The organism is Tsukamurella pulmonis, from assembly GCF_900103175.1.
Lineage (GTDB): Bacteria > Actinomycetota > Actinomycetes > Mycobacteriales > Mycobacteriaceae > Tsukamurella > Tsukamurella pulmonis.
The window spans coordinates 3,053,599-3,167,028 of the sequence record NZ_FNLF01000002.1 but is presented as its reverse complement, the minus strand read 5'-3'; the positions used below and the strand labels follow the sequence as shown (position 1 = coordinate 3,167,028).

Here is a 113,430-nt window from a genome sequence, read left to right as displayed (position 1 = left end):
GTCAGCACCTCGGGGGCGGGGTGCGCGCGCGGCGGGTCCTCGGGATCGACGGGGCAGTCGGCGACGACCGCGGTCGGGACGATGTCGGTGGGAATGGGAGACCTCCTGTTATCAACAATCATTTTCATATGCGGCATCGGCCACGTCAAGCGGCCGCCCGTGAGTCGTCCCGTCCCGCCGCCGCGCATCGGGCGAACGGTAGAGTCGATGCGTACGTTTTTCCTTCTCACAACCCGTCGGAGATGAAGCGCGCCGTGGCCAAAGCAACAAAAGTCGATACCGTCGCCAACCTGTGCAAGCGCCGGGGCCTGGTCTACCCGTCGGGTGAGATCTACGGCGGTACGAAGTCGGCCTGGGACTACGGGCCGCTGGGCGTGGAGCTCAAGGAGAACATCAAGAAGCAATGGTGGCGCAACATGGTCACCTCGCGCGACGACGTCGTGGGCCTCGACAGCTCGATCATCCTGCCCCGTCAGGTGTGGGTGGCCTCGGGTCACGTCTCGGTCTTCAACGACCCGCTCGTGGAGTGCCTGAACTGCCACAAGCGGCACCGTCAGGATCACCTGCAGGAGGCCTTCGCCGAGAAGCGGGCGGCCAAGGGCGAGGAGATCGATCCCGACGACGTCCCGATGACGGACATCGTCTGCCCCGACTGCGGTACCAAGGGGCAGTGGACCGAGCCGCGCGACTTCAACATGATGCTCAAAACCTACCTCGGTCCGATCGAGTCCGAGGACGGCATGCACTACCTGCGCCCGGAGACGGCCCAGGGCATCTTCGTCAATTTCAAGAACGTGATGACCACGGCCCGCAAGAAGCCGCCGTTCGGCATCGGCCAGATCGGCAAGAGCTTCCGCAACGAGATCACGCCCGGCAACTTCATCTTCCGGACCCGTGAGTTCGAGCAGATGGAGATGGAGTTCTTCGTCAAGCCGGGCGAGGACGACACCTGGCACCAGTACTGGATCGACTACCGCCTCAAGTGGTACACCGACCTCGGTATCAAGCCGGAGAACCTGCGCCTGTTCACCCATCCGCAGGAGAAGCTGAGCCATTACTCCAAGGGCACCGTCGACATCGAGTACCGGTTCGAGTTCGCCGGCAGCGAGTTCGGCGAGCTCGAGGGCATCGCCAACCGCACCGACTTCGACCTCGGCACGCACTCGAAGCACTCCGGCGAGTCGCTGGAGTACTTCGATCAGCAGACGGGCGAGCGGTACACCCCGTACGTCATCGAGCCCGCAGCGGGTCTCACCCGCTCGCTGATGGCCTTCCTGGTGGACGCCTACACGGAGGAAGAGGTGCCGAAGGCCAACGGCGGCACCGATACCCGCGTCGTGCTCAAGCTGGATCGCCGGCTCGCGCCGGTGAAGGTCGCCGTCCTGCCCCTCTCGCGCGACGAGAAGCTCTCGCCGAAGGCCCGCGAACTGGCGGCGCAGCTGCGGCAGTGCTGGAACGTGGAGTTCGACGATGCGCAGGGCATCGGCAAGCGCTACCGCCGCCAGGACGAGATCGGTACGCCGTTCTGCATCACCGTCGATTTCGACACCCTCGAGGACGAGTCCGTGACCGTCCGCGAGCGCGACACGATGGCGCAGGAGCGCGTGCCGCTCACCGAGATCCAGCAGTACCTGGGTGCGCGCCTCGCCGGCTGCTGACCCGGTGAACGACGGCCGCCCACCCCGCGCTCGCGGGGTGGGCGGCCGTCGTTCGGTCGTCTAGCTGCAGGTGATCTCGATGCGGAACTTCTTGGTGTCGAGGTTCGCGGCGCGGGCCTCGCCGGTGATGGAGTAGCGGTTACCGGCCTTCGACACCCGGGCGGATCCGACCTTGCCCACCGGCGTGTTCACGACGGTCATCGCGTTGCCGCCGGTGGCGATGAACAGCGTGTTCACCGTGGGCGGATTCCCGTCGGTGAGGATGGCGCCGACGCCGCGTGCCGTCTGCACGCTGCCGGAGCCGACGGTGATCGTCTCGCCGTTGCGCTGGCACCCGGCGTTGACGTACTCGGCCGCGCTCTCGGCCTTGCCGTCGATCTCGACCACGGTGCTGGAGTCGGTGTTGGGGGAGGTGCACGCCGCGAGCGCCACGAGGGTGCAGCCCGCGAGGGCGACTGCCGCTGTCTTCATGTGCCACAACTTACCGGTGGATCGCCGCCGGTCCGGCGCCGCGCTCCCAGGTCGCCGCGCCTCCCTGTGGGATACTCGGGACATGACGAACGGCAAGGTGGTCCACTTCGACACGCAGCGCGGCTTCGGCTTCCTCGCGCCGGACGCGGGAGGCGAGGACGTCTTCCTCCATGTGAACGACATCGATTTCGACGAGTCGGCGCTGCGGCCGGGCACCGACGTGACGTTCGACATCGAGAAGGGCGACAAGGGGCTCAAGGCCGTCAACGTCGCCGTCGTGGGCGGCGCGCCCGCGGCCTCCTCGGCGCCGCGCCGGGACAACCGCGACCAGCGCGGGGGAGATCGCCGGGATCAGCGCGAGCAGCGGCCCCGCCGCGATGCGGCACCGCGTTCGGCCTCGGGCTCCTTGGACATGCAGTCCTTCGTCGACGAGCTCACCGAGCTCCTGCTCGACTCCTCGGACGATCTGACCGCCGGTCAGATCATCGAGATCCGCCAGCGGATCGCGGATTTCGCCTTCGCTCGCGGCTGGGTCACCGAGTAGGTGCCGCGCCTGCCCGGTCCGGCCGCCTATCAGCCGGCCGACGTCGAACGCCTCGTCGCCGAACCGCCCAAAACGGCGGGGCTCGAAGCGGACTCGGAGCCCACGCTGTTCTCGGGCCCCCAGTGGGAGGCTCTGCGCTGGGAGGGGCACAGCTCCGCGTTCGCCCGGGATCGCGCCCGCGTGCTGCACAGCGCCGCGCTGCGTCGGCTGGCGGACAAGACGCAGGTCGTCGGCCCGCGTGAGGGCGACACGCCGCGCACTCGGCTGACCCACTCGCTCGAGGTCAGCCAGATCGGGCGAGGCATCGCCCTGGGCATCGGCTGCGACCCGGACCTGGTGGATCTCGCCGGGCTCGCGCACGACATCGGGCACCCGCCCTACGGCCACAACGGCGAGCGGGCGCTCGACGAGGTCGCGCGGAACATCGGCGGTTTCGAGGGCAACGCGCAGAACCTGCGCATCCTCACCCGGCTCGAACCCAAGGTGCTGGACGCCGCGGGGGAGTCGGTCGGCCTCAACCTCACCCGCGCGGCGCTCGACGCCGCCACGAAGTACCCGTGGCTGCGGCGCGAACCCGGCGGGAAGTTCGGGGTCTACGACGACGACGCCCACGTCCTGGACTGGATGCGCGGGGGCGAGGACGGGCCGTACGGCACGCGTCAGTGCCTCGAGTCGCAGGTCATGGACTGGTCCGACGACGTGGCCTACTCCGTGCACGACGTGGAGGACGGCGTCCTGTCCGGGCGACTGGACCTGCGCGCGCTGTCGTCGCCGGAGGAGGTGCGCAGCCTCTCCGGATTCGGTGCCAGCAGCTTCCGCGGTGCCGAGGCGGCCGAACTCGAGGAGGCCGGGGCCCGCCTCGCCTCGTTCGAGGTGGTGGCGGCCGCGGCGAAGTACGACGGTGGCCTCGCCTCGTCCGTGGCGCTCAAGCGGATGACCAGCGAGCTGGTGGGCCGCTTCGCCTCCGCGGCGATCGACGCCACCCGGGCTGCCACCGGCAACGAGCCCGTGTGCCGGTACGAGGCGAACGTCGAGGTGCCGCCGTCGGTGCGTGCCGAGGTGATCCTGCTGAAAACGATGGCGCTGCAGTACATCTACTCCAACCAGATGCACCTGGCCATCCAGCAGGGGCAGCGGGACCGGATCCTGCGCGTCGCGGACTACCTGATGGGCGCGTCACCGTCGAACATCGATCCGCTCTACTCCCCGGCGTACCTGGCCGCGGACTCCGACGCCGTCCGCCTGCGCGTGGTCGTCGACCAGATCGCCTCGATGACCGAGACGCGGCTGGAACGGCTCGACCAGGTGGTGTACGAGCGCACCTGATCGCGCCCTGCCGCTCCGTCCGCGGACGCCCGCTTCGATCGCGGCGGCAGATGCGGGGCCGAGGCGGTCACCCTACGGCGAGCGTGCGGTGAGCCGTGTCCGGCGGGGAGCGCCGCCCCGGACGCACGTAGACTCGTCACGTGGTCGGCAGAATCCCGGAGCGTGACATCGCGGCGATCCGCGACCGTGCGCGCATCGAGGACGTCGTCGGCGAATACGTGGCGCTGCGTCCCGCCGGCGTGGGGTCGATGAAGGGTCTGTGTCCCTTCCACGATGAGAAGACGCCCAGCTTCCACGTCCGCCCGACGCAGGGCTTCTTCCACTGCTTCGGCTGCGGTGAGGGCGGCGACGTCATCTCCTTCCTGCAGAAGATCGAGCACGTGCCGTTCGTCGAGGCGGTCGAGCAGCTCGCCGACAAGGTCGGCATCCAGATCACCTACGAGGGCGGCGGGCCCGGCCCGAAGCAGGACCGCGGCACGCGCATGCGACTGGTCGCCGCCAACGCCGCCGCGCAGAAGTTCTACGCCGAGCAGCTGCGCACCCCGGAGGCGGAGGTGGCCCGGAAGTACCTCACGGATCGTGAGTTCACCGCGGAGGACGCGGCGTTCTACGGTTGCGGCTACGCACCATCGGGCTGGGACACGATGACGAAGGCCCTGCTGCGGCAGGGCTTCGAGGTCAAGGAGCTGGAGGCCGCGGGCCTGTCCAAGCAGGGGCAGCGCGGCCCGATCGACCGCTTCCATCGGCGGCTGCTGTGGCCCATCAAGAACCTCGGCGGCGACGTGATCGGTTTCGGCGCGCGCAAGCTCTTCGACGACGACAACCTCGGCAAGTACATGAACACGCCCGAGACCATGCTCTACAAGAAGTCCCAGGTGCTGTTCGGCCTCGACCACGCGAAGAAGCACATCGCCAAGGGGCACCAGGTGGTGGTCGTCGAGGGCTACACCGACGTGATGGCCATGCACTCCGCGGGCGTGGAGACCGCCGTGGCCTCCTGCGGTACCGCGTTCGGCGAGGACCACGTCTCGCTCGTGCGGCGACTCATGATGGACGACAGCTACTTCCGCGGCGAGGTCATCTACACCTTCGACGGCGACGAGGCCGGCCGCGCCGCCGCGATGAAGGCCTTCGACGGCGACCAGAAGATCGCCGGGCAGACCTTCGTGGCCGTCGCGCCCGACGGGATGGACCCCTGCGAGCTGCGCCAGAAGCACGGCGACGAGGCCGTACGCGATCTGATCGCGCAGCGCGTGCCCATGTTCGAGTTCGCGGTGAAGACACTGATCACCGAGTTCGATCTGGACACCGCCGAGGGGCGTGTGCACGCCCTGCGCCGGTCGGTGCCCGTGGTTGCGCGGATCAAGGACATGGCGCTGCGGGACGAGTACGCCCGCCAGCTCGCCGGGTGGGTCGGCTGGGACGACGTCACGCAGGTGCTGCGCCGGGTCCGCGAGGAGTCCGCCCGCATCCGCCGCGGCGAGGGACGCCCCGCGCCGGGCGCGCCGGCACCGTCGAACAACCGGTTCCGCGAGCCCGCCCCGGCCGCCCCGGTGGCCCAGGTGAAGCCGGCGGGGCCGCAACGGCCCGACCCGTCCGATCCGGTGCTGTGGGTGCAGCGCGAGGTGCTCAAGGCCGCGCTACAGGTGCCCTCGTTGGCCGGCATGGTCTTCGACGCGCTCTCCGACGACATGTTCACCGACCCCGCCTACCGCGCGGTGCGGCTGGCCATCGAGGCCGCCGGCGGTATCGCGGCCGGCCTCGGCGGACCGGAGTGGGTCGACACGGTGGTGCGGCACGTCGACGGGCCGGTGCTCGAGCCGTTGGTGACGGAGCTCGCGGTGGAACCGATGCAGGTGGCAGGGGATCCTTCGCCGCGGTACGTCGAATCGGTGATGGCGCGGCTGCAGGAGGTGTGGGTCGGTGCCCAGGTGGCCGACCTGAAGTCGAAGCTGCGACGGATGTCGCCGGGCGCCGACGACGACTACAACCGCCTGTTCGGTGATCTCGTCGCGCTCGAGAGCTATCGGCAGAGTCTGCTCAAGCTGGCCGTCGGTGACTCCGGGTACTGACCAGCGGCCCGATCAGTCCAGATCGGTCTTGGGGGAGTAGATCACCGTCTGTGCGTCGATCTCGCGCATGGTGCGCATCTTCGGATCGGGATTGAGCTGCTCGGCGAGCTTGCGCCGCCCGATCTCCACCGCCTTCTTCGTGGCGGGGCTGGTGGCGATCGCCTTCGCGGTGCGGTTGATCTGCTCGTACCGTCGGCGTCCGGCCTTGGTGCCCAGCACGTAGCCCGCACCTGCGGCGATAACCAGTCGCATCATGCCGCCACTGTACCGGCCGCGACCCCGCACCGGCGGGCGGTCCCCGGCCGATAGGCTCGGAGCATGAGCTCGTACCCGCCCGCGCAGACGACCGCAGAGTTCGAGGCGAACATCGCCGAGGTGGTGCGCCGCATCGACGCCGCGGCCGCCCGAGCGGGGCGGTCACCGTCGGACGTGCGCCTGCTCCCCGTCAGCAAGACGGTGCCCCAGGAGCGGCTGCGTCTCGCCGTCGCCGCCGGCTGCCGCGAGCTGGGGGAGAACAAGGTGCAGGAGGCCAAGCGCAAGAGCGCGGAGATGGCCGATCTGGACGTCTCCTGGGCCGTGATCGGGCATCTGCAGACCAACAAGGCCAAGGACGTCGCCGCGGTCGCCGCAGAGTTCCAGGCCCTCGACAGCGTGCGCGTGGCGGAGGCGCTCGACCGGCGGCTGCAGGCGCTGGGCCGCGGGCTCGATGTCTACGTACAGGTGAACACCTCCGACGAGGAGCAGAAGTACGGGCTTCCGCCCGGTGAGGTGCCGGCCTTCCTCGCCGAGTTGCCGGCCTTCGCGTCGTTGCGGGTGCGCGGCTTCATGACGCTCGCCGAGTTCTCCTCCGACGAGGAACGGGTGCGCGCCTGTTTCCGGCGCCTGCGGGACGTCCGCGACCGGGCCGTGCAGGACTGGCCCGAGGCGGTCGAGCTGTCGATGGGGATGTCCGGGGACTACGAGACCGCCGTCGAGGAGGGTTCGACCTGCGTGCGTGTGGGCCAGGCGATCTTCGGCTCGCGTGCGCTGCCCGACAGCCACTACTGGCCCGGGGAACAGTAGTCTTCCGCGTGTGCTGACCGACGACGAGGACCGCCAGTTCACCGCCGCCGACATCGCCGAGCTCGTGGCGGTGGTCGTGGCGTTGGGGCTGCTCTTCTGGCTGCTCGAACCGCTGAACCCGTGGCTGAAGTACCCGGCGATCCTGTTCGGCTCCGTCGCCGTGCTCGCGCTCTGGCGCGCCGGGCGCCGGTGGTTCGCCGCGCGGAACGGCCGCCGGGAGCGGCGGATGGAGCCGCTGCGGATGCTGCAGACCGCGCCCGGTGCGCACTCGCTGATCCTGGTCGCCGACGGGACGCCGTCGGACGAGGCCGTGCGCGCACTCGGGCACGAACCGAACGGCTACTTCTGGCAGGGCATCGGCGAGCGGCTGCTGGCCGGCGCCATGGCGGAGGACATCGCGTTCGACAGCGAGGCCGGGATGTTCGCCGCGCGCAGCGACGACCCCGAGGCGTTGACGGTGCTCGGTACCGCGATGGCGGCCGTGGTCAACGACCCCGCGCGGCTGCGCGAGGTGGTGGCGGCAGCCGAGGCCGACGGGTTCGTCTTCGACGACTGAGACGACACCGCCCCGGTGGGAGCAGCGGCTCCCACCGGGGCGGTGACGGGTTCGGGTACTAGGCCTCGACGCGGACGTCGGCGCGGGCCGGGATCACCACGGGGTGCACGCCGGACATGCGCTCGAGCACGCGGACCACCTGGTAGGAGTAGCCGTACTCGTTGTCGTACCAGACGTAGAGCACGAGGTCCTTGCCGTCGGCGATGGTCGCGAGACCGTCGACGATGCCGGCGCGGTGCGAGCCCACGAAGTCGGTGGACACGACCTCGGGCGACTCGATGTAGTCGATCTGCTGGCGCAGCTTCGAGTGCAGCGAGACGCGGCGCAGGTAGTCGTTGACCTCGTCCTTGCTGGTGGGCTTCTCGAGGGTGATGTTGAGGATCGCCAGCGAGACGTCCGGGGTGGGGACGCGGATGGACGAGCCCGTGAGCTTGCCCTCGAGCTGCGGCAGCGCCTTGGAGACGGCCTTCGCGGCGCCCGTCTCGGTGATCACCATGTTGAGCACCGCCGAGCGGCCGCGGCGGTCGCCCTTGTGGAGGTTGTCGATCAGGTTCTGATCGTTGGTGAACGAGTGGACGGTCTCGACGTGGCCGCGCTGGATGCCGTAGGCCTCGTCCAGGGCAGCGAGCACCGGGGTGATCGCGTTCGTGGTGCACGACGCGGCGGAGAGGATGGTGTCGGCGTCCTCGATCGTGCTGTCGTTGATGCCGTGCACGATGTTCTTCAGCGGCGCCTTGCCGGGCGCGGTGAGCAGCACGCGCGCGGCGCCCTTGCTCTTGAGGTGCAGGCCGAGGCCCTCCTCGTCGCGCCACTTGCCGGTGTTGTCGACGATGAGCGCGTCCTTGATGCCGTACGCGGTGTAGTCGATGGTCGACGGGTCGTCCGAGTAGATGACCTGGATGCGTGTGCCGTTGGCGATGATCACGTCGTTCTCGGCGTCGATCGAGACCGAGCCGGCGAAGGGGCCGTGCACCGAGTCGCGGGCCAGCAGGCTGGCGCGCTTCTCGAGGTCGTTCTTGACGCTGCGGCGCACGACGATGGCGCGCAGACGCAGGCCGTGGCCGTTGCCGGCGTGGCTGATCAGGATGCGGGCCAGGAGGCGGCCGATGCGGCCGAAGCCGTAGAGTACGACGTCGGCGCCGTCACCGTCGGAGACGGGGACGTTGCGCTTGGCGATCTCGGCGCGCAGCAGCTCCTGCACGGCCTCGTCGGACTCGAGGTCCGCGGCGAGGACGGCGAGGCGCGCGATGTCGATCGAGGCGGGCTCGGGCGCGATCTCCAGCAGGCCGCGCAGCACCTTCTCCGTCTGCGCCAGGGTGAGGGCCTGGTGGCCGAGCTCCTCGGCGCGCTCGTGCGCCGAGATCACCGCGGAGGTGGAGAGGTTGATCAGGCGATGGCCGTGGATCGAGGACACCACACCGTGCTGGCGGTACAGCCGGCCGATCATGGGGATCAGGCGCTCGGCCTGCTCCTCGCGGGCGACCCAGGCGTCGCGATGGCTGTCGTACGCGCCGCGATGCTCACCGGCAGTCGCGGAGTTCGACGGGGACTCGGGATCCAGCTGTTGCGTCACGCTCCACATTATGCCTGCGGCTCGCGCGCGCGAGCACACGTGGGGCCGGGTGGGGCCGCTCGTCGCGCTGATACGGTGCTTCCGTGGGACTGATCGAGGTGGATGCCGCCTAGCTCCGTACCGCCGATGACGCATCGGCGGTGCTTCCGGCACCCCGTCCACCTCCGCGGCCGCCATCGCGCGGCCGCCCGCTGTGCCCGATCCCGCCACAGGCTTCGGGCACGGAAAGCGCTCCTATGTCCACGTACTCCATCACCCTGCACGACCTCACCTTCGAGTGGCCCGACGGGGCCACCGCCCTGTCCGGCGTCAACGGCACGTTCGGCACCGGCCGCACCGGTCTGATCGGCCGTAACGGCGCCGGGAAGTCGACGCTGCTCCGACTCATCGCAGGTCTGCTTCACCCGACCTCGGGCCGGATCGACACGTCGGGCACCGTCGGCTACCTCCCGCAGTCGCTGACGCTGCGGCACCGGAGCACCGTCGCCGAACTGCTCGGGATCGACGGTGCGCTGTCCGCATTGCGGGCCATCGAATCCGGCGACACCGACCCGCGGCACTTCGACGCGATCGGCGACGACTGGGACATCGAATCCCGCGCCGACGAGGCGCTGCACCGGATCGGCTTCGGCGTCGCCGACCTGGATCGCCGCGTCGACCAGGTCTCGGGTGGTGAGGCGATGCTGATCGCGATCACCGGCCTGCGCCTGCGCCGCACCCCGATCACTCTGCTCGACGAGCCGACGAACAACCTCGATCGGGACACGCGCCGCGTGCTCTCCGAGTTCATCGATGACTGGGCGGGCGCGTTGGTGGTGGTCAGCCACGACCTCGAGCTGCTCGAGCGCATGGACGCCACCGCGGAGCTGCACGGCGGGATGCTCGAGACCTTCGGCGGCCCGTACAGCGCGTGGCGCGAGCACCGTGACCGGGAGCAGGAAGCCGCCGAGCAGGCGACCCGCTCGGCGCAGCAGGCGCTGAAAGTGGAGAAGCGCCAGCGGATCGAGGCCGAGACCAAGCTGGCCCGGCGCGAGCGGACGGCGAAGCGGACGCAACGCGACGGCGGCATCCCGAAGATCCTCGCGGGCAATCGCGCCAGCAAGGCGCAGGCCTCCGCGGGTGCGATGCGGTCGACCATGGACGACAAGGTCGCCCGGGCGCAGGCCGCGCTCGACGCGGCGGATGATCGCGTGCGTTCGGAGGACCGCATCAACCTCGTCCTGCCCGATCCGGACGTGCCCGCCGGGCGCCGCCTCGCCGAGTTCTACCTCGGCGACCGCACCGTCGTGATCCAGGGCCCCGAGCGCGTTGCGCTGATCGGCCCGAACGGGTCGGGCAAGACCACTCTCCTGCGGCAGCTCCTCGACGGTGCCGAGCCGATCCCGGAGCGCCCGTCCGGGCGTCTCCTCACCGATCGGTTCGGCTATCTGCCGCAGCGGCTCGACGGCCTCGACGAGCAGGCGAGCGCGATCGAGAACGTCCGCGCCGTGGCCCCCGATGCGGCGCCCGATGCGGTGCGGAACCGGTTGGCGCGCATGCTCCTCCGCGGCGATGCCGCAGATCGCGCGGTCGGCGTGCTGTCCGGGGGCGAACGGTTCCGGGTGGCGCTGGCACGACTGCTGCTGGCGGAGCCGCCGGCGCAGCTGCTCGTCCTCGACGAGCCCACCAACAACCTCGACATCGTCAGTGTCGAGCAGGTGGCGCAGGCTCTCGACGCGTACCGGGGAGCACTGATCGTGGTCAGTCACGACGACCGCTTCCTCGAGCGGATCGGTGTCCAGACGGTGCTGGAACTCGACAGCGCGGGCGCAATGTCAGTGCGGAGCGGGCTCGCGGCGGGGTGATCAGCCGGGGCGGGCGAGGCGGAATGCGAGCGTGAGTGGGGCAGGTGGGGCTCGAACCCACGACCAGCGGATTATGAGTGAGGATTCACCGTCGCCGGATGTCGATGACGATCCTCGCCCATAGCGAACCGGGGCAGGTCACAGGGGGCGCGGTGGTGCGCGGTAGGTGGTCATGGAGGGGAGTCGACGATCATTGCGCAACCACTTTGCAACCACTTCGACGGGATCGGTGCCCGGTCGGGCGGGTTGCGAATATCGTGTCGGCATGCCCGGTTTAAGAAGGAGGCTGGCTGATGAAGTTCGACGCCAATTTCTGGGCAGCCGTCGCGGCGTTGGGCGGGGTCGCAGCCGCGGTCGCGGCGATTGTGACCGCGACGATCGCGGCCAAGACGCTCAGCGCGATGCGGCAGGACAGCCTGGATCGCAGCCGGCCGGTCATGATCGCCGAGCTGCGGCCCGGCGTCCTGACAAGGAACGCCGAGCTCCACATCACGAACCAGGGCCTGAGTGTCGCCCGGAACGTCGAGGTGACCTTCGCGCCGCCGATCGCGCCGCACTGCCCGGGCAAGGAGCTCAGCGAGTGCGAGCACATCGTCCACTTCATCGCCGAGCGGTACGCAAGGCCAATTCCTGTCATCGCGCCAGGCGCCGACCTCGACAACCTGTATCAGGATGCCGAGGACAACGACGAGCCCGTTCCCGACAACTTCTTCGTGACCCTGAAGTACGAGGACGATCGAGAGCGGGAGTATGGCGACACCTTCGAGTTGTCGATGACGCTGCTGCGGAAGCAATCGGGTGCGTATCCGTCGACGAGCGGCGAAGCCGGCGAGAGGCGACGGCTCGTGAAGGCCGTCGAGCACATCGCGCGAGGAGTTGGACGGGCGTGAACGACGACGGAGCGCGCGACAACGCTGCCCAACGGCCACGGCTGCTCACGGAGGCCGATGTCGCGCGCCTGCGCCAGAGCTTCGCGGCGATAGGTGACGACCTCCCTCCGGAGATTGTGGTCGGTGCGCCATGGCCGCGGAGCCGCCTGCTCGATGAGGATCTGTACCCGCGCCGCGTCGACCGCACGCCCGAGCTGGTCGAGAGCGACAACCGCTACATCGCGAAGCTCCTGCAGGAGATCGGCCGCCAAGCGCCCGAGGACGGTTAGCTCATCTACCTGCGGCGCCTGCCGCCGTTGTTGAGGTGGGCGCGCGAGCGCGGGCGGAGGCCGTGCGGGTCGCGCTGCTCCGCCTTTGCGGGTACTGCCAGGGCCTCTTGAGCTGCGCGCACGTCCGACGGAGTCATCGCGTAATTCCGGCCGATCCTCCGGTGCGGCACCGTGCCGCGGTGGCACTGATTCAGGAGCCACTCGTAGGTCCGTCCGAAGTAGGGTGCGGCTTCGCGGAGCGTGAGCATGTACTCGAGCGGCGGGTCGTGGCTGGGCTCGTTAGTCGAGGTCATGATTCGACGATCGCACACGCTGGAGCGCCCCGTCGAGGTTCACCTCGGCGGGGCGCTGTCCGCGCACCATCTACGCGGAGCTCTCGCCGACGCTCTCGCTGGCGCCACCGGCACCGGCCGCGTCGTCGCCCTCGGGGCGGGCGTCGGGCGCGGCTTCGGCGATCGTGCTCCCGACGAGGGTTGCCGCCTCTATGGCTGAGGCAGTGTCGCCCCGGCGGACAAGCTGGACAGTCCGTAGCAGCGCGTCAAAGTCGTCGTGGAAGTGCTCCGCCTCCTCGATCGCCGCTGCTGCCTCAGGGCTGTCGGCCAGGCCGATGAACCGGCCGGTGACGGCCCGAGCGACGTCGTCGGTGGCGTCGTAGAAGATGGCGTTCAAGCCGGAGCCTCGTGGACCGGACAGGTACGCGGGCGCGAATCGCTCGGCGCCGAGAACGGCGTCGGTGTCGGCGGCCTTGAGCACGTCGACGAGCTGCTCGCCGCGCTCGAGGCGGGGGAGCACGTTGAACTGCCACGCCTGGGCGGTGATGATGGCCGCAGCCGGGTCGTTCCGATTGAAGGGCGGGCGGTGCTCAAGGGCCTTCGTGAAGACCTCCGTGGTGACCTTCCGGGAGGCGGATTCGAGAACCTCGTCCATGGTGAGATCGAATGCCGCCTTTGCCTGTTCGGCCAGGCGGGCGCGTGCCTGACGGTTGCCGGCCTCGGACAGCATCGGGTCGTTGACGTACGATGCGGCGGCGTTGTTGCGGGCCTGGGCGGCCGCGAGAACCTGGCGCATGAGGGTGTGGAGCTGACGGGGCATGGTGGTGGTCCTTCGTTCAACGCCGCCGAGAACGTCGAGCTGCCGCGGGCGTCCCGGCCGCGCGTGCGGCCCTGGGAGGCCGACGAGCTCGGCCAGTTCCTTGACCACGTGCAGGGCGACCGGCTCGGCCCGCTGTTCGAGGTGGCCGCGTACACCGGGCTCCGCCGCGGCGAGCTGGTGGGCCTGCGCTGGGATGACATCGACCTCGTGCGCGGCGTCATCATCGTGCGCCAGCAGGTCGTCGAGATCGACGGGTCTGGCGTGGTGTGCCCGTTCTGCGGCGGCGAGCACCGTGCGTACCGGTTCGGCCCGCCCAAGACCGCCAGCGGCGAGGCGCGGCGCGTCGACCTCGACCACGGCACCGTCGGCGTGCTGCTCGGCCAGCAACTCGCGCAGCAAGGCGAGCGGGACGCCTGGGCCGACGCCTACAGCGACCACGGCCTGGTCTTCGCGCGCGAGGACGGCTCGCCGATCCCACCGAGCGACGTGACCGCGGCGTTCTACCGCCTCACGGACGCCGCCGGGCTGCGCCGGGTGCGGCTGCACGACCTCCGGCACGGCCAGGCGTCGCTCATGCTCGCGGCCGGCGTGCCGATCGCGGTCGTCTCGAAGCGGCTCGGGCACTCGTCGATCTCGATCACGAGCGACACCTACAGCCACCTCCTCGAGGGCGTGGGGCAACAGGCGGCCGAGGCAGCCGCCGGCCTGGTCCCGCGCACGAAGAAGGCCCCCGAAAGTACTTCGGAGGCCGAAGGCAACCAATCTGCAACCACGAGGCCGAATCCGAACCTCGCGAAGCTGCCGAGCCGGGCGGCTCGTGCAGGTCAACGTGGTGGGGCAGGTGGGGCTCGAACCCACGACCAGCGGATTATGAGGGCGTACGTTAAGCCGTTGTCCGAGATACGCCACCAGCCATGATGCGATTGGTGATTCCGCAGACTTGCAGGTGAGAGGCCAGAACTGCCCACCGTTTGAGCACTAGCGGCCACCGCTGGCGCACCGCCAAACTAGCGCCGGTGGGTAGCACGGGGGTGGCATGGCACTGCCCGATCAGCGATTCGCCGGCTCCCCTGCGCGCGCTGGCCGCTGGTCGGACGGTGGGCGTACGGTGGCAGCAGCCAGCACGCCGCAACCGGGCAGTACCCGCAGCGGCCCACGACCCGAGGTCGCAGCTGTCGCACTTCAGATTCACCGCGCAACGCGCAATTCATCCGCTTGGTCAGAGACCGGCGTCGTCGAGAAAGAGCCCCGACGAATCCAGCCACTTCTACCGAACGGAGAAATCCATGAACGCCACGCTCACCCCGCCCGACCTCCGCGAGCTTCGCGACGAACTGTTCGCTTTCGGCGGCGACACCGCAAAGGGATACTCGACCGAGGCCGACGTCCTCGTCAATCAGACCGCCGACGGAATCTCCCTTGAGCAGATCTGGGACGAAGCCTCTGCCGCCATGTCGATGTGGAACAAGCAACGGTCGTCGCTCGCGTCGCTGATCTCCTATTCCACAACCGATCCCGCCTCGGCTATCCCACAGACAATCGGCGGCGACAAATTCGAACTGGCAAGCGAATTTGGAGAACCAGAGGGTCTCCGCGCGGAGCCCAATGCCCTCATTCTCGGGAACACTTTTGCTGATCACGATCTTGCTAGCCGCTTTTCGTGGAAATTCTTGAGGTCAGCAACCGCATCGCAGGTGCGATCCGTGGTCGATAGGGCGTTCGAAGCTGACAATCGACTTGTCTCCGGAACTATTCTTCGTCGCCTTTTCGACCCGACCCAAGAGGTCAACGAATACGGCAGTAACTGTTTTGGACTCTACAACGGCGACGGCACTGTTCCTCCTTCATTCTCGGGCCAAAACTTCAACGGCACCGACTCGCATTACCTTGTCTCTTCGAATACCGATGTCGATCCGATGGACATCGTCGACGCCGTCAACAAGGTACGCGACAAGGGCTTCGGCACTACACCAAATGCTCGGCTGGTCGTGCTCGCACACCCGCATGAAGCCGATCAGATGCGGGAGTGGCGCGCAGGCGGCGAGTACAACGGCATCGTCTCGCGCTGGGATTTCGTTCCGTCCTCCAATAGTCCCGCCTACCTGGCTGCCCAGAACGTGGTAGGAGAAGTCGCACCAGGTGAGTTCCACGGCGTCGAGTGCATCGGCAGCTACGGACCCACATGGATCCTGCCCTCCTACTGGGTGCCGCAGGGGTATTTGGCGGTAATCGCGAGTGGTGGACCTGGCAGTTCCGTGAATCCGATTGCATTCCGCGAGCATCAGAATCCTGCGTACCGCGGTCTGCGAATGATTCCCGGAAATGGTCCGTACCCCCTTCAGGATAGCTATTTCCAGCGCTCATTCGGCGTGGGCACGCGCTATCGCGGGGCTGCTTGCGTGATCCAAGTCAAGGCAAGCGGAAACTACGATATTCCGGAGTGGGAATGGTCGTAATGTCAGGCGGGCCGCTCGCTGGCGATCACCAGCACGACCTCCCCGAACTGGAGCCTGGAGAGTTCAGCTGGGGACCGGGTCTGACGCCTCCCAAACTCGCGGATGCTCCACCTTCGCAGGGAGGGATGTATCGCGGTAAGACTCCCCGCGCCGAGGAACTCGAAGGTCTGCGTGCCCTCACTGACGAGCTGGCCGAGCGGCGACCGCGCCGCGACCGACTGCAGGGCGGTCAGAGATGAGCCGCCGAGTGCAGCGCCGTGATCGGTTCGGCCGGTTCGCGGGAGCGGGGTCGAAGGTCGCCAGTTCCACGAAGGCGGCAACGGCGAACGCGGGCAAGAAGGCGACCGGCGCGGTGAGCAACGCCTATGTGAAGGGCAGCTTCGAGAAGCACCTGACCGTAGGCCAGGGCGGCGACTACAAGGGCGTGAAGATCGGGGCCGAGTTCCGATCGCCCGCCGGTCGTGGAGTCCTGGTCAAGGGCATCGTCGGCGTTCACGGGCGACCTGATCGCCGGGTGGACGTCACGCCCTCGCTGGACAAGGCGCAGCGCAAGCTCACGGTCACCGCGCGGGCGAACCCTGCACGTCGCAGCGCGGCAGCAGGCACGAAGGTGCGGCGATGATCGCCGGCGATCCGAACCAAATCGGACGCACAGCGTTGACGCGGCAGCCGGTAGCCCGTGGGGCCACCCACCCCGCGCAGGCAGCCACTGCGAGGGGCAGGGGCCAGCGATAGCGGGTTGAGCCGCCACGCGGCAGCCTGCCACCCTACAACTACACAGCGAGCCGGAGCAGTGCCCCGGCGACAGACTCGGTGAGTTCCCCGCTCACCGACGGCACTGTCGACTTGTCCAGTGCCGCGCGCCGTCGACTTGTCCGGCGCGGTGCGGAATGAGGACCAGGCTCGGCCCTCTCCGCAACGGAAGCCCGCCATCTCCTTGGACCGGAGATGGCGGGCTTCTCGTCTGTTCGGCTGGAGGCGCGAAGCTCAGACCTGTTCGAAGATGAGTTTCATCGGGCCGCTGCCCGAATAGCTCCAGCTCAGCTCCCAGCCGTCCCACTTTGTGGTCTGGGTCCCATCGATCGGTCGGGTCTGCTTCACCTTTGAGCTCACACTCGATGGAGCGCCAGTCTCCTTGAGAATGCAATTGAAGGCATCCTCAGCGCCCTGGCTGCGTGAGTAGAGATTGAAGTCGATCGACTTCTTGTCCTCCGACAGCGTGGGGAAGCTGTCACTGTTCTTGCATTTCGCGGCGACCGCTTCCGCTGACGCGCGGTCAGCTCCGCCGCCACACCCCGCCAGGATCGTCGCTCCCACCGCCACGCCGACTCCGGCCAGCTTCCATCCGCGCATCTGCGCCTCCTTCTGGATCGGGCAGGTCATGCCCGACATGCCGGACATTCCGGCTGGAGTCGAATACTAAACCGTTTGGCCGTGGACCGATTGGCTCTGGTCCGTCTGGCCGCAACCCGATGTAGTGGATGCTGCCATGAGTCCAGCTACCGAACCGACGCCGCCCACGCCCGCCGTGGTGGAGTTCGGTCGACGGCTACGCGCCCGCCGCGAGGAGCTGGGACTGTCGCAAGAAGCTGCCGCCGCGAAGGCTGGCGTGCACTGGAGCTACTACGCCCGCGCCGAACGCGGGCAGCGCAGCAGCCGGATTGACTCCATCCTCAAGCTCGCACACGGCCTCGACACCACACCTGGCGCGCTGATGGACGGACTACCGCTCATTTCGGAGTAGCGGACGAGGGTTGTCAGTTGACTTCTCGATCGCGACCAGCCCTACCCGTGCACGACGCGAGAGCGTCCACGGGGCCGCTGGACGGCAGGAAGCCGCCTATTAGCGTGGGCGAAATTCAGTTAGCGAGTGTTCTCGCGGGCCACATCGCCGTAAGTCCTTGCAATGGAGTGGATTACAGCGCGCTGCACCCCTGGCGGTAGCGGCTGCCGTGTGTATAGTGGCAACTACGCCAAACCGGCCCGTACGGGTCAGACCCGGCGTAACGCAAAGCGCATCCTCGCGAAAGCGAGCCGTGGGACTGCCGACGGGTGGATGCAGTGACGAGTATCGATCACCGAGCACTGATCTATGAGCAGTAGCAGCGCCAGCAAGGGCCGACCGAAACAGTAGACCGCGCCCAGGTTCCCCATCTGTTGATGGATTCCTGACGTGCTGCGCATCTCAGGAATCCTTACTTCAAGGAAGGTTCCTGACGATGAGTCAGCTCACCCAATCGCGGGTAACCCGCGACCCCGCGCAGTCCGTCGCGCCACCGCGTTCTCAGCGACGCGTGATCAATCGCGACGAGCTGTCCAACATCCCGACACGGAAGGGCATCCCTGGCGTCCTGGATTTCCTCGACGAGCTCGGCGTCCGCGGCATCTCTCCAACTCGCATCAAGAATGGCAGCCAAGATGGCGAGCTGCGTCGGTTCGTCATTTCCGGCCACCTCTGGTACGCCGACAGGGATATCTGGGACTTCCTGGAGTCCTTGGCATCTGGCGGTCAGGAGGCCCAGCGATGAGCGCCCCCGTTCCTGATCCGTCTGATTGGTGGCACACGGTCCCGGCCCTGTTTGACCGCGAGTATGACGATCCCGCCCTGCGTGCCATGTCTCGCGCGGCGTGCGACCGGTACGTGACCGTGATGGACGCAGGCGAGGGGCCTCACAAGAACAAGCGCACCAGGTTCTCGGACGGCGCGGCTAGCTACCTGGCGCGGGTGCGAATGGCAAGGGACGAACTACGTCTCGCGCCGTCCATGCAGAGCATGGGCATGCCGTGGAACTTCTTCCACACGAACACCGGTAGGCGACCGATGAGCCTACGAGCGAAGTATCGCCCCACGGAGCAGCAGATACGGACCAAGACGCACAAGGATGCGCTGGCGCGCGACGAGGGCGCGAAGTTCGCCCACGACCTGGAGACCTATCCGCTTGCGGTAGAGGCCGCCGAGCAAGGCGGCTCGGCGATCAAGACGGTGGTCCTCGCCGGAGGTCACGAGGGCAACTACGAGTTCTTGGTCGTCCCCGGATGTTGGACCGGCTACAGGCTCGCGCAGTACGTCGCCAAGCACCTCATCGTCCGGGAATGCGCCTTCTGTCATGTCACGCAGTGCAACTCGCGCGGGCTGGACGACTTCCTGCTCGTCGACTCCGGCGGGACCATGTATGTGCTCCCAGGCTGCGAGGGCTGCCGGTCGTCCATCTCCAAGGAGGTGGAGCGCCTCGTAGAGGAGGGCATCCCGGTTCGCGTGGACTGGATCGCCGGCCGATCCGACGGATATCTTGCGTCCGTCGGCTACCCCGATCAGAGGTTCTGGTGATGACCGCCGAAGCGCTGGTGAGCGCGGCCGTGCTTGGCCTCTCCGGATGGACGTTGGGCCAGATCGCTGGCGCTGTGGTGGTAACCGTGCGGCGGGCCAGCGTCTCGCTGGTCGGACGTAGCGGTGCGGCTGGCGGTAACGGGGCCACCGTGGGCGCGTCAACGGCTGGCGTCGGCCTGGAGGCCGCGTGCGTCTGCTCGAAACGAACGGACGACCCCGAGAACGCTGTCCTCGAGGCCGTCCCGACCGGGTGTTCTGTTCCGTCAGGAGAGCGAAGCTCGTCCCTCGGTCAGCTGAGCTGACCATCCATATCGGTTGTAGGGCAACCGATATCACAACCCAAAAGGCTGTACATGAAGCATACAACCAACTCCGATCTGGACAGTATTCCATTGCCGTCGTACAGATTTGGCGACAGCTCTGTCGATCTCTACGACGTACTTCGAGCACTCGGTCACGCGGACGACGCCGTGGTCAGTGTGTGCACCCAGGATCCAGACGACAAGACGGCCTTTCGGGGACGGACGGTCCGCGTCGAGCACCTGGGACAAGGGTGGTCGTCGCCCGACGATGTCAACGTGTGGTTCTCACCGAACCCGCTGACCCTGGAGCCGGGCGTCTCGCGCAAGGGTGGCGAGGCAGACGTAGCGCGTGGCATCGCGCTGTACGTGGACCTGGACGTGGTCACCCCCGACGTGAAGGACAAGGGACTGGCGTCGCTGTCGGAGTGTGAGCAGGTGGTCGAGAAGCTGACCGCTGTGCTGGGATGCGCGCCTGTCGTGGTGATCGAGAGCGGGCACGGACTCCAACCAATCTGGAGAGTGCGTGATGCGCCGCTCATCACCGACGGTGCGGTGGCCTGGAAGACGATCAGCGCGCGATGGGCGGCTCTGGTGCGGCAGGTTGCCGCCGAGATCAACCCCAAAGGGCACGTGGACTCGATCTTCAACATCGACCGCGTGCTGCGGTGCCCCGGATCAACCAACTGGAAAGTCCCTGATGAGCCGGTGCCTGCGCGAGGCTACGTGAACGCGGACGCCGGATGGCTGGACGTCGCCGAGCTCACTTCCGTCCTGCCGGAGGCACCCGTGGCGTCGCCAGTCCACCAGAAGGGCAGTCCGTCCGAGGGGCAGGCAGTTCTCGATGGGTTCCGTAGTGGCGCGATGAGCACTGCGGTCGCCGGGAAGGTCCGCGAGGTGGAGGCGGCGATCGAGGACGGCGCAGACCGCCACTCGACCATGAACTCCGCGACGCTCGGCCTGGTCCGGCTCGGCGCGAAGGGCGAACCCGGCGTGCGCACCGCGCTGATCACCGTGGAGGCGCTGTTTGAGGCGGTGAGCGACTCCGCAGGGCACGACCCGGACGAGTTCCAAAGGTCGCTCACGGGCGCGCTGAGAGTCGTCGCCGGCGATCCTGACTACGTCGCGCTGGACTTCTACACGGGCGGCGCGTTCGAGCCGGGCGGAATCTGGGGGCCGGGTTCGGGCTGGATCGCCAACGAGGACGGCACCCGGTCCAGGGGCATGGTCGCCGAAGTCGCCTCCGACGAAGACTCGGTTGGCGTCTCCGCTGTGCTGGAGCGGTTCCCTCTTGTTGGGGCTGCCGAGATGGCGCGCCCCATCCCGCCGATCGAGTGGCTGATCCGCGGCGCATGGCCTCGGAATTCGTTCGGCCCCATCGCTGGAGCGAAGAAGACGCTCAAGTCGTACAACGCGATCGCGTTCGCTCTGGCGGTCGCGAGCGGTGCGCCGTTGCTCGATCAGTTTGAGGTCGTCACCCCGGGGCCGGTTCTCTACCTGAACGGCGAGGGCGGACGGAACCTGTTTCATCGGCGCACCCAGGCCATCGCGAAGAGGTACGGCGTGCCGCTCCCGGAGCTGCCGCTGTACGCGGTGCATGTGTCGGCCCCGCTGGACAGTCCGGACTTCCTTGGCGCGGTGCGGCACTACCTGGACGAAGTGCAGCCCGAGCTCGTGATTCTGGACCCGCTGTACGCCTACCACCCGAAGGGCGTGGATGCCGCGAATGTCTACGAGCGCGGCCCGATGCTGGCCGAGTTCCGGGAACAGACCGTTGGCGATGAAGCCGCGCTGCTCGTGGCGGATCACTTCAACAAGGGCGCGAAGGAGCTCGACCTGGACAGCATCGGCTATGCGGGGATGTCCGCGTGGGCCGACAGCTGGTGGGTGCAGCGGCACGCTCGCAACGGCCCGAATCTGGAGACGGGCGAATACCCGCTGGAGGTGCAGTTCGGCTCCCGACAGTGGGGCGGCAGGCAGTGGAACGTGAACTGGCGACTTCCTCCGCTTGATCAGATGGACCGCGCGGAGGAAGGCGAAGCTGTCGATCTTGCGGTGGACTGGTCGGTGTCGCGGATGACGTCCGTTGCGTCCAGCCCCGAGGCAGCGCAGGCGTCGTTGACGATGCAGATCTACAACCTGGTCAAGGCACAGCCGGGGCAGCTCACCAAGACCGCCGTGAAGGCGAGCAAGGACGTGAAGGGCCGCGGTGAGGCCCGCGCCGCAGAGGTCGATCGGATGCTCGACGCCGGGATGCTCCGGATGGAGCGAAAGAAGCTCTGGGCGATGCCTATCACCTTCGGCGTGGGTGACGAACCGTGAGGCGGCGTGCAGGGGCCAGCGGCTTGCGGGGCGGGGCCGTTTTGGGGCCGTTTTGGTTTCTCGGCCCCGTTGGGGCCGTTCGGGGCCGATCCATCTGGCTTGACGGCATGTTTGTGCAGGTAGCGGCTTGTTTTCGGATCGGCCCCGGAAAGGCCCGGAAAGGCCCCAGCCCACCAGTGAGGCACCGGGGCGGGCCGTGGGGGCCAAAAAGGCCCCACGGCCCCGGCCTAAAGGGGCCGCTTTTGGGGCCGTTTTGCCCGCAGCCCGCGCAGAGACGGCCTGGAGGCATTCGACAGCAACAGAATCCAGCTTGAAAGGACAAGAGGATGAGCCAGCACATCGACGGCATGGAAGGCCGATGGGTACCCGATCCCGACGATCCCGAGTTCGAGGTCTGGGAGGAGCTCGGCCCGAGGACGTCGCCCGAGGCAGCAGCCGAGTGGGACGCGATGCTCGCGAAGAACGACGCCGCTCGCTGTGTGGCGCATAAGAAGTCGGGCGAGCGATGCAGGAGGTTAGCTATCCAAGGGGCGACGGTGTGCCGTGCTCATGGCGGCGCGTCTGGGCATGTGCGCCGTGCTGCCCGCGTCCGCCTGGAGATGGCCGCAGATCGCGTGGCTAAGGAGCTGTTAAAGCTAGCCGTCAGTGACAACGCTCCAGACAACGTGAAGCTGGCCGCGATCAAGGACGCGCTCGACCGAGCAGGCCTCAGCGCCAAGACCGCGGTCGAGGTCGAGGTGGGTCCCAGCAAGGCGTTCGAGGACGTCCTGGGAGCTGTCCTGTCTGGTGGCAGCCGCGCAGCGTCCCGCGCAGAGCGTGGCGTGCCCGACGCCGAGGACCCGAATACCGACTGGCTGGAAGGTGAGATCGTCGACGCGCAGACCACCGACCTGGACGACGAGGCACCCACGCCACGTCTGCGACCCCGCGAGGAGCCGGCGAACCCGACAGCACGCGACACGGGACTGATGGACATGGAGACCGCCCTCGCGCAGCTCCGCGCCACCACGCCGCCGCCCGCGCCCACAGGCACACGGCGGGGCCGCACCAAGTAGCAATCCCGGCGGCCTGGCTACCCCGTGGGCGGCATGGCGGGGCAGTTGGGCCCACGGGTGTGGGGTGTGTGGCGTCAGCGCTTGCAACGATGCTGAGCGGTACTCGAATCACTCGACAGCGCAGCAGTATTCACCACATCATCGAACGTATGTACGAGGTAAGGTGGGGTGCAAGGGGCGCGGCCCAGCCCGCACCCCTCGGACGCCGCAGGCGAGGAGGCAACGGATGAGAGTCATCGGGTACGTGCGAGTGAGCACGGACAGGCAAGGCGAGAGCGGCCTCGGCCTCGAAGCGCAACGCGATTCGCTCGCACAGTGGTGCGCGGCTCGCGGCCACGAACTACTCACCGTCACGACGGACGTGGTCAGCGGCGCAAAGAACGACGCGATGTTCGGGCGCGAGGTCGCCGTGGCAGCCGTGGAATCGGGAGTGGCGCAAGGACTCCTCGTTCGCGCTCTGGACCGCGTCACCCGCGACCAGCTGGACGCCGCGCAGATCATGAAGCGAGCCAACGACTACGGCTGGCGATTGTTGGACTGCGAGGGCGCAGACAGCGGCGACCCGAGTCAGCGTCTTGTTGCGGACGTCCGCCTGGCGGTGGCGGCAGAGGAACGACGCAAGATCGGCACCCGCACCCGCGAGGCCCTGGACCAGAAGCGCAGCAAGGGCGACCCCGGCCTCATCAGCGTTTCGGCTCAGCGGCGCATCCAGGTGCTCGCAGCGCAGGGGCTCGGCGCTAAGGCGATCGCCAGCACGCTCACCAACGAGGGAATCCCCACCGCCAAGGGCGGCACCGAATGGAGCTACAGCTCGGTCAGACGCGCCCTGGCCCGCATCAACGGAAAGGCAGCCTGATCATGGCGTGGATCACCAAGTACGAGACGAACGAGCGTCGTCGCGGGAAGCCGGTCGCGACCTACCGCGTCACGTTCAAGGACTTGGTCCGCGACGAGAACGGCCTCCCGATTCCGGTAGACCCGGCGAAGCCGAACGGACGCAAGAAGACGACCAACCGGCAGGAGACGTTCCCGACGCGAGAGCTGGCCGAGGCGCGCCGCGACGAGCTCAATAGCGCCAAGCACAGTGGCACCGTCTCCCAGCTCGCAGATCAGCGGGTAGCGGGAACCCTGCCGATGGGCCACTACGCGGCAGAATTCTTCAAGTCGCAGCAGGGCACCGTGAAGCCAGGCAGCATCAAGGAGGGCGAGGCGATCTATCGGCGGTACCTGGCGGAACCGTTCGGGCAGAAGGCCACCGCGACGATCACGGCTGCCGACGTACGGCACTTTCGCGCCGCGATGCTGTCGCCGCGTCCGGCCCGCAACCCCGACACGCGATCCGGGAACCCGACGCCGAAGCTGAACGCCGACGGTACCCCGCAGATGGTGACGCTGAGCCGGTCCACGGTGAAGAAGGCGTACGACATCCTCCGTCGCATCCTCGATCTGGCGGTGATTGACGGAGCATTGAAGGCGAACCCGGTGCACTCGGTGCCGTTGCCGCGTCACGCTGGCACCGCGCAGATCGCCACAGGCGACGACGCCAAGCCGCGTGACTTCAAGGCGCTGCCGCTCACCTCCGCGCAGATCGCAGCGGTGGCCGACTACATGACCACGGTGCAGCTCCAGCCGGTGTACGCGCTGGCGGTGACGTTCAGCGCCTACACGGGACTCCGGGCCGGCGAATTGCGTGGGCTGGAGATTGGCGACGTCACGTTGCCGCGCCAGAAGGGCGCGATGGGGATGGTCTCGGTCAGCCGGACGAAGACCCGCCAAGGAGGGGAGTGGGTGACCGGCACGCCCAAGTCGGTTAGGTCCACCCGCGTGGTCCCGCTGGACGGCTGGCTGGCCGACGACCTGCGCACCTACCTCGCGGGGCACCCGCGACGGTTGGACCCGTCCGCGCCGCTGTTCCCCGGCCGGATGACGCGCGCGGAGGCCAAGCTGGCAGGCGTGCAGCTCGGCGACCCGACGCCCATAGACGACGACACCCCCGAAGTGGCCGCGCAGCGAGCCGAGATCCGCGCAGCCGAGATCGCCGCTACCTACAAGTGGACGGAGCCGATCAACACCGACAACGTCTCCAATCGGTACTACGCGCCTGCCCTGGCTGCCCTCGACCTACCGCCCGCCCGCTGGCATGACCTGCGGCATTCGTTCGCGGTGCTGAGCTTGTCGGCGGGGGAGCACTACATGCAGGTCAGCAAGATGCTAGGCCACGCATCATTCGTTACTACACTTACCGTCTACGCCGACTACATCTCCGAGGCCGAAGGCGGCAAGCAAGCGCCCCTTACTCGTCCTCTGGCGGCTCCGGCTCCGAATCTGCAGTTGATCCAAAAGGTTGTCGCTATGCGCGGGGGACGATAGGTAGCGGCGCCAGGTCTAGCTCCACGGCTGGGTGAGTGGTGCTTCTGAGAGCGGACTCGGCCGCTGCTTGAAAGTAGGCGCGAGCTTCGTTTACCTGCCGCAGGAGGTGCTCGAGGGAGGGTGCGAGTGCGTCGCGCTCGTCACCGAGCCTCGCTCTGTCGCCGTCAGACTCTCCCTCGTAACGTCGCCTCTCACGGTGGATGAAATTCATACGATGGACAGCCAGCACAAGCTCTTCGTCATTCGCAGCGACTCGTAGCGCTCGTGCGAGTTCAGCCAGATCGTGCTCGCCGATTATCGAGAGCTTGGCTGCCGCGTGCTCGCATCGCTGAGTCAGGTCAGCGACCCTAGAAAACGACGCAACTGAGTTTGCGTCAATTTCGTGAGAGGATGCGATCCGCCGATACTCATCCTCGGCCCCGATCGCCGACTCCGCGACGTCGGTGGCAATTTCTAGGATTCGATCACGCTTCCACGTCCGAAAGTCGCGAACGCGGTCTTCTTTGCCACGCTCATCCGCTTGTCTGGCAGCCTCGACCCGATCGTCTGTCGCGCGCTTCTCGGCGGCTGTGCGGTCCTCATTCGCTCGGCGTTCCGCGTCCGACCGGTCGTCATTGGCCCGCTCATTAGCCGCGTCGATTGCGTCACGATTGGTCCTGTTGTTGATCACGACACCGATAACGGCAGCAACCGCAACTAGCAGGGATCCCAGTACGGGCAGCCACGGCAACCACCATGACGCGCTATTGAGCACTTCCACTTTCAAGGGCTCGGTCATCTACGGCTGTACCTTCCCGGTCGAAAACCAGTCGACGAGCGTGACGGCAAGCGCGATCGCCGACTCGGCTTCCTGCTGCGTGACTTCCGGTACGCCGACCGAGGACGGGCCGCCGTGTCGGTCGTGCTGGCCGACCCAGAGCAACCGCATCATTGAAACGAGCACGTCGTGTGACGGTGCGCGGGTGTCTTCCCGTAGATGGGGAAGGGTCCAAGTTCCATTCGCGATTGATCCGATAGCTTTACCGAGATGCCCGGTTTGATCGTTTGGAGACACCACCGGCATGACCGCGTCCTCGACGGCTTTGACTGCGAGGCTGTATCCGTTGGATGGATTGGGGCTTAGGCCGTAGATCGCTTCCCACGCCTTGGCGAGGCGGCGACCCGCGTCCCCATATTGAAATGCTCGTTCGGCGGCGTCGGCTACTCCTTCGGGAACGCGACGCACAAGGCCGGTGGAGCCCCTGCGCAGTCCAACTCTCCAAGCGCTACCGCTTTGCGTGAGCATCTGGTCTAGCTCCAACTCAGGGATGTAGCCGCCATCGACTTGACTGATCGACAGAAGGAAATCAACGAGTTTCCAGGTGTCGAGTGAAGATTCGCCAAAGGCGGTCCTGAGTGCGTAGACGCCGTTGTCGAGCACGTATCCGTCGTAGTTGATGGTCGTTCTGAGAGCCCGCTCGCAGGCCCGCGCGGATTCTCGATTGAATTGGCCGCCGTAGGTGGACATCTCGGTCTTGATCCACGACCACAGAGATGGGCTCAGCCACTCGGGAACGTCTTCGCGGAGTGCAGAGTACCCGGCTTCGTCGTCAGCATCCAGGCCGAACGGTAGCCAAGTTCCAGCCGCTTCTTCGCTCATGGACCGATCGTCTCACGCGCTACCGGCGAGACCTACCCAAACCCGCGCGCCTTGGGTAGCACGGGGGTAGCACGGGCGGCGCGACCAGTAATCGACGCTGGGTGAAACAGGCCGCTACCTGCGGCGATGTGGTGGGGCAGGCGGGGCTCGAACCCGCGACCAGCGGATTATGAGTCCGCGGCTCTAACCGACTGAGCTACTGCCCCGTGCAGGCCTGGTGTCGTGCGAGTGCTTACGCCGATATCGCTCCTGACCAGCGCGAAAACCCTAACACTGGGCCGCGCGGACGTGGGTGTCACCCCAGAGCAATTGCAATTGCAATCAATATGCGTGAAGCTTGTTGCGATTGTTGCGCATGTGGTTCTATGCCATTAGATGGGCGGATGGTTCTGACGCTGTTCAGGGCCTCCGACGATGCTTCAAGCCAGCGAGCACCCCGAGGAGTCCGCCATGACCAGACGTACCTGGTCCATCCGACTGACCATCGCCGCCCTCATCGCGGCCCTGGCTACCACCGGTCTGACCGCGATCGCGCGCGCCGACACCACGATCGGCCCTACGGGGATGACGGTCACGCCCGCCAGCGCCGGCGGGCAGGTCTCCGACTGGCGAGCCGGCAACGTCGTGAAGCTGTGGAGCAACGGGGCCGTGTCGATCCCCGTCACCACGGCGAACGGCGGCGGCAAACTGGAAGTCCGTGCGCGCGGAGAGATCTGTCGCGGGGCGCCGGTGATGGCGGTCAAGCGCGGGGGCGCGACTCTCGCCACGATCACCCTGGCGTCGGGGTGGAACACGTACGCGGTCGGGCTGGGCGCGCAGGTCGGGGCCAGCCCGGTGACCATCGAGTTCGTCAACGACTACCGGTGGTGGTTCTGCGACCGGAACCTCTACGTCGCCGATGTGACGGTGCGGGACGGCGCGGTGACGCCGACGCCGACCCCCACGCCGACCCCGACGACGACCGTCGTGCCGACCACGACCGTCACCCCGACGACAGGCGTGCCGACGACCACCGTGGTGCCGACGACGACGGTCGTGCCCACCACCACGCCGACCACCACGCCGCCGACCACCACGCCGTCGACAACGCCGCCGACGACACCCACGACGACCCTGCCGCCGACGGGCTGTCCGGTCAATCAGTTCCAGGCGCGGTACTTCAACAACACGACCGCCACGGGGACGCCGGTCGCGGTGCAGTGCGAGAACGCCCCCGGAGGGCTGTTCACCGGCCAGCCGCTCGCCGGCGTCAACGCCGACAACTTCTCGGTCGACTACAACGGCGTCATCGAGTTCCCTCAGACCACGACTTACGTCGTCTCCGCGAACGTCGGCGGTGTCAGTGCTCGGATCTGGCTCGACGACGCGGTGGTCTTCGAGAACCCGACGCCGCGATGGGGGACCACCAACTCCCTGCGGTCGGTCTCCGCCGGGCAGCATCGCGTCCGGGTGAGCTTCGCCCACACGACGGGGATCGCGCAGTTCGGCGTCGCCTTCCCGCGCGCTACGCCGAGCGCACCGTCGAACAACGGGAACTACTTCGCCGCCGACTCGTTCTGGAACCAACCGGTGCCGCCGAACGCCGCGGTCGATCCCCGGAGCGCCGGATGGATCTCGAGGGTGGACGCCGGCAACGACCGGCTCTCGATCAACAGCCGGGAATGGACGACGACGGTCTACAACGCCCCGCCCGGCACGCCGACCGCCGAGATCCTCCTGGTCAACAGCAAGCGCCGGCTGACGATCCCGTATCTGCCCTCCTACCGCCCGACACAGGACGCGGATGCGCACCTGGCCGTGATCGACGACGCCACCGGTTGCCTCTACGAGTTCCAGAGCTTCAATCCGCAGGCGCTCTCGGCGAACGCATCGGCGAGCTACCGCGTGTACACCGGCTCCGGGGGACACGTCGCCGGGGCCGGTCATGCGGGCGGCGAGTTCTCCTACCTCGCGGGCATGATCACTCCTCAGGACGTCGCGGCCGGCGTCATCGACCACGCCCTGCGCTACGCCCTGCCTCTCGGTGCTCCCAACTACGCGTACCCGGGCACCAGGACGGACGGCACGGTCGCGACCGGCATCCCGCAGGGAACGAGGATGCAGTTGGACCCGAGCCTCGATCTGTCCCGGTTCGGCCTCACCCCGTTCCAGCTCATGGTGGCCCGTGCTCTGCAGGTGTACGGCGGATTCAACGCCGATCACGCGGACGTGTTCACGCTGTACGCGCGCAGCACGCTCGACGGGACGACCTACGCGCAGCCGGTCCAATCGTTGCCGGACGCCCTGATCCGGCACATCCGGTTCTTGGCGCCCGCGATCTCCTCGCCCCAGATCTATCTCGACCGGGCCGACGATCCGGGGTGTCAGCAGCAACGCTGATGGACTCGCCGGCGCGTCCTGCCCCGATTCCTCCCGCGACGCGAGAACGGCGCCTAACCTGTGGGCCAGGTCACTTTCGGATCGGACATAAGGGGGATCGCGTGCTCGATCACTACGACGTGCGTACCGGCGAGTTCAATCTGGGGATCCGGCCGCCGGCGGGGCGCCGGGCGGGCCTCGGCCTGTGGCGCCTGGTCAAGGCGGTGCTCACGTCCGCCGCGGAACTGGACGTGTACGTCTGTGCGGCGCGACACGGCGCGCACCCCGAGCGGTGGGCGCCGTCCTGACCCGGGTGCACACCGTACTGGTCACCCCGCGAAGGCCCGTCTAGTCTCGGTCCATGGCCGACGACCCCCGCCCGGTGCCCGACGACGATGCCGCCGCAGAACCCGGTAGGAGTCGGAAACTGCTGGCCAAGGGCGCGCGGGTCGCCCATCGCGCGAATCGGAGCCCGGCCGCCGCCGGGCTCGTGCGTGCGGCGCGGGAGAACCTGCCGGGTGGGCCGAAGAAGGATCTGTTCCACCCCGACGCCGAGTCGACCGAGCGGCTCGCGAGCCTGCTGGACCGCATCGTCGGCGACGAACCGACGGTGACGCGCGAACTCGGCAACCTCGCGACCGCGACCTGGCAGGCGGTGATCAGCCGCCGGGACCGCGACTACCTGCCGCCCCAGCCCATCACCATCCTGTTCACCGACCTCGTCGCCTTCTCCAGCTGGGCGCTCGAGCGCACCGACGACGAGATCGTCCGTCTGCTGCACGCCGTCAACCGCACCACCGCCGACCTCGTCGCGCGACACGGCGGCGTGGTGGTCAAGACGATGGGCGACGGTGCCCTCGTCGCCTTCGACGGTGACACCGCCATCGAGGCGGCGTTCGAGATCGTCGAGGCGGTGGGTGCCATCGACGTGGCCGAGGGGTACCGGCCGACGTTGCGAGCGGGCCTGCACACCGGCACGCCGCGCCGGGTCAAGGGCGACCTGATCGGCGTCGACGTCAATGTCGCCGCGCGGGTGGCGGAGGCGGCGAACGGGGGAGAGGTCCTGGCCTCGGAAACCGTGTTCAGCATTGCCGACAAGGCCCGCTACCAGGTGCGACCGCGCCGATTCAAAGCGAAGGGCGCCCCGCAGAAGCTACAGGTCTTCTCTGTGCGCCCGCTGTATTGAACCTCCGGGTTCTCCCTGAATTCCACCCCTCGGTCGGCTCGGGCTGTAACGAACCGTGTCCCGCTCCGTATAGAGCGTGTGACTTGAGTCCTAGAGTCCAGCGGCGGCCTGCGCGCCCCGTCTCCGTTTCCAAGGATGGGAATCACATGAACACGAAGAAGATCGGAGCCGCGTCCTTCGCGGTCGTGGCCGCCGCAGGCCTCCTCGCCGGTTGTGGCAAGTCGACCGAGGGCGACAGCCCCGTCGCCTTCTCGCCCGTGACGGGCGACCAGTTCACCGCCAACCCGGGCGCCTTCCAGACCGACGGCATCGCGGTGCCGCCGCAGGGCGTCACGATGGTCGGCAACGCGGTCGCCGCGCAGGCCGTCGCCAACTCGGGTCTGCCGCAGGGCACGATCACGTCGACGTCGAACAACACCACCGTCTACTACCCGCCGGCCCCGGCCATCCCGGGCGTGCGCGTCGCACCGCAGCCGGCGCCGCCCGCGCCGATGGTGCGCCCCGCCAACTACAAGCCCTGGTCGTACACCCCGCAGCAGATCGAGGTCTTCCAGCAGATCTGCGAGACGGGCTCCTACAAGCAGACGTCCACCTACCCGGGCGGCCGCGTCAGCACCGAGACCCAGACTCAGACCTGCTACACCCTCTACGGCCGTCAGCTCGGCGTGAAGCCGTGGACGCCGGGCCAGCCCAAGCCGTGGCAGCGCCCCGACTACCCGAAGCCGTGGTTCTCGGCCGAGTTCAAGGTCGACGTTCCGGTGTTCTGGGTGTACCCCAAGAGCTGGACCCAGCCGAAGCCGCAGCCGATCATCTCGGTCTCGATCGGTCTCAACCTGGGCAACAACCCGTACCGCCGCGTGAACCCCGCGTACGACCAGCCGTACTACCCCGTCTGGGCGGTCACCCCCGGTCGCGTGATCGACGTTCGTGACCAGGCCCGCGTCGTGGCCCCGATCTACACCACGACCACCTCCAGCACGACCACGACGACCACCACCACCACGGCGCCCGTCTTCCCGGGCACGGTCCTCGCCGCGCTGCCGACCTCCGCGAAGGTGACCCCGGTGACCGCGCTGCCCGGCGCGAAGGTGGCGGGCAACGTCAACCTCGATGCGAACGTGACCGTTCCGACCGCGTCGGCGCTCAAGGGCGCGACCATCCAGGCCGGCACCACCGCGTCGCTGAACGATGCGATCGGTACCTCGGTCGAGGCGACCGTCGCCAAGCCCAGCGCCGACAACGGCAACCGCGTGACCGTCGACGGCAAGGCGGACGCCACCGTCACCGGTGGTGCGGACGCGAAGGTCACCGGCGGCGCCGATGCCACCGTGACCGGTGGCTCGGGCGCGACGGTCAGCGGTGGTGCAGGTGCGACGGTGACCGGCGGTGCCGGTGCGGCCACCACGACCACCACCAAGCCCGCCCAGCGTCCGACCGCCCCGGCGCAGGAGACGACGCAGCCGACGCGCACGCAGACGCAGGAGCCGACGCAGACGCAGACGCAGGAGCCCACGCAGGAGCCGACGCAGACGCAGCCGACGCAGGCTCAGCCGACCACCACGACCCCTGCCGCCACCGCGACCCCGCAGGCGGCCACCCGGACGAAGACGCAGGGGGCCACCAAGCCGGCCACCACCTGCACCCCGGCCCAGGTCGAGGCGGGTACCTGCACGACCGGTTCGTAGTCGGTCACTGAACCACGTTCCTCGGGGAGGTCCCCGGTGCGCATCCGCGCTCCGCGGGCCTCCCCGAGGCCGTTGGGTGACGCGCCCCCGGAGCACGTCCGGCGTGCTGCCGCCGTAAGGCCCTGACCAGGCGATTGGCCTCTCCGGTCGCCCATGCGCTAGAGTCTCTTCTCGGTCAAGTTCAATCCCCCATAGCTCAATTGGCAGAGCATTCGACTGTTAATCGAAGGGTTACTGGTTCGAGTCCAGTTGGGGGAGCAGGTAATTGCAGATGAGGCGGGGTCTTCGGACCCCGCCTCTTGTCGTTTCAGTCGCCTACGGCGCCAATACGGCGTGAAAACTCCGACAGAGCCTCGGTGTGGTCGGGCACGATCTTGTTGCGCTCGACATAGTGAGGCCGTGTGACCTCGGTCCCCGCGTGCCCCGCCTGGCGGGCCGCTGCTTCGAGGCCCAGGTGCCGCTCCACGGCGGTAACCACCGTCTTGCGCACTTGTGTGCGGCACGACCCATTCGAGGTCGTCTCCGCGCGCTGCGCGCCAGTTACGGTGCACGTTGCTCTCACCTTGTGGTGTCCCCACCGCGCTCGGGAACACCAAGTCCCACGGGAGGCCGCGTTCGCGCTGCCTCCGCCGGGACGGTTGTCATGCCTCTGATCATGCTCGCGTGGACAGCCCCGCTCACAAGGACGGTTGTCATGTCCCCGCTTGATGTCGTGACACCGCCCGTTAGTGGTGCTAGCGTCCGGGTATTCACGTTGTCGAGTCAGGGATGCACTGTGGAAGAGTTCGAGTCAGATCCGAAACTTCGAGTCGTGTTTGCGTGCAGATCGGTCCTACCGTCAGCACTAGTTCTCATCTCGACCATGGTGAGCGCGTGTGGGGCGTCGGCTGAGCCGCCTGTCGGTCCATCTTCCTCGTCGCCGTCGGCATCTCCGTGTGGCAACGCAAGTGATGAGATGCTTCGAAACTACTCCGCAACCAGCGCGAAGTCGATGAACAGTCTAACCAGTGTGATCGTGCTCGGGCAGGCCGAAAGTGTGAAGGCGATCCAGACCGCGCAGGACTACCCGGCCACGGAGTTTGGCATCCGTTCTTCGGCTGCGATCCGTGGACAGCTCCCGAGCGGCTTCCGTGGGCATACGTACGGAACCGCGCAGTGTCCGATGCCTGGATTCCCGAAGATCGCGGAGGGGACATGGGCGGCGTACTTCCTCGGGGAGGCTGATAAGCGCCTGCAAGTTGTTGGAGCGGTTGCCCTGGACAAGGCGGACGTGGACCAGTACCTCGCGAACCCGCGTGTGGTCACCCCGAAGATGCAGAAGCTGCTCACCGACATCGGCGGCAAGTAGTTGTAGAACCGCGTCGAAGTCGATCGACTTCTCGGTGACGAGACCGAAAACGTCGGCCCTGCGCGCTACCGTGATCCCATGCCGGCCTCGCCCGCTCACCTGCTGTCCGTGATCCCCGCTTCGATGAACGCGGAGGTCGAGCAGTTCCTCGACCGCGCGCACGCGTTGGACCTGGTGCTCAGCCGCGACGATATCGTGTACAGCTCCATCGAAGGACTCATGATCGACGGGATGCCTGCCCACGCTGCCAAGCCCCGCGAGGGCTGCTGTGTCAGACCAGCCGAGGTGAGTTCCGTTCGGCCTGGGAGCCGCATCGAGGACGCGAGAAGCGTGGGCTTCGCGATGTGCGGATCACCGACCGCAAGATCCGCCCGATGTTTGAACAGGCGCTGACCGCCTGCGAGCACGGGATGAGTGCTCGGGACGCGGGCGTGCGGAATGCACTCCCCGGGGATGATCGCGAGAAGGGCAAGGGGAACCGCCAGAATGTGGGCTGACCAGGGCCGCAGCCGAAACGGGAGAACCCATCGAACATGGGGCTCAACTCGACACTGAAACGAAGGGTTGCTGGTTCGAGTCCAGTTGGGGGAGCAAGAATGCCGCCTCTTCGGAGGCGGCTTTTCTGTTTCCTGCACCGTGGTGCCCGCCCACGGCCTCGCAGGCGGCCGCGGCCCCCAGCATCCCCAGCAGGACGACGTCCACGTCCCGTACGCGCCGCAGCTGCGGGCTGAGGGCGTCCGTCGGGCCCGCGAGCGCGAGGAACGAGGCCACCGAGGCCGCCCCCGTGGCGATCGCGGGCCATCGGCACCGCGGGTCGGCAGCACCGGCGAGCAGCGCGGCCCCGACCAGCCCGAAGAACGTCGCGCGATGCCGCAGCAGGAGTTCCGTTCCCGGATCCGCGACTCTCACGCCGTATGTGCGCTCCACGCGGCGGCGGGAGCGGGCGGCGGTGGCGGGGAGAAGGTGCGCGATCCCCACTGTCGCGAGCAGTGCACTGGTGATGCGGTGTGTGGTCACGGGCGTTCCTCCGGTCGTCGGCGAATGATGCTCCTAGCATCGGAGAGATGACCGCGCCCTCGCTTCCGGAAACGTGCGCAGTTCCCGGCGTGCTCTGGGTCTCGCCCGCGACGGCGCTCTACTTGGGGCCGGCCCTGGGGCTCGCGGCCCATTCTGCGTCCGTGCACTGCCTGGTCGTCGGGATCGACGGTCCGCTCGAGGTGGAGGTGGGATCGGCGAGCGTGGTAGCACGCAGTGTGCTGGTGCCGCCGCGGACCGTCCACCGCGTCGTCGCGGCGCCGGGCTCGCGGATCCTGTTCTGCTACAACGACGCGACCGCGGCGCGGGCTCGCGAGCTGGCGAGCCGCATGACCCGAGCGGGCCTCCTGGCGACGGCGCACCGCTCCGAGGCGGAGCTGTTGCGCCTGTGTGCTGCGCCGAGGCCGTCCGGTGTCGCGCTGTTCGACGCCGCCTTCGGAGCCGCGGCGCCGCCCGAACCCAGGATCCGGCGCACCGTCGAGCGGATCCGCTCCGATCCGGCCGGCAGCGCGGCCGCGCTGGCACAGGCCGAACACCTCTCGGCGCACTACCTCCTGCGTCTCTTCGGCAGGGAGACCGGCACGAGCCTGCGGCGGTACCGCCGCTGGGCGCGGATGCTGCGCGCCGCCGAATCGATCGCGGCGGGCTCCGATCTCACGCGCGCCGCCGCGGATGCGGGTTTCGCGTCGCCGTCGCATTTCAGCGATGCCTTCCTCGCGATGTTCGGGCTCACCGCGACCGCCCTGCTCGGCACTGGAGCGCGTCTGATCGTGGCCCGCGAGCCGATCGGGTGGGCGCGATAACCCGGTGGTCGGCCGCGCCGGCGGCGGCCATACTGTGCGCATGGCGACCCAGTACGAGCAGATCACCGACCGGCTGCAGGAGTTCATCGCGGACCAGCAGATGTACTTCGTCGGCACCGCCGCACCCGACGGCCGCGTCAACGTCTCCCCGAAGGGGCTCGACTCGCTGCGCGTCCTCGGGCCGCGGCGCGTGGTCTGGCTCAACGGAACCGGCAGCGGCAACGAGACCGCCGCGCACCTGCTGCGCAATCCGCGGATCACGCTGATGTTCTGCGCTTTCGAGGGCAAGCCGCTGATCCTGCGGCTCTTCGGGACGGCCCGCGCGATCCACGAGGGCGATCCGGAGTGGGCCGACCTCGTCGCCCTGTTCCCGCCGATGCCCGGCGCACGCAACGTCTTCGACACGACCGTCGATCTCGTGCAGACCTCGTGCGGGTTCGGCGTACCGCTCTACGAGTACGACGGCCAGCGCACGCTGATGCGTTCGTGGGCCGAGAACAAGGGAGACGAGGGCATCGAGCGCTACCACCGTGAGCGCAACACCCACAGCATCGACGGCTTCCCGACGGGAATCCCCGTTCGGTAGGCCGGCGAACCGGCGACGCGGTCAGGCGGCCTCGTCGCCCGCGTCGTCGGTCTCGCTGGTGTCGCTGCCGGCCTTGTCGCCGTCACCAGCCTCCGTGGTCGCGGACTCCGACGGCGCCGTCTGTTCCGGTGCCTCGGCCGCAGGGCTCTCGGTCGACGATGCCGGGTCGGGATCCGCCACCGGGGTGGATGTTTCGGGCTCGGTCACCGGGGTGGACGGTTCGGTCGTGGGCTCGGGGGCCGGCGCCGGGGTGCCCGGCGTCGTGCCGGCGTCCTCGTCCTCCGGCGCACTCCGCAGGCGTGCCAGGAGGTCGGGGAAGGGCTCGCCGCCGTTGTCGATGCTGTGCTCGCCGCCGCTCTTCGCCACCTCGTCGGTCGAGTCCGTGCTGATGGTCTCGGAGGTCGCGGTCCGGGCGGCCGTGCCCGCGTCCGTACTCGTGGCAGTGCCGGGCAGTTTCGCGGACTGCTCCGAGGCCTGCTTCGACAGGTCCAGGATCGCCGAGGCGGTCTTGTTGATCATCGGCCCGTACTGCTGCGTCGCAAGGTCCGAGATCGGCGTGAGCACGACCGACGAGAACACCTCGTAGACCGGCCCGAACGCCGTCATGACGGGCTTGATGACGGTATCGAGGCCCACGAGGTGGGTCAGCGAATCGGCGCCGAGCGGAGAGGTGACGCCGGTGACGATCTGACTCAGCGGATCGGTGGGCAGGACTCCGGGCGGGATCAGGCCGGCGCTCGAGTTCGGCCCCGTCTGCTCGCCCACCTGGAACAGGTTGTCCGAGAACAGCTTGATGCCGAACAGCGACGGCGAGGTGATCCCGGCGCCCTCCACGCCGACGTTGAATCCGCCGAGGCCGTAGAGGATCGGCAGCGGGACGCCGAGCGGGTTCTGCAGGAGCAGCAGGTTCTGCCCGTTGTTGAGGTTGATCCCGTTCGTGCCGATGTAGTTGCCGGTGGTCACGTTGATGTTCGTGAAGCCGACGGGGAGAACGGAGTTCACGTTAGTCATGGTCAGGCCGATGGGGGAGTAGACCCCGTTGCCCGTCGGCAGCAGGACGTTCGCGCCGAGCGTTCCGGCCTTGACGAGACCGAGCGGCAGCTCCACCCCGGCAGCGCCGATCGGGACCGACAGCACGGTCTCCGATCCGCCGAGCCAACCGGGGATCTTCAGCGCCGCAGTGGGAGCCGCGGCCCACCATCCGGCCTTGGCGCCGAGCGGGAACGTGTAGGTCCCGTCGGCCTGCGGGAGCCAGACGGTGCCCGACGGCAGGCTCCCCTCGGGCAGGATGCTCAGCGGCCCCAGTGGAATGTCGGGCAGCCCGGGGATGGGGTTGGGGATGACGAACTTCTTGAGAGCCAGGCCGCTGGGTGTCTGGACGAAGGTGTTGAGGACGTTGGTCGTGCCGCTCAGCTGTAGGAGCTTCCACGCGTAGGAACTGGTGAATTTGCTCTGGGTCGCGGTGAGCCCGTCGACGATCTCGCTGAGTGCGGGCAGGTCCTCGATGTACGGCCCGATGACGGGCAGGCCCAGCGCACCGTCGAGGACCGACGCCGCACCGTTGAGCAGGGACGCGCCCGGCATCGTCGTGGGGAGGATCTTCGACAGATCGAGCTGAGCGCCGCCGGGGAGTACCACGTTCGGCACGACGCCGGGCACTCCGGTGGGAAGGTTGAGCCCCGCGATGTTGCGCAGCACGTCCGGCAGGCTCGAGATCTTGGTGACGTCGACCTTCGTGAACGACGAGCCGAACGTCGGCAGGATCCCGCCGGCCTGGGAGGCGATCGGGTTCCAGGCGGAACCGACGCTGCCGGTGACGTTGTTCGCGGCGCTGAGGAAGTTGTCGAGCGCGTGCGAGTAGTCGCTGATCGCCGCGCTGTAGTCCGGCGGGGTCGCGGTCGCGGCCTGGGCCGGCGCACCCATCAGGCTGATCCCCGCGGTGGCGCCGATGGCGGTCGCGGCGACGGCGGTGCGCTTGGCGGCCAGCGCCGAGGCCTTGCGATGCTTCGCACTCATGATGGGGGTTCCTCTCGAACGAAATGCAGACACCGAAATCGGACATCCGCGCTGAGGATATGACTGTCCAAGCTGTGAATAACTCACTTTGTGCCACAGCAAATTTGAGGAACGGGCGTTGCGTGTGCGCGCTGTGCCACAGTTCAGGGAACCTCGGTTCCGCTACGGGTGCGCGATAGGCTGAGCGGAACGAGTGGAAGGACGTGCATGAGCCTCGCGGAACTGGCCGAATGGCCCGTCGACAATGCGGCGGGGGCATTGCTGCGGACCGACGCGATGCGCACCGTCGACGTGCACGGCGATGTCGACCAGACGTACGAATTGGCTTCCGTCACCAAGCTTCTCGTGGCGTACGGCGTGCTCGTCGCGATCGAGGAGGAGGCGGTCGGTCTCCGGCAGCCCGCCGGTCCGCAGGGGAGCACCGTCGAGCATCTGCTATCCCACGCCTCGGGGCTCGCATTCGATTCCGCGGCGGTACAGGCCGAGCCGGGCGCGCAACGGATCTACAGCTCCTACGGCTACGAGGTGATGGCGCGGCTGATCGAGCAGGAGACGGGCATCGCCTTCCCGGACTACCTCCGCGAGGCGGTCTTCGAACCGCTGGGGATGCGCAGCTCCGAGCTCGCCGGCCCGGCGGGCCACGGCGCCCGGTCCACGGTGGCGGATCTCGCCCGGTTCGCGGCGGAGGTCGCCGCGCCCACGCTGCTCGATCCGGCCACCGTCGACGGGGCGCGCTCCGTCCACTTCCCGGGCCTGCCCGGCTTCGTCCCCGGCTACGGGAAGTTCGCGAACAACACCTGGGGACTCGGCTTCGAGGTGAAGGGCGACAAGCGTGCGCACTGGACCGGGACGCGGAACTCGCCGCGCACCGTCGGGCACTTCGGGCAGGCCGGCACCTACCTGTGGTTCGACCCCGATCTGCAACTCGCCGCGGTGATCCTGACGGATCGACCGTTCGGCGCATGGGCGAAGCCGCTGTGGTCCGAGTTCAACGACCGGCTGATTTCTCAGGAACTTCAAGGCGTGTAACTGGCGCAACACGCGCATCATGGTGCACAATGGCTTCATAACTACATCGATGTGATAAGGCCGCAGCTGGTGGCACTCGCGTTTCGACAGGTGGCTTGGGGAAGACGTCCTCGTCGAAACGAAGAAGGTGGCAACCATGCAGCAGCTGAGTCAGTTTGCAGAGGTGACGACGGGAGTCGTCTGGATTCACGCCGCACCTGCTGCACTGTGCCCGCACGTGGAGTGGGCACTGTCGAGGACCCTCGACGCCCGGGCCACCCTCAAGTGGTCCGCGCAGGAGGCCGTCCCCGGCATGCAGCGTGCCGTCGTCGACTGGGTAGGCCCGGTCGGCAGCGGTGCGCGGATGGCGAACACCCTGAGGGAGTGGAACTCCCTCAGGTTCGAGGTCACCGAGGACCCCTCCGAAGGGGTCGACGGTGAGCGGTTCTGCTACGCCCCGGGACTGGGGCTGTGGCGCGGCACCATGAGCGCGTCCGGCGACACCCTGCTGGGCGAGGCGCAGCTGCGCTCGATGATGCTCGAGCAGGGGCCCGAGGGCATGCAGACCGCCCTCGACTCGCTCCTCGGTACCGCCTGGGACGAGGCGCTCGAGCCCTTCCGCATGGGCGGCCAGGGCGCCGAGGTCACCTGGCTCTCCCAGGCCGTCAGCTAGACCTGCCTGAAACCCGGCCCGGGCGGGCGAGCGCGGCGCTTCGGCGACGGCGCCCCGCCGGGACCGGGATACCGCGGAAGAACGGAAAGTCGTCGCACCGATCTGCCACCATCGGAACATGGCACTCTCCGCGTCCGCGAAACAGGAATTCCTCGCTCAACCCCACGTCGCCGCATTCTCCGTCGCCGAAGCCGGCCGCGGCCCGCTGACGGTCCCCGTCTGGTACGACTACGAGCCCGGCGGCAAGCCGTGGATCACCATCGCCCCCGGCTCCCGCAAGGCGACCGCCCTCGCCGCGGCCGGTCGGTTCTCGCTGATGGTCGACACCGTCGAACCGCGCACCATGTACGTGAGCGTGGAGGGCCCGGTCGCCGAGTCGCGCCCGTCGACGGACGCGGAGATCCGGGCGATGGCGGCCCGCTACCTCTCCGGCGCTGAGCTCGAGAAGTACCTCGAGTTCGCCTTCGGGCAGCTGGGGGAGCACCTCACTGTGGTCCTCGAGCCCGAGCACTGGCTGGGTGCCGACCTGACGATGTAGTCCGCGGCAGGATCCGCCGCCCGCGGCAGAAATCTCCGCTCGCCCCGCGAATCCGCACGGCGAGCGGACACTTCTGCGGGGACCGGCGATCTCTGCGGCGGGAGGCCGCCGATGGGTGACGCCGGGAGACGCGAAACCGGCCGCCGGGGGATCCCCGACGACCGGCCTCTCGAAAAACGTCTAGTACTTGCCGAAGGCGAGCGCCACGTTGTGGCCGCCGAAGCCGAACGAGTTGTTCAGGGCGTACTCGATCGCGCCCTTGCGCGCCTCACCGTGCACCACGTCGAGCTCGATCTCCGGATCCTGGTTCTCCAGGTTCAGGGTGGGCGGGATGATCCCGTCCCGGATCGAGAGCACCGTCAGGGCGGCCTCGAGGGCGCCGACGGCACCGATCGAGTGGCCCAGTGCGCCCTTGGGCGCGTAGATCGCCGCGTCGGTGCCCACGACCGCGTTGATGGCCTTGGCCTCGGCGAGGTCGCCGATCGGCGTGGCCGTGGCGTGCGCGTTGATGAAGGCGATGTCGGCGCGGGTCAGGCCCGCCGTCTGCATCGCCCGGTTCATCGCGCGCGCGGCGCCGCCGCCTTCCACGTCGGGGGAGACCATGTGGTAGCCGTCCGAGGTGATTCCGGCACCGAGCAGACGGGCGATCGGCTTCGCGCCGCGCGCCAGAGCGTGCTCCTCGGTCTCGATGATCATCAGGGCCTGTGCCTCGCCGAAGACGAAGCCGTCGCGGTCCTTGTCGAACGGACGCGAGGCGGCCTGCGGATCGTCGTTACGGGTCGAGAGAGCGCGCATCATCGCGAACGAGGCGATGGGCGGCGAATCGATCCGGCCCTCCACGCCGCCGCAGACGGCGATGTCGGCGTCGCCGAGCACGATCTGCCGCCAGGCGTGGGCGATGGCCTCGTTGCCGGTCGAGCAGGCCGACACCGGGGCGATGGCACCCGCGCGGGCGCCGATCTCCAGCGCCGAGACGGCGCAGGCGCCGTTCGGCATCGACATCTGCACGGCGAACGGCGAGACCTTGCGGACGCCGTGATCGCGCAGGGCGTCCACGGCTTCCACCATAGTCTCGCCGCCGCCGAGCCCGGTGCCGACCACCGCCGCGAGGCGGGCCGGGTCGACATCCGGGCGTCCGGCGCCGTCCCACAGCCGCTTGGTCATCACGTGGGAGACCTGCTCGACGTAGGACATGCGCCGCTTCGACACGTGCTGCTTGCTGATGTCCCCGGCGTACTGGCGGTCGGGCCGCTCCGGTACATCGTCCGACGGGTCCGACAGCAGCTGGCCGCCGAACCGCACTGGAAGATCGGGGATCTGGACGCCGATGAAATCACCCTCGAGCGGACGGATGCCGCTCTTACCGGCGAGCAGTCCCTGCCAGGTGGAATCGGTATCGACACCGATCGACGTCGTCAGCTCGATGGCGGTGACGACCACACTGGGGAACTCACCCCCCAGCGTCGAGAAATTCCTCAGCGAAGGCAAGGGCTTACTTGCCCTTCTCGGCCTCGTACTTGCCCTTGAGCTCGGCAGCCAGGTCGGCGTTCTCGGCCTCGAGCTTCTGGATGTACGCGACGGCGTCGCCGACGGTCTTCAGGCCCGCGAGGTCCTCGTCCGGCACCTTGACGCCGTACTTGTCCTCGAGCTGCACGGCGATCTCGACCATGGAGAGCGAGTCGATGTCCAGGTCGTCGATGAACGCCTTGTCCAGGGTGACCTCGGAGGGCTCGATGCCGGTGACCTCTTCGATGATCTCGGCGATGGCGGCGACGATTTCGTCCTGGCTGGTGGCCACAGTGGGTCCCTTTCCTTGTGTGACCCGACCCGCGATTTCGCGGAGACGGGAGTCTTTCGGTGCGACGACGGGCGTCGCGGTGTCTGACGGTACCGGGCGGTCCGTTCGGTGGTCTGCGTTACTGCGCGGAGGCGAGCAACTCGGTCAGGTCGGCCGGGGTCTTGACGGCGACCTGCGGCACGCCCTTGAGCTCGCGCTTGGCGATGCCCACCAGCGCGCCGGCCGGCGGCAGCTCCACGACCATCGAGACCTCGGCCTCGCGCATCGTGGTGGTGCACAGATCCCAGCGGACGGGCCGGGTCACCTGCGCGACGATGGCCGCGAGGGCCTCGGCGCCCGAGGTGACGGGCTTGCCGTCGCGGTTCGACAGCAGCGTGAGCTGCGGGTCGCGCGGAACGATGTCCTGCGCGGCGGCCGCGACGGCCTCCTGCGCGGGAGCCATGAACTCGGTGTGGAAGGCCCCGGCCACGGCGAGCGGGCGCAGGCGCGCCTTCTCGGGGGCGTTGTCGGCCAGCTTCGCGAGGTTCTCGACGGTGCCGGCGGCCACGATCTGCCCGGAGGCGTTCATGTTGGCCGGGACGAGGTCGAACGACTCGAGCGTGGCGAGCACGTCCTCCTCGACGCCGCCGAGGACGGCGGTCATCGACGTGGGGACCAGCGCGCAGGCCGCGGCCATGGCGCGGCCACGGATCGCGGCCAGGCGCACGGCCTCGTCGGCGGTGATGACGCCGGCCACCGCGGCGGCGGCGAGCTCACCGACCGAGTGCCCGGCGACGACGGTGTCGGCCGGCTGGACGCCCATCTGCTCGAAGGCGAGCAGCGCGGCGGCCACCACGAGGGGCTGCGTCACGGCGGTGTCCGTGATCTCGTCGGCCTCGGCGATGGTGCCGAGGCGGACCAGGTCGAGATCGGCGATCTCGGACCAAGCGCGGAGACGCTCCACGGCAGAAGGCTGATCGAGCCATGCGGTCAGCATGCCGGGCTTCTGGGAACCCTGTCCGGGTGCGAGCAGTGCAATCACGTGTTCCAGGAAACACCCCGGGAACCTGAAAAGAAGGTGTTGGAGCCTGAGAACCTGACTCATCGAATTTGTGGGGTTTCCACAAAAGTGCTGCTCAGCGAGTCCTGCCTGTTACCAGAGTGTTATATGTGACTGGATTAGTTCAGCGAGATGTCTGTGATCCGCGTCATAGCGGCGGGGGTGAAACGCTCCGGATTGGCCGCCGCAAGACGCCCGATCGTGGCCGCTACCCGCAGGACGAAGGCGTCGCGCGGGTCCTGCGGATCGCGCCCGGTGATCTCCGCGATCTTCTTGAGGCGGTACCGCACCGTGTTGGGGTGGACGAACAACTCGCGCGCGCAGGATTCGACCGCTCCGCCCGAGTCCAGATAGGCGTCGAGCGTGTCGGACAGCGCCGAGCCCGCCTCCTCCAGCGGCTTGACCAGGAGCTCGTACAGGGTGCGCCCTGCGTGCGTGTCGCCGATCAGCGCACGCTCGGGCAGCAGCTCCCAGCTGTGCACGGGGCGCGGGGCGCCCGGCCAGCCGGCGACGGCGTTGACGCCGGCGATGGCCTCGACGGCGGACGCGTGCGCATCCTCGAGGGTGGGGGTGGTGTGCCCGATCACCACGGGGCCGTCGGAGAAGTGCGGCATGAGCGAATCCGCGAACGGGTCACCGGAGGTGACCGCGCCGCTGACGATGACGACCAATTTGGTGCCTTGCACAACGGCGAGGGCCGAGCGGCCGTGCGAGCGGGCGGTGTCGTGCACCGAACCCGCCACCGAGACGTTCTGGTCCGGCGGGGGATTGCCGACGATGACGGTGGCCGACGCCACGGGGTCCCAGTTCAGCGCCGCCGCGCGGGAGAGCAGGTTGGCGCCGGTGTCGCCGCGGACCACCGCGTCGACGACCAGCGCCTCCATCCGTGAGTCCCACGCGCCCCGCGCCTCCGCGGCCGAGGCGTAGATGGACGCCGCGCCGAAACCGATCTCCCGGCCGTACCGCAGCACCGCCTCGGTCAGCGCGATCAGCTGGTCCTCGTTGCGGGCCAGTAGCGGCAGCCAGCGCTCGAAGAACTCCATCGCCACGCGGACCATCTCGACGGTCTGCAGGAGCGAGACCTTGCGGGCCAGGTCCTGCGGCACCGTCTGGAACGAGGCGACCGTGTACTCGACGTTGCTCGGGTTCTCGATCCACTCCGCGAAGTTCACGACGGCCGTCTGCACCACCAGCTGGATGGACGCCCGCTGGCTGGCCTCGAGATCCGCGAAGTACGGCAGCTGCTCCTCCATGGAGCGCACCGCCTCCGTCGCGACCCTGCCCGAGTACTGGCGGATCCGGGCCAGGATCGCCTCGGGCAGGACGTCGCGAGGCTCGGGTCGCTTCCGGTTGAAGCTCCCCTTCCCCGGCTTTCCGGGGAGGGGGAACGAGCCCGTATCGGCGGTCATGGAGTCCTAGGCTACGCCGGGGTCCGATGTCTGCTTCGGGGCGGCGAGCACGTCGTCGATCCGGTACCGCTTCGCGGCCTCCGCGGCGACCGAGAATTCCAGCGCTCCCTCGCGGGCCAGGCCCAGCAGAACGGCCACGACGATCGACTCGGCGTCGACGTTGAAGTAGCGCCGCGCGGCGGGCCGCGTGTCGGAGAAGCCGAAGCCGTCGGTGCCCAGGGTGATGTAGGTGCCGGGGACCCACGGCCGGATGAGGTCCTGCGTGCCGCGCATGAAGTCGGACGCCGCGACCGTCGGGCCCTCGGTCCCGCCCAGCACCGCCGTCACGTGCGGGGTGCGGGGCTCGGCCGCCGGATCGCGCAGGGCCGCCTTCTCCGACTCGATGCCGTCGCGCGAGAGCTCGACCCAACTCGTCACCGAGAACACCGAGGCGGAGACGCCCCACTCGTCGGTCAGCATCTCCTGGGCCTTGAGCGCGTCCGGCATGGTGACGCCGGAGGCGAGGATGTTCGCCTTCTTCTCGTGCGCGCTCTCCGCGGGCTTGAACAGGTACATGCCCTTGAGCAGCCCCGCGACGTCCAAGCCCTCGGGCTCCGCCGGCTGGTGGATCGGCTCGTTGTAGACGGTGATGTAGTAGTAGATGTTCTCGGGGTCCTCCCCGTACATCCGCCGCAGGCCGTCGATCACGATGTGCGCCAGCTCGTACGCGAACGCCGGGTCGTACGCGACGACGGCCGGGTTGGTCGACGCGAGGACGTGGCTGTGGCCGTCGGCGTGCTGCAGACCCTCGCCCGTGAGCGTGGTGCGGCCGGCGGTGGCGCCGAGGACGAAGCCGCGGGCCATCTGGTCCGCCGCCGCCCACAGGCCGTCGCCGGTGCGCTGGAAGCCGAACATCGAGTAGAAGATGTAGAGCGGGATCATCGGCACGTCGTGCGTGGCGTACGAGGTGCCGACCGCAGTGAAGGACGCCGTCGAGCCCGCCTCGTTGATGCCCTCGTGCAGGATGACGCCCTGCGCGTTCTCCTTGTACGCGAGCATCAGCTGCGCGTCGACCGCGGTGTAGGTCTGGCCCAGGCGGTTGTAGATCTTCAGCGTGGGGAACCAGCTGTCCATGCCGAAGGTGCGGGCCTCGTCGGGAATGATCGGCACGATCCGCGACCCGATCTCCTTGTCGCGCAGCAGCTCCTTGAACACGCGGACGACGGCCTGCGTGGTGGCGACCTGCTGCTTGCCCGAGCCCTTGCGCATGACGTCCACGGCGCTGATGTCGGGCGTGGTGAGCGCCTGCGACCGGGTGCGGCGCGACGGCAGGAAGCCGCCGAGCTGCTTGCGGCGATCCAGCATGTACTGGATCTCCTTCGACTCCGGTCCCGGGTTGTAGTACGGCGGCAGGTAGGGGTCCTTCTCCAGCTCGGCGTCCGAGATCGGGATCCGCAGGTGATCGCGGAAGCCCTTGAGGTCGTCGAGGGTGAGCTTCTTCATCTGGTGGGTGGCGTTGCGGCCCTCGAAGTTGTGGCCGAGGCCGAAGCCCTTGACGGTGTGCGCGAGGATCACCGTCGGCTGGCCCTTGTGCTCCATCGCCGACTTGTAGGCCGCGTACAGCTTGCGGTAGTCGTGGCCGCCGCGGCGCAGGCCCCAGATCTGCTCGTCGGTCATGTCCTTGACCAGTTCCTTGGTCCGCGGGTCGCGGCCGAAGAAGTGCTCGCGGACGAACGCGCCGTCGTTGGCCTTGAAGGTCTGGTAGTCGCCGTCGGGCGTGGTGTTCATGATGTTCACCAGCGCGCCGTCGCGGTCCTTGTGCAGGAGCTCGTCCCACTCGCGGCCCCAGATCACCTTGATCACGTTCCAGCCGGCGCCGCGGAAGAAGGACTCGAGTTCCTGGATGATCTTGCCGTTGCCGCGCACGGGGCCGTCGAGGCGCTGCAGGTTGCAGTTGACCACGAAGGTCAGGTTGTCCAGGCCCTCGGTGGCCGCGATCTGGATCTGGCCGCGCGATTCGGGCTCGTCCATCTCGCCGTCGCCGAGGAACGCCCAGACGTGCTGATCGGAGGTGTCCTTGATACCGCGGTCGTGCAGGTAGTGGTTGAACCGCGCCTGGAAGATCGCGTTCATCGGGCCGAGGCCCATCGACACCGTCGGGAACTCCCAGAAGTTCGACAGCAGCCGGGGGTGCGGGTAGGAGGGCAGGCCCTTGCCCTGATCCTCGTGCGACTTCTCCTGCCGGAAGCCGTCCAGGCGCTCCGCGGGGATGCGGCCCTCGAGGAAGGCGCGCGCGTAGATGCCGGGGGAGGCGTGGCCCTGGATGAAGATCTGGTCGCCGCCGCCGGGGTGGTCCTTGCCGCGGAAGAAGTGGTTGAAGCCCACCTCGTACAGCGAGGCGGCACCCGCGTAGGTCGAGATGTGGCCGCCGACGCCGACGCCGGGGCGCTGCGCGCGGTGCACCATGATGGCCGCGTTCCACCGGATGTAGGCGCGGTAGCGGCGCTCGATCTCCTCGTCGCCCGGGAACCAGGGCTCGAGGTCGGTGGGGATGGTGTTGACGTAGTCGGTGGAGGTCAGCGACGGGATGGAGACGCGCTTCTCGCTGGCGCGCTCGAGCAGGCGCAGCATCAGGTAGCGGGCACGGGCCGGCCCGTGGGTCGCGATGAGATCGTCGAGCGACTCGATCCACTCGCTGGTCTCTTCCGGATCGATGTCCGGTAGGTAGGAGGCCACGCCCTCGCGGATCACGCGGACCCGGTCGGGACGGCCGTCGTTCGACGGTGCGGGATCCTGTCCTGGGGCGGATGCCGGGGTGGTGGCGATCGAGTCTGTCACTGGTGCTCCTCACGGGTCGCGAAGGCGGTGCTGGGTGTTGCCAGGGAGTGCGCGGTGTGTCGCAGATCCCATCCTGCCGCATTGGAAAGCTACTCGACAGTCGTATTCCGCGTGGTGGAATTAAGCAGGTCTGCCGTGCGAGTTCCGTATACCCCGCTTGCGTCGGGGCGCAGGTGCCGTAAGTTGGCACCGAAGAAGTGGTATGCGGGTGGCATCGGGTCGTCCGCGCGAACGCGAGGAGGCTCCCACCGGTGTCCACGAATGGGTCATTCGCCCAGAAGATGGGCCTGCAGCCCGGAAACATCGTGCAGGAGATCGGCTGGGACGACGACACCGACGACGATCTGCGCCTGTCCATCGAGGAGCTCATCGGCGGGGAGATGCTCGACGAGGACACCGACGAGGTGGTCGACGTGGTGGTGCTGTGGTGGCGCGACGACGACGGGGACCTGGTCGACACCCTCATGGACGTGATCACGCCGCTCTCCGACGACGGCTACGTGTGGGTGCTCAGTCCCAAGACCGGTCAGCCGGGTCACGTGCAGCCCAGTGAGATCGCCGAGGCGGCACCGACCGCCGGCCTGACCCAGACCTCCTCGACGAACCTCGGTTCGTGGATCGGTTCCCGCCTGGTGCAGCCGAAGTCCGGCCGCGTGGCCAAGAGGTGACTTCGGCCGAGCTCGAGGGCCCGCTGTCCGTCGGGGCGATCGCGCCGACGTTCACGCTGCGCGACCAGAACAACCGCACCGTCTCGCTCGACTCCTACCGCCGGCGCAAGAACGTGCTGCTCGTCTTCTTCCCGCTCGCCTTCACCGGCACCTGCGAGAGCGAGCTCGGTGGCATCCGCGATTCGCTCCCGTCGTTCGAGAACGACGATGCCGCCGTCCTCGCGGTGTCCGTCGGACCGCCGCCCACGCACAAGGTGTGGTCGGGCACGCAGGGCTACCTGTTCCCGATCCTGTCGGACTTCTGGCCGCACGGCGCGGTCTCGCGCGACTACGGTGTGCTCAACGCCAAGCACGGATACCCCAACCGGGGCACCTTCGTGATCGACCGCGAGGGCGTCGTCCGGTTCTCCGAGATGAACGAGCCGGGGGTCCCGCGCGATCAGTCGCTTTGGGAAGACGCCCTCGCTGCGCTAGCCTCATCCGGCAAGCGCGTGTAGCTCAGTTGGTTAGAGTTCCGGTCTTACACACCGGCTGTCGGGGGTTCGAGTCCCTCCGCGCGCACCATGTGATGAGTCGCGTCATGTGTCACACATGAGTCGCGACAGATGTCACTTTTGGGAAGCCCCCGGCCATCGGCCGGGGGTTTCTGCGTGTTTCGCCAGTTGGTCTTGTCGGGTGCGATGGTGTTGGTCGCGAGGACTTGGCCGGTGTCGAGGTGGATGACGGTGACGGTGGCGTCGTCGATGATGGCGATGACACGTGTGCGGCGCCGATGCCGAGGTGGTGCATTCTGCCGGCGTGGGGAGGCTCGTTTGCCTCGGGGATCGACGTGGTCGTAGCGCACGCGGTAGTGGCCGGCGGGTTGTGGCGTGGCGGGGAGTGCTTGGCGGTGGCCCGGTCAGCGGTGCCGGGGGTAGTGCGTTCGCGGGCGCGGTGTGGTCGGTTCTCGTTGTAGTGTTCGCGGAGCTGATCGAGCTGTTTCTGCAGCTCATCGATGGTGTGGGCTGGTGGTTGTGCCGCGAGGTATCGCTTTTGGGTTTGGTGGAACCGCTCGACCTTGCCTTGGGGCTGAGGGTGTCCGGGGGAGCCGTTCTTCTGTCTCACGCCCAGTAGTGGCAGTAGGTACTCGAAGGCGTTGCGGCCGCCGCCGAATCGGGCGGTGTAGACGCGGCCGTTGTCGGTGAGGGTGGAGGCGGGTGCTCCGTGCTGCTCGACTGCGGCGAGGAAGGCGGTGACGACGTCGGCGCCGGTCACCGGCTGGTGGGCGGTGTAGGAGAGCAGGTAGCGGGAGTGGTCGTCGAGCCAGTTGAGGATTTCGACGTCGGTGCCGTCGGCGAGTCGCCAGTGGGTGAAGTCCGATTGCCAGGTTTCGTTCGGTTGGGCAGCTTCGAACCGTAGGTATGAGCTTTTCGGGCGTTTGCGTGGTTCGGGTGTGATGAGGCCGGCGGTGTGCAGGATCCGGCGGACGGTCGAGGTCGATGGGGCGGCGAGGCCGGCTTGTTCGAGGTGCCAGGCGAGGGTGACTGGGCCTGCGTCGAGGCCTCGGGAGGTCAGGTCGCGTCGGAGAGTGATGATCTTCTCGCGCACTGCGTGTGGTGTCGCGGAGGGGTTGCTTTTGGGACGTCGGGAGCGGGGTTCCGCGGCGTCGAGGCCGGCGGTGCGGTAGCGGGCGAGCAGTCGTCGGAGCTGTCTGCGTGAGTAGCCGTGCTGCCGGGCTGCGTCGGTGACCGAGAGCTGCTGTGAGACGACCTTCATCACTGCGACGCGTGCACGGGACATGCACGGTCACTATCGCCTACCTGACAGGGGTGCGACATATGTCCCGACTCATCGGTGACGTATCACCTGTGACATAAGTCGTGAACCCAGACACCTCCGCGCGCACTCATGGGCTGCAGTCTGCTCGTCAAGTCGTGCGCCAGACGTATCGCCCTGTTATTCCTGGACAGGTGGCGAACTCCCCGCCAAGGCCATGCATTTCACGCATGCCGTCGGAGACCGGTGCCGGTGTTGGGTCTCCGTCCCCGGGGCGTCCGCGTGGTTCACGATTTCGGAGATCTGACCACTACGGGTGCTCGGGAGCATGTCTGCTGCCCCAGAACCCAACATCCTGAATCGCTAGCCGGACCGTAGACTCGGCGGTATGGAAGCCGGTACTGAGTGGCTGGATTCGCACGGTGCGGGACGGGTCGCACACCCCGGCGGCACGTTGCGCGACCATCTTCTGCGGGTAGCGGATAGGCTCGCCGCGTGGCGGCTACCCCAGACCGTGCAGGCCGCAGGACTGACTCATGCCGCTTACGGCACTGCGGGGTTCGACGACGGGTTGATCCCGTTCACTGCCCGCGACGAGCTGCGCGCCGTGATCGGCGAGGATGCTGAGAATGTCGTCTACCAATACGGTGCGTGCGACCGTTCCACCTCGTACCCGCAATTCCCGGGCCGCGCGCCGTTCGTGCTGAAAGACCGTTTCACAGGGCGAGAGCTGACGCTCACTGATGCTGAGACCCGCGCGTTCGTGGCGCTGACCTTCGCGAACGAGATCGACGTGATGCAGCACAATAGCGCGCTGGCACAGCAACACGGCAATACTCTGCACGCACTTGCGCTGACGTCGCAGCATTGGCTCCCACCTGCGGCTCACCCCGACCTGCCGCTCCTGCTGGCTGGGTGACTTTTGCGCGACGCGGGCTACCGGTCCCGGTAGGCCTCCAGGAGCCGTAGCCACACCTCGCTGATCGTAGGGAAGGACGGCACGGCGTGCCACAGCCGCGCGATCGGCACCTCGCCCACGACCGCGGTCGTCGCCGCGTGCAGCAGCTCTGCGACCGCCGGGCCGACCAGGGTCATGCCGATGATCACACCGCGGCCCTCGTCGACGATCATCCGCGCGCGGCCCGCGTACCCGTCCTGGTAGAGGACCGCGCCGGCGACCGAGCCGAGGTCGAAGTCGACGACGGTGATCTCGGTGCCCGCCTTGCGGGCCTGTGCCTCCGACAGGCCGATCGCCGCGACTTCGGGATCGGTGAAGATCACCTGCGGCACCGCCGCGTGATCGGCGGTCGCGACGTGGCGACCCCACGCCGCGTCGTCGACCTCCTCGCCGAGCGCCCGCGCGACGATCACCTCGCCCGCGGCGCGTGCCTGGTACTTGCCCTGATGGGTGAGCAGCGCACGGTGATTGACGTCGCCCACGGCGTAGAGCCAATCGAAGCCGTCCACGCGCAAGGTGTCGTCGACGGCGAACCACGCACCGGGCTCGAGCCCGACCGTCTCCATCCCGATGTCGGCGGTGCTCGGCGCGCGACCGGTGGCGGCCAGCACTTCGTCGGCGACGATCGTGCGCCCGTTCTTGGTCTCGAGGGTGACCACGCCGTCGTCGGCGCGGGTGACCGTCGCCGGGGAATCGCCGGTGATCACCTCGACGCCGAGGGCCTGCAGGCCCTCGAGCACAGCCTCACCTGCGAACGCCTCGACGTTGGCCAACAACGGGGTCAGCGAGACCATCGTGACCGCGGAGCCGAGCCCGGCGTAGGCCGTCGCCATCTCCACGGCGACGACGCCGCCGCCGATGACGGCGAGCCGGTCGGGTGCGGTCTGCGAGCTGGTCGCCTCGCGGCTCGTCCAGGGCTTCGCCGCGCGCAGTCCGGGGATGTCGGGGACGGCGGCGCGGGTGCCGGTGGAGACGACGACCGCGTGGCGCGCCGTGAGGGTGGTCTCGACCCCCTCCGGATCCGTGACGGTGACGCGCCGTTCTCCGGCGAGGCGCCCGATGCCGCGGAGTGCGGTGATCCCCTGCCTGCCGGCCCAGTCGATCTGGCCGCTGTCGTTCCAGTTGTTCACCACGGCGTTCCGGCGGGCGAACACCTCCGCCGGATTCGGTGCGGCGTCACCCGCGAGTGCGCCGCGGACGTGCTGTGCCGCGCGCCGTGCCTCTCCGGGGCGGAGCAGCGCCTTGGACGGTATGCACGCCCAGTACGAGCATTCACCGCCGAACAGGTCGCACTCGATCAGCGCGGCGGTGAGGCCGCCCCGGACCGCACGGTCGGCGACGTTCTCGCCGACGGGGCCGCCACCGATCACGATGACGTCGTACTCGGATTCGCTCATGTTGCACCTCCACAGGCAACGGTACGTCGCCCGTTGGCTCTTCGCTGGAAAAGCAGATGCGTCCGGATCGCGCCGGGGGATACGCTGCGGGCGACCGTGACCGGCCGAAGGAGGTGGGACCAGTGAACGACTCACGCACGCGGGTGCTCCCTCCGTTCTCACGGTCGGCCTAGGTGTCGTCACCAGGAGCGCCGCGCTCGGCATTCCTGGAAGGCACCACCATGAACGATTCCCCTCTCACCCTCCGGCGCGCGGACGACGGCGACTGGCTCGCCGTCGACGGCGACGGCCGCCTCATCGGCCGAGGCGGTCCGGCGCGACGAGCCGGATACGTCAGTATCGATGCTTGGAGCGCAACGGCTTTCGATCTTCTCGCCGCAACGCTCCTCGCCGAACTCCCGTCCCCGTCGTTCACGCTCGTGGCGGACTGTGATCGCGACCTGCTCGCCGCGTGGCGTCGGCACGGCTTCGCCCCGCACCGGCGCGAAACGCTGTATCGCATCCCGCTCGACCCGCCGCCCGCCGTCAGCCCACCCGGGGCATGGCGGGTGCGATCCGCGCCCGGCGTCGCGCCGTTCCTCGCGGTGCACGCCGATCCCGCGGACGCTGCGGCAGTCGCCGTGATCGAGCGGGCCGGAGGGGTCGCGGTCGAGACTTGTGTCGAGCTGGTGCGACGATGACCCGGTCACGCGGCATCGAGGCCGCCGGCACCGTCGTCGAGGGGCTGCGAGACGCGACGTTCCGGGTGGAGCTCGACAACGGCCACATCGTCCTCGCGCACATCAGCGGGAGGATCCGGAAGAACTACATCAAGATCGTTCCGCTCGATCGGGTGCTCGTCGAGATCAGCCCCTACGACCTCTCGCGCGGACGCATCGTCTTCCGGTACCGGAACTGAGCAGGGCGCCGGATCGGTCAGGAATCGAGAAGCCCGCAGGCCCCTGCTGCTCCTAGCGTTCTGGGCATGACGATCTCGCTCTCCACTCCGATCCGGTCCCTCACCCTGGAGGTCGCCGATCCGGCTGCCGCGCAGGCCTTCTACGACACCGCCTTCGGCCCCGGACACGGCCTGCTCTGCACGACCTCCGTGGAACCGTCCGCGGGCTTCCGCGGCGCGGTGATCTCGCTGGTCGTCGCCGAGCCGGCCGTCGTCGACTCCTTCGTCGGGCCCGCCCTCGCGGCGGGCGCGACGGAGATCAAGCCCGCGCGGAGGTCCTTCTGGGGCTACGGTGCCGTCTTCCGCGCGCCCGACGGCACCCTCTGGAAGGTCGCCTCGTCGTCGAAGAGGAACACCGGCGCGCCGCTGCGCGTCGTCGGCGACACCGTGCTGCTGCTCGGCGTCGACGACGTGTCCGCGACGAAGGCCTTCTACGTCGAGCGCGGGCTCACGGTGGCGAAGAGCTTCGGCCGCAAGTACGTCGAGTTCGACGCCGCGCCGGGGGCGGTGAAGCTCGCGCTGTACGGGCGCCGGGCCGCCGCGAAGGACGCCGGGGTGCCGGCCGAGGGCAGCGGCTCGCACCGCCTGCGCATCGACGGGGCGCTGGGGCCGCTCATCGACCCCGACGGCTTCGTCTGGCAGTAGCGGCTACGCGGCCCGCGCCGGGGCCGGCGGCCGGACCGACGGGACGTGCGGCCCCTCGGCGCCGATGATGAAGAAGCGGTTGTTCGCGTCCACCGTCACCCGGTAGATCGCGCCCGGCTCGGGGTCGTTGAAGTACATGGTGGAGTTCCCGGGCTTCGCGGTGCGGACCTCGCACTCCACGACGTAGATCGAGCCGCGCCGACTGATCACCTTCGACGTGTAGCTGGATCCGCCGGCGCCCGCCGCGTGCACCTCGACGGAGGCGGCGTACCCGCACCCCACCGACTTGGCCAGGTCGGCGTCGGTCTTGGGTGCAGCGGCAGCCGTGGTGGGCAGGGCGGCCGCCGCGCCCGCGGCGACGGTGATGGCGACGAGTGCGGTACGACGAGTATTACGCATGACGCACATTAACATGCGGATAATGAATTCTGTCGCGTTACTCCTTGCCGAGGCGGAGCCTGCTCGGCCACCAGACCGTGCGCCCGATGTCGTGGACGAGCGCCGGCACCAGCAGGGTGCGCACGATGAGCGCGTCGAGCAGGACGCCGAAGGCCACGATGAAGGCGATCTGGGCCAGGAAGATCAGCGGGATGACCGCCAGCGCGGAGAAGGTCGCCGCGAGCACCACGCCGGCCGAGGTGATGACCCCGCCGGTGACGGTCAGCGCCCGCAGGATGCCCGTGCGCGTCCCCACGACCATCGCCTCCTCGCGCGCGCGGGTCATGAGGAAGATGTTGTAGTCGATCCCGAGCGCCACGAGGAAGACGAAGGCGAACAGCGGGACCACCGGGTCCGCGCCGGGGAATCCGAGGAGGTCGTTGAAGACGATCGACGAGACGCCCAGGGTGGCCGCGAAGGACAGGATCACCGTGGCCATCAGCAGGATCGGCGCCAGGATCGCGCGCAGCAGCAGGCAGAGGATCAGCAGTACCACGACGGTCACCACCGGGATGATCAGGTTCCGGTCGTGCAATGCGGTCGTCCTGGTGTCGAGGTCGACGGCGGTCGGCCCACCCACGAGCGCATCGGCGGCGTCCACACCCCGGACCGCGTCGCGCAGGCGCACCACGGTGTCCTCGGCTGCGCGCGAATCGGCCGGGTCGCGCAGAGTCGCTCGGAGTGCGACGCGTCCGTCGACGGTCTTCGGCGCACCGTCGGCGCCGGGAACGACGGCGACGCCCGCGACGCCCTCCGTCCCCGCGGCCGCGGAACGCACGGCCTCGAGTGCGCCGGCATCGGCGATGATCATCGCGGGGGAGCCGTCGTCGGTGTCGAAGTGGGCGGACAGCACGTCCTGGCCGCGCTGCGAATCGACGGTCACGAGGAAGGTGTCGGACTCTGCGACGCCGTCGGCGCGGAACTGCGGTGCCAGTGCCGCTCCCACGAGCAGGAGCAGGGTGGTCGCGATCCAGAACCGGCGCGGCTGCCGGCCGATGCGCTGCGCCAGCCCGGCCCAGAACCGGTGCGCCTGTTCGGGCGTCTCCTCGCCGGTCTCCACCACCTCGGGGCGCCGCGGCCAGAAGGCGCTGCGGCCGAGCAGTGCGAGCGCCGCGGGCAGGAAGGTCATCGACGCCAGGAACGAGGCGGCGATCCCGATCGCGGCGACCGGCCCCAGCCCGCGGTTGGAGTTGAGGTCCGAGAGCAGCAGGCACAGCACGCCTGCGATGACGGTGCCCGCCGACGCGGCCACGGGCTCCAGCGTGGCGCGCCACGCCGCGCGCATGGCGGCGTAGCGATCGGCGGTGGTGCCGAGTTCCTCGCGGAAGCGGGCGACGAGCAGCAGTGCGTAGTCGGTGGCGGCGCCGAAGACGAGGATGAACAGGATTCCCTGGCTCTGGCCGTTCAGGGTGATGACGCCGTTCGCCGCGAGGGCGTAGATCACCACGCTCGCGAGCGAGAGCGCCAGGATCGCCGAGACGATCACGACGAAGGGCAGGATCGGGCTGCGGTAGACGACGATCAGGATGGCGATCACCACCGCGCCGGCGACGAGCAGCAGCATCCCGTCGATGCCGCCGAAGGCCTCGGTGAGGTCGGCCGCGGTGCCGGCCGGGCCGGTCACGTACACGGTGAGCCCGTCGGGCGTGCCGCTCGCGAGAGCGTCGCGCAGCGCGGTGACGCTGTCGGCGACCTCGCCGCCGGTGTCGATCGGCACCACCACCTGCAGAGCGCGGCCGTCCTGGGCCCGCACCGGCGGAGCGCCGGCGGGGCCCACCCCGCCGGCGCCGGCGGCGCGGTCGATCGCGCCGGTGACGAACGACGTGTCGGCGTCGGTGATCCCGGACGTGCGCTCGACGGCGACGATCGCGGGGATCACGCTGGTGTCGGTGAAGGACGCCTCGAGCCGGGAGACCTCCGTGGCCTCGGCGGAGGCGGGCAGGAACGAGGTGTTGTCGTTCGACTGCACCTCGCCCAGCTTCCCGGCGAACGGGCCTCCCGCGGCGCCCAGGACGAGCCATCCGAGGATGAGCAGCGCCGGAATGAGCCGGCGCCAGCGGCGGGCGGGGCGATCGGTGGTGCGCGGCGTCGTCATCACGGCGGCTCGTCTCTGTGGGGGTGCGGGGCATAACGTGTGCAGCGGAGATTCGGGGGCGTCCCCGAAACGTTCAGCCTGCTGATTAAAGCTCAGCAGGCTGAACGAATGCAAGCGGTGGAGCGAGGTGCAGTGGTGGACGAGGGAATCGCGCAATGGCCGACGGGCCGGCTGCTGTCGATGGCGGCCCGTCTGGTCGAGCACTCCTGGGAGGCCGTGCTGCGGGAGTACGACATCTCGAGCGCCGGCCTGGTCGTGCTGCACGTCGTCGCGGAGCGCCCCGCGTCGCAGCGCGAGATCGCGCGCGTCGCACGCGTGACCGACCAGACCGCGAGCCGCACCGTCGAACGACTCGAACGCAGCGGGTACGTCGCGCGCGAGCCCGATCCGGCCGACGAGCGCCGGAAAGTGGTGACCGCCACCGACGCCGGGCGCACGGTCTACCGCGAGCTCGTGGAACGCGAGCGCACCGACCCGGCGCTGATCGCCGCGCTCGGCGATTCCGAGCCGGTGCTGCGCGGCCTGCTCCTCGAACTCATCGGCTCCCAGCGCGGCGCGGGCGAGCGATGATCGAACCGCGCCGCGCCACTGAGCTCGCGCTCGGCGTGCTCGCCGACGAGCTCGTCGGCGATCCGGCCAGGTATCACCCGGTCGCGGGCTTCGGCACTCTCGCGCAGGCGCTCGAGGCGAGGATGTACGCACCGTCGCGGCTGCGGGGCGTCGCCTACACCGCGATCCTGGTGGGCGGTGCCGTCGCGCTCGGCTGTGCGGCGCGGAACGTGCCGGGCGCCACCGCGATCGGCACCTGGGCGGTGGTCGGGGGAGCGGGCCTGCGCAAGGTCGGCGCGGGCCTCGGCGCCGACCTCGAGCGCGGCGACATCGGCGGTGCGCGCGCCCTTCTGCCGAGCCTGTGCGGCCGCGATCCGTCCGTCCTCGACACCGCCGGGCTCGCCCGTGCGGCCACCGAATCCGTCGCCGAGAACACCTCGGACGCCGCGGTCGCGCCGCTGTTCTGGGGCGCCGTCGCGGGCCTGCCCGGCCTGCTCGCCTACCGGGCGGCCAACACCCTCGACGCGATGGTCGGCTACCGCAACGAGCGCTACGGCGACTTCGGCTGGGCGTCCGCCCGGCTGGACGACGTGCTCAACTACGTCCCCGCGCGGCTCGCGGGCGCGGTCACCGTCGCCCTCGCGCCGGCGGTCGGCGGGGCACCGTCGGACGCCGTTCGGGCGTGGCGGCGGGACGCGGCGAAGCACCCCAGCCCCAACGCGGGGGTGGCGGAGGCGACCGCGGCGGGAGCGCTGGGGCTGCAGTTGGGCGGCCGCACGCAGTACGCGCACGGCGTGGAACTGCGGCCCACCCTGGGCGACGGGCGCGCGCCCGAGCCGCGCGATCTGGCGCGCGCGTCGCGACTGTCGCTGGCGGTCGAGCTCGGCGCCCTGGCCGCTACTGTCCTTTGCGTCCGTATCGGTCGGCGAGCCGTGCGGCACGCGCGGCCTCGGCGCTGATCTCGGGCGGGGCGTCGTCCGACGGCTCCCCGGCCTCCGCGGTCCCGGCGTCGAAGACGGCCTTGTCCTCGCGCCGGCGCCGCACCTCCGACCACACGAAGTAGCCGATCGCGAGCGGCGCCATGATGCCGAACGCCAGCCACTGCAGGCCGTAGGAGAGGTAGGGGCCCGCGTCGAGCATCGGTAGCGGAATCGGGTCGAGACCGCCGGGCTGCCCCTCGTCGAGGTTGAGGTAGCCGGGCGCGAAGGCGATGCCCTGCGCCGGACCGATCGCCGACGGGTCGATCGCGAAGACCTGCAGATAGCCGCCCTCCGTCCGCGGGCCACGCGCCGGATCGGTCTTCTCGGGGGCTCGGACGCGCGCCTGCACGGTCACCGTGCCCGACGGTGGCGGCGCGAACTCCGGCACGACGCCGCCGGTCGGCGTCTGCACGAAACCGCGGTCCACGAGATAGGTCGCGCCGTCGTCCGCGGCGAACGGCACCAGCACCTCGTACGCGGGTTTGCCGTCCTGATTGCGGAGTCGGGCGAGGGACTGCTTGTCCGCGAGGTACTGCCCGGTGAGCACGACCCGCCGCCACTCGGCGTCCTTGGGCACGTCGGTCCGGCCCCCGAGCAGTTGCGCGGCCGGGACGGGATCGGCGTTGACCGAATCGGCGATCTGCTGATTGCGGTGACTGGTCGAGCTGTTCTTGCCCAACTGCCACGGCGCGAGCACCGACCAGCACAGTGCGGTGAAGGCGATGGCCGCGATGGCGAGGGCGATCCACCGCGGCTGGAAGATCACCTTGATCCAGCTAGGCACTGTGCTCTCGCGTCCACTCGATGAGCCCGGGCATCGCGGCCTCGACCTGCGCGAGCGTGGCGCGGAAGTCGTCGTGGTCGCCGTAGTACGGATCCGGCACGCTCTCGTGCGAGGCGCCGGGGTCGAAACCGCGCAGCAGGCGGAGGCGTTCGTCCGGGACGCCGCGGCGGCGGAGCGGCGCGATGTGGGAGCGGTGCAGTGCCACGACCAGGTCGGCTGCGAGGTGATCGTCGGTGAGCTCGGCGGCCGTGTGCGCGGTGGGATAGCCGGCCTCCGCGAGCACGTCCTGCGCCCGCGCATCCGCCGCTTCGCCCTCGTGCCAGCCGTCGGTGCCGGCGCTGGTGACCCGCACCGCATCGGCCAGCCCGGCATCGGCGACGGCCCGCTCGTAGACGATCTTGGCGATCGGCGAACGGCAGATGTTGCCGGTGCACACGAACGTGACATGCAGCGGAGTACTCACCCCTCCATCTTGCCCGACGCGTGCGAGGGCCCCGCATACGCTGGTGGACATGAAGCTGGCAGAGGTCATCGAGATGCTCGATCAGGCGTATCCGCCCCGGCTCGCGGAGGGGTGGGACAGTGTCGGACTGGTGTGCGGCGACCCGGAATCCGAGGTCACGCACGTCCTGGTCTGCGTCGACGTCACCGCCGCGGTGGTCGACGCCGCACTCGCCCGCGGCGCGCAGCTGCTCATCGCGCACCACCCGCTGCTGCTGCGCGGCGTCGACACCGTCGCCGCGAGCACGCCCAAGGGGGCGCTGATCCACCGCCTCATCCGCGGCGGGTGCGCGCTGTTCACCGCGCACACCAACGCCGACCGCGCGCGGGGCGGCGTCAACGACGCGCTCGCCGGTGCCCTCGGGCTCGAGGTCACCGGCCCCGTCGAACACCTCGACGCGCCGCTGCGCCTGGACCGGTGGGGAGTGATGGTGCCGCCCGCGCGGGCCGACGAGGTGCTGGCCGCGATGTTCGAGGCCGGGGCGGGCGAGGTCGGGGAGTACTCCGAGTGCGCCTGGCGGGTCGACGGTGTCGGCCAGTTCCGGCCCGGTGACGACGCGAGTCCCGCCATCGGCAGCGCCCGCGAGCTCACCGCGCTCGCCGAGACGCGGATCGAGCTCGTGGCGGCGCCCGCCCACCGCGAGCGCATCGCCCGCGCCCTGCGGGACGCGCACCCCTACGAGGAGCCCGCGCACGACGTCGTCGAACTGGTCGGCGCCGAGCGGGAGTGGGGCCTCGGCCGCATCGGAACGCTGCCCGAGCCGATGTCGTTGGCCGCCTTCACCGCCCATGTCGCGCAGGCGCTCGGGTCGCCCGCCCGTGCGGCCGGCGACCCGGACGCGACGATCCGCACCGTCGCGGTGTGCGGGGGCGCGGGGGACTCGCTGCTCGGCACCGTCGGGAGGCTCGGCGTGGACGCCTACGTGACCGGCGACCTGCGGCACCACCCCGTCGACGAGCACCTGCGCGCCGGCGGGCCCGCGGTGATCGACGCCGGGCACTGGGGCACCGAGTTCCCGTGGTGCGCTTCCGTGGCCGAGCTGCTCTGGCCCTACCTCGATGTCGCCGTCCACGACGCCCCGACCGATCCGTTCACGGTGCGGGCCGCGCCGACGGCGGATGCGTAGAGTGGCGCAGATGAACGCTGATCCGGCCGCCCAACGCATCCTGCTGGACCTCGCCGAGGTCGACGCGGAGATCTCCCGCCTGGCGCACCGCGCCACCCACCTGCCCGAGGACGCGGAGATCGCGGAACTCGAGAAGCGCGCCACCACCGAGCGCGACGAGTCCGTGCGGGTGTCGATCCTGGTAGAGGATCTCGATCGCGACATCAGCAAGCTGGAGAAGGAGGTGGAGCAGACCCGCCTGCGCGAGCGCAAGGACCGCGAGCTCCTCGCCTCCGGAGCGGTGCCGGCCAAGCAGCTCACCGAGATCGAGCACGAGCTCAAGGGGCTCGAGCGGCGCCAGTCGGTCCTCGAGGACGAGGAGCTCGAGCTCATGGAGAAGCGCGAGGCCGTCGCGCTCGATCAGCAGCGCGCCGAGGCCACCGTGAACGCGACGAGCGACGAGATCGCCGCGGTCGCCCGCCGCCGCGAGGAGACGCTCAAGGACATCGAGGTGGCGAAGGCCCGCACCGCCACCACCCGCGAGGCCACCGTCGGCACGCTCCCCGAGGACCTCTACGCCGAGTACGAGCGGCGGCGCGCGAGCTCGGGCACCGGAGCCGGACTCCTGCAGGCCCGGCGGTGCGGGGCCTGCCGGCTCGAGCTCGACCGCGGATTCCTGGACTCGGTGGCCCGCAAGCCCGCCGACGCGGTCGTGCACTGCGACGAGTGCGGCGCGATCCTGGTGCGGACCTTCGAGTCCGGGCTGCCGCAGCCCAGGCCCGAGGAGTGAGCGGCGCGCAGCGCGGCGGGTGGACCGTCTCCGCGCACGAGCCGACCCGGCTGATCCTCCTGCGCCACGGCCAGACCCCCGCGTCCGTCGGGCGCCTCTACTCGGGCCGCGGGAATCCGTCGCTCACCGACCTCGGTCGGGAGCAGGCCGCGCAGGCGGCGCAATTGCTCCGCGAGACGCGGATCGACGCGATCCTGTCGTCGCCGCTCGATCGTGCCCGGCAGACCGCCGAGGCCGTGAACGCCGGCCGCGGGCTCACGGTCGAGATCGAGGACGACCTGATCGAGACGGACTTCGGTGCGTGGGAGGGGCTCTCGTTCAGCGAGGCCCGCGCGCGGGACCCGGAGCTGCACGGCCGCTGGCTGGGCGACACCTCCGTCGCCGCACCCGGCGGCGAGAGCTTCGATCACGTGCACGCCCGCGTCGCGGCCCTACTGGACCGGATCACCGTCGAACACCGTGGACGCACCGTCGCGCTCGTCTCCCACGTCACGCCGATCAAGACGGCCCTGCGCATCGCGCTCGACGTCGGCCCGCAGCTGCTCTACCGGCTGCACCTGGACTTGGCATCGATCTCGATCGCCGACTTCTATCCCGACGGCGGCGCGTCGGTGCGCCAGGTCAACCGCACCGCGGCGATCTGACGCCCGCCCGCGGGGTATCCTGGTCGGCGCGGACGAGCTGACCGGGCGGCCGCGATCTCGGGAACGGCTGGAGCACCAGTACGCCCGGATCGAGGAAAGTCCGGACTCCACAGGGCAGGGTGGTTGCTAACGGCAACCCGGGGTGACCCGCGGGACAGTGCCACAGAGAACAGACCGCCCGGGCTTCGGCCCGGGTAAGGGTGAAACGGTGCGGTAAGAGCGCACCAGCGCGGCGGGTGACCGTCGTGGCTCGGTAAACCCCACCCGGAGCAAGGTCGAAGGCGGAACCCCACGGTTCCGCTGCGCGCGTGTTCGAGGGCTGCTCGCCCGAGCGCGCGGGTGGACCGCTCGAGGCACCCGGTGACGGTGTGTCCAGATGGATGGTCGCCACCCCGCCGCAGCGATGCGGCGGGGGACAGGATCCGGCTTACACGTCAGCTCGTCCGCCCCCGTCCGATCGGGCGGCTCGTCGAGCGCGCGCAAAAGCGATGGAAACCTGTCGGTGGGCCGCATTACCGTGTGAGTCATGACACACGGTGAGAGCGGTGACTGGGCGATCGAAGCGATCGGCCTGGTGAAACGGTTCGGCGATTTCACAGCGGTGGACGGGGTGAGCTTCCAGGTGCCCCGCGGTTCGGTCCTGGGGCTGCTCGGCCCCAACGGCGCGGGGAAGACCACCACGGTGCGGATGATGACCACACTGTCGCCACCCACCGAGGGCACCGCCCGCATCGCGGGGTACGACGTGCGGGAGAACCCCATCGAGGTGCGGCGCAGCATGGGGCTCACCGGTCAGGCGGCCACCGTCGACGAGATCCTCACCGGGCGGGAGAACCTGGCGATGATCGGCGGTCTCTACGGCATCCCGCGCGCCGCCCTGAAGCGGCGCAGTGCGGAGCTGCTCGAACAGTTCTCGCTCACCGCGGCGGCCGAGAAGCAGGTCAAGGCCTACTCGGGCGGCATGCGTCGCCGGCTGGACCTCGCGGTCAGCCTGCTCACCGCGCCGCCGGTGCTCTTCCTCGACGAGCCCACCACCGGTCTCGATCCGCGCGCCCGCTCCGAGCTGTGGGACGTGCTGCGCACGCTGGTGGCGAACGGCACCACGCTGCTGCTCACCACGCAGTACCTCGAGGAGGCGGATCAACTGGCCGACGAGATCATCGTCATCGACAAGGGGCGGATCATCGCGCAGGGCACCCCGCTGCAGCTCAAGGAGCGCGCCGGCGCCGCCAGCCTGGTGTTGACCGTCTCGGACGCGGCCGATCTGCCCGTCGCCCGCGACATCCTCGCGCAGCTCGGCAGTGAGGTCTTCGTCGACGAGGGCGCACGCCGGGTGAGCAGCCCCGCCAACGGGCTCGACGACCTGAACCGCGCCGGCGCACTGCTCGGGGAGAGCGGCATCAAGGTCGATGATCTCGGTCTTGCGCGGCCCAGCCTCGACGACGTCTTCCTGTCCCTCACCGGACGCCGCACCGAAACCGATGCTCCGGACGCCGAGGAGGCCACCGCATGACCGCCACCACCACCGAGGCCGCCGGCGTGGGCGGTGTGGAGACGCATCAGACCAGCCTGTGGCAGCAGTCCTGGATCATGGTTCGCCGCAGCATGATCCACACCAAGCGCATGCCCGAGATGCTCTCCGACGTCACCATCCAGCCGATCATGTTCACCGTGCTGTTCGCGTTCGTCTTCGGCTCCGCGATCCCCACCCAGGGCGTCTCCTACCGCGAGTACCTGCTGCCCGGCATCCTGGGGCAGACGATGGTGTTCACCTGTTTCGTGGTCGCGGGCGGCCTGACCACGGATCTCGAGAAGGGCGTCATCGACCGGTTCCGGTCGCTGCCGATCAGCCGCGCCTCCGTACTCATCGGGCGCAGCATGGCGAGCCTGCTGCACTCGTCGATCGGCATCGTCGTCATGAGCCTGACGGGGCTCGCGATCGGTTGGCGCATCCGCACGAATCCGGTGGACGCGGTGCTCGGCTTCCTCGTCCTGCTGCTGTTCGGCTTCGCCATGATCTGGTTCGGGATCCTCGTCGGCTGTCTGATGCAGTCCATCGAGGCGGTGAACGGCTTCATGTTCGCCACGATGTTCCCCATCACCTTCCTCTCCAACGCATTCGTCCCCACCGAGGGGATGGCGCCGTGGCTCCGCGCGATCGCCGAATGGAACCCCGTGTCCTCGCTCGTCCAGGCCATGCGCGAGCTGTGGGGCAACGACCTGCCGCTGCGCGAGGGCGCGCCCTGGTCCCTGCAGCATCCCGTGCTGGCCACCGTCCTCTGGTCGATCGCGCTGACCGCGGTGTTCGGCCCGCTGGCCGTGCGGGCGTTCAACAAGCGCACCGTCGACTAGGCTCGGGCGGGTGATCGGAGACCCCCTGCCCCCGCGCATCACCGAGCCCGAGCGTCGCCGCGAGCTGCTGGACAGCGGCGCCATCTACACGGCGCAGCGCTCCGTGCGGGGCGATGCGGTCAGCCCCGACCGGCGCCTCAAGTTCGACGGAGTGGCCCGCTACCTGCAGGACACCGGGCAGGATCACCTGCGCCACGTCGACTACGAGGACGTGCACCCGTACTGGGTGGTGCGGCGCACCGTCATCGAGATCCTCGAGGGCGGCGAGCAGCCCGACATCCTCACGGTGGAGCGCTGGGGCTCGAAGATGGGCTCGCGGTGGTGCAACGTGCGCATCGGCATCGACGGGCAGAAGGGCACGCGGATCGAGACCGAGGCCTTCTGGATCAACTTCAACATCGACACCCTCACCCCGTCGGCGCTGAGCGAGACGTTCCTGTCCACGTTCGGTGCCGCCGCCGAGCGCGGCGTGCTGCGGTGGAAGCAGTGGCTGGATCCGAAGCCCCACCCGGAGGCCGTCGAGGTGCCTTTCCTGCTGCGGGCCGCCGATCTCGACATCATCCAGCACGTGAACAACGCCGTGTACTGGACCGCACTCGAGGAGGTGCTGGCGACCCAGCCGGACCTGCGCGAGCGGTTGCCGCTGCGCGGCGTGGTCGAGCACAACTCGGCGCTGCAGCTCGAGGACGAGCCGACGCTGCTGGCGCACCGCGACGGCGACGTGCTCTACGCCTGGTTGGTCGCGGGGGATCGCACCGCCGCGGCCATGAGCGTCGAGGCGCTGGCGGAGTAGGCGTGAGCGGCATCCCGATGCGCGGCCCCGTGCCGTCGAGCGACGTCGACTTCGGGGCGGTGCGCACCGAGTTCGAGCTGACGGAGGAGTTCCCGGCGGACGCCCTCGCGGAGGCGCGGGCGGCCGTCGACCGGTGCGCCGAGGGGCGCGAGGACCGTCGCGACATCGAGTTCGTCACCATCGATCCTCCGGGGTCGAAGGACTTGGACCAGGCCGTGCACATCGCCGCCGACGGTGACGGCTACCTCGTGCACTACGCGATCGCCGACGTCGGCGCGCTGGTGCCGCCGGGCGGCGCGCTGGAGGCGGAGACCCGCCTGCGCGGGCAGACGCTGTACCTCCCCGACGGCTCGGTGCCGCTGCATCCGCGACCGCTGTCCGAGGGCCTCGGATCGCTGCTGCCCGAGCAGGACCGGGCGGCCGCGCTGTGGGAGATTCGTCTCGATGCCGCCGGTGAGGTCACCGCGGCCACGGTCCGGCGGGCCGTCGTGCGCTCTCGGGCGCAACTCGACTACGCGGGCGTGCAGGCGGATTTCGACGCGGGACGGGTGCACCCGAGCATCGCGCTGCTGCCCGAGGTCGGCGAGCTGCGCGCCCGGTGGGGGCGCGAGCACGGCGCCATCGACCTGCGGCTGCCCGCGCAGGAGGCCGTGCAGGGGCCCGACGGGTGGACCGTGCGGATCGAACCGCGCACGGATTTCGACGCCCACAACGCGCAGATCTCGCTTCTCACCGGCGTGTGCGCGGCCGCAATCATGCTCGAGGCGGGCGTGGGGCTGCTGCGCACCCTGCCCACCGCCCCCGACGACGCCGTCGACGAGTTGCGCCGGACCGCGGCCTCGCTCGGGCAGAGCTGGCCCGACGGGATCCCGGTGGGCGAGTTCCTCGCCGGCCTCGACGTCGCCACCCCTGCCGGTCTCGCGGTCATGAGCGACGCCGCGCGCCTGCTGCGGGGCTCTGGCTACGCCTCCTTCGGCACGGCGGCCGCACCGGAGCCGCCCGCCGACCGCGGGCACGCCGGTGTCGGTGCACCGTACGCGCACGTCACCGCGCCCCTGCGCCGCCTGGCGGACCGGTACGCCACCGAGGTGTGCCTCGCCGCGTGCGCGGGGGACCCGATCCCGGAATGGGCCGGCGGTGCGCTCGACGACGCCGCCGACACGATGCGCAGGACCAACACCCTGGCCAACAAGGTCGACCGGGCCTGCATCGACCTCACGGAGGCGGTGATCCTGGCCGACCGGGTGGGTGAGGACTTCGCCGCCGTCACCATGCGGGCCGATCAGGTCCTCCTCGACGAGCCGGCCGTGATCGCGCCCTGCACCGGCGGGCCGCCCGAGGGCCGCCGGGTCACGGTGCGCCTCGACACCGCGGACGTGCCCTCTCGAAAGGTCTCCTTCGCGTACGCGAAGACGCTAGCGTGAGGCCATGAGCCGCCGCCTCGTCCTCATTCCCGCCCTCGTCGTCCTGCTCGCGCCCCTGATCCCGGCCCTGGCCGCGCCCGCCGTGGCCGCGCCGGACTGTACCGACTACACCGTCATCGGCGCCGCGGGGTCCGGCGAGGGCCGCTCCTCCGGCGGACTCGGCAGCACGGTGAACTCCGCCGCACAGACCTTCGCCGCCCGTGCCCGCGCGGCGGACAAGACCGTGGCGATCCGTCCCATCTACTACCCGGCGGCCGCCGTGCCCACCGGGCTGGATCAGCTGGGCGGGTTCCTCGCCAGCATGAACACCGGCGCGGCGAACACCCAGGGCGACGTGGAGATCGTCCTCAAGGCCTGCCCGTCGACCCGGATCGTGATGGCCGGTTACTCGCAGGGCGCGGCGGCCGTGCACCGCGCGCTGCAGCGGCTCGGAGACCGCCCGCAGTTCACCGCGGCGGCGCTCATCGGCGATCCCGACCGGATCCCCAACGACACCACCCGGTACGTCGGCACGGCGCCGCGCTCGCCGGGAATGGCGCAGGCATCCGCGCTGGTCAGTGGCGCGAACCCGGCGCCGCTCCCGCCCCGCGTGGGCGGCCGCACCCTGTCGATCTGCGCGGCCGGTGATCCGGTGTGCCACTGGACCGGTGACCTCGGCACCACGGTGATAGCCTCGCACACCTCGTACTCGGGCACCGACATCGGCAACCGCCTCGCCGGCATCGCCGGTCTGTAGACCTCGGGCCGGAGGCTCACCGCAAGCGGCGCAGCATGTCCGGCAGGCTCGCCCTGGCCTGCGCGGCGCGCCGCTCCTCGATCGCGTCGATCCGTCCCAGGCGGAACGCGATCCCGGGATCGGTGGTCTCCGCGGCGAGCTCGGCCACGGCGTCGCGGGCGATGGTCGCGTCCTGGAACTCACCGAGACGGGTCTGCACCTTCGCCAAGCCCTTGACCTCGGAGCGCAGGTCGCCACGGACCACCGGGTCCACGACCGCGGAGGCGTAGCGCAGCCGCTTGGCGTGCTTGCGGATGGCGTGCACGTCGTGGTCGGTGCAGCCGGGGTCGGCGAGCAGCACCATCGACTGTCGCGCGAACGAGCGGATCCGCTTGTCCAACAGCGGTGCCAGGCTCTTGACGGCCTGCCGGTCGGCGCGCTCGCGCAGCGGTGGATCGGCGATGAAAGCGTCGATCGCGTCCAGCAGCACGAAGTACCGGTCGGACTCGAGCGCGAGGTCCACCCGGCCCCAGCCGCGGGCCTCGGCGGCTCGCTGGCGCTGGGCCAGGGCGGCACCGGCACCGTCGAGCTCACCGCCGGCCTCGAAGCCCTCGAACCGCTGTGCCAGCACCTCTGCGTCACGGACGGCACCGAGGATCGACGCCAGCAGTTTGAGTTCCGAGCTCAGCGCGGCCCGTGCCGGTCCCTCGAAGAAGCCGGAGAACTCGGTGAGCACGCTGCGCAGCTGCCGGGTCGCCACGCGCATCTGGTGCACGGAGTCCTCGCCCCGGGCGCGCACCCGCGGATCCTCGCGGAGCAGCTTGTCGCGGTAGGCCGCGAGCGCTGCGGTGAGCAGCTGACCCGCGGTGGCGTGAGAGATCTTCTTCGGCAGGTCGACGGGCCGCCGGGCGGCCTCCACGTCGATCGCGCGCGCGAGCTTGGACGCCGCATCGGGCTGCGCGCCGCCGGCGGCGCGCAGCGCCTTGTCGACGGCGACCGCGGTCTTGCGGCCCAGCGAGGTGTCGGGCACCTCGAACTCCCATTCGCGCCAGTTCTTCTCGGGACCGTCCGGGAGCAGCGAGACGGAATGCACGTGGTCGTCGACGAACTCGCCGAGGAGTTCGTCATCGACCGCGCGGCAGTACGTGGTGTGCCGCTCGTTCTCGACGATCGCGACGGGCGCGAGGGCGCGCCCGCGCACCAGGGCGCGGACGCGCCGCACCAGCTCCGCGGGAACCTCGGCCGGCGCGCCCTCGGGCGCGTCGGCGTCGTCGGCCAGCGGCACCGTCACCTCGCGACGGTCGGCACCGTCGGGCAGCTTGAGGTGCCACCCGTCGTCCTTGCCGCCCGTGCGGCGGCGCAGCGTGATCCGGTTCGCGGCGAGGTCCAGGGCTTCGGTGTCGTAGTACACCGCCACCAGGTGGAAGACCTCGTCGGTGGTGACGTGATCGACGCCCGGCACCGCCGCCAGTGACGGCGCGGCGGTCTCGGCTCCGACCTCGTACTTCGTCTCGATCTCACGCTGCTCCGCCATGCTCAGCCCTTCGCGAATCGGTCGGTGGCCTCGATGAGCGCCGATTGGATGCCCGGCTCGAAGGCCGAGTGGCCCGCGTCGGGCACCATGACCAGGTCGGCACTCGGCCACGCGCGGTGCAGGTCCCACGCGCTGCGCGCGGGGCACACCACGTCGTAGCGGCCCTGCACGATCACGCCGGGAATCCCGGCGATGCGATCGATGTCGCGCAGCAGCTGCCCCTCGTCGAGGAAGCCGCCGTTGACGAAGTAGTGGTTCTCGATCTGCGCGAACGGGATCGCGAACCGCGGATCGTCGGCGTCGGCCGCGCTCTCCGCGGTGTTGATCAGGTGGCTCGTGCTGCGCTCCCACTTCGACCAGGCCTTCGCCGCGCGCAGCGCCACCGCCTCGTCATCCGAGTGCAGCAGCCGGTGGTAGGCCGCGATCTTGTCGGCCGACGGGGCCCGGTCCGCCTCGTCGAGCGGGGCCAGGTACCCCTCCCAGTTGTCCGGGTAGACGTGCGAGGCACCGTCGTTGTAATACCAGTCCAGCTCACTGCGGCGCAGCAGAAAGATGCCGCGCAGCACCAGCTCCGTGACCCTCTCCGGGTGGGCCTGCGCATAGGCCAGGCCCAGCGTGGAGCCCCACGAGCCGCCGAAGACCTGCCACCGGTCGATGCCGAGGTGCTCGCGGATCCGCTCGATGTCGGCGATGAGGTGTGCGGTGGTGTTCACCGCGAGCCGGTCCGCGAGCGACTGCGCCGCGCTCGCGCTCGAATCGGACGGAGCATCGGCGATGTGCGGCTTCGACTGCCCGCAGCCGCGCTGGTCGAAGACGACGATGCGGTACACGGAGGGGTCGAAGAAGCGGCGGCAGTCGGGAGAGGTGCCGCCGCCGGGACCGCCGTGGATGAACACGACCGGCTTGCCGGCGGGGGAGCCGCTCTGCTCGACGTACAGCAACTGCCCGTCGCCCACGTCCAGCAACTCGGTGCTGTAGGGCTCGATCTCGGGGTAGAACTCGCGCATCAGAATCCGTGCTCCGGTCCGGGGAACTCGCCCGAGGCGACCTCCGCCACGTAGTCCTGGGCGCCGCGCAGCAGCTCGTCGCCGATGTTGGCGTACTTCTTGACGAAGCGCGCCGTGCGTCCGCGGTTGAGGCCGGAGAAGTCCTGCCACACCAGCACCTGGCCGTCGCACTGATTGCCGGCGCCGATCCCGATCGTGGGGATCGCGATCTCCTTGGTCACCTGCGCGGCCACGTCCGAGGGCACCATCTCCAGCACCACCGAGAACGCGCCCGCGGCGTCCACGGCCTTCGCGTCGAGCCGGATCTTGTCGGCCGCTTCGTCGCCGCGCCCCTGAACCCGGTTGCCGCCCAGTGAATTCACCGACTGCGGGGTGAATCCGATGTGCGCCATCACCGGGATGCCGCGGCGCTGCAGGAACTCGATGGTGGGCGCCATGTGCACGCCGCCCTCGAGCTTGACCGCCTCCGCGCCGGCCTTCATCAGCTTCGCGGCGCTGCGGTAGGCCTGTTCCGGGGACTCCTCGTAGCTGGCGAAGGGCATGTCCGCCACCACCAGCGCGTACTTCGTGCCGCGGCGCACGGCGGCGACCATCGCCGCCATCACGTCCAGCTCCATCGGCAGCGTGGAGTCGAACCCGTACACGGTGTTCGCTGCGCTGTCGCCGATCAGCAGGGCGGTGACGCCGGCCTCGTCGAAGATCGAGGCGGTCATGTAGTCGTAACTGGTGAGCATCGCCCACTTCTCGCCGCGCTCCTTGAGATCGGCGAGGTGGTGGATGCGCACTTTCTTCCGGGCCGGCGCGCTCGGCGCGTCGGAACCGCTTCCGTAGACGGGCGTTTCGCTCATCGTTGTCGTTCCCTTCGTGTCCCAGCCGGTCTCTCCGGTCCGGGCAGTCTCTAGGCCGGGTCGTGCCAGCGGTTCGTGATCGGCATCCGGCGGTCGCGGCCGAAGGCCTTGGGTGTGACCTTCGGGCCGAGCGGGTACTGGCGGCGCTTGTACTCGGCGCGATCGACGAGCCGCGCGACCTTGCGGATCAGGTCCGGCTCGTACCCGGCCTCCGCGATCTCGGCGACGCCCTGGTCCTGCTCGACGTAACGGCGCAGGATGTCGTCGAGGACGTCGTAGTCGGGCAGCGAGTCGCTGTCCTTCTGGCCGGGCCGCAGCTCCGCCGACGGCTCCTTGGTGATCGAGTTCTCCGGGATGGGCGGGGTCTCGCCGCGCTCGACGGCGACCTTGTTGCGCCAGCGCGCCAGCTCCCAGACGAGCGACTTCTCCACGTCGCGGATCGGGGCGTAGGCGCCCACCGCGTCGCCGTAGATCGTCGAATAGCCCACGGCCAGTTCGCTCTTGTTGCCGGTGGCCAGCACCAGGTGGCCGTCGAGGTTGGACAGTGACATCAGCGTCATGCCGCGGCACCGGGCCTGGATGTTCTCCTCCGCCAGGCCCGTCAGGTGCAACTGGCCGACGAAGGCCTCGACCATGTGCTCGATCGGCTCGAACCGGAAGTGGATGCCCATGCGGCGCGCCTGCTCCGCGGCGTCGTCCTTGGAGTGGTCGGAGCTGTACTTGGACGGCATGCCGACGCCGTAGACGTTGTCCGCGCCCACCGCGTCGGCGGCGATCACGGCGACCAGCGCGGAGTCGATGCCCCCGGACATGCCCAGGGCGACGGTGCGCCCACCGACCTTGTGCACGTAGTCCCGCGTGCCGGTGACCAGGGCCGCCCAGATCTGCGCGGTCTCGTCGAGGTCGGCGACGCGCGGTGCCGCGGACTGCAGCGCGGACGCGGGGCGCGCCGCGAGGCGCACCGACTCGACCGACCAGCCCGCGACAGTCTCGGCGCGGTCCCGGCCCAGGGCGGGGACGTCCGTGAAGGTGGTGGCCTCCACGAACTGCGGGCCGGGCGCCCAGTCGGAGCCGGACCGCGCGGTGAACGAGTCACCGTCGAAGACCAGCTCGTCCTGCCCGCCGACGAGGTTGACGTAGAGCACCGGCGCGCCGCCCTCGGCGACCCGCGCCGCGAGGATCTCGCGGCGCTGCGCCGGCTTGCCCACCTCGAAGGGGCTGGCGTTGAGGCACAGGACCGCGTCGACGCCGAGCTCGCCCAGCCCTGCCACGGGACCGTCGGGCCACCAGACGTCCTCGCAGATCGCGAGGCCGAGCCGCACCCCGTCGACGTCGAGGACGACCAGCCGGTCGCCGGGGGTGAACCAGCGCTTCTCGTCGAAGACGCCGTAGTTGGGCAGGAAGTGCTTGTCGTAGCGGGCGACGAGCTCGCCGCCGTGCAGCACGCCCGCGGCGTTGCGCGCGCCGCCCGTGGGATCGGTGCTCGTCTCCGGGGCGTCGGGGTCGCGATCGAGGAAGCCGACGATCACGATCAGGTCGCCGCAGCCGGCCGTGTCGAGTGAGCGGGCCAGCTCGTGCACGGCCTCGCGGGAGTCGACGGCGAAGGAGCGGCGCAGCAGCAGATCCTCGACGGGGTAACCGGTGAGGGCCATCTCCCCGAAGACGGCGACCTGCGCGCCGCGCTCCGCGGCGTCCCGGGCTGCAGCGGTGATCCGAGCGACATTCGCGTCCAGATCGCCCACGACGGGGTTGATCTGGCACGCCGCGACACGAAGGGGCGTCATGGCTCAACCCTAGCGTCCCCGGAAGCGGCGGCGCCGCGTGGCAGGATCGGGAGGATGAAGGCAGGTAAGCCCCTCCTGACCGCGACCGCGGTCCTCGTCGTGGCCGCCCTCGCGGGATGCTCGGTCCAGACCGGCGGGACCGCCGAGCCCGCCCGCGGATCCACGACCGCGGGCACGAGCACGAACCCCCGGACACCGACCGCGGTACCGGGCGTCCCGGCATCGCTGCAGCAGTACTACGGACAGCAGCTCGAGTGGGGTTCGTGCGCCGAGATGGCCCGGACCGACGACATCACCGAGTACGACAAGACCACGCTGGAGTGCGCGCGCCTGACCGTGCCGATCGATTACGACGACCCGAGCGCGGGGGAGACCAAGCTCGCGGTCGCCCGGGTCAAGGCCACGGGGCAGCGGCGGGGCTCGCTGCTGATGAATCCCGGCGGCCCCGGCGGCTCGGGCGTGCAACAGGTGGCGGGCAAATCCATGGAGGCGGGCAAGTACGAGATCGCGAACAGCTTCGACCTCGTCGGCTGGGACCCGCGTGGCGTCGGGGCGAGCTCGCCGGCCGTGAAGTGCTCGAGCGACCGCCAGCGCGACGAGAACCGGCTCTCCACACTCGCCTACGACAACTCGCCCGCCGGGATCGCCGCGCAGGAGGAGTTCAACGAGTCGCAGGCGGATCTGTGCGCCGAGAAGATGGGCAAGACGTTCCTCGCGCACGTCGGCACCGCGGACACCGTCCGCGATCTGGACGTGCTGCGCGCCGTCCTCGGCGACGACAAGCTCACCTATCTGGGCTACAGCTACGGCACGTTCATCGGCGCCATCTACGCGGAGACCTTCCCGGAGCGGGTGCGGGCCATGGTGCTCGACGGTGCCGTGGATCCGGCGGAGGACGCGATCTCCTCGTCGGTGCAGCAGATGGCCGGTTTCCAGACCGTGTTCGACGACTGGGCCAAGGACTGCGCGACCCGGACGGGCTGCCCGGTGGGACAGGACCCGGCCAGGGCCACGGAGCGCTACCAGCAGCTGGTGCGCCCGCTGATCGACCGGACGGTCCGGGGGCAGGGCGGCCGACAGCTGAGCTACAGCGACGCGACGACCGCCACCATCCAGGCGATGTACGCCAAGCAGCTGTGGGAGCCGTTGCGGCGCGGCCTGGCCGGCCTGCAGCGCGGCGACGGCACGCTGCTGCAGGTGATCGCCGATCTGTACCTCAACCGGGACGATCAGGGGCGGTACTCGCCGATGATGGACGCGAACACGGCGATCAACTGCATGGACGGCCCGGCGGTCACCGATCCCGCCGACCTGTCCCGGCTCGACACCGAGATCCGCAGGGCCGCCCCCTTTCTCGACGATGGTCGCGGCACCGGCCGCGCGGCGAAGGGCTCGTGCGCCTTCTGGGCCGCGGCGCCCACGCTCAAGCCGCACGAGGTGCGCGCGGTCGGAGCGCCGAAGCTGGTGGTGGTCTCTACCACGCACGACCCGGCCACCCCGTACCAGAACGGCGTCAACCTGGCGCGCCAGCTCGGCGCCTCGCTGATCAGCTTCGAGGGCAGTCAGCACACCGTCTCCCTGGAGGGCAACAACTGCGTCGACGACGCCGTGACCGCCTACCTGCGGGATCTGAAGGACCCGCAGGAGGGGCTGCGCTGCGCGAGCTGATCAGTTCGCGGCGAGCACCGTGATCGCGAAGATCAGGGTGTCGCCCGGTGCGGCGCCCGCACGCGGCTCGCCCTTGGGGTACCCGTCCGCGGCGGTGACGGAGGTGACCACGCGCGCGCCGACCCGCTGCCCGACGAGGGCGGCGCGGAAGCCGGGCACGACGTCGGGCAGCGCCATCTCCGCTGAGGTCGCGCGGGCGAACGCGTCGTCGAAGACGAACCCGGTCCTGCCGTTGACGCCCTGGTAGCAGACGGTGACCACCGAGTTGTCGACGATCGCGGCGCCGGTTCCCGCGTGCGCCGTGACGGTCTGCGAGCGATCGACCCGGTACGGCGTCGCGACGACGACCCGCGGCGCCGAGGTCTCGGTGGGTGGGGTCACCTCCGCGCTGCCGGTGACGCCGGCCAGCGCGATCGTGCGGGCGTCCGTCGCCGGGGTCGCCGACGGGCACACGTCGATCGCGGGCGCGGCCGCGGTGGAGGGCGGGGCCTGCGGCGACGAGCCACACGCGGCGAGCAGCAGCGTGCACGCCGGCGCCGCGACGGCGCTGAGGCGGGCGAACGGTGTGTGCACGCCGCGCACGCTACTTCCTCGCCGGGTTCGCGGCTGCGAAACGCCCGGAACCGAGGGCCTCGCATTCCGCGCGTCGTCGTCGCGGGTTGTAACACGCAGTTAACACCTCCTCGCTTAGGGTCGACGCATGGACCGGCAGCAGGAGTTCGTGCTTCGCACCATCGAGGAACGGGACATCCGCTTCGTGCGGCTGTGGTTCACCGACGTCCTCGGTTTCCTCAAGTCCGTCGCGATCGCGCCCGCCGAGCTGGAGGGCGCGTTCACCGAGGGCATCGGCTTCGACGGCAGCTCCATCGAGGGCTTCTCGCGGGTCTCGGAGGCGGACACCGTCGCCAAGCCGGACCCGTCGACGTTCCAGGTGCTCCCGTGGCTGAGCAACGACGGGGAGATGCACTCGGTCCGCATGTTCTGCGACATCGCGATGCCCGACGGGACGCCCTCCTGGGGCGACAGCCGGCACGTGCTGCGCCGGCAACTGGGCCGCGCGGCCGATCTCGGCTTCTCCTGCTACGTGCACCCGGAGATCGAGTTCTACCTGCTCAAGAAGCAGCTCGCCGACAACGGCATGCCGGTGCCCGCGGACACCGGCGGCTACTTCGACCAGGCGGTGCACGAGTCCGCGCCCAACTTCCGCCGCAGCGCGATCGAGGCGCTCGAGGCGATGGGGATCTCCGTCGAGTTCAGCCACCACGAGGCCGGGCCGGGCCAGCAGGAGATCGACCTGCGCTACGCCGACGCCCTCTCGATGGCCGACAACGTGATGACCTTCCGCTACCTCGTCAAGGAGGTGGCGATGTCCGAGGGAGTGAAGGCCTCGTTCATGCCGAAGCCCTTCACCCACCACCCGGGATCGGGCATGCACACCCACATGAGCCTGTTCGAGGGCGACTCCAACGCCTTCCACGACCCGGACGACGAGCTCCAGCTCTCCGCCACCGGCAAGGCCTTCATCGCGGGCATCCTGCACCACGCGCCGGAGATCTCGGCCGTCACCAACCAGTGGGTCAACTCCTACAAGCGGCTGGTGACCGGCGACGAGGCACCGACCGCCGCCACCTGGGGCGCGGCCAACCGCTCCGCGATGGTGCGCGTGCCCCTCTACACGCCGAACAAGTCCAGCAGCCGCCGCGTCGAGGTGCGCTCGCCCGACTCGGCCTGCAACCCGTACCTGGCCTTCGCGGTGCTGTGCGCCGCCGGCCTCGAGGGCGTCAAGGGCGGCTACGACCTTCCGGAGGCCGCCGAGGACGACGTGCGGCAGATGACCGCCCGCGAGCGCCGCTCGATGGGCTTCCGCGACCTGCCCACCGGTCTCGACGACGCGCTCGTGCTGATGGAGAAGAGCGAGCTGGTCGCGGAGACGCTGGGGGAGCACGTCTTCGAGTACTTCCTGCGCAACAAGTGGTCGGAGTGGAACGACTACCGCTCGGTGGTCACCCCCTTCGAGCTCGACCGCTACCTCTCGCTGTAGGGCGGGACCGACGGTGCCACCGACCAATCGCGAGGTCCGTCGCCCGAGCGCGGGCCGCCTCGGCCTGCTCGATGCGAACGCCGAGGACAACCTCGCCTCCCTGGGGTGGGCGAACGCCGAGTGCGCCGACGTGCTGTGGGCGCTCTCGCGGGCCGCGGATCCGGACTGGGCGCTGCGGGCGCTGGTGCGCCTGCGCGAGGCCTCCGGCACCGACTGGGCCGAGATCGATGCCCTGATCCGCTCCGACACCACCTTCCGCGGAAGGCTGTTCGGGCTGCTCGGCGCCTCCGACGCCCTCGGTGACCACCTGATCAGTCACCCCGCGTCGTGGCGCCTGCTGCGCGACACCGCGCCACTGCAGTCGCGGGACGACCTGATCGCCGCGATGCTCGCCGTCGTCGGCGCGGTGAAGGTGCCGGGGCGACGTGACGACGACCTGCTCTACCGAGCCGCCGTGACCGGTGGCGAGGCGATCGCCGCCCTCCGGGACGGCTACCGGGACCTGATGCTGGTCCTGGCAGCGCGCGACCTGGCGGAGCTGGTGGAGAACGAGCCCACGCTGCCCTTCTCGGTGGTGGGCTCGCACCTCGCCGATCTGGCCGACGCCGCGCTGACCGCGGCCCTGGCGGTGGCGGTGGCCACGGTGTACCCGGACGGCGACCCGGAAGGTCGTCTGGCCGTGGTCGCGATGGGCAAATGCGGTGCGCGGGAACTGAACTACGTCTCCGACGTGGACGTCATCTTCGTCGCCGAGCCCGCCGACGGGCTCTCCGCGCGGCTCGCCGGCGAGATGATGCGGATCGGCTCGGCCGCCTTCTTCGACGTCGACGCGGCGCTGCGGCCCGAGGGCAAGAACGGCAGCCTGACCCGCACGCTGGAATCGCATGTGGCGTACTACAAGCGGTGGGCCAAGACCTGGGAGTTCCAGGCCCTGCTCAAGGCGCGGCCGCAGACCGGCGACATGGAACTGGGATACGAGTACCTCGCCGCGGTGAGCCCCATGGTGTGGGAGGCCGCCGAGCGCGAGGACTTCGTCCAGGACGTGCAACAGATGCGCCGCCGCGTCGAGGAGAACATCGCGCCCGAGCTGCGCGAGCGGGAACTGAAACTGGGCCGCGGCGGCCTGCGTGACGTCGAGTTCGCCGTCCAGCTGCTGCAGCTGGTGCACGGCCGCACCGACGAGACGCTACGGGAGCGGAGCACTGTCGACGCGCTCGAGGCACTGACCGTCGGCGGCTACGTGGGCCGTGACGACGGGGCCAACTTCACGGCCTCCTACGAGTTCCTGCGGGGGCTCGAGCACCGCCTGCAGCTGCGCCGGATGGAGCGCACGCACCTGCTGCCCCCGGCCGATCACGAGGAGGCCTGGCGCTGGCTGGCGCGCGCCGCGCACATCCGTCCCGACGGCGACCGGGACGCCGCGGGCGTGCTGCGCGCCGAGCTCAAACGCCAGTCGGCGCGCGTGCGCAGGCTGCACACGAAGCTGTTCTACCGGCCGCTGCTCGACTCGATCGCGAACCTCGATGCCGACGCCGTGAGCCTGAGCGACGACGCGATCATCGCGCGACTGGGAGCGCTCGGCTTCCTGCAGCCGCAGAACGCGCTCGCGCACCTCAAGGCGATGGCGGACTCGTCGCGGCGCGGCCGGATCCAGACCATCCTGTTGCCCACCCTGCTCGAATGGCTCAGCGAGACGCCGAATCCCGATGCGGGACTGCTCAATTACCGCAAGCTCTCGGAGGAGCTGCGCGATGTGGAGTGGTACCTGCGGGTGCTGCGCGACGAGTCCGTGGTCGCGCAGCGGCTGATGACCGTCCTGGGTTCGTCGACCTTCGTGGCCGAGCTGCTCGCCCGTTCGCCCGATGTGATCCGCCTCTACGCCGACGGGGCCACCGGCCCCAAGCTCATCGAACCCTCGCCCCGCGAGGTCTACAACGGCATGCTCGCCGCGGTCAGCCGCGCGCACCACCGCGACCGGGCGATCGCGGTGGCGCGGGCCATGCGGCGCAGTGAGATCGCCCGCGTCGCCTCCGCCGACATCCTGGGGATGATGACGGTGCCCGAGGTGTGCGCCGCGCTGTCCTCGGTGTGGGGCGCGGCGCTCGACGCAGCGCTGGTGTCCGAGATCGCGACCTCCGTGGTCGAACGCGAGTCCAGCCGCAGCGCCTACCAACCGGGCGCGCCGGCCCGCATCGCCGTCATCGGCATGGGGCGCCTCGGCGGTCACGAGATCGGGTACGGCTCCGACGCCGACGTGCTGTTCGTCTGCGTGCCCAACGAGGGCTACGAGGAGTCGGACGCCGTCCGCTGGTCCAACCTGGTGGCGGACGCCGTGCGGACGCGACTCGGCGCACCGTCGGTCGATCCGGGGCTCGAGGTCGACACCGGCCTGCGGCCCGAGGGGCGCAACGGGCCCGTCGTGCGCACGCTGGCGGCCTACCGCGCCTATTACCGGCAGTGGGCGCAGCCCTGGGAGGTGCAGGCGCTGCTGCGGGCCACGCACGTCGCCGGCGATGAGGAGATAGCCCGCGAGTTCCTGCACATGGTGGACGAGACCCGCTATCCCGAAGGTGGCGTTTCGCCCGCCACGGTCAACGAGCTGCGGCGGGTGAAGGCGCGCGTGGACTCCGAACGCCTGCCCCGCGGAGCCGATCCCGCGACGCACACCAAGCTCGGCCGCGGCGGACTCTCCGACGTCGAGTGGACCGTGCAGCTCGAGCAGTTGCGGCACGCCAGTGCCGTTCCCGCGCTGCGCAACACCTCGACGCTCGAATCGCTCGACGCCATCGGTGCCGCGGAACTGCTGCCCGAGGCCGACGTCCAGCTGCTGCGGGAGGCGTGGCTCACCGCGACCCGCTCGCGCAACGCGCTGTTCCTGGTGCGGGGCAAGCCCGTCGACCAGCTGCCCGGCCCCGGTGCGGTGCTCTCCAACGTCGCCTACGTGGCCGGCTGGCGGGGCGACTCCCTGGACTTCCTCGACGACTACCTGCGGACCACGCGACGCGCGCGGGCGGTGGTCGACCGGGTGTTCTGGGGCGAATAGGAGTTCACCGGGCAGGATGTCCGCATGAGGATCTTCATCCGGACCGCCGCGAGCATCGTCGGCACCCTTGCACTCGTGGCCGCCCTGGCCTCGCTCGGCCTGCACTTCTGGCCGGGGGAGCAGAAGATCGCGGTGGCCGCGGCCGCGATGGTGCCGGTGCTGCTCGTGGCGACGCTCGCGATCGCGCTCGTGTGCCTGCTCTACGCCCGCGCTCTGATCCGGCTGGTGCTCGCCGTCGCGGTGGCCGCCGCCGCGGTGTGGGTGCAGGCGCCGCTGTGGCGCGGCGAGGCGGCGCCCACCGGGGCGACCCTGACGGTGCTGACCGCCAACATCCAACTGGGGCAGGGCGATGCGGGCGAGCTCGCGCGACTCGTGCGCGACAACGAGGTCGACGTCCTCGCGGTCGAGGAGATCACGCCCGAGGCCGCGGCGCGGATCGCCGCCTCGAGCATCGCGGCGGACCTCCCGCACTCGTTCGTGCGTCCGGACCGGCTCGCCTACGGCACGGCCCTCTACAGCCGTCACCCGCTCTCGAGCACGGCGACGGTGCCGGGGTTCGCGCTGACCGCCCTGACCGCGGTCGCGACGGTGCCCGGCCGGGGCGATGTCCAACTGTTCGCGGTGCATCCCGTGCCGCCGCTGGAGCCCGCCGACTGGGCCGACGAGTTGCGCAAGATCGAGGCGCTGCTGCAGGGCGTGCCCGAGCCGCGGCCGGTGATCGCGCTGGGCGACTACAACGCGACCTTCGACCACGTGCAGTTCCGCAGGCTGCTCACGGGCGGCTACCGGGACGCGGGGCAGCTCGCCGGCGCCGGGTTCGCCCCCACCTATCCGACGGACAAGACCTATCCAGCGCTGGTGGGCATCGACCACGTCCTGCTGCGCGGCCTCGGCGCCGCCGAGGTGAGCACGCACGAGATCAGCGGCGCCGACCACCGGGCCGTCCTCGCGCGCGTCGGCTGACGGCGCCGGGCGCCGCCGACTAGGCCGTGCGCAGCTCCAGGCACTGTGCGACGCCGAACATGCGCAGCGTGCGCCGCGCGCCGGCAGGGATCTCGTCGAGCACGTCGGCGGTGGCGACGATGCGGGGGTCGGTCGCCGTGAGGGTCGCACCCTGCCGCAGCAGTTCGACCGTGCCGGCGGCCCGGATGTTGCGGACCCAGTCGGTCTCGGGGCCGTACGGCAGGGCGATGACGAGGGCGCCGCGGTCGGTCGCGAAGGCGTCGACGGGCGTCTCGTAGGCCCGGCCGCTGCGCCGGCCGACGTGCCGGACCACCGTGCGGGTGGAATCGGGCGAATGTGCGTCGTGCACGGCCCGGGGGTTGGTGACGTCCCGGTTGAACCGGCGCACCGCGTCGAGGACCGGGCGGATCCGGAACCGGATGCCGGCGAGGATCACGGCGAGCGCCGCGAGCGGGACGAGCACGAGGGCTCCGACGACGACGGACAGTACGCGCATGACGCCTCCTGGGTTCGGGGTGATCCCAGTCTCGCCGCAGTGGTCCGCCCGCACATCGGGGCGATCCCCGATCCGAGTCAGGACGCGGAGAGGATCTTGATCGCGAAGACGATGGTGTCGCCGGCCTGGATCCGGCCGTCCGGCGTCCCGGTCGGGTAGCCGTCCTCCGGCGCGACGGCGACGCCCACCGAGCTGCCGACCTTCTGGCCGGCGATCGCCTTCTTGAAGCCGGGGATCACCCCGTCGAGCGGGAACGATGCGGGCTTGCCGTCGTCGTAGGTGCTGTCGAAACGATCGCCCGTGCGGCCGTTCACGCCGAGGTAGCAGACCGAGACGCGCGCGGTCTCGGCGACCACGGCACCGTCGCCGGGCGGATCGAAGGCCTGCACCTGGGTCTGCGCCACCGAGAAGGGCTTCTCGACGGCGATCTGCGGCGACGCCGTGTCGGTGGAGCCGGTGACCACGATCGAGCCGGTCTGTCCCGGATGCGTCCAGTCGGGGGCGGTCGCGGTGCCGGGCGCGCCGGTGGGGCACGCGGCCGCCGCCTCGGGCGTGTTGCAGGCGGTGAGCGCCCCGGCGGCGAGGACGGCGGCGACGGTGGCGAGGATCGGTCGGGGAGCGCGCATGACACAAGAACCTACCGCCTCGATGGAGCCGGCCGGCGAACTCCCGGCCGCGGGCCGGCGCATCCTGCGCGCCGGATCGGTAGCGTGTGGCCGTGGGAACGCTTGGGACGGTGGCCGAGATGGTCCGGATCGCCGGGCTCCGCAGGCCCGTGCGCCGCGCGGTCGGCGCCGTGGAGCGGGCGCTGGGCGGTGTGGGCCGCGGCGAGATCATCTACCTGATCGGCGTCGCGGGCCATCCGAACCTGGGCGACGAACTGGTGCTGCGGATCTGGTTGCGCCATCTGGCCCGGGCCCGTCCCACCGCGACGGTCGTCGTGGACGTCGCACACGTGGGGGAGGCGGCGCTGCTGTTCGCGGGCGATCACCCGCGCGCCGTGTTCGTGGACACCCTGTGGCGGCTCGCCCGCGCGGCGGACGAGAACCCCGGCCTCGACGGCACCGGCGCGCAGGACTGGGTGGCGAGCGCCGCGACCGACATGCGGATCGCCCCCGGACTCGCCGAAGGAGTGGACCATCTGCTCCGGGCGTCCAGCATCCACGTCATCGGCGGTGGGTACGTCAACCGGCAATGGCCCCAATGGTTCCCGGTGATCTCCGCGGTCGCCGCCGTCGCGCGGCGCACCGGCGCACCCGCGTACGCGACGGGGCTCGGCCTGCTGCCGCTCCCCGACGGTGAGGCACTCGTCCGGTTCCGCGCGGACGCGGCGGCCTTCGCGGTGTTCGACGTGCGGGACCGGCCCTCGTACGAGGCGCTGCAGGGCGTTCCCGGCGCCTCGTTCACCGGCGACGACGTGTGGCTCGGTCTCGGCGCCGCCGCCGGCCGCAGCGGAGCTCGTCGTGGGCCGCGTGAATCCGGGCGGCACGACGAGGTGGTGCTGTGCATGCAGGAGGACCTCGCCGAGGACTTCGCCCGCGACGGCCGCACCGGCGCCCCGGCGCTGGCCGCCCTGGTGCGCGAACTCCTCGACGCCTGGGACGTCCCCGGCGAGCGCGTCACCGTCGTCGAAGGGATCCCCGGCCACGACTACACCGTCCCGAAGCTGTTGGGGGAGCGGATCGCCGGTGCGCGGATCATCCCGTTCCTCGACGTCTGGCGCGACGGCCTGCCCGTCGGCGACGGGCGCACGTGGATCAGCTCGCGGTTCCATCCGCACCTGCTGGCCGCCGCGGCGGGCGACAGCGGCGTCGCGGTGGTGCCCAAGCGGGACTACTACGGCGTCAAGCACGGCTCACTGGTGGAGTTCGGTTCGCGGTGGACCGTCGTCGGCGACGACTCGCCGCTCCCCGCCCGGCCCGTCGCGGGCGGCTTCCCGGAGGCGGACCGTCGGGAGAACATCGCGCGCAAGACCGCGCTGGCGGCGCGGCTGTACCCCCGGGGCTGAACCCGCGCGGGCTAGGCCGGGTCCGGGCGCGCCGAGCTGCGACCGAGATCCTCGGCGTCGTGCCGGCGGCTCGTGTCCGCGGTGGGGATGACGAGCACCTCGCCGTCGGGGAGCGTCGTGCTCACCCGCGGGCGCGCCGGGCCGGAACCCGCGCCGGACCGATCCACCACGTCGTTGCCCTTGAGCTTCGTCTCGAACATCCTCGCCTCCTCGTCTCCACCGACGATACGCCCGAGGAAGCGGGCGCAGTGCCGGCGAACGGGACCGGCCCCGCACCGTCGAGAAGACGGTGCGGGGCCGGAACGCCTGCGGGCTACGACTCACACGTCGTAGTAGAGCTCGAACTCGTACGGGTGCGGACGGAGGTTCACCGGGGCGATCTCCACGTCGCGCTTGTACTGGATCCAGGTCTCGATGAGGTCCTCGGTGAACACGCCACCGGCGGTGAGGTACTCGTGGTCCTCCTCGAGGCGGTCGATGACCGCCGGGAGCGAGGTCGGGGCCTGCGGGATGCCCTTGGCCTCCTCGGGCGGCAGCTCGTAGAGGTCCTTGTCGACGGGGGCGTGCGGCTCGATCTTGTTCTTCACGCCGTCCAGGCCGGCCATCATCATGGCGGCGAAGGCCAGGTACGGGTTGCCCGAGGAATCGGGGCAGCGGAACTCGATGCGCTTGGCCTTCGGGTTGTTGCCCGTGATCGGGATGCGCACACAGGCCGAACGGTTGCGCTGGCTGTACACCAGGTTGATCGGGGCCTCGTAGCCCGGCACCAGGCGCTTGTACGAGTTGATCGTCGGGTTGGTGAAGGCGAGCAGCGACGGCGCGTGGTGCAGGATGCCGCCGATGTAGTAGCGCGCGATGTCCGACAGACCGCCGTAGCCGGCCTCGTCGTAGAACAGCGGCTTGCCGTCCTTCCACAGCGACTGGTGGGCGTGCATGCCCGAGCCGTTGTCACCGAAGAGCGGCTTCGGCATGAACGTGACGGTCTTGCCCTCCTGCCACGCGGTGTTCTTGACGATGTACTTGAACAGCTGGACGTCGTCGGCCGCGTGCAGCAGCGTGTCGAACTTGTAGTTGATCTCGGCCTGGCCGCCGGTGCCCACCTCGTGGTGGCCGCGCTCGAGCGTGAAGCCGGCGTTCTTGAGGTTGGTGGAGATCTTGTCGCGCAGATCCACGTAGTGGTCGTACGGCGCGACGGGGAAGTAGCCGCCCTTGTTGCGGACCTTGTAGCCGCGGTTGGGGGAGCCGTCCTCCTCGATCGGGCGGCCGGTGTTCCAGGAGCCCGAGATCGAGTCGACCTCGTAGAAGGAGCCGTTGATCGACGAGTCGTAGGAGACCGAATCGAAGATGTAGAACTCGGCCTCGGCACCGAAGAAGCAGGTGTCGGCGATACCGGTGCTGAGCAGGTACTCCTCGGCCTTGCGCGCGATGTTGCGGGGGTCGCGGCTGTAGGCCTCGCGGGTGAACGGGTCGTGCACGAAGAACGAGATGTTCATGGTCTTCGCGGCGCGGAAGGGATCGATGCGCGCCGTGGTGACGTCGGGCAGCAGCATCATGTCGGACTCGTCGATCGACTGGAAGCCGCGGATCGACGAACCGTCGAACGCCAGGCCGTCCTCGAAGACGCTCTCGTCGAAGGCCTCGGCGGGGATGCTGAAGTGCTGCATCGTGCCGGGCAGATCGCAGAAGCGGATGTCGACGTACTCGACATTCTCCTTCTTCAGGTAGTCGAGAAGTTCCTCTTTGGTAGTGAACACCTGTTACTTGCTCCTTCGTCGTCCGGCGGTGACGTTCACGGTCGTACCGTTCGCACCACCACCGAGGTTACGAGAATGAACGTTATGGACGAGGTGTTGCCCGAGAACTAACGCAATGTTTCATCGGTGTTACACATCCAGGGCCGTCCGTCAGGGCCGCCGGATCGCGTGCCACGTACCCTGAGGGCATGCGTCGAGAAACGGGATCATGGCTCTCCGGTGCCTCCGCGGCACTGCCCGAGGGCGCCCACAGCGAGTACCGGGGCCAGGCCCTCGGCCTGCCGCGGGACGGTGTCGGTTCGGCCGCCGGATCGGGCCGGCGCGTGCTGGCCCTGTTCCTGGACTGGGTGCCGTCGGCGCTCATCGCCGTCGCGATCGTGGGTCCGAGCCGCGTCTTCGGTGGCGAGCCCACCGCTTTCGACACGCTCGCGCTGGGCATCTGGTTCGCCGTGGGTGTGCTCTCGGTGACGCTGTTCGGGTTCACGCCGGGCCAGTACTTCGCGGGCCTGCGGGTCGCGCGGATCGAGAACTCGCAGATGCGGGTGGGCATCGTCCGCGCGCTGGCCCGCAACCTGCTCATCATCTTCATCGTGCCGCCGCTCATCCAGGACGTCGACGGTCGCGGCATGCAGGACCGCGCCACCGGCACGATGGTCCTCAGGGCCCGGTAGGAACAAAGAACTCGGGGCCCGCCGTAGCGGGCCCCGAGTTCTTCGATCAGTTCGATCCGGTCTTGCGCCGGACGGTGCGCTGCACGCTGCGCATCTTCGCGCCCTGCGGCAGCGGGCCGCGCGGCATCTGCGCGCCGCCGGTGCGCGTGGAGAGCGCTGCGAGGCGGCCCTCCAACTCATCGATCTTCTTGCCGTTGATGTTCGACGGGAGCTTGTTCAGGGAACGCTGCAGCTTGCGCAGCGGCACCTGGCCCTCGTCGTTGCCGACGGTGAACTCGTAGATCGGCGTCTGGCCCACGACGCGGGCCGTCTTCTTCTTCTCCTGCGCGAGCAGGCCCTTGATCCGGCCCTCGTTGCCCTCGGCGACGAGGATCACGCCGGGCTTGCCGATGACGCGGTGCACCGCGTCGGCGTGCGTGGTGCGCGCGACGGCCTGCGTCACGCGCCACGAGCCGCGCATGTTCTCGAGCGCCCAGCCGGCCGCGCCGACCTGGCCCTCGTTCTTGGTGTAGACGCTGCGCTCGAGGCGGCGGGTGAAGACGATGAACGCGCCCAGCGCGCCGAGCAGCACACCGAGGATGAGGAACATCCACCACGGCTGCCCGAGGAGCACGCCGAGGCCGATCGACAGCACGATCGCGACGACGAACACGCCGGCCATGATCGGTACCAGCGCCTTGTCTTCCTTGCGCTGCATCTGGAACGCCTGCCACATCTGCTTGCGGCGTTCCTTCGAAGCGGCCTTGCGGGCCCGCTTCGCCTCGGCCTTCTGCGCCTTGAGCTTGTCGGCCGCTGCCTTGTCCTGTGCCATGTCCCCTAGCTTAATGTGCGATTACTTCGTGCCGAACGCCTACTTGGCGGCGGCGGCCATGCGGCTGAGCACCGAGGTGGCCTCCTGGGCGGCGTCGCCCTCGGCCGTCAAGTGCGCCATGTTCTCCGGGATCGGACGACCGTGGTGCGCCATCGCCTTGGCGTAGAGCTTTCCGGCGCGGTACGACGAGCGGACCAGCGGACCGGCCATCACGCCGGCGAAGCCCATCTCCTCGGCCGCCTGCGTGTGCTCGACGAACTCCTCGGGCTTGACCCAGCGCTCCACGGGGTGGTGCCGCGGCGACGGGCGCAGGTACTGCGTGATGGTGATGATGTCGCAGCCCGCGTCGTGCAGGTCGCGCATCGCCTCCGTGACCTCCTCGGGGGTCTCACCCATGCCGAGGATGAGATTCGACTTGGTGACCAGGCCGAAGTCGCGGGCCTGGCGGATCACGTCGAGAGAGCGCTCGTACCGGAAGGCGGGGCGGATCCGCTTGAAGATGCGCGGCACCGTCTCCAGGTTGTGGGCCAGCACCTCGGGGCGCGACTCGAAGACCTCGGCCAGCAGCTCGGGCTTGGCGTGGAAGTCGGGGATCAGGTTCTCGACGCCCGTGTTCGGGTTCAGCGCGTGGATCTGGCGCACCGTCTCGGCGTAGAGCCACACGCCCTCGTCGGGCAGGTCGTCGCGCGCGACGCCGGTGATGGTGGAGTAGCGCAGGCCCATCGCCTGCACCGACTCGGCCACGCGGCGCGGCTCGTCCCGGTCCAGCTCCGCCGGCTTGCCCGTGTCGATCTGGCAGAAGTCGCACCGCCGCGTGCACTGCTCGCCGCCGATGAGGAAGGTGGCCTCGCGGTCCTCCCAGCACTCGTAGATGTTGGGGCAGCCCGCCTCTTCGCACACCGTGTGCAGGCCCTCACGCTTGACGAGGCCCTTGAGCTCGGTGAATTCAGGGCCCATCTTCGCGCGCGTGCGGATCCAGTTCGGCTTGCGCTCGATCGGGGTCTGTGCGTTACGGACCTCGAGGCGGAGTAGCTTGCGGGGGTTCTCCGGGGTACTCACCCGATCCATGCTACGCCCGCGTCCGCGACCCGACGGTGTCGCGGGTCACGCCCGGTGGGCGCCGTTGATTCGATCATCTAATCTGGCTCCGACAGGAGGTACGGCGATGACGCAGGGGAGGACCCCGTGGGGCACGTTCGTCGTGCTCTACCTGGTGTTCTTCCTCATGGGCGCCGAGATGAACCTCGTCGCGCCGCTACTGCCGGACATCGCCCGCGCCTTCGGCGCGTCCACCGGCGCCGCGGGGAACGTCGTCACCGCCTACGTGCTCTGCTACGCCGTCACGGGCCCGCTCTTCGGGCGGCTCTCGGACCGGCTGCCGCGCCGTCACGCGATCGCCACCGGGATGGCGGTCTTCGCCGTCGCCGACGTACTGAGCTACCTGGCGCCGTCGCTGGCGCTCCTCGTGGCGGCCCGCGCCCTCTCGGGGCTCGGCGCGGCGCTCGGCGCCCCGTCGATCTGGGCCTACCTCGCCGAGTACGCCGCCCCCGCGCAACGGGGCCGCGCCGTCTCCCTGGGCGCGGCCGCCTACGCGGGCGGCCAGGTCCTGGGCGTGCCGCTCGGCGCGCTGCTCGCGACGGGGCTGGGCTGGCGCGCGCCCTACCTGCTGATCGGCGTCCCGATGCTGGTGGTGGCCGTCGTCATGGCCCGGCGGCTGCCCTCGGCGGGCGCGGCGCCGGCGAGCGCGCACCGCGGCGGCCTGTTCGCGCCGTGGCGCGACCGCCGGATCGCGCTGGCCTTCACGTCCTCGCTCCTGCTGCAGGCGGGACGGCTGGGCGCCTACACCTACGTGGGCGTGCTGCTCTCGCACCGCTTCGGGTACGGGCTGACCACCCTGGGGCTGGTGGGCCTCGTGGTGGGGATCGGCTCGATGGCCGGCTCGGTCGGCACGGGGGTCCTCGTCGACCGGCTCGCCCGCCGCGGCGTGCACCCGGCGTGGGTGCCGGCCGGCGCGGCGCTCGTGGTGGCCGCGGGCGTCGCGGTGGCCGCCACCGCCACCGTCCCGGCCGTCGTCATCGCGGCCGTCGCGGTGTGGTGCGCCGGCGGTGGAGCGTTCTTCTCCGCGCAGCAGACCTACCTGTCCTCCGTCGACCCCGACAACCGCGCCGCGGTGCTCGGCTGGAACAACGCCTGCACCAACGCGGGGATCGCGGCGGGCACGGCCACGCTCGGGACGCTCGTGGTGGGCGGGCCCTGGTTCGCGGCGACGGCCACCGCGTTCGCGCTGGCCGCCGCGCTCCTCTGCTTCGCTTCGGTGCGGCTGCGTCCGGTCAGGGCTTCGACGGCCACCACACCCGGTCTCCCAGTGCGGTGATCGCCGCGGGCACGAAGACCGTCCGTACCACGACGATGTCGAGCAGCAGGCCGATGCCGATCGTCGAACCGATCTGCAGCAGGTTGATCACGCTGCCGCTCATGAGCGCGAACATGGTGATCGCGAAGACCAGCCCGGCCGTGGTGATCACGCTGCCCGTGGTGCCGAACGCGCGGAGCACGCCGCGCACCGTCGAGCCTCCGGCGGCCTCCTCCCGGATGCGGTCGGCGAAGAGCATGCTGTAGTCGGCGCCCACCGCGACCAGGGCCATGAACGAGATCGGCAGCACCGACCAGTCGACGGGGATCCCCAGGCCGTGCTGCCAGAGCAGCACCGACGCGCCCGCGGCGGCCGCGAAGGACAGCACCACGGTGGTGACCATGAGCAGCGACGCGATCACGGCCCGGAGCAGCACCAGCAGCACCAGGAAGACGCCGATCACCGCGACCAGGCCGAAGAGCAGGAAGTCGCGCAGCACCTGCTCGCGCATCTGCGCCGAGATCGACGCCAGCCCGAATCCGTCCATCGTCGCGGGTTCGAGCACCGTGCCCTTCGCCGCGGCCCGCGCGGCGTCGGGGATCGACGCGGCGGTGTTGAGGGCCTCGTCCGAGTACGGATTGATGCCCCACACCACGAGCATGCGGGCGGACTTGCCGTCGGGAGACATGAGCACGCGCGCGCCGTCGACGAACCGGTCCGACTGCAGGCCCTGCGCGGGGAGGTAGAAGCCCCGCCCGGGACCGTCGGCGGTGCCGGCGCTCAGCCCGGTCAGGTAGTCGGTCGCGGTGCCGAGCCCGTCCTGCAGCCGGCCCGTCATCTCCACCACCTGATCAGTACCGGTCTTGACCTGTCCCAGGCCGGTGCTCAGCTGCGTCAGGCCGGTGGAGAGCTGGGCGACACCGGCGTTGAGCTCCGCGAGCTGTGCCTTGAGCTGCGCGGGGCTCAGCCCGTCGAGGCCGGCGAGCAGCCCCTGCAGACGGGCCAGTGCGTCGTCGGCCTGCGTGAGGGCGGCGCTCGCCCGGTCGGTCGTGCCCGCGGGGAGCGGGACCACGGCGGTGGCCGCGCGCACCGCCGTCGAGGCGGAACCGCCCGTCGCCCGGTCCAGTTGGGCGAAGGCGTCGTGCGCGGCGCGGCAGTTCGCATCGGCGGCGCACGTGGGGGAGATGGGCCCCACCAGCGGCCCGAAGACGGTGCTGACGCCTGCGGTAGCCGCGGACTGCTGGCGCTGGGCGGTGCGCACAGCATCCGCCGCGACGGTGAGCGTGGTGACGGCGCTGCGCAGCAGGCGGGTGGCGTCGTCGACGTCGACGGTGCCGCCGCTCGCCGTGGCGAGGGCCTGCTGCGCCGAGGTGAGCGCGTCGAGCACGCCGGAGGCGAGCCCGGTGACCCGCTGCGTTCCGGCGACCAGCTCGGGCACGCGGCGCGACGCCTCGTTCGCGCCCGCGTTGAGCTGATCGACGCCGGAGGCGAGCGCCTTGAGCTGCGGCGAGGCCTCCTTGAGCTGGCGGTTCGCGTCGCCGAGCCCGTTGGCGACCTGCTGCGTCTGGTACCCGACGGCCGACTCGGGGATCGGCTTCCCGTCGGGCCGGGTGATCGATCGGACGTAGGCGACCTGGGGCAGATTGCCCACGCCGATGGCGATGGCCTCGAGCGCCGCGAGGTCGTGGGTGTTGCGCATGTCGTGGTCGGCGCGGATGAGGAGGAACTCGGGAACCGCCTCGTTGACTCCCCAGTGTTCCTGCACCGTCTCGTAGCCGTTGCGGGAGTCGGTGGCGCGCAGCTGCATCCGGTTCTCGTCGAACCCGATCACCATGCTCGGCAGCACGGCCGCGGCGGCGAGCAGCACGACGAGTGCGGCCGCCGAGAGCGGCACCGCGCGCCGCATGACCCGCGCGCCGGTGCGGCGCCAGCGCTTCTCGGTGCCGGGCCGGGGCTCGACCCAGCCCCGGGCGCCCAGGTAGCGCAGCAGCGCGGGCGGCAGGGTCAGCGCGATGAGGCAGGTGACGATGATCGAGATCGTGGTGGGCAGGCCGGCGGTGACGAAGATGCCCACCTTGCAGAAGATCATGGCGCCGCTGGCGACGGCGATGGTCAGCGCCGAGGCCGCGATGATCCGGCCGACGCGCGTCGACGCGGCGACGGCGGCCTCGTCGCTCGGAACACCCGCCCGGCGGGCCTCGTGGAAGCCGGCGACGGCGAAGATCGCGTAGTCCGTGGCCGCGCCGAGCACCATCGCGGTCATGATCGCGATGGAGAAGTTGGACACCGGGATCACCTCGTGCTCGCCGAGCAGCGAGACGATGGGCCGCGCGACGGCCAGCGAGAGGCCGATGGTCAGCAGCGGCACCAGCGCCGCGCCGATGGACCGGTAGGTCACCAGCAGCAGCGCCATGATGAGCACCACGGACACGGCGGTGATCACCAACAGCGAGGAGTCGATCGCCGTGAACAGGTCCGAGAGCGTGGGCGCGGTGCCGGTGAACTCGACGGTGGTGCCGGCCGGTGCGGGGATCGAGCGGATGGTCTCGCGGATCGCTTCGGTGCTCGATTGCGCCCGGGTCGAGCCGATGTCGCCGACCTCCGCGACGAGCAGGTTGATCGCCTTGCCGTCGGGGCTCAGGCCCACCTCGCGTGCGGCCGGCTTGCCGAACGTGTCGATCACGTAGGCGACGTGCTCCTCGTCGGCCTCCAACGCCGCGGTGAGGGCGCGGTAGTACTGCTCCTGCTCGGGGCCGATCCTCCCCTCGGCGGCGACGATGACGTTGCCCTGCGCCGTGGACGACGGGGTGCCGAACTCCTCGGCCATGGCGCGCAGCCCGTCGACGCCGGGCAGGTCGCCCGGGATGAACGGCGCCGAGTGCTTGTGCACCGTCTGCTCGAGCTGCGGCACCGCGACGTTGAGCACGCCGGCCAGCGCCACCCAGAACAGCAGGATCCAGGCCGCGTAGCGCACGCACAGCCGGCCGAGTCGGGTGAAGAAGGGCGGCTTCGCCGCGGAATTACTCTGGACGTCGATCACGGTTGCCTTCCGGTCCGCCGGGAGCACCGGCCGTGGTCCAAAAATCGAACTGGACTGATAGGTGTGAACCGTATCTCTATCGCCGAGGTTCGACTAGGGCATCCTGGTGTGGGTTCCGACGCACAACGTGAGGGGGAGTGACGTGGGTCACAACGAGAACGACGTCGAACGCCCGCTACCGGGGCGTCCCGTCCGTGGTTCCGATACCGGACGGCCGATGATGGCCGCGCTCGACCTGTTCGGCCGGCGCTGGGCACTGCGGATCGTGTGGGAGCTGCGATTCGGGAAGTCGCGCTTCTCGGACCTGCGCAACCACATCGAGGGCATCTCGTCGAGCACGCTCTCGCAGCGCCTCTCCGAGCTGACCGCGGCGCACATCGTCACGCAGAGCGCCGACGGCGCCTACCGCCTGAGCTACCAGGGCAAGGCGCTGCTCATCGCGCTCGGACCGCTCGAGCTGTGGGCGAAGACGTGGGCCAAGGCGGTCCGGGACGACAGTGGGGAGGGATCGGCCGATCAGGCGTGACCGGCAGCGTGCAGATCCTCGTCGGTGACGGGCAGGTCGCCGTCGAGCGCGCGCTGCACGGCGTCGACGACGGCGTCGCGGACCTCGCCGACGGTGACGTCGCGGCCGAGCTCCGCGCTCAGCGTCGTCACGCCGGCGTCGGGGATGCCGCACGGGATGATCGCGTCGAAGCCGCCGAGAGTGTTGTCGCAGTTGAGGGCGAAGCCGTGCAGGGTGACGCCGCGCGCCACGCGGATGCCGATCGCACCCACCTTGCGCTCCGGGCGCGCACCGTCGGCGGGGAACCAGACGCCCGAGCGGCCCTCGACCCGCCCGACCGACAGGCCCAGGCCGCGACACACCTCGATCAGCGCCTGCTCGATCCGGCGCACGTAGTCCACCACGTCCATCGCCGAGCCGAGCTTGACGATCGGGTAGCCGACGAGCTGGCCGGGGCCGTGCCAGGTGATCTTGCCGCCCCGGTCGACATCGATGACGGTGCTGCCATCGGTCGGCAGGTCCTCCGGCTGGGTGCGCTTGCCCGCCGTGAACGTGGGCGGGTGCTCGAGGAGGAGCAGGCGATCGCCGACGGTGCCGTCGGCGCGCTGGTTCGCGAGGTCGTGCTGGAGGTCGAAGGCCTCCTGGTAGCCGATGGTGCCGAGGTCCTCGACCACGATCGGTGCGGAATCGGCGCGGGCGGAGCGTGCGGGCATGCGCTCGACGCTACGCCTCGTCCGCCATCGCCGCGGCGAGTGCGGCGGGAAGTGTGGTGTGCACGAACCGGAATCCGCTCTCCTGCAGCACGCGCGGGACGGCGCGCTGGGAGGTGAGCAGGCCCTCATCGGCGATCTCCCCGACGGCGGCGCGCAGCGCGAAGCGCGGCACCACCCACCGCGCGGGGCGGCTCACCTCGCGGCCCAGCGCCTCGCTGAAGGCCTGCTGCCGCACCGGCGTCGGCGCGACGAGATTGACGGGCCCGGCGACCGAGCCCGCGAACGCGCCGTCCAGGACGTGCAGCACGGCCCGCGCGGCGTCGTCGCGGGAGATCCACGACATCCACTGGTGGCCGCTGCCGAGCCGGCCGCCCAGACCGAGCCGGTACACCCGGCGCAGGACGGGGAGCAGGCCGCCCGCGGCGGACAGGACGTGCCCGAAGCGCAGGTGCGCGACGGTGGCTCCGGCGGTGCTCGCGGGTGCGGCGGCCGCCTCCCACTCCGTGCACAGAGTCGCGAGGAAGCCGGCACCCGGGGGCGTTCCCTGCGGGCCGTCGACGCACGCGCTCTCGCCGGCGTCGCCGTACACGCCGACGGCGCTGGCGCCCAGGAGGACCGGGACGCCCCCGCGGGCGGCGGCTTCGGCGAGCGCGGCCGCGGGCTCGATGCGGGAGTCGCGCAGGTCCTGCTTCACCGCGCCGGTCCAGCGGCGGCCGGCGATGGGGGAGCCGTTGAGTGCGATCACCGCGTCGAAGCCGGCGAGGTCGGGGACCTCGCCCCGCGCGGGATTCCAGGGGAGCCCCCGCGCGGAATCGCCCCGAACGAGCGGAACGACGGTGTCGCCCCGCCGCGTCAGTGCTCGCGACACCGCAGTGCCGATGAGCCCCGACGATCCGGCGAGGGCGACCCGTCGTTCCATGTGATCGGGTGGTTTCCGGTGCTAGAGGCCCAGATCCGCCTCGAACGCGCCTTCCTCGAGACGGTGCTTGACCGTGGTGAGGAAGCGACCCGCGTCGGCACCGTCGATGAGGCGGTGATCGTAGGTCAGCGGGAGGAAGGCCATCGGGTGGATGCCGATGGACTCCGTGCCCGCGGCGTCCGTCACCACGACCGGGCGCTTGACGATCGCGCCGGTGCCCAGCATCGCCGCCTGCGGCGGGACCAGGATCGGCGTGTCGAACAGGGCGCCCTCGCTGCCGATGTTGGTGATGGTGAAAGTGCCGCCCGAGAGCTCGTCGGGCTTGAGGCCGTTGTTGCGGGTGCGCTCTGCGAGATCGGCGATGGCGCGCGCGAGGCCGGCCAGCGACAGGTCGTCGGCGTTCTTGATGACCGGCGAGAGCAGGCCCTGCGGGGTGTCGACGGCGATGCCGAGGTTCACCCCACCGTGGTAGGTGATCTCCTTGAAGTCATCGCTGATCGACGCGTTGACGTTCGGGTGCACCTTGAGCGCCTCGATGGCCGCCTTGGCGATGAACGGCAGGAACGTCAGGTTCACGCCCTCGTTGGCCTTGAAGGAGGCCTTCGCCTGCGCCCGGAGCGCGACGATCTTGCTGAAGTCGACCTCGAAGACCTGGGTGAGCTGCGCCGCGTTCTGCAGCGAGTCCCGGGTGACCCGCGCGGTGATCTGGCGGATGCGGTTGGTCTTCTGCGTGGTGCCGCGCAGCGCCTCCAGCTCGGGGCGTGCGCCCTTGGGGGCCGACGGTGCCGCCGGCGCGGCCGCAGCGGGGGCCGAGGCCGGGGCCGCGGCGGGTGCCTTGGCCGCCTCGGCGGCGGCGAGCACGTCCTGCTTGCGGATGCGGCCACCGACGCCGGTGCCCTTGACCGAGTTCAGGTCGACGTTGTTCTCCGCGGCCAGCTTGCGCACGAGCGGCGTGACGTACGGCGTCGACTCCGAGGACGAGGCGGCGGCGGGGGCCGCGGGCGCGGCCGGTGCGGCGGCGGGAGCAGGTGCGGCCGCAGCCGGGGCGGGCGCGGGGGCCGGCTCGGGCTCGGGTGCCGGGGTGGGCTCCGGCTCGGGTGCCGGGGTGGGCTCGGGAGCCGGGGCCGGCGCGGCGGGGGCGGACGCGGCCGCGGGGGCGCCGGAGCCGACGACGGCGAGCACGCCACCGACGGCGATCACGTCGTCCTCGTTCGCCTTGATCTCGAGCAGCGTGCCCGCGACCGGCGACGGGATCTCCGTATCGACCTTGTCGGTGGAGACCTCGAGCAGCGGCTCGTCGACGGCGATCTCGTCGCCGACGCTCTTGAGCCACCGGGTGACGGTGCCCTCGGTGACGGACTCGCCCAGCTCGGGCATCGTCACCTCGGTGCCCGACGCGGGCGCCGAAGGAGCAGCGGGCGCGGCGGGCTCGGCCGGGGCGGCGGACTCGGCCGGAGCGGAGGCGGCGGGGGCGGGCTCGGGCTCGGGTGCCGGGGCGGCCTCGGCGGCGGGAGCGGGGGCGGACTCCGCGGGGGCGGACTCGCCGGCCTCGCCGATGGTGGCGAGGTCGCCGCCGACCTCGACGACGTCGTCCTCCTGCGCCAGGATCTTCAGCAGCACACCGGATGCCGGAGCGGGGATCTCGGTGTCGACCTTGTCGGTGGAGACCTCGAGCAGGGGCTCGTCGACGGTGATCGTGTCGCCCTCCTGCTTGAGCCACCGGGTGACGGTGCCTTCGGTGACGCTCTCGCCGAGTGCCGGCATCTGGACGGAGAAGGCCATTTCCTCTGACTCCTCAGGTTCGGTTATCTGCTGTGATACGAGCTGAACGCGGGTTTCGGCTGGTGGCCTCCACCGACACCTGACCCTACCCTCCGGTGCGGGGTCCGCGCGGCGGTTGGGGGCCTACTCGCCGGTAACTCCCAGGGTGCGGGACGTCAGCCCCGCTGCGCGATGTCGCGGAGCACCGCGAGCATCGTGCGGACCGGGACGCCCGTACCACCCTTGGTGATGTAGCCGTAGGGGCCGCCGGTGTGGAAGGCGGGCCCCGCGACGTCGACGTGGGCCCACTGCACCCCGTCGGTCACGAACTCCTTGAGGTACACGCCGGCGGTGAGCATCCCGCCCCAGCGGTTCGGGCTCACGTTCGCCAGATCCGCGACGCGCGAATTGATGTCGGCGCGCAGCTCCTCGGGGAAGGGCATGGCCCAGCCGTTCTCGCCGACCGACCGCGAGAGTTCCGCGACGCGGTCGCGGAAGTCGTCGGTGCCCATGACGCCCGGCGTGCGGGTTCCCAGCGCCACCATCTGCGCGCCCGTGAGCGTCGCCGTGTCGATCAGGTAGTCGGGCTCGTCCTCGCAGGCGCGCACGATGGCGTCGGCCAGGATCAGGCGGCCCTCGGCGTCGGTGTTGATCACCTCGACGGTGATGCCGCCCTTGCCGGTGCCCGGGTACTGGGTGAGCACGTCGCCGGGGCGCTGCGCGGTGGACGAGGGCATGTTCTCGGCCATGGGGACGGTCGCGGTCACGTCGACCGGGAGGCCGAGCTGCGCCGCCAGGATCACGGTCGCGATGACCGCCGCGGCGCCGCCCATGTCGGAGGTCATCTGCTCCATGCCCGCGGCCGGCTTGATGGAGATGCCGCCGGTGTCGAAGGTGATGCCCTTGCCGACCAGCGCCACGTGCTTGGCACCGTCGACCCCGGAGAGGTGGCGCAGGCGCACGAGGCGCGGCGGGCGCGAGCTGCCCTTGCCGACGCCGATGATGCCGCCGTAGCCGTTCGAGTCGAGGTACTCCTCGTCGAAGACCTCGACCTCGAGGCCCGCCTCGGTGCCGAGCCGCTGCGCGCGCTCGGCGAACTCGCCGGGGGAGAGGACGTTCGGCGGGGTGTTGACGAAGTCGCGGGCGAGCGCGACCGCGGCGGCCGTCAGCCGGGCCTGCTCGACGGTGCCGCGCGCCTCGTCCGCCAGCGCCTCCGAGGCGGGCGAGGAGAGCAGGGCGAGGGCGCCCAGCGTGGTCTTCGTCGGTGCGGAGGTCGTGCGGAACTCGGCGTAGCGGTACGCGCCGAGGAAGGCACCCTCGACGGTGGCCGCCAGATCGATCGACGACAGTGTGGTGGCCGCGCCGGCCACGCCCTCGAGCGTGCGCGCCGCGACACCGGCGGCGCGGCGCACGCCCTCCGCCGTCACCTTCTCCTGCGCGCCGAGACCGACGCCGAGGATCGTGGTCGCGCCGAGACCCGCGCCGGCGGGGGTGGGAACGCGCACCGCTTCGCCGGCCTTGCCCTCGGCGCCGAGCAGCGCGAGCGCCTCGACGATCGGTGCGCGCGCGGCCTCCGGCACGCCGCCGTCGAGGGTGATCGACGCACCGTCGCCCTCCGCGGAGTACACGCCCACGATCAGCGCGTCGGTCGTCGCGCCCAGATCGTCGGTCAGCGTGAAGGCGGGTCCGGTGAACGGCGTGCTCAAGGGGTTTCCTCTCGTCGGGGCGGCGGGTGTGCTTGCCTTGTCGGATGGTACGCCTGGGACATCCGAGCGGGCCGCCGCCCGGGGACGACGAGCGCGCGGCCGCCCTGCCCGCGCCCGTCGTGGCCCATCTCCTGGAGAGCCTGTCCCGCGCAGGGCACCCGGTGGCCGACTGGGCCGCGCGCTCCGGATTCTCCTGCGACGAAGCGTCTGCGGACCTGCGCCTCCCGTTCGTGCACGTGCTGCGGTTCCTGACGGAGGTGGTGCGCGCGCTGCCGGAGCGCCCCCTCGGGTTGGAGGCCGGCGGTCGGCCGCTCCTGCAGTCCTTCGGCATGCTCGGGGTGGCGATCCAGACCGCGCCCGACGTCCGGGGTGCGGTGGCCGCCGGGCTGCAGTTCCACCGGGCCGCCGGAAGCCTCGTCGACTTCGCCGTGCACGAGGACGCCGAGACGATCCGTCTCACGCTGGTACCGCGTTCACCCGACCCGGCACTGCTTCCGTTCCTGTGCGAGGAGACGATGCTCAGCGTCACGACGCTGCTCCGCTCCGCCCTCGTCGACGAGGGGTTCGCGCCCGCCGCGCTCGACCTGCCGTACCCCGCGCCGTCGTACGCGGCACTGTACGAGCGGTCCTTCGGATGCGTCGTGCGCTTCGAGGCGCCCGCGGCCCGGATGACCGTTCCCCGGGGCGTGCTCGACACGCCGTTGCCGCGCCGCGAACCGGCGGTGCACGCCGCCGCGCTCGCGGCGTGCCGCGCCGTCGACGGCACCGCCGCGCAGGCGCGCGAACTGGACCACGTCTGGGCCGTCGAGCGCCTGCTGCTGGCGGAACTGCACCGCCCCTGCACCATGGCCGGCATCGCCCGGGCGCTCAACACCACCGAGCGCACGTTGCGCCGCAACCTCGCCGATGCGGGCGAGTCCTTCCGCGCGATCCACGCCCGGGTCCGCCGGGACCGGGCCGAGCACCTGTTGCGCACCACGGACCTGCCGCTGCGCGCGGTGGCGCAGGCGGTCGGCTTCGCGGACACCCGCGACTTCCGGCGGGCGTTCGCCGGGTGGACCGGCCGGACCCCCGGTGAGGTCCGGACGGACGCGGGCCGCGGCGGCGGGGCGATCGCGGACGACCCGGGGGGATCTGCGGTCACGGCGCGCTGAAGTGGGCACTGCGCACGTACGATCGGTGCCCATGACGGGGAACGGCACGGGCGAGAGCGCGACTGGCGCGGACGAACTGGATCTGGCGGCGCCGCCGGCATCGGCGGACCGGCGCTGGGAGATCGATCCCGCGTCGTACTGGGCGGGCATCGACGCCGCCGTGCACGGACTGGACGCTCCGATCCTGGCGGCCGATCTCGACGCGCTCCGGCACAACGCGGCCGACATGCTCCGTCGTGCCGCGGGCAAGCCCATTCGGGTCGCCTCCAAGTCGATCCGCTCCCGGCCCGTGCTCGACGCGCTGTTGCGCGTGCCGGGCTACGCGGGCGTCCTCGCCTACGACGTGGCGGAGGCGCACTGGCTCGCGGCGGACGGCGTCGATCACCGCGGCGAGGTCCGCCCCGGCTGCACCGATGTGCTCGTCGCGTACCCGAGCGCGGACCTCGCCGCGATCGCGGCCCTGGCGGCGGACCCGTCGGCCGCGATGCGCGTGACGCTGATGATCGACGACGCCGAGCAACTGGACCTGATCGACGCCGCGGTCCCGCCGAGCCGCCGCCCCGAAGTGCGGGTGTGCATCGACGTCGACGCCTCGTTCCACGCGCCGGCGCTGGGCGCGATCGGCGCACGCAGGTCGCCGGTGCGCACCCGGGAGCAGGCCTCCGTGCTTGCTGCGACGGTGGCGGGGCGCAAGGGATTCCGCCTCGTGGGCGTGATGACCTACGACGCCCAGATCGCCGGGGTGGGCGATCTGAGCATCCGACGCCCGGGCGCCGGCGCGCTGCTGCGCACCATGCAGCGCGCCTCGTGGGACGAGCTCGTCGCGCGCCGCAGCGAGATCCTCACGGACCTGCGCCGGATCGCCGATCTCGAGTTCGTCAACGGCGGCGGCACCGGCTCGCTCGAGCGCAACGCCGAGGACCCGAACGTGACCGACATCGCCGCGGGCAGCGGCCTCTTCGGCCCGCACCTGTTCGACGGGTACTCGCACTTCCGGCCCGCGCCCGCGATGGGCTTCGGCCTGGCGGTGGTGCGGCGCCCCGACCCGAAGACGGTGACCTGCCACGGCGGCGGCTGGATCGCCTCCGGCGCCGCGGGCGCCGATCGGCTGCCGCGGCCCGTGTGGCCCGAGGGGCTCGCACTCGTCGGACGCGAGGGGGCGGGCGAGGTGCAGACCCCCGTCACCGGGGAGGGCGCCGCGCTGATCTCGCTCGGCGACCGGATCTGGTTCCGGCACACCAAGGCCGGAGAGCCGGCCGAACATGCGGACGATCTGGTGATCGTGTACGACGGTGCCGTGCACGGCACGCTGCCGACCTATCGAGGCGAGGGGAAGTGCTTCCTGTGAACAAGTGGATTCCGGGGTTGGATCAGTTGACGGGGAAGGTCGGGGAGTGGCGCAACTGGGGCCGCACGGCCTCCGCCTTCCCGTCGTACGTCTCCCGGCCGGGCAGCATCGAGGACGTGGTGCGCACCGTCGAGCGGGCGCGCGAGCGCGGCGGCACGGTCAAGGCCGTCGGTGCCGGGCACTCCTTCACGGCGATCGCCGCGCCGCGCGACGTGGCGCTCGCCCCGGATCACCAGGGCGGGCTCGTCACCGTCGACGTCGCGGCCAAGCGGGTCACGCTGCGCGCCGGGACGCACCTGCACGAGGTGCCCGCCCTGCTGGAGCCCTACGGCCTCGCCATGGCGAACCTCGGCGACATCGACCGGCAGACCGTCGCCGGCGCCATCTCCACCGGCACCCACGGCACCGGCCTCGCCTTCGGGGGCATCGCCACCCAGGTCGTCGGTGCCACCCTGGTCTCCGGGACCGGGGAGGTGGTCACCGTCGGCGAGAACGACCCGCGCCTGCAGGCCGTCGCCCTCGGGCTCGGCGCGCTCGGGATCCTCGTCGAGGTGACCCTGCAGTGCGTCGATCGGTTCGTGCTCGAGGCCACCGAGGCTCCGCTGTCGCTGGCGGAGACGGTGGACGGCTTCGACGAGCGCGTGCGCGGCGTGGACCACTTCGAGTTCTTCTGGTTTCCCGGCTCCGATCGCACGCTCACCAAATCCCAGATCCGGCGCCCGGGCGACTACAAGCGCAAGCCGATCGGCACCGTGCGGCGGTTCGTCGACGACACCGTCGTGGGCACCGGCGCGCTGCTCGCCGTGTGCGAGGTGGGGCGCGCGGTCCCCGCGCTGACGCCGCGGCTGGTCTCGCTCGCCACGTCGATGCTCTCGGAGCACACCGAGACCGACTACTCGGCGAACGTGCTCACCACCGAGCGCGCGGTGCGCTTCCGGGAGACGGAATGGGCTGTGCCGCTGGAGAACACCATGGCCGCGTTCGGTGAACTCAAGGCCGCCACCGACAAGCGCGACTGGAACCTCACCTTCCCGATCGAGGTCCGCGTCGCCGCGGCCGACGACCTGATGCTCTCGACCGCCTCGGGCCGGCAGAGCGGGTACATCGCCGCGCACCGGTACGTGCGCGATGCGCCCAGCGACTACTTCGACGAGGTCGAGCGGATCATGATCGAACACGGCGGGCGCCCGCACTGGGGCAAGATGCACACCCGCACCGCCGAGTTCTTCCGTACCGCGTACCCGCGGTTCGACGAGTTCCTGGCCGTGCGCGACGAACTCGACCCGGACCGCGTCTTCGCCAACGACCACCTGGACGCCGTGCTCGGTCGCTGACTCGTGCATGATTGCCCGCCATGAAGACATTCGGCTGGACGCCGACCACTGACGGTGCGGGCGTGGTGGGGCCCGGCGAGCGGCTGAGCTGGCCCAAGACGCTGGGCATCGGCGTGCAGCACGTCGTGGCGATGTTCGGCTCGACGTTCCTCGTGCCCGTGCTCACCGGCTTCCCGCCGGCCACCACGTTGCTGTTCTCGGGCGTGGGCACCCTGCTGTTCCTGCTCATCACCGGGAACCGGCTGCCCAGTTACCTGGGCTCGAGCTTCGCGATCATCTCGCCGATCACCGCGGCGACGGCCTCGCAGTCGATGGGGTCGGCGCTGGGCGGGATCGTCGCGGTGGGCGCGCTGCTGATCCTGGTCGGCGGGGTGGTGCACCTCGTGGGCACCGAGTGGATCGAGAAGCTGATGCCGCCCGTCGTGACGGGCGCGATCGTCGCGCTGATCGGCCTCAACCTGGCCCCGGCCGCCAAGGCGAACTACGAGAAGGCGGCCGTGACGGCCACCGTCACCCTGGTCTGCCTCATCCTGTCCCTCGCCCTGTTCAAGGGGATGCTCGGCCGGCTCGCGATCTTCACCTCCGTGCTCATCGGCTACGTGGTCGCGTCCGTCCGGGGCGAGGTGGACACCTCGCGGATCGCCGCGGCCCCGTGGATCGGCTTCCCGGAGTTCCACGCCCCGTCGTTCTCTTGGGCCGTGCTGCCGATGTTCCTGCCCGTGGTCCTGGTGCTGGTGGCGGAGAACGTCGGCCACGTGCGCTCCGTGGCCCAGATGACGGGGGAGGACTACGACCCCGTGATGGGCCGGGCGATCGCCGCGGACGGGGTGGCGACGGTGCTCGCGGGCGCGGGCGGCGGCTCGGCGACCACGACCTACGCGGAGAACATCGGCGTGATGGCGGCGACCCGCGTCTACTCGACCGCCGCGTACTGGGTCGCGGGCGTGGCGGCGATCCTGCTCGGCCTCTCGCCGAAGGTGGGCGCGGTGATCGCGTCGATCCCGCCCGGCGTCCTGGGCGGCATCACGACGGCCCTCTACGGCCTCGTCGGCATTCTCGGCGTACGGATCTGGGTGCAGGCCCGCGTGGACTTCTCGCAGCCGATCAATCAGCTGACCGCGGCGGTCCCGCTCATCATCGGCATCGCCGATTTCACCTGGTCGCTCGGCGACGTCACCTTCACCGGCATCGCCCTCGGTTCGGTCGCCGCGATCGTCATCTATCAGGGGATGCGCCTGTTGGGGCGGTCCGGCAGCGCGGCCCTGGACTAGAGTGCCGGGCATGAGTGAGACGCTGATCGAGGGACCCCTGAACGCCGTGCACACCGAGCTGGGGGCGGCGTTCGCGCCGTTCGGCGGCTGGTCGATGCCCGTCAAGTACGCGGGCACCGTCGGTGAGCACACCGCCGTCCGCGAGGCCGTCGGGATCTTCGACGTCAGCCACCTGGGCAAGGCCACCGTCGTCGGGCCCGGCGCCAAGGACTTCGTCAACCGCGTGCTCTCGGCCGACCTCGGCAAGATCCACCCCGGCAAGGCCCAGTACACCCTGTGCACCAACGAATCCGGCGGCGTGATCGACGATCTCATCGTCTACTACGTCTCCGACGACGAACTCTTCCTCGTGCCCAACGCCGCGAACACCGCCGCCGTCGTCGCGCACCTGCGCGAGCGCGCCCCGGAGGGGATCACCGTCACCGATCAGCACCGCGACTACGCCGTGCTGGCCGTGCAGGGCCCGAAGTCGGCGGAGGTGCTGCAGGCCGTCGGTCTGCCCACCGACATGGAGTACATGGCCTACGAGGACGCGTCGCTGAACGGCACCCCCGTGCGCGTCTGCCGCACCGGCTACACCGGCGAGCACGGCTACGAGCTCATCCCCGCGTGGGACGACGCCGAGACCGTCTTCCGGGCGCTGCTGCCCGAGATCACGTCCCGCGACGGCCAGCCCGCCGGCCTCGGCGCGCGCGACACCCTCCGCACCGAGATGGGCTACCCGCTGCACGGGCACGAGCTCACCGTCGACATCACCCCGGTCCAGGCGCGCGCGGGCTGGGCCGTCGGCTGGAAGAAGCCGGAGTTCGTCGGCCGGGAGGCGCTGCTGGCGGAGAAGGAGGCCGGCCCGGCCCGGCGTCTCTGGGGCCTGCGCGCCACCGGCAAGGGCGTGCTGCGCGCCGACCTGACGGTGCTCTCCGCCGACGGTGCGCCGATCGGCACCACCACGTCGGGCACCTTCAGCCCCTCGCTGAAGACCGGAATCGCCCTGGCGCTCATCGATTCCGCGGCGGGCGTCGAGAAGGGGACGCCGGTGAGCGTGGACGTGCGCGGCCGCGCCATCGAGTGCGAGGTCGTGTTGCCGCCGTTCGTCGAGGCGAACACGAAGTAGGTCCGCGGGCGCCCCGAGAAAATACTCGGGGTTCCTACTGATTGGTACGGCCCGCGCGGATGAGCGCGGGTCGTAGAATCGTCTCCCATGACAACTGGCACGGCCTTCGCCCTCACCCGCAACGACCACCCCCGCTCTGCGGCTGAGCGCTCCGAGATCCTGGCGAACCCGGGATTCGGCAGGTATTTCACCGATCACATGGTCTCGCTCCGCTGGAGCGAGGAGAAGGGCTGGCACGACGCGGAGGTGCTGCCCTACGGCCCCATCCCGATGGAGCCGTCCGCCTCGGTTCTGCACTACGCGCAGGAGATCTTCGAGGGACTCAAGGCCTACCGCCAGCCCGACGGTTCCGTCGCCACGTTCCGGCCCGAGGCCAACGCCGCGCGCTTCCAGCGCTCCGCCGAGCGCCTGGCGATTCCGCCGCTGCCCGAGGACCTCTTCGTCGATTCCCTCAAGCAGCTCGTGGCCGTCGACGGCGAGTGGGTTCCCGCCGCCGGTGGCGAGGAGGCCCTGTACTTCCGGCCGTTCATCTTCGCCGACGAGGAGACCCTCGGCGTCAAGCCGTCGAACAGCTACCGCTTCCTGGTGATCGCCTCGCCCGCCGGCGCGTACTTCGCGGGCGGCGTCAAGCCGGTCTCCGTGTGGCTCTCGCGGGAGTACGTGCGCGCCGCGCCCGGCGGCACGGGCTTCGCCAAGTGCGGCGGCAACTACGCCGCCTCGCTCGTGGCGCAGGCCCAGGCCGCGCAGCAGGGGTGCGACCAGGTCGTGTGGCTCGACGCCCTCGAGCACGAGGCGATCGAGGAGATGGGCGGGATGAACCTGTTCTTCGTCTTCGGCTCCGGCTCGCAGGCCCGCATCGTCACGCCGGAGCTGACCGGCACCCTGCTCCCCGGCATCACCCGCGACTCCCTGCTGCAGGTCGCGCGCGACGCCGGCTTCGAGACCGAGGTCCGGCGGATCACCGTCACCGAGCTCAACGAGGGCGTCGCGTCCGGCGCCATCACCGAGGTCTTCGCCTGCGGCACCGCCGCGGTCATCACGCCCGTCGGGCGGGTCAAGGGCGCGTCGGAGGACTTCACCATCGGCGACGGCGAGCCCGGCGAGATCACCATGGCCCTGCGCGAGACCCTCACCGGCATCCAGCGCGGCACCGTCGAGGACAAGCACGGCTGGATGCACACCCTCGGCTGATTCCCCGCTTCACGCGCGGCCCGCACCGGATCCGGTGCGGGCCGTTCGCGCTCACTGGTATCAGTGCGTGACGTGCTGGGCGGAGTGGCCGATGGTGGCGTCCTCGTTGAGCATGCGCATGAACTTCGCCTGGCTGGCGTCGCCGCGCCGGGCGGCGCGTTCGCGGCCGCCGGGGAGCTGGCCGAGCGCCGATTCGAGCAGGTGCAGAGGGATGCGGAGCGCGGGATACCAGGGGAGGGCCGACGGGACGCCGAGCTCCTTCATCGCGGCCGTGCCGAGGAACGCGGTCGCGATCGACAGGTGCTGCGAGCGGGCGATCCGGCGGCGGATCCCGCTGAGCTGCCCGTAGCGCCAGCGCAGCGGGTCGTCGGCCATCGGCCGCGCGAGCGACTTGCTCGTCTCGTCGGGGGTGGAGAGCGCGCGCGAGGTCTGGAACAGGATCCGCAGGCTGTCCCGGAAGCTGTGCGGCAGGAAGTCGTCGTGCACGCCCATCAGGCGGCCGACGTACCGCGTCAGGTGCGCGGTGGCCTCGTACTCGCTGGGTCGGGCGAACATGCCGAGGCCGGTCCCCGTGGTGACCGGTGCGATCAGGGCGCCGACCAGCGTGGCCGCCATGTCGGTCTGGTTGATCGGCAGTCCGTAGGTCTCGTAGTCCCAGTCCGGGAGCGCCATCACGTGCCGGCGGACGATCGAGTGGATGAAGCGGACGTGCAGCGTGGATCGGTAGCCGGGGCCGCCGGGGCGCAGACCGTCGGGGACGATCACGTCGAGCGCCCACTGCGAGGTCTCCGCGAACCGCTTGTTCGAGCCCTTCTCGAGCGCACCGGTGCGCAGCAGGGTCTGATTGAAGCCGGAGAATAGGTAGCCGCCCATCAGCGCCACGTCGCGCGCGATGGCGAAGCCGTCCGCCCCGCCGCTGCGCAGGAGCTGGCCGCCGACCAGGATCTTGTCCCAGTCCACCCAGTCGGGGGCCGTCTCCATGTCCTCGAAGAACTCCCGCAGGATCGCGGGAGCCTCGGGCACGGATGCGATGCCCTCGTTGAGGGCGCGGTCGAACATCGGTCGACGGGCGTCGCGATCCTCGTAGATCCAGTCGACGAGCTCGTCCATCGGCGCATCGCCCACGGTCAGCAGCTCGCCGAAACGCCGGAACTCCGCGTCGGTGGGCTCCGGGAGCCGGAGGAAGACGCTCACCAGTCGGATCCCCGGTGGAACCCGCCGGGGGCGTGCGGGGTGGCGGGCGGGGATGGGCCTCGGGGTGTCGACGGTCGTCACACTTCTGTGTCTACTCCTGACAACGTTCGTTGTCGAGTCCCCGTCCCGCCGACCGGGGCCGGAGATCAGGTGCGGGCCTTCCACCGTGAGGCGGGTACGCGCCCCCGGAGTCCTGCCGCGGCGCTACCTTCCCGTCTCGATGTAGTCGACGACGGCGGATCCGTTGCCGCCTTTCGCCTTGACCCCGAGGAGGGCGCGGTCCGCCGATTCGAACAGTGCCACGATCAGCCTGTCGATATCGGCGGCCACCGGAGCGTGCGCCGCCCCCACGCTCACCAGTACCCGCCGGCCCTGGTGGACGGCGGGCTCCGCGCACCGCGCGACGAACTCCTCGACCTCGTCCTCGCGTACGCGGCATGCGGTCACGAATTCATCACCGCCGTAGCGACATACGAGCGCCGACGGTGACACCGCCGTCAATTTCATGGCGGTCGCGCGGAGGACCGAGTCTCCGAAGGAATGCCCCAGCAGGTCGTTGAAGGTCTTGAACCTGTCGATGTCGATGAGGGCGACTACGACGCGGTCTCCCGTCGTCGCTCTGCGCAGCAATCGTGGTGCGAGGCTCTCCCACGCTCGGCGGTTGTGCAGGTTCGTCAGTGGATCGCGGCGTGATTCGTTCGTGAGGGCCGATGCCTCGGGGCGGCCCAATCGCACCATGACCTGCATGACGGCCGGAACCGCGACCGTCACGAACAGTATCGCCCCCAGCAGGGGCGCTGACTCCCACCTCGACGGTGCGCCCGTCGCCGGCCAGCACACCACCACCCAGGCGAAGGTCGTCCCGGTGGCCAACAGGTGACAGAGCATCGCGAACTCGCCGAGCGTGAAGGCGATGAAGAGTGCCGTCGGCAGGGACAGGCTGACCGGTCCGATCCGGTTGACGCTGTCGCACATCGAGAGGACCGTGAGCGGAACCATCGCGTCGGCGAACGCGACGAAGGCCAATGCCTGTAGTCGTTTCGGAAAGGGAGCCAGGAGCCACCACGCGCTCGAGGTCAACAACAGAACGCTGACGACGACGCTGAGCATGAACTGCGACCGGCTCATGCAGTCGAACTCGACGATGGAAATCACGACGTTGGCCGCGCACATGATCAGTAGTCCGGCGGCCATGAGGAGCTGTAGGGCCCGGGCAACAGCCGGATTCCGGTGAACCAGTTCGTAGAACTGCGAGTAGCCGGCTGCTCCGGCTCCGGTCGGTGTGTTCCGTCCGCTCCCGTCGAGCCCCCGTGGTGAATCGCCGTACTTCAAGGCAGCTCCTCGGGGCGGTCACGTCCGCGGCACGGCGCACGGGTTGCGGTGGTCGGATGCGGGCTGAAGTATAGCGGCATCGCCATAGGGTGTGGCGGGCAGCACTCTTCGGGTCGCGCCACCGATCTCCATGGATCGACGGAACGCCTCCCCCGGGACCCGGCTCAGCCGAGGCAGAACCCGATCAGTGCGATGACGCCGGCGAGTTCGATTCCGAAACCCAGGACGTCGCCGCTCATTCCGCCGAACCGGCGCACGCAATGGCGCATCGCCAGGGTGGAGAGGAGCAGTGCGGCGGCGATCGCGGCGGGACCCTGCCAGGGCGCCCCGGACACGACCGGAATCGCCACGGCGAGTGCGACGGTCACCCACAGCGCCTGCGAGGTCATCCCCTGGGTACCCGCCGTGAGCGCCCCGAACCCGTCCGGGTTCGACGGTCCCCACGCGCGCCGGCAGCCGAGGACCGCGGCCACCCGGGCCGCGCCCACGGCGACCCCGATCGCGAGCCACGCCCCGCGGTCCGCGAGGGCGCCCACCGCCGCGGCCTCCGCGATGAGCAGGAGGGCGAGCGCGGCGGCGCCGAACGGGCCGACGGTGCCCTGGCGCATGATCTCCCGCGCCCGCTCCGGTGGGCCGTAGCTGCCGAGCCCGTCGACGCAGTCCGCGAACCCGTCCAGATGCATGCCGCGGGTGAGTAGCGCCGCGGCGCCGACGGCGAGCGCGCCGACGAGCACCGTCGGCAAGCCCCCGACGTGCGCCGACCATGCCACCGCGACCGCCAGGGCGCCCACGAGAGCGCCCGAGACGGGCACGAGGCCGATGATGCGCGCACCGTCGGCCCGGGTGACCGGGCTCGGCTGCCACGAGCCGGGAACGGGCAGGACCGTCATCCAGGCGACGGTGGCGGCGAGGTGCCGCACGTCAGTCGGCGGCCTTCCCGGAGACGCCCGCGGCGTCGAAGGTCGCCATCTCGCCGAGGACGGCGACGGCCGAGCGGACCAGGGGGAGCGCCAGCGCCGCGCCGCTGCCCTCGCCGAGCCTCAGGTTCAGGTCCAGCAGCGGCTCGAGATCGAGGCGGTGCAATGCGAGGGCGTGCGCGGGCTCGGGGCTCTTGTGCCCCGCGACCCACCAGCTCACCGCGCCCGGGGCGAGGTCGTTGGCGACCAGCGCAGCGGCCGTGACGACCACACCGTCGAGGATCACCGGCGTGCGCCGCACCGCGGCCTGCGCCAGGAATCCCGCCATGGCGGCGATGTCGGCCCCGGAGACGGTGCGCAGCAACGCCTTCGGGTTTCCGGTGTGCGGGCGGGCCCGGTACATGCCGTCGCGGATCGCGGCGGCCTTGCGCATCCAGGCGTTGTCGTCGATCCCGGTACCGCGGCCCACGACCAGCACGGGCTCCGTCTCGGTGAGGGCACCCACCAGTACCGCGGCGGGCGTGGTGTTGCCGATGCCCATGTCGCCGGCGATGAGCAGATCGGCGCCCGAATCGACCTCCTCGTCGGCGATCCGGCGGCCGGCGGCGATCGCCGCGATCGTCTCCTCATCGGTCATCGCGTCGGTGATGGCGATGTCACCCGACGAGCGACGGATCTTGTTGCGGCTGAGCTCCTCGCGGGTGTCGCCCGCGACCGCGATGTCCTCGATGCGCACGCTCGCCCCGGCCTGCGCCGCGAGCACGTTGATCGCGGCGCCCTCGGCGGCGAAGTTCGCCACCATCTGCGCGGTGACCTCCGGCGGGTACGCCGAGACGCCGCCCGCGGCCACGCCGTGATCGCCGGCGAAGACCACGACGCGTGCGCGCTCGAACTGCTTCGGCGGGCACGCGCCCTGGCACGCGGCGACCCACTCGCCGAGCTGCTCGAGGCGGCCCAGCGAGCCCGCGGGCTTGGTCAGCTCCAGCTGGCGGTCGCGGGCCTCGCGCGCCACGAACGGATCCGGCGGCGAGAGCTGCGGGAAGGACAGGGGATCGGCGCCCGGCTCGAACGGCGGGAGCACGATCGGCGGCGGCGCGGGCACCGCCGGAACGTCCTTGACGAGACTCGGGGTGGGCGCACCGTCGGGGGAGGGGAGCGCGGACGCCGCGCCGGAGAGCGGGACCGGGATCCCGGCGACGACGAGCTCGGCCCGGTCCGCGATCGCGGCGAGGCGCGCGTTGAGCGCGCCCAGCAGATCCTGGAAACAGCGGCCCGCGTGCGTGGCGGGAACCACGGACAGGCCGACCTCGGGGCTGACGATCACCAGCTCGCCCCGGTACGCCGCGACGGAGGCGACGAGCCCGTCGAGATCGCCGCTCACGGCGTCCGGGGTCTCCCACCCCACCGCGTCCAGGCGTGCGGCCAGCCATCCGCCGAGGTCGTCGATCAGCGTGGGGGCCGAGCCCTCCGCCAGCACCGCACGCAGATCCTGCGTCTCGACCGTCGACCACGAGGAGGGCCGGCGATCCCGGTGCGCGGCGACGCGGGCGGTGAGCTCGGGGTCACCGTCGGGCCGCGGTGCCGTGGCCACGTACCGGACCAGCGACCCGGAGCCCGCGATCAGCTGCTCGGCGCGGGCGGACTTGCCGGAGCGGACCCCGCCGAGAACGAGGGTGAACGCCACGGCCTAGACCGCGTCGCCCGGCTTGACCCGCGGCCGCGGGATGCGCATGCGGCGCAGCTGGGTCGAGCGCATGAAGGCGTACCAGCCGAGGCGGAAACCGGTCTCGGTGGTGTCCGGCCAGCGCTCGCGGACGCGGTTGTTCACGCGACGGCCCGTGAGGATGCCCTCGATCGCCATGACGGTGATCATGACCAGCAGGAGCAGCATCGGGATGCCCGCGAACTCCGGCATGTTGACCGTGACGAACATGAACACCATGACAGCGACGGCCAGCGGGATGAACATCGTCGAGACGTGGCGCTTGGCGTCCACCAGGTCGCGCACGTAGGCCTTGACGGGCCCCTGGTCGCGCGCGGGCAGGTAGCGCTCGTCGCCCTGCATCATGAGCTCGCGGCGCTCGTTGGCCTGCGTGCGGCGCTCCGCGGCGGCGGCCTTGCGCTCCTCCTTGCTCATGGAGTTGCGCAGCTCCTTCTTCCGGGCGCGCGCCTCGGCCCGCGTCATCGGCGCGGGGGCGACGGGGCCGCGCTTGCGGCCCTGCGCCTCCCGGCGGCTGGGCGTGGGGCGGCCCTTGCCGGGGGTCTGCGCGGGCTTGACGAGGGGATCCGCTGCGGTCTCGTCGGCGGTGTCGGCGGCCGCGGACTCCGCGACCTCGGAGGTCGAATCGTCGGCCTTCTGCCAGGGGAGTTTCACGCCGTCCAGGGTATTCGATCCCGCGGGGTGCACGACGACGCGGGTGATGACGCCGATGACGGCGACTCCCGGGAATGCGCGGCGAAGGAGTACCGTTGAACCAGACACCGACGCGCGTGTGTGAGGAGAACCTATGACTACTGCTGAGACCGAGACCACCGGTGTGGTGCTGACCGACGCGGCCGCCTCGAAGGCGAAGGCGCTGCTGGACCAGGAGGGTCGCGACGACCTGTCGCTGCGCATCGAGGTGCAGCCGGGTGGATGTGCCGGCCTCCGGTACCAGCTCTACTTCGACGATCGCACGCTCGACGGCGACGTGGTCTCCGAGTTCGGCGGCGTGAACCTGTCGGTGGACCGGATGAGCGTTCCGTTCCTGATCGGCGCCAAGATCGACTTCGTCGACACGATCGAGAAGCAGGGTTTCACCATCGATAACCCGAACGCCACGGGCTCGTGCGCCTGCGGCGACTCGTTCAACTGACGCACGAATAAGACGCCCGCGGGGCGTCCGAAACCCTCTCGCGGTTAGGCTCACCGGATACGTCCGTCGCCGACCACGGGAGGGTTTCGTCGTGTCGATCGCCGTTTCCGGTTCCATCGCCACCGATCATCTGATGCGTTTCGAGGGGAAGTTCTCCGAGCAACTGCTCGCCGAGCACCTCGCGCACGTCTCGCTGAGCTTCCTCGTGGAGGAGCTCGTGCTCCAGCGCGGCGGCGTCGGCGCGAACATCAGCTTCGGCATGGCCCGCCTCGGTCGTCGGCCGGTGCTCGTCGGCGCGGTCGGCGCGGACTTCGACGAGGGCTACCGTGCCTGGCTCGAGGATGCGGGTGTCGACACCCGCGCCGTCCGGGTCTCGCAGACCGCCCACACCGCGCGCTTCCAGTGCACCACCGACGCCGAGATGGCGCAGATCGCGTCGTTCTACTCCGGCGCGATGGCCGAGTCGCGCGAGATCGCCATCGCGGACGTCGCCGCCACCGTCGGCGACCTCGACCTCGTCGTGATCGGCGCGAACGACCCGGCCGCGATGACGCTGCACAGCGCGCAGTGCCGCGAGGCGGGCATCCCGTTCGCGGCCGACCCCTCGCAGCAGCTCGCCCGGCTCAACGGCGAAGAGGCCCGCGACCTGGTCGAAGGTGCGAAGTTCCTGTTCACGAACGAGTACGAGTGGGGCCTGCTGCAGCAGAAGACCGGCGTGAGCGCCGAGCGGCTGACCGAGATGGTCGAGGTGCGGGTGACCACCCTCGCCGAGAAGGGCGCCGAGATCGTCGTCAACGGCGAAGTTCCGCAGCGCATCCACGTCGACGTCGTGCCCGACCGCGGCCGGGTCGACCCCACCGGCGTCGGCGACGCCTTCCGTGCCGGCTTCCTGGTCGGCCTGGAGGCGGGCCTGTCCTACGAGCGTTCCGGGCAGCTCGGCTCGTACGTCGCGGTCAAGGTGCTCGAGACCGTCGGGCCGCAGGCCTGGGAGTACGACGTGGAGGACGCCGCCGAGCGCCTCGCCGAGGCCTACGGCACCGAGGTCGCCGCGGAGATCCTCGCAGCGCTGTAGGTCACAATCGCGATTACCGGCGAGTAACCTACGGTATCGTAGGTTGCGTGACGATCGCCGGAGTACCTGAGGTCAAACCACGGCTGCGGGGCGTGATCCATCAGTTCGGCGCGCTCGGCGCCGCCGCGCTGGGGGTGCCGCTCGTCGTGGCGGGATTCCGGTACGGCGCCGCCGCCGGATGGGCGCTGCTCGTCTACGCGATCACGGTGATCGGCGTCTTCGGAGTCAGTGCCGCCTACCACCGCGGGCGCTGGACCGAGGCGCAGCGGATCTGGATGAAGCGCGCCGACCACTGCATGATCTTCGTCTTCATCGCCGGCAGCTACACGCCGATCGCGGTGCTGGCGCTGCCGCCGGGCGTCGCCCGGTGGGTGCTCGCCGTCGTCTGGGGCGGCGCGCTCGCCGGCGTCGCGCTCAAACTGCTGTGGCCGCACGCGCCCCGGTGGGTCGGGGTGCCGCTGTACATCGCGCTCGGCTGGGTGGTCGTCGCCGTCGCGGGCGACCTGGTGCGCGGCGCGGGCTGGACCGCGGCGATCCTGCTCGCCATCGGCGGCGTCCTCTACAGCGGGGGAGCGATCCTCTACGCCACCCGCTGGCCCGACCCGTGGCCCGGCGTCTTCGGGCACCATGAGTTCTTCCACGCCGCCACGGTCGTCGCGGCGCTGTGCCACTACGCGGCGATGTGGATCATCCTGCTGCGCTGACCTACAGGCGGACCGGGTAGACGGGCTCCTCGATGGCGGGGTGGATGCGGTCCTCGACGAAGATGCCGTGCCAGACCATGAACACCAGGACGGTCCAGATCCGTCGGGAATGGTCGGTGCCGCCCGGCCAGCCCTCGGGGGCCTTGGCCTTGTGCTCGTCGAGCATGGCGAGCACGGCGCGGCGGTCGATCCACTCGTCGGTCTGCGACTCCTCGATGGTGGCGCGCGCCCAGTCGTAGAGCTCCGGGCCCGCGAGCCAGTGCCGCAGCGGCACGGGGAAGCCCAGCTTCTTCCGGTGCAGCACGTGCGGCGGGATGATCTCCTCCAGCGCGCGGCGCAGCGCGTACTTCGACGTGCCGCCGGCCAGCTTGAGGTCCGCGGGCAGGGTCTCCGCGACGCGGAAGACCTCCTTGTCGAGGAACGGCACGCGCAGCTCGAGCGAGTTCGCCATCGTCATCTTGTCGGCCTTGACCAGGATGTCGCCGCGCAGCCAGGTGAACTGGTCCAGGTGCTGCATCCGCTCGACCGGACCCCAGCCCCGCGTCTTCGCGTAGATCGGCGCCGTCACATCGGTGTGCGTCCAGTCCTCCCGGAAGCCGGGCAGCACCGAGCGCAGCTGCGCGTCGTTGAAGGAGCGCGCGTTGCCGTAGTAGCGCTCCTCGAGCGGCAGCGAGCCGCGCTGCAGCAGCGACTTACCGCGCTTGCCCTCGGGCAGGCGGTCGCCGATCTTTCCAGCGGTCCGCCGAGCCCACGCGGGCAGGCGGTCGAACGGCGCGAGCGAGAGCGGCTCCTTGTAGATGGTGTAGCCGCCGAACAGCTCATCGGCGCCCTCGCCCGACAGCACGACCTTGACGTGCTTACGGGCCTCCTTCGCCAAGTAGTAGAGGGGGACCAGCGACGGATCGGCGACCGGGTCGTCGAGGTACCAGACGATGGCGGGGATCGCGTCGCGGAACTCCTCCGGGGAGACCGTCTTGATCACGTGCCGCGCGCCGATCGCCTCGGCGGACTCCGCCGCGACATCGACCTCGCTGTATCCCTCGCGCTGGAAGCCGGTGGTGATGGTGATCAGGTCGGGGTTGTGCTGGATCGCCAGCGCCGCGACGGCCGTGGAGTCGATGCCGCCCGAGAGGAACGAGCCGACGGTCACGTCGGCGCGCATGTGCATCTTCACCGAGTCGCGCAGCGCGTCGGCGATGTCGCGGTAGATCGCCTTCGCCTCGGCGGACTCCAGCCCGCCGGTCACGGGCTTCACGGGGAAGCGCGGCTCGAAGTAACGCTTCCCGACGACCTCGCCGCCGGGGGAGAGGGTCGCGTAGCAGCCCGACTCGAGGCGCCGGATACCCAGATGCAGCGACTCGGGCTCGGGCACGTACTGCAGGACGGTGTAGTGCTGCACGGCGCGGGCGTCGAGGCCGGGCTTCAGGCCCGCCTCGTCGGCCAGGGCGAGCACGGACTTCTTCTCCGAGGAGAAGACGGTGCCCCGGGACCCCGTCGCCACGTACAGCGGCTTGATGCCGAACTGATCGCGCGCGAGCGTCAGCTCCCGCTTCTCGGTGTCCCAGATCGCGAAGGCGAACATGCCCCGCAGCTCGGCCAGCACACCCTCGACGCCCCAGTGGTGGAAGCCCGCGACGATCGGCTCGCCGTCGCCCTCGGTGCGGAA

At 70.2% G+C, this 113,430-nt stretch carries 105 protein-coding genes, 3 tRNA genes, 1 other RNA gene and 2 pseudogenes (2 of these 111 cut by a window edge); 66 read left to right on the top strand and 45 right to left on the bottom strand.

What is annotated here, in order from left to right; genetic code table 11:
• Positions 1–128, bottom strand: the beginning of a protein-coding gene (locus tag BLQ62_RS15490) for an ArsR/SmtB family transcription factor (protein WP_082756951.1). Its footprint begins 274 nt before the window's first position; the window shows 128 of its 402 coding nt (coding positions 1–128); it begins with the start codon at positions 126–128; its stop codon lies off the left edge, out of view.
• 114 nt (positions 129–242) lie between these two features.
• On the opposite strand from BLQ62_RS15490, the gene BLQ62_RS15485 reads away from it, so the two are divergent.
• Complete coding sequence (locus tag BLQ62_RS15485) at positions 243–1,658, top strand: glycine--tRNA ligase (protein WP_170842918.1); 1,416 nt, start codon at positions 243–245, stop codon at positions 1,656–1,658.
• A gap of 60 nt (positions 1,659–1,718) precedes the next feature.
• Here BLQ62_RS15485 and BLQ62_RS15480 read toward each other — a convergent pair whose 3' ends face one another.
• Positions 1,719–2,129: a lipoprotein LpqH gene (locus BLQ62_RS15480; RefSeq protein ID WP_068529996.1), complete on the bottom strand. Its 411-nt coding sequence runs from the start codon at positions 2,127–2,129 to the stop codon at positions 1,719–1,721.
• 82 nt (positions 2,130–2,211) lie between these two features.
• Here BLQ62_RS15480 and BLQ62_RS15475 point away from each other — a divergent pair, with 82 nt between their 5' ends.
• From BLQ62_RS15475 to dnaG, 3 genes are all read left to right on the top strand, one after another.
• Positions 2,212–2,673 carry a cold-shock protein gene (locus BLQ62_RS15475; RefSeq protein ID WP_068529998.1) on the top strand — a complete coding sequence of 154 codons (462 nt, stop codon included), beginning with the start codon at positions 2,212–2,214 and terminating at the stop codon, positions 2,671–2,673.
• The gene (locus tag BLQ62_RS15470; protein ID WP_068530001.1) at positions 2,674–3,999 is read left to right on the top strand and encodes a deoxyguanosinetriphosphate triphosphohydrolase; all 1,326 of its coding nucleotides are present in this window, start codon (positions 2,674–2,676) and stop codon (positions 3,997–3,999) included.
• Positions 4,000–4,139: 140 nt separating this feature from the next.
• Complete coding sequence (dnaG, locus tag BLQ62_RS15465; RefSeq protein WP_068568827.1) at positions 4,140–6,071, top strand: DNA primase; 1,932 nt, start codon at positions 4,140–4,142, stop codon at positions 6,069–6,071.
• 12 nt (positions 6,072–6,083) lie between these two features.
• On the opposite strand, the gene BLQ62_RS15460 is transcribed toward dnaG, so the two are convergent.
• Positions 6,084–6,326: a hypothetical protein gene (locus BLQ62_RS15460; RefSeq protein ID WP_068521248.1), complete on the bottom strand. Its 243-nt coding sequence runs from the start codon at positions 6,324–6,326 to the stop codon at positions 6,084–6,086.
• 63 nt (positions 6,327–6,389) lie between these two features.
• Between BLQ62_RS15460 and BLQ62_RS15455 the strand changes: the two genes are divergently transcribed.
• Positions 6,390–7,133, top strand: a complete 744-nt coding sequence (locus BLQ62_RS15455) for a YggS family pyridoxal phosphate-dependent enzyme (RefSeq protein WP_068568825.1) — start codon at positions 6,390–6,392, stop codon at positions 7,131–7,133.
• 10 nt (positions 7,134–7,143) lie between these two features.
• Positions 7,144–7,689: an Imm51 family immunity protein gene (locus tag BLQ62_RS15450; protein ID WP_068568823.1), complete on the top strand. Its 546-nt coding sequence runs from the start codon at positions 7,144–7,146 to the stop codon at positions 7,687–7,689.
• 58 nt (positions 7,690–7,747) lie between these two features.
• On the opposite strand, the gene BLQ62_RS15445 is transcribed toward BLQ62_RS15450, so the two are convergent.
• Positions 7,748–9,262, bottom strand: coding sequence for a glyceraldehyde-3-phosphate dehydrogenase (locus BLQ62_RS15445; protein ID WP_269451338.1), 1,515 nt, complete (start codon positions 9,260–9,262; stop codon positions 7,748–7,750).
• 236 nt (positions 9,263–9,498) lie between these two features.
• Between BLQ62_RS15445 and BLQ62_RS15440 the strand changes: the two genes are divergently transcribed.
• From BLQ62_RS15440 to BLQ62_RS15430, 3 genes are all read left to right on the top strand, one after another.
• On the top strand, positions 9,499–11,106 hold the full coding sequence (locus tag BLQ62_RS15440) for an ABC-F family ATP-binding cassette domain-containing protein (RefSeq protein WP_068568821.1): 1,608 nt from the start codon (positions 9,499–9,501) through the stop codon (positions 11,104–11,106).
• Positions 11,107–11,399: 293 nt separating this feature from the next.
• A complete protein-coding gene (locus BLQ62_RS15435; RefSeq protein WP_068568819.1) occupies positions 11,400–11,996 on the top strand; it encodes a hypothetical protein in 597 nt (198 codons plus the stop codon).
• Positions 11,993–12,265: a hypothetical protein gene (locus BLQ62_RS15430; protein ID WP_068568817.1), complete on the top strand. Its 273-nt coding sequence runs from the start codon at positions 11,993–11,995 to the stop codon at positions 12,263–12,265. The genes BLQ62_RS15435 and BLQ62_RS15430 overlap by 4 nt, the downstream gene beginning before the upstream one ends.
• 5 nt (positions 12,266–12,270) lie before the next feature.
• Here the strand turns inward: BLQ62_RS15430 and BLQ62_RS23420 are convergent, their stop codons facing one another.
• The gene (locus BLQ62_RS23420; RefSeq protein ID WP_068568815.1) at positions 12,271–12,558 is read right to left on the bottom strand and encodes a MerR family transcriptional regulator; all 288 of its coding nucleotides are present in this window, start codon (positions 12,556–12,558) and stop codon (positions 12,271–12,273) included.
• A gap of 70 nt (positions 12,559–12,628) precedes the next feature.
• Positions 12,629–13,357 (bottom strand): hypothetical protein, encoded by a 729-nt coding sequence (locus BLQ62_RS24180; protein ID WP_068568813.1) that lies wholly within the window; start codon positions 13,355–13,357, stop codon positions 12,629–12,631.
• Here BLQ62_RS24180 and BLQ62_RS15420 point away from each other — a divergent pair.
• The 3 genes from BLQ62_RS15420 (at position 13,340) to BLQ62_RS15410 (ending at position 16,435) form a co-directional block, all read left to right on the top strand.
• Positions 13,340–14,275: a site-specific integrase gene (locus tag BLQ62_RS15420; protein ID WP_231857754.1), complete on the top strand. Its 936-nt coding sequence runs from the start codon at positions 13,340–13,342 to the stop codon at positions 14,273–14,275. The two genes, BLQ62_RS24180 and BLQ62_RS15420, sit on opposite strands and share 18 nt — an antisense overlap.
• Before the next feature lie 368 nt (positions 14,276–14,643).
• Entirely contained in the window at positions 14,644–15,813 is a 1,170-nt protein-coding gene (locus BLQ62_RS15415; protein WP_082756944.1) for a hypothetical protein, read from the top strand.
• 235 nt (positions 15,814–16,048) lie between these two features.
• Positions 16,049–16,435: a hypothetical protein gene (locus tag BLQ62_RS15410; RefSeq protein ID WP_068568812.1), complete on the top strand. Its 387-nt coding sequence runs from the start codon at positions 16,049–16,051 to the stop codon at positions 16,433–16,435.
• Between the two features lie 365 nt (positions 16,436–16,800).
• Here the strand turns inward: BLQ62_RS15410 and BLQ62_RS15405 are convergent, their stop codons facing one another.
• Positions 16,801–17,205: a hypothetical protein gene (locus BLQ62_RS15405; protein WP_139184220.1), complete on the bottom strand. Its 405-nt coding sequence runs from the start codon at positions 17,203–17,205 to the stop codon at positions 16,801–16,803.
• Between the two features lie 97 nt (positions 17,206–17,302).
• Between BLQ62_RS15405 and BLQ62_RS15400 the strand changes: the two genes are divergently transcribed.
• The 7 genes from BLQ62_RS15400 (at position 17,303) to BLQ62_RS15370 (ending at position 25,187) form a co-directional block, all read left to right on the top strand.
• Positions 17,303–17,557 carry a helix-turn-helix domain-containing protein gene (locus BLQ62_RS15400; protein ID WP_068568809.1) on the top strand — a complete coding sequence of 85 codons (255 nt, stop codon included), beginning with the start codon at positions 17,303–17,305 and terminating at the stop codon, positions 17,555–17,557.
• 475 nt (positions 17,558–18,032) lie between these two features.
• The gene (locus BLQ62_RS15395; protein ID WP_139184219.1) at positions 18,033–18,341 is read left to right on the top strand and encodes a hypothetical protein; all 309 of its coding nucleotides are present in this window, start codon (positions 18,033–18,035) and stop codon (positions 18,339–18,341) included.
• 122 nt (positions 18,342–18,463) lie between these two features.
• Positions 18,464–19,141 (top strand): hypothetical protein, encoded by a 678-nt coding sequence (locus BLQ62_RS15390; protein ID WP_139184218.1) that lies wholly within the window; start codon positions 18,464–18,466, stop codon positions 19,139–19,141.
• Positions 19,142–19,494: 353 nt separating this feature from the next.
• Positions 19,495–21,762: an AAA family ATPase gene (locus BLQ62_RS15385; protein WP_082756943.1), complete on the top strand. Its 2,268-nt coding sequence runs from the start codon at positions 19,495–19,497 to the stop codon at positions 21,760–21,762.
• Positions 21,763–22,088: 326 nt separating this feature from the next.
• Positions 22,089–22,817 (top strand): hypothetical protein, encoded by a 729-nt coding sequence (locus tag BLQ62_RS23415; RefSeq protein WP_139184217.1) that lies wholly within the window; start codon positions 22,089–22,091, stop codon positions 22,815–22,817.
• A 226-nt stretch (positions 22,818–23,043) separates the two neighbouring features.
• Positions 23,044–23,673 carry a recombinase family protein gene (locus BLQ62_RS15375; RefSeq protein ID WP_068568798.1) on the top strand — a complete coding sequence of 210 codons (630 nt, stop codon included), beginning with the start codon at positions 23,044–23,046 and terminating at the stop codon, positions 23,671–23,673.
• Positions 23,674–23,675: 2 nt separating this feature from the next.
• Positions 23,676–25,187 (top strand): tyrosine-type recombinase/integrase, encoded by a 1,512-nt coding sequence (locus tag BLQ62_RS15370; RefSeq protein WP_068568796.1) that lies wholly within the window; start codon positions 23,676–23,678, stop codon positions 25,185–25,187.
• Here the strand turns inward: BLQ62_RS15370 and BLQ62_RS23410 are convergent.
• The 3 genes from BLQ62_RS23410 to BLQ62_RS15360 all read right to left on the bottom strand — a co-directional run bounded on the left by BLQ62_RS23410 (position 25,168) and on the right by BLQ62_RS15360 (position 27,032).
• Positions 25,168–25,965, bottom strand: coding sequence for a hypothetical protein (locus BLQ62_RS23410; RefSeq protein WP_139184216.1), 798 nt, complete (start codon positions 25,963–25,965; stop codon positions 25,168–25,170). The genes BLQ62_RS15370 and BLQ62_RS23410 overlap by 20 nt on opposite strands.
• A complete protein-coding gene (locus tag BLQ62_RS23405) occupies positions 25,966–26,826 on the bottom strand; it encodes a hypothetical protein (protein WP_139184215.1) in 861 nt (286 codons plus the stop codon). It abuts the gene before it with no gap.
• Positions 26,827–26,955: 129 nt separating this feature from the next.
• Positions 26,956–27,032: transfer RNA gene (locus tag BLQ62_RS15360), tRNA-Ile, on the bottom strand.
• A 244-nt stretch (positions 27,033–27,276) separates the two neighbouring features.
• On the opposite strand from BLQ62_RS15360, the gene BLQ62_RS15355 reads away from it, so the two are divergent.
• From BLQ62_RS15355 to BLQ62_RS23875, 7 genes are all read left to right on the top strand, one after another.
• The gene (locus BLQ62_RS15355; protein ID WP_068568792.1) at positions 27,277–29,205 is read left to right on the top strand and encodes a carbohydrate-binding domain-containing protein; all 1,929 of its coding nucleotides are present in this window, start codon (positions 27,277–27,279) and stop codon (positions 29,203–29,205) included.
• 101 nt (positions 29,206–29,306) lie between these two features.
• Positions 29,307–29,492, top strand: coding sequence for a hypothetical protein (locus BLQ62_RS15350; RefSeq protein ID WP_068530019.1), 186 nt, complete (start codon positions 29,307–29,309; stop codon positions 29,490–29,492).
• A 53-nt stretch (positions 29,493–29,545) separates the two neighbouring features.
• Entirely contained in the window at positions 29,546–30,370 is an 825-nt protein-coding gene (locus BLQ62_RS15345) for an adenylate/guanylate cyclase domain-containing protein (protein WP_068568790.1), read from the top strand.
• A 146-nt stretch (positions 30,371–30,516) separates the two neighbouring features.
• A complete protein-coding gene (locus BLQ62_RS15340; RefSeq protein ID WP_068530026.1) occupies positions 30,517–32,055 on the top strand; it encodes a hypothetical protein in 1,539 nt (512 codons plus the stop codon).
• A gap of 185 nt (positions 32,056–32,240) precedes the next feature.
• Positions 32,241–32,313: transfer RNA gene (locus BLQ62_RS15335), tRNA-Asn, on the top strand.
• A 751-nt stretch (positions 32,314–33,064) separates the two neighbouring features.
• Entirely contained in the window at positions 33,065–33,403 is a 339-nt protein-coding gene (locus BLQ62_RS15325) for a hypothetical protein (RefSeq protein ID WP_068568786.1), read from the top strand.
• 344 nt (positions 33,404–33,747) lie between these two features.
• Complete coding sequence (locus tag BLQ62_RS23875; RefSeq protein WP_156483209.1) at positions 33,748–33,900, top strand: hypothetical protein; 153 nt, start codon at positions 33,748–33,750, stop codon at positions 33,898–33,900.
• A 43-nt stretch (positions 33,901–33,943) separates the two neighbouring features.
• Here BLQ62_RS23875 and BLQ62_RS15315 read toward each other — a convergent pair whose 3' ends face one another.
• Complete coding sequence (locus tag BLQ62_RS15315) at positions 33,944–34,420, bottom strand: hypothetical protein (protein WP_068568782.1); 477 nt, start codon at positions 34,418–34,420, stop codon at positions 33,944–33,946.
• A 47-nt stretch (positions 34,421–34,467) separates the two neighbouring features.
• Between BLQ62_RS15315 and BLQ62_RS15310 the strand changes: the two genes are divergently transcribed.
• Both BLQ62_RS15310 and BLQ62_RS15305 read left to right on the top strand, forming a co-directional pair.
• On the top strand, positions 34,468–35,241 hold the full coding sequence (locus tag BLQ62_RS15310; RefSeq protein ID WP_082756938.1) for an AraC family transcriptional regulator: 774 nt from the start codon (positions 34,468–34,470) through the stop codon (positions 35,239–35,241).
• Between the two features lie 40 nt (positions 35,242–35,281).
• Positions 35,282–35,827 (top strand): pyridoxamine 5'-phosphate oxidase family protein, encoded by a 546-nt coding sequence (locus tag BLQ62_RS15305; RefSeq protein ID WP_068530571.1) that lies wholly within the window; start codon positions 35,282–35,284, stop codon positions 35,825–35,827.
• A gap of 21 nt (positions 35,828–35,848) precedes the next feature.
• Here BLQ62_RS15305 and BLQ62_RS15300 read toward each other — a convergent pair whose 3' ends face one another.
• Positions 35,849–37,843: a hypothetical protein gene (locus BLQ62_RS15300; protein ID WP_068568778.1), complete on the bottom strand. Its 1,995-nt coding sequence runs from the start codon at positions 37,841–37,843 to the stop codon at positions 35,849–35,851.
• A gap of 207 nt (positions 37,844–38,050) precedes the next feature.
• Between BLQ62_RS15300 and BLQ62_RS15295 the strand changes: the two genes are divergently transcribed.
• The 3 genes from BLQ62_RS15295 (at position 38,051) to BLQ62_RS15285 (ending at position 40,062) form a co-directional block, all read left to right on the top strand.
• Positions 38,051–38,872 carry a serine hydrolase domain-containing protein gene (locus BLQ62_RS15295; protein WP_068568777.1) on the top strand — a complete coding sequence of 274 codons (822 nt, stop codon included), beginning with the start codon at positions 38,051–38,053 and terminating at the stop codon, positions 38,870–38,872.
• Positions 38,873–39,008: 136 nt separating this feature from the next.
• Positions 39,009–39,524: a DUF3145 domain-containing protein gene (locus BLQ62_RS15290; protein WP_068530039.1), complete on the top strand. Its 516-nt coding sequence runs from the start codon at positions 39,009–39,011 to the stop codon at positions 39,522–39,524.
• A 118-nt stretch (positions 39,525–39,642) separates the two neighbouring features.
• The gene (locus BLQ62_RS15285; RefSeq protein ID WP_068530041.1) at positions 39,643–40,062 is read left to right on the top strand and encodes a pyridoxamine 5'-phosphate oxidase family protein; all 420 of its coding nucleotides are present in this window, start codon (positions 39,643–39,645) and stop codon (positions 40,060–40,062) included.
• Between the two features lie 180 nt (positions 40,063–40,242).
• On the opposite strand, the gene BLQ62_RS15280 is transcribed toward BLQ62_RS15285, so the two are convergent.
• The 5 genes from BLQ62_RS15280 to aceE form a co-directional block, all read right to left on the bottom strand.
• The gene (locus tag BLQ62_RS15280; protein WP_068568775.1) at positions 40,243–41,550 is read right to left on the bottom strand and encodes a KasA/KasB family beta-ketoacyl-ACP synthase; all 1,308 of its coding nucleotides are present in this window, start codon (positions 41,548–41,550) and stop codon (positions 40,243–40,245) included.
• A 4-nt stretch (positions 41,551–41,554) separates the two neighbouring features.
• Positions 41,555–41,860 carry a meromycolate extension acyl carrier protein AcpM gene (acpM, locus tag BLQ62_RS15275; protein ID WP_068530048.1) on the bottom strand — a complete coding sequence of 102 codons (306 nt, stop codon included), beginning with the start codon at positions 41,858–41,860 and terminating at the stop codon, positions 41,555–41,557.
• A gap of 118 nt (positions 41,861–41,978) precedes the next feature.
• Positions 41,979–42,881 carry an ACP S-malonyltransferase gene (locus tag BLQ62_RS15270; RefSeq protein WP_082756936.1) on the bottom strand — a complete coding sequence of 301 codons (903 nt, stop codon included), beginning with the start codon at positions 42,879–42,881 and terminating at the stop codon, positions 41,979–41,981.
• Between the two features lie 137 nt (positions 42,882–43,018).
• The gene (locus tag BLQ62_RS15265) at positions 43,019–44,308 is read right to left on the bottom strand and encodes a PucR family transcriptional regulator (RefSeq protein WP_068530051.1); all 1,290 of its coding nucleotides are present in this window, start codon (positions 44,306–44,308) and stop codon (positions 43,019–43,021) included.
• A gap of 6 nt (positions 44,309–44,314) precedes the next feature.
• Entirely contained in the window at positions 44,315–47,113 is a 2,799-nt protein-coding gene (gene aceE / locus BLQ62_RS15260; protein WP_414929941.1) for a pyruvate dehydrogenase (acetyl-transferring), homodimeric type, read from the bottom strand.
• 293 nt (positions 47,114–47,406) lie between these two features.
• Between aceE and BLQ62_RS15255 the strand changes: the two genes are divergently transcribed.
• The 3 genes from BLQ62_RS15255 to BLQ62_RS15245 all read left to right on the top strand — a co-directional run bounded on the left by BLQ62_RS15255 (position 47,407) and on the right by BLQ62_RS15245 (position 48,357).
• Entirely contained in the window at positions 47,407–47,793 is a 387-nt protein-coding gene (locus BLQ62_RS15255; RefSeq protein WP_068530056.1) for a DUF3052 domain-containing protein, read from the top strand.
• Positions 47,790–48,290, top strand: a complete 501-nt coding sequence (locus BLQ62_RS15250) for a peroxiredoxin (protein WP_068568770.1) — start codon at positions 47,790–47,792, stop codon at positions 48,288–48,290. Before BLQ62_RS15255 ends, BLQ62_RS15250 begins: the two co-directional genes overlap by 4 nt.
• A tRNA-Val gene (locus BLQ62_RS15245) sits at positions 48,281–48,357 on the top strand. Before BLQ62_RS15250 ends, BLQ62_RS15245 begins: the two co-directional genes overlap by 10 nt.
• A 43-nt stretch (positions 48,358–48,400) precedes the next feature.
• Here BLQ62_RS15245 and BLQ62_RS15240 read toward each other — a convergent pair.
• Positions 48,401–49,572 (bottom strand): annotated as a pseudogene (locus BLQ62_RS15240) (IS481 family transposase); the annotation flags it as partial.
• A 364-nt stretch (positions 49,573–49,936) separates the two neighbouring features.
• Here BLQ62_RS15240 and BLQ62_RS15235 point away from each other — a divergent pair.
• Positions 49,937–50,467: a DUF6817 domain-containing protein gene (locus BLQ62_RS15235; RefSeq protein ID WP_068568768.1), complete on the top strand. Its 531-nt coding sequence runs from the start codon at positions 49,937–49,939 to the stop codon at positions 50,465–50,467.
• Between the two features lie 17 nt (positions 50,468–50,484).
• On the opposite strand, the gene BLQ62_RS15230 is transcribed toward BLQ62_RS15235, so the two are convergent.
• On the bottom strand, positions 50,485–51,903 hold the full coding sequence (locus BLQ62_RS15230; protein ID WP_068568766.1) for a dihydrolipoyl dehydrogenase family protein: 1,419 nt from the start codon (positions 51,901–51,903) through the stop codon (positions 50,485–50,487).
• Positions 51,904–52,124: 221 nt separating this feature from the next.
• On the opposite strand from BLQ62_RS15230, the gene BLQ62_RS15225 reads away from it, so the two are divergent.
• From BLQ62_RS15225 to BLQ62_RS15215, 3 genes are all read left to right on the top strand, one after another.
• A complete protein-coding gene (locus BLQ62_RS15225; protein WP_068530064.1) occupies positions 52,125–52,583 on the top strand; it encodes a hypothetical protein in 459 nt (152 codons plus the stop codon).
• Positions 52,580–52,801 (top strand): translation initiation factor IF-1, encoded by a 222-nt coding sequence (gene infA, locus BLQ62_RS15220; protein ID WP_068568764.1) that lies wholly within the window; start codon positions 52,580–52,582, stop codon positions 52,799–52,801. Before BLQ62_RS15225 ends, infA begins: the two co-directional genes overlap by 4 nt.
• Before the next feature lie 66 nt (positions 52,802–52,867).
• Positions 52,868–53,485, top strand: a complete 618-nt coding sequence (locus BLQ62_RS15215; protein WP_068568762.1) for a VOC family protein — start codon at positions 52,868–52,870, stop codon at positions 53,483–53,485.
• A 3-nt stretch (positions 53,486–53,488) separates the two neighbouring features.
• On the opposite strand, the gene BLQ62_RS15210 is transcribed toward BLQ62_RS15215, so the two are convergent.
• Both BLQ62_RS15210 and BLQ62_RS15205 read right to left on the bottom strand, forming a co-directional pair.
• Positions 53,489–53,884 (bottom strand): hypothetical protein, encoded by a 396-nt coding sequence (locus tag BLQ62_RS15210; protein WP_068568761.1) that lies wholly within the window; start codon positions 53,882–53,884, stop codon positions 53,489–53,491.
• 37 nt (positions 53,885–53,921) lie between these two features.
• Positions 53,922–56,018 (bottom strand): MMPL family transporter, encoded by a 2,097-nt coding sequence (locus BLQ62_RS15205; protein ID WP_068568759.1) that lies wholly within the window; start codon positions 56,016–56,018, stop codon positions 53,922–53,924.
• Between the two features lie 108 nt (positions 56,019–56,126).
• Between BLQ62_RS15205 and BLQ62_RS15200 the strand changes: the two genes are divergently transcribed.
• Entirely contained in the window at positions 56,127–56,588 is a 462-nt protein-coding gene (locus BLQ62_RS15200; RefSeq protein WP_068530075.1) for a MarR family winged helix-turn-helix transcriptional regulator, read from the top strand.
• A complete protein-coding gene (locus tag BLQ62_RS15195) occupies positions 56,585–57,526 on the top strand; it encodes a cobalamin biosynthesis protein (protein ID WP_068568757.1) in 942 nt (313 codons plus the stop codon). Before BLQ62_RS15200 ends, BLQ62_RS15195 begins: the two co-directional genes overlap by 4 nt.
• Here BLQ62_RS15195 and BLQ62_RS15190 read toward each other — a convergent pair.
• Positions 57,465–58,331, bottom strand: coding sequence for an SURF1 family cytochrome oxidase biogenesis protein (locus tag BLQ62_RS15190; RefSeq protein ID WP_082756935.1), 867 nt, complete (start codon positions 58,329–58,331; stop codon positions 57,465–57,467). The two genes, BLQ62_RS15195 and BLQ62_RS15190, sit on opposite strands and share 62 nt — an antisense overlap.
• On the bottom strand, positions 58,324–58,794 hold the full coding sequence (locus BLQ62_RS15185; protein ID WP_068530080.1) for a low molecular weight protein-tyrosine-phosphatase: 471 nt from the start codon (positions 58,792–58,794) through the stop codon (positions 58,324–58,326). Before BLQ62_RS15185 ends, BLQ62_RS15190 begins: the two co-directional genes overlap by 8 nt.
• 49 nt (positions 58,795–58,843) lie before the next feature.
• Between BLQ62_RS15185 and BLQ62_RS15180 the strand changes: the two genes are divergently transcribed.
• The 9 genes and pseudogenes from BLQ62_RS15180 (at position 58,844) to BLQ62_RS15140 (ending at position 66,677) form a co-directional block, all read left to right on the top strand.
• Positions 58,844–59,959, top strand: coding sequence for a Nif3-like dinuclear metal center hexameric protein (locus BLQ62_RS15180; protein ID WP_068530083.1), 1,116 nt, complete (start codon positions 58,844–58,846; stop codon positions 59,957–59,959).
• A gap of 10 nt (positions 59,960–59,969) precedes the next feature.
• Positions 59,970–60,728 (top strand): zinc ribbon domain-containing protein, encoded by a 759-nt coding sequence (locus BLQ62_RS15175; RefSeq protein WP_068568944.1) that lies wholly within the window; start codon positions 59,970–59,972, stop codon positions 60,726–60,728.
• A gap of 17 nt (positions 60,729–60,745) precedes the next feature.
• Positions 60,746–61,372 (top strand): annotated as a pseudogene (locus BLQ62_RS15170) (histidine phosphatase family protein); the annotation flags it as partial.
• A gap of 33 nt (positions 61,373–61,405) precedes the next feature.
• Positions 61,406–61,818: RNase P RNA component class A (rnpB, locus tag BLQ62_RS15165), an RNA gene on the top strand.
• Between the two features lie 80 nt (positions 61,819–61,898).
• Positions 61,899–62,885 (top strand): ATP-binding cassette domain-containing protein, encoded by a 987-nt coding sequence (locus BLQ62_RS15160; protein WP_068530087.1) that lies wholly within the window; start codon positions 61,899–61,901, stop codon positions 62,883–62,885.
• Positions 62,882–63,724, top strand: a complete 843-nt coding sequence (locus BLQ62_RS15155) for an ABC transporter permease (RefSeq protein WP_068530090.1) — start codon at positions 62,882–62,884, stop codon at positions 63,722–63,724. The genes BLQ62_RS15160 and BLQ62_RS15155 overlap by 4 nt, the downstream gene beginning before the upstream one ends.
• 10 nt (positions 63,725–63,734) lie before the next feature.
• Entirely contained in the window at positions 63,735–64,517 is a 783-nt protein-coding gene (locus BLQ62_RS15150) for an acyl-[acyl-carrier-protein] thioesterase (protein ID WP_231857753.1), read from the top strand.
• A gap of 17 nt (positions 64,518–64,534) precedes the next feature.
• Positions 64,535–65,941, top strand: coding sequence for an RNB domain-containing ribonuclease (locus tag BLQ62_RS15145; RefSeq protein ID WP_068568942.1), 1,407 nt, complete (start codon positions 64,535–64,537; stop codon positions 65,939–65,941).
• Between the two features lie 4 nt (positions 65,942–65,945).
• Positions 65,946–66,677 carry a cutinase family protein gene (locus tag BLQ62_RS15140; protein WP_068568756.1) on the top strand — a complete coding sequence of 244 codons (732 nt, stop codon included), beginning with the start codon at positions 65,946–65,948 and terminating at the stop codon, positions 66,675–66,677.
• 16 nt (positions 66,678–66,693) lie between these two features.
• Here the strand turns inward: BLQ62_RS15140 and BLQ62_RS15135 are convergent, their stop codons facing one another.
• The 4 genes from BLQ62_RS15135 to BLQ62_RS15120 are packed head-to-tail and all read right to left on the bottom strand — an operon-like array spanning position 66,694 to position 71,829.
• Entirely contained in the window at positions 66,694–68,190 is a 1,497-nt protein-coding gene (locus tag BLQ62_RS15135; RefSeq protein WP_068568754.1) for a CYTH and CHAD domain-containing protein, read from the bottom strand.
• A gap of 2 nt (positions 68,191–68,192) precedes the next feature.
• Positions 68,193–69,197 (bottom strand): prolyl aminopeptidase, encoded by a 1,005-nt coding sequence (pip, locus tag BLQ62_RS15130; protein WP_068568752.1) that lies wholly within the window; start codon positions 69,195–69,197, stop codon positions 68,193–68,195.
• A complete protein-coding gene (panB, locus tag BLQ62_RS15125; RefSeq protein WP_068530100.1) occupies positions 69,197–70,045 on the bottom strand; it encodes a 3-methyl-2-oxobutanoate hydroxymethyltransferase in 849 nt (282 codons plus the stop codon). The genes pip and panB overlap by 1 nt, the downstream gene beginning before the upstream one ends.
• A gap of 50 nt (positions 70,046–70,095) precedes the next feature.
• Positions 70,096–71,829 (bottom strand): NAD+ synthase, encoded by a 1,734-nt coding sequence (locus tag BLQ62_RS15120; protein ID WP_068530102.1) that lies wholly within the window; start codon positions 71,827–71,829, stop codon positions 70,096–70,098.
• 54 nt (positions 71,830–71,883) lie between these two features.
• Here BLQ62_RS15120 and BLQ62_RS15115 point away from each other — a divergent pair, with 54 nt between their 5' ends.
• Entirely contained in the window at positions 71,884–73,497 is a 1,614-nt protein-coding gene (locus BLQ62_RS15115) for an alpha/beta hydrolase (RefSeq protein ID WP_082756933.1), read from the top strand.
• Here the strand turns inward: BLQ62_RS15115 and BLQ62_RS15110 are convergent, their stop codons facing one another.
• A complete protein-coding gene (locus BLQ62_RS15110) occupies positions 73,498–74,070 on the bottom strand; it encodes an FKBP-type peptidyl-prolyl cis-trans isomerase (RefSeq protein ID WP_160126307.1) in 573 nt (190 codons plus the stop codon). It lies immediately after the preceding gene.
• A 127-nt stretch (positions 74,071–74,197) separates the two neighbouring features.
• On the opposite strand from BLQ62_RS15110, the gene glnA (BLQ62_RS15105) reads away from it, so the two are divergent.
• Genes glnA (BLQ62_RS15105) through BLQ62_RS15095 form a run of 3 tightly spaced genes read left to right on the top strand, consistent with a single transcriptional unit; the run spans position 74,198 to position 79,544 of the window.
• Positions 74,198–75,538: a type I glutamate--ammonia ligase gene (gene glnA / locus BLQ62_RS15105; RefSeq protein WP_068530110.1), complete on the top strand. Its 1,341-nt coding sequence runs from the start codon at positions 74,198–74,200 to the stop codon at positions 75,536–75,538.
• Positions 75,539–75,551: 13 nt separating this feature from the next.
• A complete protein-coding gene (locus BLQ62_RS15100; RefSeq protein WP_068530113.1) occupies positions 75,552–78,581 on the top strand; it encodes a bifunctional [glutamine synthetase] adenylyltransferase/[glutamine synthetase]-adenylyl-L-tyrosine phosphorylase in 3,030 nt (1,009 codons plus the stop codon).
• A gap of 24 nt (positions 78,582–78,605) precedes the next feature.
• On the top strand, positions 78,606–79,544 hold the full coding sequence (locus tag BLQ62_RS15095) for an endonuclease/exonuclease/phosphatase family protein (protein ID WP_068568747.1): 939 nt from the start codon (positions 78,606–78,608) through the stop codon (positions 79,542–79,544).
• Between the two features lie 19 nt (positions 79,545–79,563).
• Here BLQ62_RS15095 and BLQ62_RS15090 read toward each other — a convergent pair whose 3' ends face one another.
• A complete protein-coding gene (locus tag BLQ62_RS15090; protein ID WP_068530118.1) occupies positions 79,564–80,040 on the bottom strand; it encodes a nitroreductase family deazaflavin-dependent oxidoreductase in 477 nt (158 codons plus the stop codon).
• Between the two features lie 77 nt (positions 80,041–80,117).
• Positions 80,118–80,666, bottom strand: coding sequence for an FKBP-type peptidyl-prolyl cis-trans isomerase (locus tag BLQ62_RS15085; RefSeq protein WP_068568745.1), 549 nt, complete (start codon positions 80,664–80,666; stop codon positions 80,118–80,120).
• 92 nt (positions 80,667–80,758) lie between these two features.
• Here BLQ62_RS15085 and BLQ62_RS15080 point away from each other — a divergent pair, with 92 nt between their 5' ends.
• Positions 80,759–82,048 carry a polysaccharide pyruvyl transferase family protein gene (locus BLQ62_RS15080; RefSeq protein WP_231857752.1) on the top strand — a complete coding sequence of 430 codons (1,290 nt, stop codon included), beginning with the start codon at positions 80,759–80,761 and terminating at the stop codon, positions 82,046–82,048.
• Positions 82,049–82,059: 11 nt separating this feature from the next.
• On the opposite strand, the gene BLQ62_RS15075 is transcribed toward BLQ62_RS15080, so the two are convergent.
• Positions 82,060–82,248, bottom strand: coding sequence for a hypothetical protein (locus BLQ62_RS15075; RefSeq protein WP_068530124.1), 189 nt, complete (start codon positions 82,246–82,248; stop codon positions 82,060–82,062).
• Positions 82,249–82,368: 120 nt separating this feature from the next.
• Positions 82,369–83,802, bottom strand: coding sequence for a type I glutamate--ammonia ligase (glnA, locus tag BLQ62_RS15070; protein ID WP_068530127.1), 1,434 nt, complete (start codon positions 83,800–83,802; stop codon positions 82,369–82,371).
• A gap of 188 nt (positions 83,803–83,990) precedes the next feature.
• On the opposite strand from glnA (BLQ62_RS15070), the gene BLQ62_RS15065 reads away from it, so the two are divergent.
• Positions 83,991–84,473: an RDD family protein gene (locus tag BLQ62_RS15065; RefSeq protein ID WP_068530128.1), complete on the top strand. Its 483-nt coding sequence runs from the start codon at positions 83,991–83,993 to the stop codon at positions 84,471–84,473.
• 46 nt (positions 84,474–84,519) lie between these two features.
• On the opposite strand, the gene BLQ62_RS15060 is transcribed toward BLQ62_RS15065, so the two are convergent.
• Both BLQ62_RS15060 and lipA read right to left on the bottom strand, forming a co-directional pair.
• Positions 84,520–85,284: a DUF4191 domain-containing protein gene (locus BLQ62_RS15060; protein WP_068530129.1), complete on the bottom strand. Its 765-nt coding sequence runs from the start codon at positions 85,282–85,284 to the stop codon at positions 84,520–84,522.
• Between the two features lie 39 nt (positions 85,285–85,323).
• Positions 85,324–86,352 (bottom strand): lipoyl synthase, encoded by a 1,029-nt coding sequence (lipA, locus tag BLQ62_RS15055; RefSeq protein WP_068568743.1) that lies wholly within the window; start codon positions 86,350–86,352, stop codon positions 85,324–85,326.
• A gap of 97 nt (positions 86,353–86,449) precedes the next feature.
• Here lipA and BLQ62_RS15050 point away from each other — a divergent pair, with 97 nt between their 5' ends.
• Entirely contained in the window at positions 86,450–87,658 is a 1,209-nt protein-coding gene (locus tag BLQ62_RS15050) for an MFS transporter (protein WP_068568741.1), read from the top strand.
• Here the strand turns inward: BLQ62_RS15050 and BLQ62_RS15045 are convergent.
• Complete coding sequence (locus tag BLQ62_RS15045) at positions 87,615–90,677, bottom strand: MMPL family transporter (RefSeq protein WP_231857751.1); 3,063 nt, start codon at positions 90,675–90,677, stop codon at positions 87,615–87,617. The genes BLQ62_RS15050 and BLQ62_RS15045 overlap by 44 nt on opposite strands.
• Before the next feature lie 142 nt (positions 90,678–90,819).
• Between BLQ62_RS15045 and BLQ62_RS15040 the strand changes: the two genes are divergently transcribed.
• Positions 90,820–91,203 (top strand): winged helix-turn-helix transcriptional regulator, encoded by a 384-nt coding sequence (locus BLQ62_RS15040; RefSeq protein WP_231857750.1) that lies wholly within the window; start codon positions 90,820–90,822, stop codon positions 91,201–91,203.
• Here BLQ62_RS15040 and lipB read toward each other — a convergent pair.
• The 4 genes from lipB to BLQ62_RS15020 form a co-directional block, all read right to left on the bottom strand.
• Entirely contained in the window at positions 91,194–91,895 is a 702-nt protein-coding gene (gene lipB / locus BLQ62_RS15035) for a lipoyl(octanoyl) transferase LipB (protein WP_068530132.1), read from the bottom strand. The genes BLQ62_RS15040 and lipB overlap by 10 nt on opposite strands.
• Positions 91,896–91,905: 10 nt before the next feature.
• Positions 91,906–92,814, bottom strand: coding sequence for a TIGR01777 family oxidoreductase (locus BLQ62_RS15030; RefSeq protein WP_068568739.1), 909 nt, complete (start codon positions 92,812–92,814; stop codon positions 91,906–91,908).
• 21 nt (positions 92,815–92,835) lie between these two features.
• On the bottom strand, positions 92,836–94,596 hold the full coding sequence (sucB, locus tag BLQ62_RS15025) for a 2-oxoglutarate dehydrogenase, E2 component, dihydrolipoamide succinyltransferase (protein ID WP_068568737.1): 1,761 nt from the start codon (positions 94,594–94,596) through the stop codon (positions 92,836–92,838).
• Between the two features lie 155 nt (positions 94,597–94,751).
• Positions 94,752–96,281: a leucyl aminopeptidase gene (locus BLQ62_RS15020; RefSeq protein WP_068568735.1), complete on the bottom strand. Its 1,530-nt coding sequence runs from the start codon at positions 96,279–96,281 to the stop codon at positions 94,752–94,754.
• Between the two features lie 44 nt (positions 96,282–96,325).
• On the opposite strand from BLQ62_RS15020, the gene BLQ62_RS15015 reads away from it, so the two are divergent.
• The 6 genes from BLQ62_RS15015 to BLQ62_RS14990 all read left to right on the top strand — a co-directional run bounded on the left by BLQ62_RS15015 (position 96,326) and on the right by BLQ62_RS14990 (position 103,690).
• On the top strand, positions 96,326–97,435 hold the full coding sequence (locus BLQ62_RS15015; RefSeq protein WP_068568733.1) for an AraC family transcriptional regulator: 1,110 nt from the start codon (positions 96,326–96,328) through the stop codon (positions 97,433–97,435).
• A gap of 31 nt (positions 97,436–97,466) precedes the next feature.
• Positions 97,467–98,783 carry an alanine racemase gene (locus tag BLQ62_RS15010; RefSeq protein ID WP_115391338.1) on the top strand — a complete coding sequence of 439 codons (1,317 nt, stop codon included), beginning with the start codon at positions 97,467–97,469 and terminating at the stop codon, positions 98,781–98,783.
• Entirely contained in the window at positions 98,780–100,117 is a 1,338-nt protein-coding gene (locus BLQ62_RS15005) for a D-arabinono-1,4-lactone oxidase (protein ID WP_082756930.1), read from the top strand. The genes BLQ62_RS15010 and BLQ62_RS15005 overlap by 4 nt, the downstream gene beginning before the upstream one ends.
• 20 nt (positions 100,118–100,137) lie before the next feature.
• A complete protein-coding gene (locus BLQ62_RS15000) occupies positions 100,138–101,388 on the top strand; it encodes a uracil-xanthine permease family protein (protein WP_068530140.1) in 1,251 nt (416 codons plus the stop codon).
• 10 nt (positions 101,389–101,398) lie between these two features.
• Positions 101,399–102,499 (top strand): glycine cleavage system aminomethyltransferase GcvT, encoded by a 1,101-nt coding sequence (gene gcvT, locus BLQ62_RS14995; protein WP_068568935.1) that lies wholly within the window; start codon positions 101,399–101,401, stop codon positions 102,497–102,499.
• Positions 102,500–102,586: 87 nt separating this feature from the next.
• Positions 102,587–103,690, top strand: a complete 1,104-nt coding sequence (locus BLQ62_RS14990; RefSeq protein WP_068568731.1) for a branched-chain amino acid aminotransferase — start codon at positions 102,587–102,589, stop codon at positions 103,688–103,690.
• A gap of 60 nt (positions 103,691–103,750) precedes the next feature.
• Here BLQ62_RS14990 and BLQ62_RS14985 read toward each other — a convergent pair whose 3' ends face one another.
• The 5 genes from BLQ62_RS14985 to BLQ62_RS14965 form a co-directional block, all read right to left on the bottom strand.
• Positions 103,751–104,884 (bottom strand): oxygenase MpaB family protein, encoded by a 1,134-nt coding sequence (locus tag BLQ62_RS14985; RefSeq protein WP_331711126.1) that lies wholly within the window; start codon positions 104,882–104,884, stop codon positions 103,751–103,753.
• Between the two features lie 204 nt (positions 104,885–105,088).
• On the bottom strand, positions 105,089–106,216 hold the full coding sequence (locus BLQ62_RS14980; RefSeq protein ID WP_139184214.1) for a GGDEF domain-containing protein: 1,128 nt from the start codon (positions 106,214–106,216) through the stop codon (positions 105,089–105,091).
• Between the two features lie 164 nt (positions 106,217–106,380).
• Entirely contained in the window at positions 106,381–107,106 is a 726-nt protein-coding gene (locus BLQ62_RS14975) for an adenosylcobinamide-GDP ribazoletransferase (protein ID WP_068568934.1), read from the bottom strand.
• A gap of 31 nt (positions 107,107–107,137) precedes the next feature.
• Positions 107,138–108,817 (bottom strand): nicotinate-nucleotide--dimethylbenzimidazole phosphoribosyltransferase, encoded by a 1,680-nt coding sequence (gene cobT / locus BLQ62_RS14970; RefSeq protein WP_068568727.1) that lies wholly within the window; start codon positions 108,815–108,817, stop codon positions 107,138–107,140.
• Positions 108,818–108,820: 3 nt separating this feature from the next.
• Entirely contained in the window at positions 108,821–109,507 is a 687-nt protein-coding gene (locus BLQ62_RS14965) for a DUF3043 domain-containing protein (protein ID WP_068530151.1), read from the bottom strand.
• Between the two features lie 133 nt (positions 109,508–109,640).
• Between BLQ62_RS14965 and BLQ62_RS14960 the strand changes: the two genes are divergently transcribed.
• From BLQ62_RS14960 to trhA, 3 genes are all read left to right on the top strand, one after another.
• Positions 109,641–109,988, top strand: coding sequence for a HesB/IscA family protein (locus BLQ62_RS14960; protein ID WP_068530154.1), 348 nt, complete (start codon positions 109,641–109,643; stop codon positions 109,986–109,988).
• Between the two features lie 91 nt (positions 109,989–110,079).
• Positions 110,080–111,060, top strand: coding sequence for a carbohydrate kinase family protein (locus BLQ62_RS14955; RefSeq protein ID WP_068568725.1), 981 nt, complete (start codon positions 110,080–110,082; stop codon positions 111,058–111,060).
• Positions 111,061–111,107: 47 nt separating this feature from the next.
• Positions 111,108–111,764, top strand: coding sequence for a PAQR family membrane homeostasis protein TrhA (gene trhA / locus BLQ62_RS14950; protein WP_068568723.1), 657 nt, complete (start codon positions 111,108–111,110; stop codon positions 111,762–111,764).
• A gap of 1 nt (position 111,765) precedes the next feature.
• Here trhA and asnB read toward each other — a convergent pair whose 3' ends face one another.
• Positions 111,766–113,430: the 3' portion of an asparagine synthase (glutamine-hydrolyzing) gene (asnB, locus tag BLQ62_RS14945; protein ID WP_068568722.1), read on the bottom strand. 300 nt of this gene lie beyond the right edge of the window; only the last 1,665 of its 1,965 coding nucleotides appear in the window; the start codon falls outside the window, past its right edge; the stop codon is at positions 111,766–111,768.

Bases quoted from the DNA above. Each gene is read 5' to 3' on its own strand.
- BLQ62_RS15485 (WP_170842918.1), top strand. From the start codon at position 243: ATGAAGCGCGCCGTGGCCAAAGCAACAAAAGTCGATACCGTCGCCAAC.
- BLQ62_RS15480 (WP_068529996.1), bottom strand. From the start codon at position 2,129: ATGAAGACAGCGGCAGTCGCCCTCGCGGGCTGCACCCTCGTGGCGCTC.
- BLQ62_RS15475 (WP_068529998.1), top strand. From the start codon at position 2,212: ATGACGAACGGCAAGGTGGTCCACTTCGACACGCAGCGCGGCTTCGGC.
- BLQ62_RS15460 (WP_068521248.1), bottom strand. From the start codon at position 6,326: ATGATGCGACTGGTTATCGCCGCAGGTGCGGGCTACGTGCTGGGCACC.
- BLQ62_RS15455 (WP_068568825.1), top strand. From the start codon at position 6,390: ATGAGCTCGTACCCGCCCGCGCAGACGACCGCAGAGTTCGAGGCGAAC.
- BLQ62_RS15440 (WP_068568821.1), top strand. From the start codon at position 9,499: ATGTCCACGTACTCCATCACCCTGCACGACCTCACCTTCGAGTGGCCC.
- BLQ62_RS15435 (WP_068568819.1), top strand. From the start codon at position 11,400: ATGAAGTTCGACGCCAATTTCTGGGCAGCCGTCGCGGCGTTGGGCGGG.
- BLQ62_RS23420 (WP_068568815.1), bottom strand. From the start codon at position 12,558: ATGACCTCGACTAACGAGCCCAGCCACGACCCGCCGCTCGAGTACATG.
- BLQ62_RS24180 (WP_068568813.1), bottom strand. From the start codon at position 13,357: ATGCCCCGTCAGCTCCACACCCTCATGCGCCAGGTTCTCGCGGCCGCC.
- BLQ62_RS15415 (WP_082756944.1), top strand. From the start codon at position 14,644: ATGAACGCCACGCTCACCCCGCCCGACCTCCGCGAGCTTCGCGACGAA.
- BLQ62_RS15410 (WP_068568812.1), top strand. From the start codon at position 16,049: ATGAGCCGCCGAGTGCAGCGCCGTGATCGGTTCGGCCGGTTCGCGGGA.
- BLQ62_RS15405 (WP_139184220.1), bottom strand. From the start codon at position 17,205: ATGTCGGGCATGACCTGCCCGATCCAGAAGGAGGCGCAGATGCGCGGA.
- BLQ62_RS15400 (WP_068568809.1), top strand. From the start codon at position 17,303: ATGAGTCCAGCTACCGAACCGACGCCGCCCACGCCCGCCGTGGTGGAG.
- BLQ62_RS15395 (WP_139184219.1), top strand. From the start codon at position 18,033: ATGAGTCAGCTCACCCAATCGCGGGTAACCCGCGACCCCGCGCAGTCC.
- BLQ62_RS15390 (WP_139184218.1), top strand. From the start codon at position 18,464: ATGGACGCAGGCGAGGGGCCTCACAAGAACAAGCGCACCAGGTTCTCG.
- BLQ62_RS15385 (WP_082756943.1), top strand. From the start codon at position 19,495: ATGAAGCATACAACCAACTCCGATCTGGACAGTATTCCATTGCCGTCG.
- BLQ62_RS23415 (WP_139184217.1), top strand. From the start codon at position 22,089: ATGAGCCAGCACATCGACGGCATGGAAGGCCGATGGGTACCCGATCCC.
- BLQ62_RS15375 (WP_068568798.1), top strand. From the start codon at position 23,044: ATGAGAGTCATCGGGTACGTGCGAGTGAGCACGGACAGGCAAGGCGAG.
- BLQ62_RS15370 (WP_068568796.1), top strand. From the start codon at position 23,676: ATGGCGTGGATCACCAAGTACGAGACGAACGAGCGTCGTCGCGGGAAG.
- BLQ62_RS23410 (WP_139184216.1), bottom strand. From the start codon at position 25,965: ATGACCGAGCCCTTGAAAGTGGAAGTGCTCAATAGCGCGTCATGGTGG.
- BLQ62_RS23405 (WP_139184215.1), bottom strand. From the start codon at position 26,826: ATGAGCGAAGAAGCGGCTGGAACTTGGCTACCGTTCGGCCTGGATGCT.
- BLQ62_RS15355 (WP_068568792.1), top strand. From the start codon at position 27,277: ATGACCAGACGTACCTGGTCCATCCGACTGACCATCGCCGCCCTCATC.
- BLQ62_RS15345 (WP_068568790.1), top strand. From the start codon at position 29,546: ATGGCCGACGACCCCCGCCCGGTGCCCGACGACGATGCCGCCGCAGAA.
- BLQ62_RS15340 (WP_068530026.1), top strand. From the start codon at position 30,517: ATGAACACGAAGAAGATCGGAGCCGCGTCCTTCGCGGTCGTGGCCGCC.
- BLQ62_RS15310 (WP_082756938.1), top strand. From the start codon at position 34,468: ATGACCGCGCCCTCGCTTCCGGAAACGTGCGCAGTTCCCGGCGTGCTC.
- BLQ62_RS15305 (WP_068530571.1), top strand. From the start codon at position 35,282: ATGGCGACCCAGTACGAGCAGATCACCGACCGGCTGCAGGAGTTCATC.
- BLQ62_RS15300 (WP_068568778.1), bottom strand. From the start codon at position 37,843: ATGAGTGCGAAGCATCGCAAGGCCTCGGCGCTGGCCGCCAAGCGCACC.
- BLQ62_RS15295 (WP_068568777.1), top strand. From the start codon at position 38,051: ATGAGCCTCGCGGAACTGGCCGAATGGCCCGTCGACAATGCGGCGGGG.
- BLQ62_RS15290 (WP_068530039.1), top strand. From the start codon at position 39,009: ATGCAGCAGCTGAGTCAGTTTGCAGAGGTGACGACGGGAGTCGTCTGG.
- BLQ62_RS15285 (WP_068530041.1), top strand. From the start codon at position 39,643: ATGGCACTCTCCGCGTCCGCGAAACAGGAATTCCTCGCTCAACCCCAC.
- BLQ62_RS15265 (WP_068530051.1), bottom strand. From the start codon at position 44,308: ATGACCGCCGATACGGGCTCGTTCCCCCTCCCCGGAAAGCCGGGGAAG.
- BLQ62_RS15255 (WP_068530056.1), top strand. From the start codon at position 47,407: ATGGGCCTGCAGCCCGGAAACATCGTGCAGGAGATCGGCTGGGACGAC.
- BLQ62_RS15235 (WP_068568768.1), top strand. From the start codon at position 49,937: ATGGAAGCCGGTACTGAGTGGCTGGATTCGCACGGTGCGGGACGGGTC.
- BLQ62_RS15230 (WP_068568766.1), bottom strand. From the start codon at position 51,903: ATGAGCGAATCCGAGTACGACGTCATCGTGATCGGTGGCGGCCCCGTC.
- BLQ62_RS15225 (WP_068530064.1), top strand. From the start codon at position 52,125: ATGAACGATTCCCCTCTCACCCTCCGGCGCGCGGACGACGGCGACTGG.
- infA (WP_068568764.1), top strand. From the start codon at position 52,580: ATGACCCGGTCACGCGGCATCGAGGCCGCCGGCACCGTCGTCGAGGGG.
- BLQ62_RS15215 (WP_068568762.1), top strand. From the start codon at position 52,868: ATGACGATCTCGCTCTCCACTCCGATCCGGTCCCTCACCCTGGAGGTC.
- BLQ62_RS15210 (WP_068568761.1), bottom strand. From the start codon at position 53,884: ATGCGTAATACTCGTCGTACCGCACTCGTCGCCATCACCGTCGCCGCG.
- BLQ62_RS15205 (WP_068568759.1), bottom strand. From the start codon at position 56,018: ATGACGACGCCGCGCACCACCGATCGCCCCGCCCGCCGCTGGCGCCGG.
- BLQ62_RS15200 (WP_068530075.1), top strand. From the start codon at position 56,127: ATGCAAGCGGTGGAGCGAGGTGCAGTGGTGGACGAGGGAATCGCGCAA.
- BLQ62_RS15195 (WP_068568757.1), top strand. From the start codon at position 56,585: ATGATCGAACCGCGCCGCGCCACTGAGCTCGCGCTCGGCGTGCTCGCC.
- BLQ62_RS15180 (WP_068530083.1), top strand. From the start codon at position 58,844: ATGAAGCTGGCAGAGGTCATCGAGATGCTCGATCAGGCGTATCCGCCC.
- BLQ62_RS15175 (WP_068568944.1), top strand. From the start codon at position 59,970: ATGAACGCTGATCCGGCCGCCCAACGCATCCTGCTGGACCTCGCCGAG.
- BLQ62_RS15160 (WP_068530087.1), top strand. From the start codon at position 61,899: ATGACACACGGTGAGAGCGGTGACTGGGCGATCGAAGCGATCGGCCTG.
- BLQ62_RS15155 (WP_068530090.1), top strand. From the start codon at position 62,882: ATGACCGCCACCACCACCGAGGCCGCCGGCGTGGGCGGTGTGGAGACG.
- BLQ62_RS15145 (WP_068568942.1), top strand. From the start codon at position 64,535: ATGCGCGGCCCCGTGCCGTCGAGCGACGTCGACTTCGGGGCGGTGCGC.
- BLQ62_RS15140 (WP_068568756.1), top strand. From the start codon at position 65,946: ATGAGCCGCCGCCTCGTCCTCATTCCCGCCCTCGTCGTCCTGCTCGCG.
- BLQ62_RS15135 (WP_068568754.1), bottom strand. From the start codon at position 68,190: ATGGCGGAGCAGCGTGAGATCGAGACGAAGTACGAGGTCGGAGCCGAG.
- pip (WP_068568752.1), bottom strand. From the start codon at position 69,197: ATGCGCGAGTTCTACCCCGAGATCGAGCCCTACAGCACCGAGTTGCTG.
- panB (WP_068530100.1), bottom strand. From the start codon at position 70,045: ATGAGCGAAACGCCCGTCTACGGAAGCGGTTCCGACGCGCCGAGCGCG.
- BLQ62_RS15120 (WP_068530102.1), bottom strand. From the start codon at position 71,829: ATGACGCCCCTTCGTGTCGCGGCGTGCCAGATCAACCCCGTCGTGGGC.
- BLQ62_RS15115 (WP_082756933.1), top strand. From the start codon at position 71,884: ATGAAGGCAGGTAAGCCCCTCCTGACCGCGACCGCGGTCCTCGTCGTG.
- glnA (WP_068530110.1), top strand. From the start codon at position 74,198: ATGGACCGGCAGCAGGAGTTCGTGCTTCGCACCATCGAGGAACGGGAC.
- BLQ62_RS15095 (WP_068568747.1), top strand. From the start codon at position 78,606: ATGAGGATCTTCATCCGGACCGCCGCGAGCATCGTCGGCACCCTTGCA.
- BLQ62_RS15090 (WP_068530118.1), bottom strand. From the start codon at position 80,040: ATGCGCGTACTGTCCGTCGTCGTCGGAGCCCTCGTGCTCGTCCCGCTC.
- BLQ62_RS15085 (WP_068568745.1), bottom strand. From the start codon at position 80,666: ATGCGCGCTCCCCGACCGATCCTCGCCACCGTCGCCGCCGTCCTCGCC.
- BLQ62_RS15075 (WP_068530124.1), bottom strand. From the start codon at position 82,248: ATGTTCGAGACGAAGCTCAAGGGCAACGACGTGGTGGATCGGTCCGGC.
- BLQ62_RS15065 (WP_068530128.1), top strand. From the start codon at position 83,991: ATGCGTCGAGAAACGGGATCATGGCTCTCCGGTGCCTCCGCGGCACTG.
- BLQ62_RS15060 (WP_068530129.1), bottom strand. From the start codon at position 85,284: ATGGCACAGGACAAGGCAGCGGCCGACAAGCTCAAGGCGCAGAAGGCC.
- lipA (WP_068568743.1), bottom strand. From the start codon at position 86,352: ATGGATCGGGTGAGTACCCCGGAGAACCCCCGCAAGCTACTCCGCCTC.
- BLQ62_RS15050 (WP_068568741.1), top strand. From the start codon at position 86,450: ATGACGCAGGGGAGGACCCCGTGGGGCACGTTCGTCGTGCTCTACCTG.
- lipB (WP_068530132.1), bottom strand. From the start codon at position 91,895: ATGCCCGCACGCTCCGCCCGCGCCGATTCCGCACCGATCGTGGTCGAG.
- BLQ62_RS15030 (WP_068568739.1), bottom strand. From the start codon at position 92,814: ATGGAACGACGGGTCGCCCTCGCCGGATCGTCGGGGCTCATCGGCACT.
- sucB (WP_068568737.1), bottom strand. From the start codon at position 94,596: ATGGCCTTCTCCGTCCAGATGCCGGCACTCGGCGAGAGCGTCACCGAA.
- BLQ62_RS15015 (WP_068568733.1), top strand. From the start codon at position 96,326: ATGGTACGCCTGGGACATCCGAGCGGGCCGCCGCCCGGGGACGACGAG.
- BLQ62_RS15010 (WP_115391338.1), top strand. From the start codon at position 97,467: ATGACGGGGAACGGCACGGGCGAGAGCGCGACTGGCGCGGACGAACTG.
- BLQ62_RS15000 (WP_068530140.1), top strand. From the start codon at position 100,138: ATGAAGACATTCGGCTGGACGCCGACCACTGACGGTGCGGGCGTGGTG.
- gcvT (WP_068568935.1), top strand. From the start codon at position 101,399: ATGAGTGAGACGCTGATCGAGGGACCCCTGAACGCCGTGCACACCGAG.
- BLQ62_RS14990 (WP_068568731.1), top strand. From the start codon at position 102,587: ATGACAACTGGCACGGCCTTCGCCCTCACCCGCAACGACCACCCCCGC.
- BLQ62_RS14975 (WP_068568934.1), bottom strand. From the start codon at position 107,106: ATGACGGTCCTGCCCGTTCCCGGCTCGTGGCAGCCGAGCCCGGTCACC.
- BLQ62_RS14960 (WP_068530154.1), top strand. From the start codon at position 109,641: ATGACTACTGCTGAGACCGAGACCACCGGTGTGGTGCTGACCGACGCG.